This is a genomic window from Pseudoalteromonas haloplanktis ATCC 14393 (assembly GCF_000238355.1).
Lineage (GTDB): Bacteria > Pseudomonadota > Gammaproteobacteria > Enterobacterales > Alteromonadaceae > Pseudoalteromonas > Pseudoalteromonas haloplanktis.
Genome location: NZ_AHCA01000001.1, coordinates 692,056 through 807,398 on the forward strand (window position 1 = coordinate 692,056; position 115,343 = coordinate 807,398).

At 40.8% G+C, this 115,343-nt stretch carries 88 protein-coding genes and 3 pseudogenes (2 of these 91 only partly in view); 57 read left to right on the forward strand and 34 right to left on the reverse strand.

Translation table 11 applies throughout. The annotated features are described in order from the left end of the window. On the forward strand, positions 1 to 448 hold the end of the coding sequence (locus tag PHAL_RS0102820) for a hypothetical protein (RefSeq protein WP_016706896.1). 1,787 nt of this gene lie to the left of the window's left edge; 448 of the gene's 2,235 nt are visible here — the last part of the coding sequence; the start codon falls outside the window, past its left edge; it ends in the stop codon at positions 446 to 448. 101 nt (positions 449 to 549) lie between these two features. Here the strand turns inward: PHAL_RS0102820 and PHAL_RS0102825 are convergent, their stop codons facing one another. Next, entirely contained in the window at positions 550 to 1,092 is a 543-nt protein-coding gene (locus PHAL_RS0102825) for a YdeI/OmpD-associated family protein (protein WP_016706897.1), read from the reverse strand. 86 nt (positions 1,093 to 1,178) lie between these two features. Next, positions 1,179 to 2,804, reverse strand: coding sequence for a methyl-accepting chemotaxis protein (locus tag PHAL_RS0102830; protein WP_016706898.1), 1,626 nt, complete (start codon positions 2,802 to 2,804; stop codon positions 1,179 to 1,181). Between the two features lie 145 nt (positions 2,805 to 2,949). On the opposite strand from PHAL_RS0102830, the gene PHAL_RS0102835 reads away from it, so the two are divergent. Together PHAL_RS0102835 and PHAL_RS0102840 are read left to right on the forward strand one after the other, a co-directional pair. Next, a complete protein-coding gene (locus tag PHAL_RS0102835; RefSeq protein WP_016706899.1) occupies positions 2,950 to 3,756 on the forward strand; it encodes a transporter substrate-binding domain-containing protein in 807 nt (268 codons plus the stop codon). An 11-nt stretch (positions 3,757 to 3,767) separates the two neighbouring features. Then, positions 3,768 to 4,238: a DM13 domain-containing protein gene (locus PHAL_RS0102840; RefSeq protein ID WP_016706900.1), complete on the forward strand. Its 471-nt coding sequence runs from the start codon at positions 3,768 to 3,770 to the stop codon at positions 4,236 to 4,238. A 2-nt stretch (positions 4,239 to 4,240) separates the two neighbouring features. Here PHAL_RS0102840 and PHAL_RS0102845 read toward each other — a convergent pair whose 3' ends face one another. From PHAL_RS0102845 to ahpC, 3 genes are all read right to left on the reverse strand, one after another. Continuing rightward, a complete protein-coding gene (locus PHAL_RS0102845) occupies positions 4,241 to 4,645 on the reverse strand; it encodes a GFA family protein (RefSeq protein WP_029215991.1) in 405 nt (134 codons plus the stop codon). A gap of 418 nt (positions 4,646 to 5,063) precedes the next feature. Then, positions 5,064 to 6,638: an alkyl hydroperoxide reductase subunit F gene (gene ahpF, locus PHAL_RS0102850; RefSeq protein WP_029215992.1), complete on the reverse strand. Its 1,575-nt coding sequence runs from the start codon at positions 6,636 to 6,638 to the stop codon at positions 5,064 to 5,066. A gap of 133 nt (positions 6,639 to 6,771) precedes the next feature. Continuing rightward, positions 6,772 to 7,341, reverse strand: coding sequence for an alkyl hydroperoxide reductase subunit C (ahpC, locus tag PHAL_RS0102855; protein WP_016706903.1), 570 nt, complete (start codon positions 7,339 to 7,341; stop codon positions 6,772 to 6,774). 247 nt (positions 7,342 to 7,588) lie between these two features. Here ahpC and PHAL_RS0102860 point away from each other — a divergent pair, with 247 nt between their 5' ends. From PHAL_RS0102860 to PHAL_RS0102880, 5 genes are all read left to right on the forward strand, one after another. Beyond that, positions 7,589 to 8,008 carry a DUF3429 domain-containing protein gene (locus PHAL_RS0102860; protein ID WP_016706904.1) on the forward strand — a complete coding sequence of 140 codons (420 nt, stop codon included), beginning with the start codon at positions 7,589 to 7,591 and terminating at the stop codon, positions 8,006 to 8,008. A 66-nt stretch (positions 8,009 to 8,074) separates the two neighbouring features. Beyond that, a complete protein-coding gene (locus PHAL_RS0102865) occupies positions 8,075 to 8,437 on the forward strand; it encodes a hypothetical protein (protein WP_016706905.1) in 363 nt (120 codons plus the stop codon). Positions 8,438 to 8,501: 64 nt separating this feature from the next. Beyond that, positions 8,502 to 9,350 carry a GGDEF domain-containing protein gene (locus tag PHAL_RS0102870; RefSeq protein WP_016706906.1) on the forward strand — a complete coding sequence of 283 codons (849 nt, stop codon included), beginning with the start codon at positions 8,502 to 8,504 and terminating at the stop codon, positions 9,348 to 9,350. A 47-nt stretch (positions 9,351 to 9,397) separates the two neighbouring features. After that, a complete protein-coding gene (locus tag PHAL_RS0102875; RefSeq protein ID WP_016706907.1) occupies positions 9,398 to 10,201 on the forward strand; it encodes a class I SAM-dependent methyltransferase in 804 nt (267 codons plus the stop codon). Further along, positions 10,198 to 11,187, forward strand: coding sequence for a Gfo/Idh/MocA family protein (locus PHAL_RS0102880; RefSeq protein WP_016706908.1), 990 nt, complete (start codon positions 10,198 to 10,200; stop codon positions 11,185 to 11,187). The genes PHAL_RS0102875 and PHAL_RS0102880 overlap by 4 nt, the downstream gene beginning before the upstream one ends. Positions 11,188 to 11,285: 98 nt before the next feature. Here the strand turns inward: PHAL_RS0102880 and PHAL_RS0102885 are convergent, their stop codons facing one another. Beyond that, complete coding sequence (locus PHAL_RS0102885) at positions 11,286 to 13,337, reverse strand: TonB-dependent receptor (protein WP_016706909.1); 2,052 nt, start codon at positions 13,335 to 13,337, stop codon at positions 11,286 to 11,288. Between the two features lie 376 nt (positions 13,338 to 13,713). Between PHAL_RS0102885 and PHAL_RS0102900 the strand changes: the two genes are divergently transcribed. The 3 genes from PHAL_RS0102900 (at position 13,714) to PHAL_RS0102910 (ending at position 16,573) form a co-directional block, all read left to right on the forward strand. After that, complete coding sequence (locus PHAL_RS0102900; protein ID WP_016706912.1) at positions 13,714 to 14,010, forward strand: hypothetical protein; 297 nt, start codon at positions 13,714 to 13,716, stop codon at positions 14,008 to 14,010. Continuing rightward, the gene (locus PHAL_RS0102905) at positions 14,007 to 15,578 is read left to right on the forward strand and encodes a PepSY-associated TM helix domain-containing protein (protein WP_016706913.1); all 1,572 of its coding nucleotides are present in this window, start codon (positions 14,007 to 14,009) and stop codon (positions 15,576 to 15,578) included. The genes PHAL_RS0102900 and PHAL_RS0102905 overlap by 4 nt, the downstream gene beginning before the upstream one ends. A 131-nt stretch (positions 15,579 to 15,709) precedes the next feature. Next, a complete protein-coding gene (locus tag PHAL_RS0102910; RefSeq protein ID WP_016706914.1) occupies positions 15,710 to 16,573 on the forward strand; it encodes an EamA family transporter in 864 nt (287 codons plus the stop codon). Positions 16,574 to 16,609: 36 nt separating this feature from the next. Here PHAL_RS0102910 and PHAL_RS0102915 read toward each other — a convergent pair whose 3' ends face one another. Continuing rightward, positions 16,610 to 17,494 (reverse strand): diguanylate cyclase domain-containing protein, encoded by an 885-nt coding sequence (locus PHAL_RS0102915; RefSeq protein WP_016706915.1) that lies wholly within the window; start codon positions 17,492 to 17,494, stop codon positions 16,610 to 16,612. A 592-nt stretch (positions 17,495 to 18,086) separates the two neighbouring features. Here PHAL_RS0102915 and PHAL_RS0102920 point away from each other — a divergent pair. The 4 genes from PHAL_RS0102920 to PHAL_RS0102935 are packed head-to-tail and all read left to right on the forward strand — an operon-like array spanning position 18,087 to position 22,581. Next, a complete protein-coding gene (locus PHAL_RS0102920) occupies positions 18,087 to 20,402 on the forward strand; it encodes a TonB-dependent receptor (RefSeq protein WP_016706916.1) in 2,316 nt (771 codons plus the stop codon). A 57-nt stretch (positions 20,403 to 20,459) separates the two neighbouring features. After that, complete coding sequence (locus tag PHAL_RS0102925) at positions 20,460 to 20,747, forward strand: hypothetical protein (RefSeq protein WP_016706917.1); 288 nt, start codon at positions 20,460 to 20,462, stop codon at positions 20,745 to 20,747. Continuing rightward, positions 20,744 to 22,354 carry a PepSY-associated TM helix domain-containing protein gene (locus PHAL_RS22725; protein WP_016706918.1) on the forward strand — a complete coding sequence of 537 codons (1,611 nt, stop codon included), beginning with the start codon at positions 20,744 to 20,746 and terminating at the stop codon, positions 22,352 to 22,354. Before PHAL_RS0102925 ends, PHAL_RS22725 begins: the two co-directional genes overlap by 4 nt. Then, the gene (locus PHAL_RS0102935; RefSeq protein WP_016706919.1) at positions 22,351 to 22,581 is read left to right on the forward strand and encodes a hypothetical protein; all 231 of its coding nucleotides are present in this window, start codon (positions 22,351 to 22,353) and stop codon (positions 22,579 to 22,581) included. Before PHAL_RS22725 ends, PHAL_RS0102935 begins: the two co-directional genes overlap by 4 nt. A 96-nt stretch (positions 22,582 to 22,677) precedes the next feature. On the opposite strand, the gene PHAL_RS0102940 is transcribed toward PHAL_RS0102935, so the two are convergent. Beyond that, the gene (locus PHAL_RS0102940) at positions 22,678 to 23,391 is read right to left on the reverse strand and encodes a lipoate--protein ligase family protein (protein WP_016706920.1); all 714 of its coding nucleotides are present in this window, start codon (positions 23,389 to 23,391) and stop codon (positions 22,678 to 22,680) included. 391 nt (positions 23,392 to 23,782) lie between these two features. Between PHAL_RS0102940 and PHAL_RS0102945 the strand changes: the two genes are divergently transcribed. Continuing rightward, positions 23,783 to 24,472 carry a VC0807 family protein gene (locus tag PHAL_RS0102945; protein ID WP_036980373.1) on the forward strand — a complete coding sequence of 230 codons (690 nt, stop codon included), beginning with the start codon at positions 23,783 to 23,785 and terminating at the stop codon, positions 24,470 to 24,472. Positions 24,473 to 24,554: 82 nt separating this feature from the next. Here PHAL_RS0102945 and PHAL_RS0102950 read toward each other — a convergent pair whose 3' ends face one another. The 6 genes and pseudogenes from PHAL_RS0102950 to PHAL_RS0102975 all read right to left on the reverse strand — a co-directional run bounded on the left by PHAL_RS0102950 (position 24,555) and on the right by PHAL_RS0102975 (position 33,385). Beyond that, positions 24,555 to 26,372 carry an Lnb N-terminal periplasmic domain-containing protein gene (locus tag PHAL_RS0102950; RefSeq protein ID WP_016706922.1) on the reverse strand — a complete coding sequence of 606 codons (1,818 nt, stop codon included), beginning with the start codon at positions 26,370 to 26,372 and terminating at the stop codon, positions 24,555 to 24,557. A 60-nt stretch (positions 26,373 to 26,432) separates the two neighbouring features. After that, positions 26,433 to 26,915 (reverse strand): DUF3015 domain-containing protein, encoded by a 483-nt coding sequence (locus PHAL_RS0102955; protein ID WP_016706923.1) that lies wholly within the window; start codon positions 26,913 to 26,915, stop codon positions 26,433 to 26,435. Between the two features lie 215 nt (positions 26,916 to 27,130). Further along, positions 27,131 to 29,851 (reverse strand): choice-of-anchor I family protein, encoded by a 2,721-nt coding sequence (locus PHAL_RS23535; RefSeq protein ID WP_016706924.1) that lies wholly within the window; start codon positions 29,849 to 29,851, stop codon positions 27,131 to 27,133. A gap of 571 nt (positions 29,852 to 30,422) precedes the next feature. Beyond that, positions 30,423 to 30,629, reverse strand: a pseudogene (locus PHAL_RS0102965) (alpha/beta hydrolase family protein); the annotation flags it as partial. A gap of 67 nt (positions 30,630 to 30,696) precedes the next feature. Beyond that, a pseudogene (locus tag PHAL_RS0102970) lies at positions 30,697 to 30,888 on the reverse strand (alpha/beta hydrolase family protein); the annotation flags it as partial. A gap of 67 nt (positions 30,889 to 30,955) precedes the next feature. Further along, positions 30,956 to 33,385 (reverse strand): S9 family peptidase, encoded by a 2,430-nt coding sequence (locus PHAL_RS0102975; RefSeq protein WP_016706927.1) that lies wholly within the window; start codon positions 33,383 to 33,385, stop codon positions 30,956 to 30,958. Between the two features lie 167 nt (positions 33,386 to 33,552). Here PHAL_RS0102975 and PHAL_RS0102980 point away from each other — a divergent pair, with 167 nt between their 5' ends. The 5 genes from PHAL_RS0102980 to PHAL_RS22735 all read left to right on the forward strand — a co-directional run bounded on the left by PHAL_RS0102980 (position 33,553) and on the right by PHAL_RS22735 (position 41,901). Further along, entirely contained in the window at positions 33,553 to 34,560 is a 1,008-nt protein-coding gene (locus PHAL_RS0102980) for a LacI family DNA-binding transcriptional regulator (protein WP_016706928.1), read from the forward strand. After that, on the forward strand, positions 34,557 to 35,777 hold the full coding sequence (locus PHAL_RS0102985) for a glycosyltransferase (RefSeq protein ID WP_016706929.1): 1,221 nt from the start codon (positions 34,557 to 34,559) through the stop codon (positions 35,775 to 35,777). Before PHAL_RS0102980 ends, PHAL_RS0102985 begins: the two co-directional genes overlap by 4 nt. 127 nt (positions 35,778 to 35,904) lie before the next feature. After that, complete coding sequence (locus PHAL_RS0102990) at positions 35,905 to 37,131, forward strand: threonine/serine exporter family protein (RefSeq protein ID WP_029215994.1); 1,227 nt, start codon at positions 35,905 to 35,907, stop codon at positions 37,129 to 37,131. Between the two features lie 590 nt (positions 37,132 to 37,721). Then, positions 37,722 to 40,280, forward strand: a complete 2,559-nt coding sequence (locus PHAL_RS0102995) for a TonB-dependent receptor (protein ID WP_016706931.1) — start codon at positions 37,722 to 37,724, stop codon at positions 40,278 to 40,280. 211 nt (positions 40,281 to 40,491) lie between these two features. Further along, positions 40,492 to 41,901 (forward strand): TonB family protein, encoded by a 1,410-nt coding sequence (locus tag PHAL_RS22735; RefSeq protein WP_232321820.1) that lies wholly within the window; start codon positions 40,492 to 40,494, stop codon positions 41,899 to 41,901. On the opposite strand, the gene PHAL_RS0103005 is transcribed toward PHAL_RS22735, so the two are convergent. Beyond that, entirely contained in the window at positions 41,882 to 44,035 is a 2,154-nt protein-coding gene (locus tag PHAL_RS0103005; RefSeq protein ID WP_016706933.1) for a winged helix-turn-helix domain-containing protein, read from the reverse strand. The two genes, PHAL_RS22735 and PHAL_RS0103005, sit on opposite strands and share 20 nt — an antisense overlap. Before the next feature lie 156 nt (positions 44,036 to 44,191). On the opposite strand from PHAL_RS0103005, the gene PHAL_RS0103010 reads away from it, so the two are divergent. The 4 genes from PHAL_RS0103010 (at position 44,192) to PHAL_RS0103030 (ending at position 52,190) form a co-directional block, all read left to right on the forward strand. Then, positions 44,192 to 46,816, forward strand: coding sequence for a TonB-dependent receptor (locus tag PHAL_RS0103010; protein WP_016706934.1), 2,625 nt, complete (start codon positions 44,192 to 44,194; stop codon positions 46,814 to 46,816). A gap of 93 nt (positions 46,817 to 46,909) precedes the next feature. After that, the gene (locus PHAL_RS0103015) at positions 46,910 to 48,958 is read left to right on the forward strand and encodes a S9 family peptidase (RefSeq protein ID WP_016706935.1); all 2,049 of its coding nucleotides are present in this window, start codon (positions 46,910 to 46,912) and stop codon (positions 48,956 to 48,958) included. Between the two features lie 185 nt (positions 48,959 to 49,143). Further along, a complete protein-coding gene (locus PHAL_RS0103020) occupies positions 49,144 to 49,569 on the forward strand; it encodes a hemerythrin domain-containing protein (protein ID WP_016706936.1) in 426 nt (141 codons plus the stop codon). A gap of 296 nt (positions 49,570 to 49,865) precedes the next feature. Further along, positions 49,866 to 52,190: a TonB-dependent receptor domain-containing protein gene (locus tag PHAL_RS0103030; protein ID WP_016706938.1), complete on the forward strand. Its 2,325-nt coding sequence runs from the start codon at positions 49,866 to 49,868 to the stop codon at positions 52,188 to 52,190. A gap of 61 nt (positions 52,191 to 52,251) precedes the next feature. On the opposite strand, the gene PHAL_RS0103035 is transcribed toward PHAL_RS0103030, so the two are convergent. Continuing rightward, on the reverse strand, positions 52,252 to 52,668 hold the full coding sequence (locus PHAL_RS0103035) for a hypothetical protein (RefSeq protein ID WP_016706939.1): 417 nt from the start codon (positions 52,666 to 52,668) through the stop codon (positions 52,252 to 52,254). Positions 52,669 to 52,881: 213 nt separating this feature from the next. On the opposite strand from PHAL_RS0103035, the gene PHAL_RS0103040 reads away from it, so the two are divergent. The 11 genes from PHAL_RS0103040 (at position 52,882) to PHAL_RS0103095 (ending at position 67,204) form a co-directional block, all read left to right on the forward strand. Next, positions 52,882 to 55,242: a TonB-dependent receptor gene (locus tag PHAL_RS0103040; RefSeq protein ID WP_016706940.1), complete on the forward strand. Its 2,361-nt coding sequence runs from the start codon at positions 52,882 to 52,884 to the stop codon at positions 55,240 to 55,242. A gap of 11 nt (positions 55,243 to 55,253) precedes the next feature. Then, positions 55,254 to 57,407, forward strand: a complete 2,154-nt coding sequence (locus PHAL_RS0103045) for an FAD-dependent oxidoreductase (protein WP_016706941.1) — start codon at positions 55,254 to 55,256, stop codon at positions 57,405 to 57,407. Positions 57,408 to 57,411: 4 nt separating this feature from the next. Continuing rightward, positions 57,412 to 58,203 (forward strand): DUF547 domain-containing protein, encoded by a 792-nt coding sequence (locus tag PHAL_RS0103050; protein ID WP_016706942.1) that lies wholly within the window; start codon positions 57,412 to 57,414, stop codon positions 58,201 to 58,203. A 25-nt stretch (positions 58,204 to 58,228) separates the two neighbouring features. Continuing rightward, positions 58,229 to 59,434: an ABC transporter substrate-binding protein gene (locus PHAL_RS0103055; protein WP_374954828.1), complete on the forward strand. Its 1,206-nt coding sequence runs from the start codon at positions 58,229 to 58,231 to the stop codon at positions 59,432 to 59,434. Then, complete coding sequence (locus PHAL_RS22740; RefSeq protein WP_016706944.1) at positions 59,434 to 61,182, forward strand: ABC transporter permease; 1,749 nt, start codon at positions 59,434 to 59,436, stop codon at positions 61,180 to 61,182. Before PHAL_RS0103055 ends, PHAL_RS22740 begins: the two co-directional genes overlap by 1 nt. An 8-nt stretch (positions 61,183 to 61,190) precedes the next feature. Further along, positions 61,191 to 61,844: an ATP-binding cassette domain-containing protein gene (locus PHAL_RS0103065; protein WP_016706945.1), complete on the forward strand. Its 654-nt coding sequence runs from the start codon at positions 61,191 to 61,193 to the stop codon at positions 61,842 to 61,844. Further along, complete coding sequence (locus tag PHAL_RS0103070) at positions 61,838 to 62,464, forward strand: CDP-alcohol phosphatidyltransferase family protein (RefSeq protein ID WP_016706946.1); 627 nt, start codon at positions 61,838 to 61,840, stop codon at positions 62,462 to 62,464. Before PHAL_RS0103065 ends, PHAL_RS0103070 begins: the two co-directional genes overlap by 7 nt. Then, positions 62,454 to 63,242 carry a sterol desaturase family protein gene (locus PHAL_RS0103075; RefSeq protein WP_016706947.1) on the forward strand — a complete coding sequence of 263 codons (789 nt, stop codon included), beginning with the start codon at positions 62,454 to 62,456 and terminating at the stop codon, positions 63,240 to 63,242. The genes PHAL_RS0103070 and PHAL_RS0103075 overlap by 11 nt, the downstream gene beginning before the upstream one ends. Before the next feature lie 453 nt (positions 63,243 to 63,695). Further along, on the forward strand, positions 63,696 to 64,484 hold the full coding sequence (locus PHAL_RS0103085) for a hypothetical protein (protein WP_016706949.1): 789 nt from the start codon (positions 63,696 to 63,698) through the stop codon (positions 64,482 to 64,484). Positions 64,485 to 64,550: 66 nt separating this feature from the next. Then, positions 64,551 to 66,005 carry a hypothetical protein gene (locus tag PHAL_RS23540; protein ID WP_016706950.1) on the forward strand — a complete coding sequence of 485 codons (1,455 nt, stop codon included), beginning with the start codon at positions 64,551 to 64,553 and terminating at the stop codon, positions 66,003 to 66,005. A 14-nt stretch (positions 66,006 to 66,019) separates the two neighbouring features. Continuing rightward, the gene (locus PHAL_RS0103095; RefSeq protein ID WP_016706951.1) at positions 66,020 to 67,204 is read left to right on the forward strand and encodes a BamA/TamA family outer membrane protein; all 1,185 of its coding nucleotides are present in this window, start codon (positions 66,020 to 66,022) and stop codon (positions 67,202 to 67,204) included. A 73-nt stretch (positions 67,205 to 67,277) separates the two neighbouring features. Here the strand turns inward: PHAL_RS0103095 and PHAL_RS0103100 are convergent, their stop codons facing one another. Both PHAL_RS0103100 and PHAL_RS0103105 read right to left on the reverse strand, forming a co-directional pair. After that, complete coding sequence (locus PHAL_RS0103100) at positions 67,278 to 68,246, reverse strand: HAD family hydrolase (protein ID WP_016706952.1); 969 nt, start codon at positions 68,244 to 68,246, stop codon at positions 67,278 to 67,280. A gap of 79 nt (positions 68,247 to 68,325) precedes the next feature. Further along, entirely contained in the window at positions 68,326 to 69,846 is a 1,521-nt protein-coding gene (locus tag PHAL_RS0103105; RefSeq protein WP_080571509.1) for an arylsulfatase, read from the reverse strand. Between the two features lie 340 nt (positions 69,847 to 70,186). Here PHAL_RS0103105 and PHAL_RS0103110 point away from each other — a divergent pair, with 340 nt between their 5' ends. From PHAL_RS0103110 to PHAL_RS0103145, 8 genes are all read left to right on the forward strand, one after another. Beyond that, entirely contained in the window at positions 70,187 to 72,442 is a 2,256-nt protein-coding gene (locus tag PHAL_RS0103110; RefSeq protein ID WP_016706954.1) for a tetratricopeptide repeat protein, read from the forward strand. A 10-nt stretch (positions 72,443 to 72,452) separates the two neighbouring features. Beyond that, a complete protein-coding gene (locus PHAL_RS0103115; protein WP_016706955.1) occupies positions 72,453 to 73,445 on the forward strand; it encodes an AAA family ATPase in 993 nt (330 codons plus the stop codon). A gap of 10 nt (positions 73,446 to 73,455) precedes the next feature. Then, the gene (locus tag PHAL_RS0103120) at positions 73,456 to 74,391 is read left to right on the forward strand and encodes a DUF58 domain-containing protein (RefSeq protein ID WP_016706956.1); all 936 of its coding nucleotides are present in this window, start codon (positions 73,456 to 73,458) and stop codon (positions 74,389 to 74,391) included. 2 nt (positions 74,392 to 74,393) lie between these two features. Beyond that, positions 74,394 to 74,852 (forward strand): DUF4381 domain-containing protein, encoded by a 459-nt coding sequence (locus PHAL_RS23545; RefSeq protein WP_016706957.1) that lies wholly within the window; start codon positions 74,394 to 74,396, stop codon positions 74,850 to 74,852. After that, positions 74,849 to 75,856 carry a VWA domain-containing protein gene (locus tag PHAL_RS0103130; protein ID WP_016706958.1) on the forward strand — a complete coding sequence of 336 codons (1,008 nt, stop codon included), beginning with the start codon at positions 74,849 to 74,851 and terminating at the stop codon, positions 75,854 to 75,856. The genes PHAL_RS23545 and PHAL_RS0103130 overlap by 4 nt, the downstream gene beginning before the upstream one ends. Continuing rightward, complete coding sequence (locus tag PHAL_RS0103135; protein ID WP_016706959.1) at positions 75,849 to 77,462, forward strand: vWA domain-containing protein; 1,614 nt, start codon at positions 75,849 to 75,851, stop codon at positions 77,460 to 77,462. Before PHAL_RS0103130 ends, PHAL_RS0103135 begins: the two co-directional genes overlap by 8 nt. Continuing rightward, positions 77,462 to 78,655 carry a hypothetical protein gene (locus PHAL_RS0103140; protein ID WP_016706960.1) on the forward strand — a complete coding sequence of 398 codons (1,194 nt, stop codon included), beginning with the start codon at positions 77,462 to 77,464 and terminating at the stop codon, positions 78,653 to 78,655. The genes PHAL_RS0103135 and PHAL_RS0103140 overlap by 1 nt, the downstream gene beginning before the upstream one ends. A gap of 151 nt (positions 78,656 to 78,806) precedes the next feature. Beyond that, positions 78,807 to 79,964, forward strand: a complete 1,158-nt coding sequence (locus PHAL_RS0103145; protein WP_016706961.1) for a BamA/TamA family outer membrane protein — start codon at positions 78,807 to 78,809, stop codon at positions 79,962 to 79,964. Between the two features lie 31 nt (positions 79,965 to 79,995). On the opposite strand, the gene PHAL_RS0103150 is transcribed toward PHAL_RS0103145, so the two are convergent. Continuing rightward, a complete protein-coding gene (locus PHAL_RS0103150) occupies positions 79,996 to 80,754 on the reverse strand; it encodes an SDR family NAD(P)-dependent oxidoreductase (RefSeq protein ID WP_016706962.1) in 759 nt (252 codons plus the stop codon). Positions 80,755 to 80,885: 131 nt separating this feature from the next. Here PHAL_RS0103150 and PHAL_RS0103155 point away from each other — a divergent pair, with 131 nt between their 5' ends. The 3 genes from PHAL_RS0103155 to PHAL_RS0103165 all read left to right on the forward strand — a co-directional run bounded on the left by PHAL_RS0103155 (position 80,886) and on the right by PHAL_RS0103165 (position 83,815). Beyond that, positions 80,886 to 81,788 carry a LysR family transcriptional regulator gene (locus PHAL_RS0103155; RefSeq protein ID WP_016706963.1) on the forward strand — a complete coding sequence of 301 codons (903 nt, stop codon included), beginning with the start codon at positions 80,886 to 80,888 and terminating at the stop codon, positions 81,786 to 81,788. Between the two features lie 99 nt (positions 81,789 to 81,887). Then, a complete protein-coding gene (locus PHAL_RS0103160; protein ID WP_016706964.1) occupies positions 81,888 to 82,892 on the forward strand; it encodes an alpha/beta fold hydrolase in 1,005 nt (334 codons plus the stop codon). A gap of 5 nt (positions 82,893 to 82,897) precedes the next feature. After that, positions 82,898 to 83,815, forward strand: coding sequence for a LysR family transcriptional regulator (locus PHAL_RS0103165; protein ID WP_029215997.1), 918 nt, complete (start codon positions 82,898 to 82,900; stop codon positions 83,813 to 83,815). Between the two features lie 83 nt (positions 83,816 to 83,898). On the opposite strand, the gene PHAL_RS0103170 is transcribed toward PHAL_RS0103165, so the two are convergent. Then, on the reverse strand, positions 83,899 to 84,327 hold the full coding sequence (locus tag PHAL_RS0103170; RefSeq protein ID WP_016706966.1) for a PACE efflux transporter: 429 nt from the start codon (positions 84,325 to 84,327) through the stop codon (positions 83,899 to 83,901). Between the two features lie 90 nt (positions 84,328 to 84,417). Between PHAL_RS0103170 and PHAL_RS0103175 the strand changes: the two genes are divergently transcribed. Beyond that, entirely contained in the window at positions 84,418 to 85,299 is an 882-nt protein-coding gene (locus PHAL_RS0103175) for a LysR family transcriptional regulator (RefSeq protein ID WP_016706967.1), read from the forward strand. 59 nt (positions 85,300 to 85,358) lie between these two features. Here PHAL_RS0103175 and PHAL_RS0103180 read toward each other — a convergent pair whose 3' ends face one another. The 5 genes from PHAL_RS0103180 to exaC all read right to left on the reverse strand — a co-directional run bounded on the left by PHAL_RS0103180 (position 85,359) and on the right by exaC (position 90,010). Continuing rightward, complete coding sequence (locus PHAL_RS0103180; RefSeq protein ID WP_016706968.1) at positions 85,359 to 85,556, reverse strand: CPXCG motif-containing cysteine-rich protein; 198 nt, start codon at positions 85,554 to 85,556, stop codon at positions 85,359 to 85,361. A 45-nt stretch (positions 85,557 to 85,601) separates the two neighbouring features. Continuing rightward, positions 85,602 to 86,261: an NADPH-dependent FMN reductase gene (locus tag PHAL_RS0103185; protein ID WP_016706969.1), complete on the reverse strand. Its 660-nt coding sequence runs from the start codon at positions 86,259 to 86,261 to the stop codon at positions 85,602 to 85,604. A 100-nt stretch (positions 86,262 to 86,361) separates the two neighbouring features. After that, a complete protein-coding gene (locus tag PHAL_RS0103190; protein ID WP_016706970.1) occupies positions 86,362 to 87,858 on the reverse strand; it encodes a S41 family peptidase in 1,497 nt (498 codons plus the stop codon). Positions 87,859 to 87,918: 60 nt separating this feature from the next. Next, positions 87,919 to 88,239 carry a hypothetical protein gene (locus PHAL_RS0103195; protein ID WP_016706971.1) on the reverse strand — a complete coding sequence of 107 codons (321 nt, stop codon included), beginning with the start codon at positions 88,237 to 88,239 and terminating at the stop codon, positions 87,919 to 87,921. 250 nt (positions 88,240 to 88,489) lie between these two features. After that, a complete protein-coding gene (gene exaC / locus PHAL_RS0103200; RefSeq protein WP_016706972.1) occupies positions 88,490 to 90,010 on the reverse strand; it encodes an acetaldehyde dehydrogenase ExaC in 1,521 nt (506 codons plus the stop codon). A 164-nt stretch (positions 90,011 to 90,174) separates the two neighbouring features. On the opposite strand from exaC, the gene PHAL_RS0103205 reads away from it, so the two are divergent. The 3 genes from PHAL_RS0103205 to PHAL_RS0103215 all read left to right on the forward strand — a co-directional run bounded on the left by PHAL_RS0103205 (position 90,175) and on the right by PHAL_RS0103215 (position 95,320). Continuing rightward, positions 90,175 to 91,080: an AraC family transcriptional regulator gene (locus tag PHAL_RS0103205; protein WP_016706973.1), complete on the forward strand. Its 906-nt coding sequence runs from the start codon at positions 90,175 to 90,177 to the stop codon at positions 91,078 to 91,080. Between the two features lie 305 nt (positions 91,081 to 91,385). Beyond that, a complete protein-coding gene (locus PHAL_RS0103210; protein WP_016706974.1) occupies positions 91,386 to 92,768 on the forward strand; it encodes a Na+/H+ antiporter NhaC family protein in 1,383 nt (460 codons plus the stop codon). A 371-nt stretch (positions 92,769 to 93,139) separates the two neighbouring features. Then, on the forward strand, positions 93,140 to 95,320 hold the full coding sequence (locus PHAL_RS0103215) for an OsmC domain/YcaO domain-containing protein (protein ID WP_029215999.1): 2,181 nt from the start codon (positions 93,140 to 93,142) through the stop codon (positions 95,318 to 95,320). Positions 95,321 to 95,410: 90 nt separating this feature from the next. On the opposite strand, the gene PHAL_RS0103220 is transcribed toward PHAL_RS0103215, so the two are convergent. Continuing rightward, positions 95,411 to 95,815: a DUF1801 domain-containing protein gene (locus PHAL_RS0103220; protein ID WP_016706975.1), complete on the reverse strand. Its 405-nt coding sequence runs from the start codon at positions 95,813 to 95,815 to the stop codon at positions 95,411 to 95,413. Positions 95,816 to 96,019: 204 nt separating this feature from the next. Between PHAL_RS0103220 and PHAL_RS24690 the strand changes: the two genes are divergently transcribed. Next, on the forward strand, positions 96,020 to 101,356 hold the full coding sequence (locus tag PHAL_RS24690) for a S8 family serine peptidase (protein WP_016706978.1): 5,337 nt from the start codon (positions 96,020 to 96,022) through the stop codon (positions 101,354 to 101,356). Positions 101,357 to 101,500: 144 nt separating this feature from the next. Here the strand turns inward: PHAL_RS24690 and PHAL_RS22755 are convergent. From PHAL_RS22755 to PHAL_RS0103255, 5 genes and pseudogenes are all read right to left on the reverse strand, one after another. Further along, positions 101,501 to 101,746, reverse strand: a pseudogene (locus tag PHAL_RS22755) (DUF1287 domain-containing protein); the annotation flags it as partial. Positions 101,747 to 101,796: 50 nt separating this feature from the next. Further along, positions 101,797 to 102,639, reverse strand: a complete 843-nt coding sequence (locus tag PHAL_RS0103240; protein WP_016706980.1) for an alpha/beta fold hydrolase — start codon at positions 102,637 to 102,639, stop codon at positions 101,797 to 101,799. Positions 102,640 to 102,663: 24 nt separating this feature from the next. Next, positions 102,664 to 103,044: a DUF6768 family protein gene (locus PHAL_RS0103245; RefSeq protein ID WP_016706981.1), complete on the reverse strand. Its 381-nt coding sequence runs from the start codon at positions 103,042 to 103,044 to the stop codon at positions 102,664 to 102,666. Between the two features lie 12 nt (positions 103,045 to 103,056). After that, positions 103,057 to 103,575 carry an RNA polymerase sigma factor gene (locus PHAL_RS0103250; protein WP_016706982.1) on the reverse strand — a complete coding sequence of 173 codons (519 nt, stop codon included), beginning with the start codon at positions 103,573 to 103,575 and terminating at the stop codon, positions 103,057 to 103,059. A 124-nt stretch (positions 103,576 to 103,699) separates the two neighbouring features. Then, positions 103,700 to 106,579 (reverse strand): insulinase family protein, encoded by a 2,880-nt coding sequence (locus tag PHAL_RS0103255; RefSeq protein ID WP_029216001.1) that lies wholly within the window; start codon positions 106,577 to 106,579, stop codon positions 103,700 to 103,702. 152 nt (positions 106,580 to 106,731) lie between these two features. Between PHAL_RS0103255 and PHAL_RS0103260 the strand changes: the two genes are divergently transcribed. Continuing rightward, positions 106,732 to 107,151, forward strand: a complete 420-nt coding sequence (locus PHAL_RS0103260) for an MAPEG family protein (protein WP_016706984.1) — start codon at positions 106,732 to 106,734, stop codon at positions 107,149 to 107,151. A gap of 42 nt (positions 107,152 to 107,193) precedes the next feature. On the opposite strand, the gene PHAL_RS0103265 is transcribed toward PHAL_RS0103260, so the two are convergent. Continuing rightward, a complete protein-coding gene (locus PHAL_RS0103265) occupies positions 107,194 to 107,934 on the reverse strand; it encodes a peptidylprolyl isomerase (RefSeq protein WP_016706985.1) in 741 nt (246 codons plus the stop codon). Between the two features lie 261 nt (positions 107,935 to 108,195). Between PHAL_RS0103265 and PHAL_RS0103270 the strand changes: the two genes are divergently transcribed. Both PHAL_RS0103270 and ushA read left to right on the forward strand, forming a co-directional pair. Further along, on the forward strand, positions 108,196 to 108,393 hold the full coding sequence (locus PHAL_RS0103270) for a hypothetical protein (RefSeq protein WP_016706986.1): 198 nt from the start codon (positions 108,196 to 108,198) through the stop codon (positions 108,391 to 108,393). A 77-nt stretch (positions 108,394 to 108,470) separates the two neighbouring features. Further along, positions 108,471 to 110,108 (forward strand): bifunctional UDP-sugar hydrolase/5'-nucleotidase UshA, encoded by a 1,638-nt coding sequence (gene ushA / locus PHAL_RS0103275; RefSeq protein WP_016706987.1) that lies wholly within the window; start codon positions 108,471 to 108,473, stop codon positions 110,106 to 110,108. A gap of 41 nt (positions 110,109 to 110,149) precedes the next feature. Here ushA and PHAL_RS0103280 read toward each other — a convergent pair whose 3' ends face one another. Together PHAL_RS0103280 and PHAL_RS0103285 are read right to left on the reverse strand one after the other, a co-directional pair. After that, positions 110,150 to 111,088: a hypothetical protein gene (locus PHAL_RS0103280; protein ID WP_016706988.1), complete on the reverse strand. Its 939-nt coding sequence runs from the start codon at positions 111,086 to 111,088 to the stop codon at positions 110,150 to 110,152. Then, entirely contained in the window at positions 111,085 to 111,975 is an 891-nt protein-coding gene (locus tag PHAL_RS0103285; protein ID WP_016706989.1) for a hypothetical protein, read from the reverse strand. The genes PHAL_RS0103280 and PHAL_RS0103285 overlap by 4 nt, the downstream gene beginning before the upstream one ends. Before the next feature lie 219 nt (positions 111,976 to 112,194). On the opposite strand from PHAL_RS0103285, the gene PHAL_RS0103290 reads away from it, so the two are divergent. Together PHAL_RS0103290 and PHAL_RS0103295 are read left to right on the forward strand one after the other, a co-directional pair. Continuing rightward, the gene (locus PHAL_RS0103290) at positions 112,195 to 113,049 is read left to right on the forward strand and encodes a S1/P1 nuclease (protein ID WP_016706990.1); all 855 of its coding nucleotides are present in this window, start codon (positions 112,195 to 112,197) and stop codon (positions 113,047 to 113,049) included. Between the two features lie 43 nt (positions 113,050 to 113,092). Next, positions 113,093 to 115,343: the 5' portion of a TonB-dependent receptor gene (locus tag PHAL_RS0103295; RefSeq protein ID WP_016706991.1), read on the forward strand. 881 nt of this gene lie beyond the right edge of the window; the window shows 2,251 of its 3,132 coding nt (coding positions 1-2,251); it begins with the start codon at positions 113,093 to 113,095; its stop codon lies off the right edge, out of view.

A 115,343-nucleotide genomic window follows, 5' to 3' on the forward strand; every position in this document is an offset into this window, starting at 1 on the left:
TAATAACTTATATAAGCGTCCTGAAAATAAAGATCGAATGGCCTCTAAAGATCAAGTTAAACGAGACTTTAAAACAGCTCGTAGCAACCTTGATGCAAAAAACAATGTGTTTGCTGATAAGCAAGGCAATGTTTTGAAACACGATGGTGATAAATGGCAACAACGTAGTGAAAATAAATGGCAAGAACTTGATAGCGCGAAGCAACAGCAAATCAAAGATAAAGCCAGTAATATTGATCGTCAGCAACTACAAGATAGAGCCAGTAATATCGACCGCGATAAAGCGCGCTCAACATTACAAAACAGTCAGCTTCAGGATCGAGCTCGCTCACTGCAAAATCAACGTATGCAACAGCTTAATAACGCTAACCGTGCCCGTCAACAAGGTATGATGCGTCAACAGCAAATGCGCCAAATGCCTCGTCAATTACCCCTGCGCGGCCATTAAATAAAATAGAGCTCAAAAGAGCGGCAATAATAGCCGCTCTTTTTGTTTATAAATAAAACCCTGAGAAAATAGAGCACTGTTTAGCTCTATAACTCAACCTATTAATCCTCAGTTTGAGGTGCGCTAAAAGCTTTGCTATAAAAACCAGAAGAGTCAAAGCAACACACTCTTTTTTTGCCGGAAGCTAACATATTACACGCATCATCAATTCGTTTGTTCCTCGTTTTTTGCTGCTTTGCTGATGTCACCCAATGGATCCAATCTAAACGAGCAATCGTGGTTGTGGCCTGCCAAGTCGTATAGGCTTGAGCAGATGCCCGTAATGCATTGATAAAGTCATCGGGCACGCACGGTTCTGGTTCCTTAGCAACAACCTTAATCTCAAATAGGGCATCCATACCTATCACCGCACCGGATAACGCAAGTTGACTATTATCAATACGTAGCCAGTGACTTTTTTTACCGTCTGGCTCTAACAGGGCTTCAAACGCATAACCATTGATAGTAGCCAGCACGGTAATACGCCCACGCCTAGCCAATATAGCGCTTACCTCGTGAGGTAATACAACAAAGGCCCATGACTGGGCGTTATTTGGCCGCAATGGTTGAGCGGTAAATTGCGCGCTCGTGTGGTTCTTGGTCATCTATTTCATTCTTAAATGTTAGCTTTGGCTAAAACAGCCACCGCCGTACCGGTTAACTTTACAAGATCTATAAAAACATAAACCAGCTATACTTTAAACTCATTTACTTGCTGTTGCAGGGTTGCAGCAAGCATAGCCAACTCTTGTGATGCTTGTGCATTTTGCTGCGAGCTTTCACTGACAGAGGCAATACTGGCACTAAACTCATTAATATTACTGCTCAGTTCATTCGCAACCATTTTTTGCTGTTCCGTAGCAGTTGAAACCTGAGTGTTCATATCAGCTATTTCGGTTACTTCTTGGTTTATTTCAGTCAAAACTTGCGATGAATACTGCGCATGATCAACACTTTCTAGGGCACTACTTTCAGCACTCCCCATCGCGCTCACCGCCTGCTGAGCCATCTCTTGCAATTTGCCGATCATTTCATTTATGTTTGCGGTGGCTTTTTGCGTATTATGCGCAAGCTGTCTCACTTCATCGGCAACCACAGCAAAACCTCGACCTGAGTCCCCTGCTCTTGCCGCTTCTATCGCAGCATTAAGTGCCAGCAAGTTAGTTTGCTCAGCAACCCCCTGAATCATCATCACTACTTGATTTATCTCGTTAGTTTGCGTATTCAGATCGGTAATTAATTGCGTATTCGCATTCACCAATTTAGACAATGTTTGAATTGAATTTATATTATCAGCGACCGCTTGCTGTCCTTGCTGTGCTTTATGATCTGCATTAGTCGCTTTATCTGAGGTTGCCAACGCATTTTGCGCAACTTGTTCAATAGCGCTGCTCATTTGCGTAATGGCGGTAGCAATCATTGCTGATTGCTGCTCTTGCTCAGTAGCGGTTGTTGCAACTTGTTCACTGATTGAATTCATTTCTTCAGCAGCTGAAGAGAGCGTTAGTGTTGCTCCCGATACATCGGTTACTAACGTATGAATACGTGACAACATGTGATTAAAGTTACGTGCAGTGTCTGCAATTTCATCTTCCCCAAGTACATTTGCCCTGATGCGTAAGTCTGCGTTATTCGCTATTTGACTAATAGTATCGCGCAGTGCCATCAATGGGTTTTGAATCGAACGATAAATAAAGTAACCAATCACTAATAGTAAAATGATTAATATCGATACCAATAGTTTCATCACTAAACTGACTAACGCAAAGTTTTTATCTGCTTGCTCTTTGAAATTATTCGCTTCGTCTAATTGCAGCTCTATCAATGTTTGATAGCTTGCGCTTAGAGGATCAAATACATTATATAAATCAGCTACAAACTGCTCTTGAGAAAGTAAACTAAAATTCCCATTACGTATTTTAGTTAACAACACTTGCAGATGCTGTTGAACAGGAACCAATCTTTGCTCAACGACCGCTGTTAAATTTTTTTCTTGATCCGTTAAGTCGGTACTGAGATAACTACGCCACTCTTCATCCGCTGTATTTTTAGCTTCTTGCACAGCCGTAAGTAACGTTGTCTGACTAACCGTACCTGCTCTATACTTATGAAATAAATCAACAATATTTACAGCGTAGTTATCCGATACCGCTTTGATCTGCTTCAAGGGGACAATACGGTTATCATATAAATCATCAATTCCTTTAACTAACCCCCCCACCGTATTAATCAAATATATCGCAGTAACTGTAAAAATTATTACCGGGAAAAGTGCTAATACAATCAAACGAGTACGAACCAAATAATTATTTAACATAGTATGCCAATGACTACATAGATTGTAATTTAAGTATAATCACAAATTCGCAGGCTTCTCGTTATTTTGTAATCTTTTTTGCAATAATTAAAATATGAGAACTTTGCTATACTCATTGCATTAACGTTAAACACAACTATAAATTATGAAATTGTATGCTTCACACCTGTTTGTACTCTTCTTTTCTTTGCTGTTTGTAAACTTAGTGCATGCAAATGAGGCTGTGGTTAATCTTCATTTAGCGCGACCAAGTATCGGTGACACGCCTAATAATCGTTATATGCACGAGTTATTATCACTGGCTTTTGCACAGCAAAATAAAAAGGTTAACTTTTTATATACTGTTGAACCGATGAATAAAAAACGCATCGTGGAAGAGCTACAAAAACCGAACAGTATTAATTTAGCTTGGTTATCAATTCCACAAGGGAGCCAACCTACATTACGACACACATCATTGGCACTGTATCAAGGTTTACATGGTAAGAGGTTGCTCATTATTAACAAAAACCAACAATCACGCTTTGCTGAAATATCTACAGTGGAGCAACTAAAACCTTTAATCGCTTTACAAAAGCAGAGTTGGTCAGACTATGATGTATTAATACGTAACGGCTTTACTGTTAATGGAGAGCTAAGCTATGCAGGGATGACGAAAGCACTCGAAACTGGTTTAGCGGATCACTTTCCTCGCTCGGTGTCTGCAATAACAGCTGAAATGAGCAAACTTCAACATCAAAACTTGATGATTGAACCAAGCATTATGCTGCAGTACTCCAACCCTTACCATTTTTACACTCATAAACAAAACGATGAAATGTTAAAGCAATTAGAAGCTGGCTTATTAAAAATACAGCAAAATGGTCAATTTGAGTTACTGTATAACCGTTATTTTGCTGATAAAGAACGTCAGTTACAATTAGCAACGCGGAAAATATTTGTTTTACAATAAGGGCTTATATTATGCTTCAAACACTGATCAGAATATTTACCTATTTAATTGTTTTTGCTTTCGGTTTTGCAGCGGGTTTATACTCTCTTCCGATCCTCACCGCGCCTGTTGGCCCAAGTAAACTAGAGCTCGCCACCCATGCGCAACACGCATTATACCGTGGTGAGTTTAAAGATGATCTAGCCGGCTCTGATAGCTTCCATTATGGCAAGGGTGAAGTTAGATTAACGAATAGCACGATTTCTTTTGCTGGTACTTTAAGCCCAGGGCCTGATTATCAGCTCTATCTCGCTAACCGCTTTATTGATAACGAGAATGATTTTTTAGCTTACAAAGGCACCATGACACGGGTTGCTAGTATAAATACCTTTGATGGCTTTTTAGTTACAGTGCCGCAAGGTATAAATATTGCTGATTTTAATACCGTGATTATCTGGTGCGAAAGTTTTAATGAATTTATCAGCGCTGCCCAATATCAATAAAGTTATCGGTTTGGCTCAAACCCATCGTAATGCGGCAGGTCATCATTTAGTCGCTCCCAATTAGCCTTTGAACTGACAAAATTATGACTGATTGGACGCTCAACAATATCACTGTCGAGAATGCCTAGCCGTAATCTTAATCGGCTACTATCATCGCGGTTTTCGCTGAAAACGGGGCTACCGCAGGCGCTGCAAAAATAACGAATGCGGCCCGGTTTAAACTCAAAAGCCGTCAAATTATTTTGCCCTTGGGTAATGCTAAAATCAGCTCGATTAATAAATCCGTTAGTGGCAAATGCGGTACCGCTCGATTTACGGCATAACGAACAATGGCAGTGAATAATACTATCTATTGGACCATTGATTTGAACTGCCACTTTCTTACACAAACAACTTCCTTGGTACATAGCCTTGCTCCGATGTTTTTAAATATACCCTACTAAAAAGTATACCATCTTATAAACAAAAAAAGTCGCCTTTGGAGAGGGCGACTTTGGAGAATAACAGTCATGGGTGGAATACCCAAGTGACCTCAAGATAAGAGTTTCAGTTGGAATTAAAAGCGATTTAGACAAGGCATTGATTGCAAGTAATAGTGGTTCTATTATTCAAATCAATAACGCAGTATAAACCGCTTTTAAACCAACCCTTTGGGCGATTCACAGGAACTTACTCTCTGCGTTGTGACTCCTAAAAAGGGCTGACCATTCTTGCGAAGTAACGCCTTGATATTAAGCCCCTGTGAAACGCTGAATTCTATATATTGAGGCCACTTGGGTATCAACTGTTAAATCATAGACATATGACTGCTAAATCAAGAGTTTTTTATGCAGCTTCTGTGTTTTGCTCACTGTGGCGAATTAAGTAATCAAACGCCCCTAAGCTTGCTGTTGCGCCACTGCCCATCGCAATGATGATTTGCTTAAATGGGGTATTTGTCGCATCCCCCGCGCCATACACACCCGCCAGTGAGGTTGCCCCTTTGGCATCCACTAAAATTTCACCAAATTGACTAAGCTCAAGCGATGAGCCTTTCAGCCATTCGGTATTTGGTATTAAACCTATTTGTACAAAAATACCTGCGAGGGCAAGGCGCTTACTTTCACCTGAGACACGGTCGGTGTAGTTCAAACCAGTCACTTTTTTACCATCACCTAACACCTCTGTGGTTTGTGCGTTTTTAATAATGGTAATGTTGCTCAAGCTATTTGCTTTACGGATCAGTACTTCATCGGCGCGTAATGTATCTGCAAATTCAAGTACCGTCACATGCTCAACAATATTTGCTAAATCAATTGCAGCTTCTATTCCCGAGTTACCACCACCGATAACTGCCACAGGCTTGCCTTTGAATAAAGGACCATCACAGTGTGGGCAATACGCAACACCATGACCGCGGTACTCTTGCTCACCCGGTACATTCATTTCTCGCCAGCGGGCACCGGTTGCTAAAACTAACGACTTAGCTTTTAAAGTAGCGCCGTTTTCTAAAGTGATTTCATACTTATTATTAACACGCTCAAGTCCAGCAGCGCGTTGGTTATGCATTACATCAACGTCGTACTCTTTAACATGTTCTTCAAGCTGAGCAACCAATTTTGGCCCTTCAGTTGCTTTAATTGAAATAAAGTTTTCTATCGCGAGTGTATCTGCAACCTGACCACCAAATCTATCGGCAACGATACCGGTATTTAGCCCTTTGCGTGCAGAATAAATTGCAGCTGATGACCCTGCTGGCCCACCACCGATGACTAGAACGTCAAATTCATCTTTCTCACTCAAAGCAGCCGCTTGGCGAGCCGCCCCTTTTGAATCAACTTTATTTAAAATATCAGTTAAGCTAATTGCACCTTGGCTAAATGGCTCACCATTTAAATACACCGCCGGTACCGCTAAAATATTGCGCTGCTCAACTTCATCTTGAAATAAAGCCCCATCAATCATGGTGGCTTTTATCTTGCTGTTTGTGACTGCCATTGTATTGAGTGCCTGTACAACTTGCGGGCACGTTTGGCAGCTTAAGCTGATATAAATTTCAAAGTTTAATGGTTGTTCAAGTGATTGTATTTGTTCAATGTCTTCACTTTTAGCTTTAGTTGGGTGTCCGCCAGTATGTAAAAGTGCTAACACTAAACTTGTAAATTCATGCCCCATAGGTACACCTGCAAAAGTGATATGGGTATCGTTTATCGCTGAGTGCACAACCATAGATGGACGACGAGCGTCGCTGTCTGGGTTGTTTGAGACCGAGATTTTATCGCTTAACGTAGCGAGATCATTCGCTAAGCTTTCGATTTCTGTTGATTTTTTGCTGTCATCCAAGGCGATAAGCAGCTCAACAGGTTGAGTAAGCGATTCAAAATGGCTTTTTAATTGGTTTTTAATGTTGTTGTCTAACATGGCTCTGCCCTTGTTTTCAGCAAAAGGAAACCCATCACACATGCTAATGTGCTTAAAAACTAATGTGATGGGTTACGAGATATAAGCGCGACTTAATGCAGCGCTCAATGTAGCTTAAGCTACGTTTGGCAAATTAAATTTTGCCTACTAAATCAAGTGAAGGAGCCAATGTTTCTTCACCTGGCTGCCATGAAGCAGGACATACTTCACCGTCGTGAGTAGCAATGTACTGAGCGGCTTGAACTTTACGTACAAGTTCTTTTGCGCTACGGCCAATACCTAAGTCATGCGTTTCGATAACTTTGATTTCGCCTTCTGGATTCATTACAAATGTACCGCGAAGTGCTAAACCTTCTTCTTCAATCATCACACCAAAGCTGCGCGTAATACGGCCAGTTGGATCACCAATCATTGGGTAAGTAATTTTACCAATGGTGTCTGACGTATCGTGCCATGCTTTATGAGTAAAGTGCGTGTCAGTAGACACTGAGTATACTTCAACACCCATTTCTTGAAGTTGTGCATAGTGATCTGCAAGGTCACCTAATTCAGTAGGACATACAAATGTGAAATCTGCAGGGTAAAAGAAGAAGATTGACCACTTACCAAGTACATCTTTTTCAGATAGCTCTACAAAGTCACCATTGTGGTATGCAGTTGCGTTAAAAGGTTGGATTTTTGTGTTAATTAATGAAGTGCTCATAGTATTCCTCATTTATATATTTAAAAGTAAAAACAACACAGCTCACTGTGTTGGCTTGAGTAATACAATAAGGCGTTTTATTAATTTAATAAAATTGATTGTTTAGATTAATTCAATCGTTTTTTAAGATTGATAGTAAAACTACGTTGTTGTTTGAGTGATAGCGCTAAAGCTTTTTTGTGTCCAGTGCTACAATGTCCCAAAAAATATCGTTGATCTCTATCCTTTGTTAACTTTAAGGTAAGCCATGAATAAATTCAGCAATCATATCCAATTGGGCTACTTAGGTTTACTGCCTTTTTTAGCCTGTCTCGGTTGGCCATTATTAGTCGGTACTAATAATTTTAATATGCAATTTTTTACTTTTTATAGTATCGCTGTTTTAGCGTTTATGAGTGGTAACCTATGGCATGCAGGCCAACAAAGTCAGCGTGATGCAATTAAAGCAATCGTACCGATTTTACCATTGGGCTTTTTAGCCTTTGTCCCGCAAAGCATCACTTTAATTTGGTTAGCCATTAGTTTTTGGCTTGTCTTACTCTTTGAAAAAACCAGTCCGCAATGGCAAAACTATCATGCGGATTATCAAAAAATGCGTTTTGTATTAACCTCGGTCGTATTTGTCTGTCATGTATTAGTTATTGGACTGAGTTTATACCCGAAATAACGCGGCTCTATGGTGCTGATACGGCGTTTACTGTACCATCCGTGCACTGCTTTTTGAGGATAAATTATGATAGACCAATTACGCCAACAGCTTGATCAACTGGGTGAAAACTATGTGGAAAAAAACGCTCATTTCAAAATTAAAGTGATCCCGTTTTTTTGTGCTATACACATAAAAAAAGACCATAAAAGTGAAAACAGACTATCTTTTTATTCTAATCAGTGGCTTGAAATTGCACTTGTTATCATGTTTTTATTATTTGGGTTAATGATTTTTGATCCTGAGGCTGGTTTTACTAATGGGCCCATTCATATCGCATTCGCAGTATTAATCACATTTAACTTAATCATTAAGCAGATTGCTATAGAAGGCCTTAAAACACGGCTGGCTTTTTGTCGCCTTTTAGAGAAGTCAGCTAAAACCTCATAAAACAGCTAAGCATTAGCCTGATGTTCTGCTATATATTAAGTAAATTAATGTAACTTGGTATAGCATGAAACATCCATATTGGCTTGTTATCATATGGCTTATTGTACTTATATGTTCAATGTGGTTGCTCAATGTTGAGCAACCACAATTTGATACCATTGAAGAATTATTTTGGGCTGCGATCTCAGTTTCTCTAACTTTGCAAGTTTACTCATACCTCAGCAATAAATTACTCATTTATGCATGGGTATTATACTGCTCAGGCCTGCTTCTTGATTTACTTGACGATATTATAGATACGCAGTTATTCCCATTATTAATCTTTGACACAACTTTAAAAAACAGTGGCTTTCTACTTACATGTACCGCTTTATTATTACTTATAAAAGAAAAGCGTACAACGATATCTTCACTCAATGACGAAATTCAAACGCGACAAGCATTACAGGAACAACTAGAATACGATGCAAGCCACGATAAGCTCACTGGCTTAGGAAATCGTCGTGCTTGCTTTGCACGCTTTGAACAACTACAGCAACAATATCAGCGTATTTTTTACTTTGATTTAGATAACTTTAAATATGCTAACGACCACTATGGACACCGACAAGGTGATCTCATTTTATTGGACTTTGCCGTGCGATTAAGTGAACAATTCGATGCGCAAAATTGCTTTCGATTAGGTGGTGATGAATTCGTTGCTTTTTGCAATGAAGATACCCCAGACATTCAACATTTACGTCAACAATTAACATCAATGATAAAAACATATCAAGTTGGTGTCAGCATTGGGTTCGCTGATTTAAATAGTGATAGTCACCCTGATCAAATATTACATATGGCAGATCAAAAAATGTACCGCGATAAAAAGTGTAAATCAATGCGCAACACAAGTCGCACTCCTCCCCCATAATTTTGTTACACTAACAGAAATTATTAAGCCTTTCATATGGCATATTTATGTATTTAGATCCAAATTGGCGCATCCTCACAGTTGGTGATGGCGACTTATCGTTTTCTCATGCTTTACATACCGGTATTAAACCAAAAAAATTAGTCGCCTCAACCTATGATGATGCTATCACGCTTACTCAAAAATACGCTGATAACGCATTAGCTACGCTAGCTGCAAGTAATGTAACCGTGCTAAATGGTTTTGATGTAACAAACCCAAAAGCGTGGCAACGCCTAAACGGCGAGTTATTCGATGTGGTGATTTTTCAATTCCCGCTTGTTCCAGCATTTGTTGGGGAAACGGCTTTTCGTGAAAACACCACCAGTATAAATACACTTAATCGTGCGTTGTTACACCAATTTATCAAATACGCATCGAACTTCGCTCTCGATAATAATGGTCCTATGCTTTGTTACATCACCTCTAAAGATGTCAAGCCATATCGAGAATGGAATATTGAAGGCACTTTAAATCATGGTCTAGCCTCAGCTTATCTAGGGCAAATGCCATTTGATATCAGCTCATTTCCAGGCTACAAAATTCGTAACGTTGACCGAGATAAACATGTTAAAGACACCAGTGGGATCAGTTATGTTTTCAGTCCTAAAAAAGTACCTGAATTAAAGAGTAAGTTAACCATACCAACCTACTTAAACTCGGACAGTTGTGCACTTTGTCGAGTCGGCCCATTTCACTGCGAAGAAGATAAACAAAAACACTTATTAGCCAAAAAGCACCGACAAATGTTAGCCTTTGAGGCAGACTGGCAAGCTTGGCTTGCACAATTTAATCACCAGGAGCAGTCATGAATTTTGTAATCGTTGGCACCAATTTTATTAGTGATACACTACTTGAGGCTGCAAAAACCGTCAGCGAATTTACCCTTTATGGGGTGTGCTCGCGAGCCTACGCAAGTGGCGAGGATTTTTTAGCTAAACATGCAATCGCTCATGCGAAAGTCTTTACTAGTATTGACCAAGTGTGCAGCGATGAAAATGTGGATGCCGTATATATTGCTGCACCAAATAGCCTACATAAAAACTATGCAGTAGCGTGTTTAAATGCCGGTAAACACGTATTAGGTGAAAAGCCCGCTGCTGCTAATAGCCAAGAATTAGTCGCTATTTTAACTGCAGCAAAACACAATAATCGTCTCTATATGGAAGCGATGATGACTACCCACTTACCTAACTTTTCTGTGCTACGCCAAGCAATAGAGAAAATAGGCACACCTCGTAAGTACATTGGTCAATATAGTCAATACTCATCGCGTTATGACAAATTTAAAAATGGCGAGCGCCCTAATACGTTTTTACCTGAGTTTGCCAATGGCGCCCTCGTCGATTTAGGGGTTTATCCGTTGTATATTTTAATTGCACTATGGGGCGCACCAAACGCTGTTCAAGCCAGTGGCGTATTACTTGAAACTGGCGTTGATGGCGCCGGTGATGTATTACTAAATTACAACGATAAGCAAGCGGTGATCAGCTATTCCAAAATATCACAAGGTGATAACTTTACTGAGATCCAAGGTGAGAAAGGCCGTATTCGAATCGAGGCTGTATCACTGCTAAAACGAATACAGTTTATCGCAAACGATGGCACTGTTGAGGAATTATCACTACCATTCGAGAAGCATTTTATGCGTTATGAAGTTGCCCACTTTATTGAAACTACGAAAACGGAACAGTTAGAGTCAGCTGTTAATACACATCAGCTAAGTATTGATGTTATGCATGTTCTTGATAAAGCTAGAGCACAGCTTGGTGTCATTTACCCAACCGACTTACAGTAAATATCGTGCCGAGTAAGTCTTCAGTAATTTACATATATTTCGCTTTAGCTTGCAAAACAATTAAGGCTGTATAACAACAGCCTTAAACTTTCCGGTAATTAAAAACGATAAGTAACTGAAGCACCTAAAGTTTGTGGGTTTACAACAGAGACATAACCTGTCGGGTATCGGCCACTGACAGGCTCTACACTGGTATAACCTTCTTCATCAAAGGCATTATTGATATAAGCGCTAATTAACCAATCCTCGGTGTCATAGCTTATTGTAGCGCGAGTCATTGTGTAATCACCTGCAATACGCTCTTCGGTGTTAGTAAGATCACCGTAATATTCATCAACATAATTTGCACTGACATTAATTTTAAAGTTGTCAGTAAACCAATGAGACAGACCTAAACTGGCCGTAAATGAAGGGGCTGAATTAAGCTCGTTACCGACAGCTTCAGGGTAACTCTGCGATGCATCGATTTTAGTTTTTAAAAGGCCTAAACCACCATGCAATTGCCACGAGTCCGTTAACATACTATACGCTTCGACTTCGAGGCCATAACTATGGGCGTCATCAATATTTGTGATTTTACGTTCTGAACTTAATGCTTGATAGCCGTCAAAGTTATTGTAGAAAACATTCGCACTGATATTAATGTCTCCGTTTTCTAGAACACTTCTCGCTCCCACTTCATAAGTGTTTACCGTTTCTTCATCATAGTAATAATATTCTTCCGCGGTAAAATCGAGAGCGCCGCCGCCCGCATTGTATCCTCGTCGTACACTTGCTGATAATGTTGTTTGTTCGTTTACTCGGTATTGAAGTGCTAAAGTAGGTAACTTAATGGTATTTGCATTATCTAACTGCTCAACTAACGTATCTGCGCCATAAGCCATGTTAAAGTTACGCAGTTGCTCTTCTCGCTCAATACGTAACCCACCTGTTAAGGTAAATTTATTAGTCAAGTTAAAGCTGGCTTCAGAATAAACGGCCATTGAGTCACTGCTGTCATCACCAAAATAATCGGTTGCTCCAACACTGTCGAAATCCTGATCGCGATCGAAATAAGCTAAGCCAATAAAGCCTGAATAAAAGTCACTACTTAGGCCGAAGTTTAATTTACCATCAATAGTAATGTTTTTTTCATCCATAGTAACATCAGATTCTGCTGTTTCTAGTGGCTCATAAGCTTCAAAGGCCCAGTGGTAATCCATATACGCCACGAGCAGATCCACAGAGAAGTTATCATCAATCTTATATTCAAAATCAATTTGTGTTGTATCTGAGTCTGTATCCATAATACGTTGAAACAGTGGTATATAATCTGTTGGCTTGTCAGCTTCATAGTAGTGACGACCAGAATTGCCTTTTTCACTATAGTTTGAATAACTTAGTTGAATTGATAAATCATCAAATGGAGTATAAAGTAATTTTGCTCGGGTGCTTGAGGTGTTTAATTTATTGAGATCGTGATCAGTCGGGTTTGTTTCATAGACAGTTGGATTACTGTAAGTTTCACCATCAACATATTGAGTCGACAACCTAAAAGCAAGTACATCTTCCACTAATGCACCAGAGACAACAGCTGCGGTATCAAGGTAACTATCTTGGTTGCGGTACCCTACTCGTACTGCGCCTTCAAAGTCTTGGGTTGGTGCTTTGGTTGTCATATATACAGCACCAGCAATACTATTACGGCCATTACTCGTAGACTGCGGCCCACGATACACTGCTATTTGTTCCATATCCCATAAACCGGTATCACCGGTTAGATCAGCAACAAATGGCTGGCTTACACCATCAACTAACGTTGATACGCGCGCTTTTGAACCACCTGTAAACGAATTAAACCCAGTTGCACCACCATTACCCGACACACCACGCATATCAGGGACTGATCCTGTTAACACAACGACATTAGCCATTTCTGCAAGTGCTTCTGAAACAGATGCTAACTGACCATTATCTAATAATGAATTATCAACTACCGCAACTGAAGCGATTGTATCTTTTAGAGATTTTTCTATCTTCTCGCCGGTAACAACAATTGTGTCCATTGATTTGCGGATACTGTCATCATCTGCATATGCTTGAGTTTGCGTTAAAAGCAAAGAGCTTGTAATAATTAAAGAGAGTTTATTTAGTCTAATTGGGGCAGCCAATGTTATTTCCTTTAGTAAGCAGTGTTAAATTGCGCAAGGAAAATAGCACAGCAAAAACCCTATTGCAATTGAGTTTAATTATCATTTAGAATGGCATTAAAAATACACTATTAATCAATTATGCTTTTACTTACCGTCATTATTCTATTAATTGCAGCATCTATGCTTTATGGCTGTAATAAACACCAACGTTTATTTAAAAAACCACTTAAAAAGACATGTAAGCCAATAGCTTACCTTCTTATATTGGGTTCATTTGGAATTGCAATATTTACCCTGCAAAGTACTGCAGCCGTTTTCTTTTGTATTTTTATACTGATGTTAGCGCTGTTAAGTGTGCCTTTTATTTGTTTAATCAACGCGAAGGAAAGCAGCAATGACAGACGTTAAAAACTCAAGAAAAGAACCGACCTGGCTTGGCAAAAGCTTGGCTGGAGCGCTGCTGGGGCTATTGCTAGCTTTTATTCTAATGGCATTCTTTGCTTGGTATGGGCCCGGCGGAATAGATGCTAGAGACAAAGTGCAATTTAACATGTGGATGATCCCATTGCTCTGGTTGAGCATATTCAGTCTTACCTACCTCTTTAACTCCAGTAAACAAGCTTGGTTAATATTAGGTGGCTTAAATATGGTGTTATACAGTTTATTTTACATATTACGAGGCGGGCTATGAGAGTCAGACCAGATATTTTACGCACCTACCAAGGTGTGCACACATGGACAGGTATTATTGCCGGCTTAGTATTATTTATCGGCTTTTATGCCGGCAGTTTGACCATGTTCAAGTACGAAATTCAACAATGGGCTGAGCCTATTAGCGTACCAGTCACAGATCCTAAGTCTACCAACTACCAAGCACTTATAGATAAAGCCATCGAGCAATACCCAGCGCAAATGGCCGCAGGCTTTGAGCTTGACTTACTTACAAGTGATGCCCCCTTATCTTGGTACACGCAAGGTCAAGCAAGAGGGATGGAGCTCGATAACCAGCTTCAAACTGCTCACTTACATGAGCAACAACTTGTTTTAAATGAGCAAGCAGAACATAAACTTGCAGACTTAATTGATTACTTACATCGCACAGCAGGATTTATTGGTGAAATTGGCCATGATCAATCTGGCGTTTACATTCTTGGTATTGCTGCTGGACTGTATTTTCTAGCTTTGGTATCCGGTGTAATCATATTGCTACCAACCCTAGTGAAAACATTTTTTGCGCTGCGAAAAGAGAAAGGCCCAAGCCGCTTTTGGTTAGATAGCCACAATTTAGTCGGCATTGCGAGTTTGCCATTTCATTTAATAATTGCGTTTACTGTTGTTGTTTTTGCTTTTCATGACTTAATTTATGGCGGTTTAGCTCAGTTTTATGGTGACAAACCACTATTTGAGCGTACCCCACCCGCAGCACAGGCGTATAACATCAGCGAACTAACACCCATTGATACACAAATACTCGCGGCTAAACGCTATGCTCCAGGTTATGAACCCATACATGTTAGTTACAATGCTTTAAGTTCAACTTCTCCTTCAGCGCTATTTAAAATGAGTAATAAAAACGCTGTAAGCCGAGGACCAGACACCGATTATTTGGCCATTAATCCATATAGCTTAGAAGTACTGTATACAAGTTACCCGCAAGGAGAAGATAGTTTTTGGGGCAATTTTACTGCCAGTTTATTTTCTTTACACTTTGGCACTTATGGGGGTGACTGGGGGCGTTGGGCTTACTTTATAATGGGGTTGTTCGGCGCATTTCTTTTTTATTCAGGCAATTTACTTTGGCTAGATAAACGAATGAAAAAAGATGCGCATAAAACTAGCACACACGTCATGGCAAAATTAACGATTGGCGTATGTTTAGGATCCATACTCGCTGTTGTTGCAGTATTACTGTTAGCAAAATGGGCTAACTTACTGATAGGCAACATTAATCACCATTATATGCTGTGTTATTATCTTATATTCTTTATTTCCTTAGCCTACAGCTTTAAACAAGGAACAAACAAAGCAAGTTATAATGGCTTAATAACGTTATCTATTTTAACCGCTTGTTTACCCATCTCAAGTGCAATTCAAGGCTTGAGTGATTTGGCTCTTCTACCCTATTACAATGGCTATTCTGTTGATTTTATTGCCTTAATATTCTCAGCCGGGTTTTTCTTTATCGCTAAACGCTTAAAACAGAAATCCGTTAAAGATAAGATAATTTTAGACCACAAAACCATTGAGTTTGTAAGGTAAATGAAAACTCGCGTATTGTTGAATACGCGAGCCTTCGCCACTGAACGGCTGCGATTTATCGCAAATATATAAAATTTTTACATTAATCTGTACACTCTGCAGATAATTTCCTTTTTCATTTTTTATACGCTATGTCCCGAGTTATTCCTCCTTTTTTCATCGCTGTTATTTGCGTACTGTTAGCCATGGTTACAATCCAATCAGGGGCCTCTATTGCTAAACAGCTTTTTCCTTTAATTGGCCCTGAAGGTACAACCGCACTGAGACTTGGTTTTTCTGCTGCTATTCTGTGTCTTGTATTTCAGCCTTGGAAAGCATTTCCGCCTTTAGGTCAACGCATGCCTATTGTGATCTATGGTTTATGTTTAGGGGGTATGAACATATTGTTTTACTACGCCATTGCACGTATTCCTTTAGGTATTGGGGTGGCGCTTGAATTTACAGGTCCACTTGCTGTGGCGTTATTATCATCACGAAAAAAACGAGATCTATTTTGGGTTGCCTGTGCTATTGCCGGTATTGTTCTGCTACTACCTGATATGAGTGGTGAAGAAAGTTTAGATCCTGTGGGTGTAATTCTTGCGCTCGGTGCCGGTGCCTGCTGGGCAGGTTATATATTATTTGGCAAGAAAACCGGAAATCAAGGTTCTGGTGGCATGACTGTCGCGCTTGGCATGAGTGTCGCTGCAATTGTATTAGTGCCTTATGGCGCCATAAATCAAGGTATGGCGTTACTAAGTTGGGATGTATTGCCTTTAGGTATATTGGTCGCAGTGATGTCAAGTGCACTTCCTTACACACTGGAAATGGTGGCACTGCGTAATATGCCTGCGCAAGGTTTTAGTATTATGATGAGTTTAGAGCCTGCCATTGCAGCGATGGCTGGGTTTATAATTTTAGCTGAGCAGTTGAGTATTTGGCAGTGGCTAGCGATTTTATTAGTGATTATCGCCTCTGTTGGCAGTTCAATATCTTCCTCTAAAAAAGAAGCTTAGCGAACTGCCAATAGAGCGCATAAAAACTCTGACACTTTATTCAGGCGGTGGTAATTCAGACACAATTTGATTGCCACCAGCGGTTTTGGCTCTGTACATGGTTTGATCTGCAAATTGGATGAGTTGCATATCAGTACTGCCATTTTCAGGGTAACTCGCAACCCCAATACTACTTGAAAGCGTTAATTTTCTGCCATCAATAATAAACGGCGATGCACATTTAGAACGTACTTTTTCAGCTACATGTAAAACATCATCACGGTTAGTAATGTCATTTAATATCACCACAAATTCATCTCCGCCAAGACGACCAACAGTATCTGACGCACGCACACACTCAAGTAATCTTTCTGCTATTTTTTGTAATAACTTGTCCCCGACTAAATGCCCGTACGTGTCGTTCACTTCCTTAAACCCATCTATATCAATAAACAATAGCGATAGTTCTACTGGTCGACGGCTAGTGGTGGCTAAACTATTTTGAATACGATCGAGTAATAATGTACGATTTGCTAAGCCAGTGAGCTGATCGTGACCAACCAAATGTTGTAATTTTTTTTCGACTTCTTTGCGTTCAGTTATATCATGTGCAACAGCAATTCTCACTTGATGCGATGCTGACCATCTAACTGACCACAATATATACACTACTTGTCCATCTTTTCTTACCCAGCGATTTTCAAAGCGTGGCTTAGCGACACCTGACAATAAGGTTGCAACCGTTTCAAGGGTGATTTCACGGTCCTCTTTATAAACGAAATCGATCATTGGCTTACCAACAACTTCTTCAGGCTTATAACCAAAAATAGTCTCAAATGCGGCACTCACTGCAATAAAGCGCCCTTGCTTATCAACCACACAAACAGCATCAAGCATCAGCTCTAATACATCGGTTAGACAAACTAATTCATTGTTTTTCATTCATCCGCCTTTAACGGTAACATTGCAGATTTTATTTTATCTAAAATACACTTCATAATTATTGAAACACACAGAACAATCAAAAAATAGCTTATCGGTGGGGGTTAAATCTGATTAAGCCAATTAACACATCTGCCGCTTGCCAACTATGAGCTTTATATTAAATATATACAAATACTAGGCCAACATATTTTTTCATTGCTGTAGGTAAACGTACCGATAGTAATTGCAACGTTGCTATTGATTAGCAATAAATACAACTACACTATGACTATTTGTACAATTAATTATTGCGCTTGCATAACTTTGTCACTGCAAATATTTTCCGTGCGAAGAATTTTGTTGCTTCGAGGCCATCAAGTTGTGACATAACGCAATCCATAAAAATATCGCTTACTTTAATCTATAACGACTTAATACTCTACGATAAATTTGCGTACTGCATTGATTTTACATCACTCACACTTGTTAGCAGAGTCACATTTTATTTACGTATTTATTCTATTTATGATTGTTTACATTACATAAACGATCGTATAATAACAATCATTATCATTGCTCATATTAATAACAATTCGGAGTTACATCGTTCATGGTCATTCGTTCATCAAAGTTAGCATGTGCTGTAGCCTTTGCTATATCAGGCGTTACATTTAGCAATATCGTACACGCGGACGATATTTCAAAAATTGAAAAAATTATGGTGAAAGGTCAAAAAATAGACCGTACTTTACAAGACACCCCTGCTAGTGTGGCTGTAATAACGAGCCAAACCATTGAACGGGAAAATTTGAATGATTTTTATGACGTATTAGCCCGTACACCTAATGCATCAGGTACTGACGGCTCTGGTTTTAATATCCGTGGTATTGATGCTTTTGGCGTTACTGATGGTGGCTCTGGTGGACTTGCTAGTGTCTATATTGATGGTGCACCTGTGCCGTATCGAATCATGCAGCAAGGCGGATTTTCTACGTGGGATATAAGCCAAGTAGAAATACTTCGTGGTCCACAATCTACCCTACAAGGGCGTAACTCACTTGCCGGTGCAGTGGTCATGAAAACCCGTGATGCAGTGCAAGAGTATGATTTTAAAGGCCGCATTGGTATGGGCGAGTACGGCACAAAAGAAGCAGCGATGGCCTTTGGTGGTGGCTTAATTGAAGATGAACTGGCATTTAGAGTCAGTGCCGAAAAACGCGATTTTGATGGTTATAATACCAATGTTGCTACAGGCGACGAATCGGATTTTGACAACAATGAGTTTTACCGCGCCAAATTGCGTTATACCCCATCAGCTTTACCTGAGTTTGAAGCACAATTGAGCTTTATGCACAGTGAAAACGAAAAAGGCGTTGATTGGGTAATGGTTGAAAGTGGCCATGCAGACTACCCAATCAATAATATTTACGATGATCGATATGTCTATTTAGACTCGCCAACATTTGAATCCACAGACAGTGATCTCTATATCCTCAACCTTAATTATGATATTTCTGATGAGTGGTCTTTTGCATCAATTTCAACTTATTCTGACGCAGAGTACGGTTACGAGTGGGATGGTGATGCGAGCATGCAAGCACCACAATCTATTTTAACGGATACCCGCACTGACGAGACCACCACACAAGAGCTACGTTTTACCTATGAAGGTGAAAAATTATCTGGCTTAATTGGTTTTTATTATTCTGACTTAGATGTTTTTGATAGCAGTGGCGGTGAACGCGGTATTACATTTGCTCAACTAGGCGTACGTAGTCTATTAACTGCGCCGGCAGAATACGGTGGTTTGGGTTTACCGGGTACTTTAGCTGATCAAGTTTTGCAGTTCTATACCGGCGCTGATCCGGTTTTTATCGGTCAATCTTCAGATTTTACACAAAAAGTAAAAACCAAAGCGCTGTTCGCCGATTTTACTTATGAAGTAAACGAGTCGTGGGATATATTTGCAGGCCTGCGTTATGATAAAGAAGAGCAAGCTAACGGTACGAATGCCGATATCTATATTACTGAACAAACACAAAATGCACTGCCTCAACCTGAAAGCTTTGCGGCAGATCCTATGCTTGCTCAATTAATTGCCGGTATCAATCAGCAGTTATATGCGATGGCTGATGGCGCTTCAGGGGATGAGCCCGTAGAGGATGCCAGCTTTGATGCATGGTTACCTAAACTTGGCGCGACCTATCGCGTCAACCAAGATATTTCGACTAGTTTTACGGTTCAAAAAGGTTATCGTTCAGGCGGTGTTGGCACTAATATCGCACAAGCCACCCCTTTTACCTTTGAGCCTGAATACACTTGGAACTATGAGCTAGCGCTGCGCTCTGTATGGCTTGATGATAAGCTAGTTGTTAACGCCAATATGTTCTACCTTGATTGGACCGATCAGCAGGTATCAGTGTATTTATCGGGTAATCAATATGACCGCGAAACACGTAACGTAGGTAAATCTCATGTGCAAGGTTTTGAAACCGAAATCAGTTATGAGCTATCCCCTGCAATTAATTTATACGGCGGTATTGGTTATTCTAAAACCGAATTTGACCAATTCAGCGCGACTTTTAATGGTGAAGAACAAGACTACAGCGGTTACTCATTTGCAGGTGCGCCAGAGTGGACAGCACTACTTGGGCTAGACTATGCAAGTGAGGACGGCTTTGTGGCTAATCTTAATACCAGTTATACAGGCAGCTCACAACGCTTGGCAACAGCCCTTGAGCCTAGAAATGATGCATATTGGTTAGTTAACTCACGTATTGGCTATCAGTGGGAAAACTACGGTGTGTATGCCTTAGTAGAAAACCTGTTAGATGCAGAGTATATCGCACTTGCGCCGGCAGGATTTGATAATCAAACTTTAAGTTCACCACGTACTGCAAGTGTGCGCTTTGAAGTTAATTTCTAACTAAAACTGCTGTGTGGTAACTAATTATAGTTGCCACATTCTAGGGGCAAACTAAAAATGAACATGAAACGTACATTTTCTGCGACTAAACGACGCCACTTGATGGCCTGTCTACTGGCGTTAATTACTGCGGTTGTGATGATCCCAGGGATGACGACCTACTTACCATTTGCAATGGAAGAACAAATACTCATTCCAATTATGCTATTTCCCTTTATTTGGGCGGGATTATTTATTTACGCGTACATGGCTGAAAAAGCATGGCAGCCATTTGTGGTTATGCTATTAATCATCTTAAGTCATGCTGGCTTGAGCTTTATGGCTTTATCGGGGGCGCAGGGATGAAATCTATTTCGTTAAAAAAGTTATTTTTGCTGCATAGCTGGGTTGGCATTGTCACTGCTATTTTACTTTTCATTGTATGCTTTACTGGCGCTTTGGCCGTACTTAGCCGCCCTGAACTTAAAATTTGGGCCAACCCTGAGCTGCATCAGTTAAATTCAGTGCCAAGTGAAAAGGTAACCGAGTTAATCAATCATTACCACACATTAGTACCAAAAGAGTTTGGTGAAAACATTCATGTTTACTTACCAACAGGCCATAACACACACTTACTCACTATTTTATTCGAATCTCACGATGGCGATGAAAACTATGAGGAAGAAGCGGCGTATGCCTACCAGTTTGATCCTCGTAATTTTGAATTAGTAAACGAATATTATGGTGCAGCTGGTTATTTTTACGAACACCGGAAAACTGATGCGCCCTCTTTTATTGGTCATTTTCATGCAGACTTACATTTAGGCCGACCTATTGGCCTGATACTTACGGGGTTTTTAGGCTTAACTCTATTGGTTTCAACAATCACCGGGTTATTTATCCATCGCCAACTCATTAAAGAGCTATTTACTTTTCGGCGTAAGAAAGAGCTTGATGTCGTTGTTAATGATGCACATAAAATTATGGGGATTTGGGGCAGCCTATTTCATGGCGTTATCGGATTTACGGGGGCTTTTTTAGGTTTAGCGACAATAATATTACTGCCCGCTGCGGCATTTGTCAGTTTTGGTGGCGATCAAGATAAATTGGTCGCAAAATTCACGGCAATGCCTGAGCCTATTATTACTAATGACTATCAAGCAACTGATATCAATGCGATTTTAATTGATGCACAAGCGCGCTATCCAAAAGCTAAAGTTATAGATTTAACCATTATGGCGCATAATGATGCCAATGCTGAGGTCTATTTACGTTTGATTGGTGGTGATGCGGTTGCTTCACAATTGCTGCACTATCATGGTAACGGGGAATTTAGTAAATCAATGAGTAGCTTTGGTGATATTCCAGGCCCTGCTATTAAAGTATTAGAGCTCTTGTTTCCCTTGCACTTTGGTAACTTCGCAGGCATTTTTGTCAAACTGGTCTGGGCTTTGTTAGGCTTAAGCACCGCACTATTGCCGCTATCGGGCATGATGATGTGGTTGGCAAAGCGTAGCCGTGGCAGCAACCCGACCTTATCAGAACTCGCTTACCAACGCTGGAATCGGGCGATTATAGGTAGCTGTGGCGGTTTAGTACTCGCTACTGCTATTTTGTTTCCGGCGCAAGTGTTGTTAAACAACCTTGTACCAGTACACATGCATAACGCTTATTTTGGGCCGCTATTCTTTTATTCATGGCTGGCTTGGTGTTTATTGGCTGTGCTACCTATTAATTATCATCGCTATTTACAAGTAACGATGACCCTCACAGGACTTGCTTGTATGGCCGTGTTACCACTGAACTTAGCCCTTTCAGCAAGTCATGCATTCTCTGCCAATAACGTGCTCGTAACTGTTGTTGATATTAGTTTCTTGTTTATTGGCGGCTTATTTATTTATCTAAGCCAACGCTTAGTAACCAAGCAATTAAATGGGGTCACAGCTAAGGCCACTGACGAGGTAATTGTATGACATTCATCTACCTAACATTAGGGTGTTTATTATTAGTCGCAAGTAGCTTGCTGCTCAGACATGCCAGCAGCGCTAGTCGCAGGTTATCTCTGCTGGTTTTTTGTGTTGCCACAGCCTGTTTTATTGCTGTATACGGCAATATAGCCGGTGTGTTTATTGCCGTACCTACGGCACTGTTAATTGGCTTATTGACGGCATTTTTGCTCGGTAAAAAACCTCAAAATTAAATACTGATACGCCCTAAATATGATGTTTAGGGCGTAATTCCCTCCATACACCGTTGACATATTCTTTGCTGACAGCAAAGATATTAGGATTCCAAGTTAGCTGTACAATTTACTTTGTGTAAATGCCAAAACCAGCTGTTGATATAAACTCTCTACACTCGGTTTTTCGTTGATATGCGCTAGCAAGCTAGTATGAGCTGACGCTTGTACACGTTCTTGCTTATCGCACAATGCATAGCATAGATTTACCGGTTTAATGATTTCTTCAAGCAATACATCAATTAAAATGAACGCTTGTGCAAGCACAATCTTGCCGCCACCTTTTTTTAAGATCACTCTTTGTGCAGTACCGACAATTTTTTTGCCATTGATGTTTATATTATAATCACCATCACAATATGAAAATGGCGTTGCATGTGCTTGACTTAACAGTCCAAATTGCCTGAAGAAACCCTGTAAAACGGCACATAAATTTTCATAGGCTTGAGTAATCGAATAAGGTATCTGTGGTGACCAGGTATATAGATGAGAGAGGTTAATAATACCTTCACATTGCGGTACTGGTGCGCCCCCAGTTTTACGCGAGTGAAGCTGCCAACCATGCGCCATTAAGCTCTTTGTGAGCAGTGCTGTTTCAGGCCATTTTTTGCCTGCAGGTAATACTAAGGTAGGCGCTTTTGATTGCCATAACAACAAACACTGATCAAGCTCACCAGCTTGCATTTGCGTTATTAGCTGAGCTTCTTTTTCAAACACAGCCGCCACAGTGGTATTACTATAACGCAGCAGCTTATTACGGCTTTTACTCATCGATAATTACTCATATAGAGGAGGAAACTAATCTTAAATGGCTTTTCTCACATACTAGGCCACTTTATAGATCACGGTTGCAATGTGGACTCGTTAACATCGTAATAATGCACTAGAAAAGCCAATGCCCTTACACACTGCTATTATAGGCCCCTCATTTTCTTACATTCACTGAAAACAGGTCACTCTACGCTAAAGTGGGAGTAAGCATACATCTATGCAATATATAAAAAAAGCCGCTGATGTTGATGAGTTTAGGTTATTTTTAGAATCGAGCTGACTATATGGTTGGGTTCATATGTTAGCCAATCTAGATGAATACGCAAAGCCATATATCTTCGCCTGACTTGGGTATATACTTAGCTTCATGAGTACACGTAATGACAAACTAATGACAGCACCAAAAAAGAAAAGTAATTTTTTCAGTAACATCATTTTTAATATTATTTTACCCGCAGTGATCTTAAGCCGCTTTAGCACCCCCGATACATTAGGCCCCGTGTGGGCTGTAGTAGTAGCGCTTGCTTTTCCACTGTTATTTGGTTTATGGGAGCTTAAGCAATCAGGAAAAGTAAATTTCTTCTCAGTACTTGGCATTATTAGTGTACTGCTAACTGGTGGTATTAGTTTATTTGAATTAGATCCCGCTTATATAGCGATTAAAGAAGCGATGGTGCCTGCTATTATCGGGGTTATTGTGCTAGTGAGCCAATACACGCCGTACCCATTAATTCGCAAACTCCTCATTAACCCTGAACTATTAGATATTGAAAAACTCACTCAGTCACTTGAGCAACAAAACAACACCGCTGTGTTTGATGAGAAAATGCGATTAGCTGGTTTTATTGTAGCTAGTGCATTCTTTTTGTCTGCGACACTTAACTACTTTCTTGCTAAAAGCATTGTTGTCAGCATGCCGGGCACCACAGCCTATGCAGAAGAGTTAGGCCGCATGACATGGTTAAGTTACCCGGTGATTGTAGCTCCGACCATGATATTACTTGTCGGTGCTATTATTTTCACCTTCAAACAAATTGGAAAATTAACCAAACAACCAATTGATGAATTTATTTTACAGTAATTCGGCTATTAGCCTTTAGCTGTACATTTTAATAAATCGCATTACGCAATCAGCTGTTTTGCGATTTTTTTTAAAGGGCCGGTTAAAAATAATAGTAAAGCGCTAATTTAACGCCGTGATCGTCTTGTTGCCAACGACTATAATTAAACTCTGTGCGCAGCGCAAAATCTTTATCTAAGGCCCAATGCCAGTTCAGCTTTGCTTGGCTACGCTGAGCTTGCTGATTATTCGCCAACCATTGATATTGGCCACTGGCAGCAAACTTATGCGCAGGATTCAATTGCCAAATTATCCCCGCTTCAACCCCTACAGCAGGGGAAATACCGGCACTAAAATCACCGCCATTAAAGCCAACCGTGCCAAGTAAATAAGCATGCAAGGCGTTAGGATCACCAATTGATTTTCCATAACCACCTTCAACAAAGCTGCGCCCTATTCGCTTGGTGTTGCCAGCCGTTCGATCAAAACCCAGCCGTAAATTCCATGACCAAGTGTTAAACACTTGATTGTCAGGCGCTAATGACATTGCATCGATTAAATAAAGGTGCTCAAGCTGTAAATGCTCTCCTGTATAACTGGCATTGATATCAAAGAAGCTGATCTGTGCGCCAGGTATAAATCCAGCAGAGCTGTCGAGTAAGTCATGATAGGCTAATCGATATGCAAGCTCTGTGGTTTGCCCGTAGTTTTTAGAGTCAGAGCCTATTAAAGCAACGCGTGCAGAGCCATGTCCTTGCTCTGGTGACACTTCAGGTTTTGTCGGTTTAGTTAACGGCGATGCAATTTTATACTGGCTGCGCTTTCTCAGCAGTTTAGTTAAACGTGGCGCAATATCATCACGGTTTAAACCTTGATCATAAAAGTTAAAGTTAAGCCACTCATAAGCCACTTCATAAATTGCGACACTGCGCTGCGCTGAAAACTGGTTGCTATCCAGCTCTTCACCTGCCATTAGTTGCTTGGCTGCTGCAAGTTCTTGCAAAGAAAGCTGTTTTGCATAATGGTGCAATTTAGTACCAAATGCAGGGCGATAAGCTGGCGTTTGGAGTAACCCTTGCTCATTTAGTAATGCAACTGTATCTGAGGGAATTGCATGAAGGTTAAACGAACTGGTTAAATCAAGATCATCGCGAGCCAGCTGTAATAACGCCAGCAACTGGTAAGAGCAATTTTCGTCCGCAAAGTAATAATCAAACGTCGCCAACTGCATTTCCCATAAATGCAACAGAATTCGCTCAACCTCAGCTTCAGAGAAGCTCAACGGGTACTCCCAGATATCTCGCGACTCAATATCACTGTATTCGCGTACTTTGCGGTAATAAGGCATTAAACTAAAGTTGCCGGGATATTTACCAATCAATCCTTTTAATGCGTATAGGGCTGCATTGTCATTGGCATCTGGCTCAGCTGCAAAGTTTACTGCAAAAGCCACCAACTCTTTGTGACGTGTTTGATCTTTGGCATCTATGCGCAGTAAGGTGTGACCAAACATTGATGAAGGGCTATTCATATAAGCAGTTGGAAAAACCAACGTCATCGCCTTGGCATTGATAAGTTTACGCCACGTTTCAAGCTCTGAGCAATCAAGTGCTGCCCAGTCATTGGTAACCTGTGCTTTTAGCCATTGGTAGCGCGCTGGAAACTGGCAGATAGTCGTTTTATTTTGTTGTTTAAATGCCTCAAGGGTCGCTTTCAACTCAGCTGCGGGATCTGTTTTACCTAAAGGAGATATAAAAAATGCAGTATCGTCCACATCGCTTTCAAAACCACCGGTAAGCTGTGGACGATAATGACCCAGCTTTAACCAGTACGGTTGTGTCCAAAGAGGCTCAGCAGCAACAGGTTTAGCAAAAGTGGAAAAACAACAAAGTAATAATAAGAGCGCAAGTAAATTTTTCATCGTCACATACAACAAAAGCCCCTATTGGGGCTTTAAATAAATTTATATTCAGCTAACTAATTAAGATAGCGTGTATGCTGAAAGTGATGCGTCACTTGCTACAACTGAGTTTAGGTTTTCTAAAACAGTTTGTGAAGTCACATTTTCTGATGTGAAAACAGTAGCAAATTGGCTTTGAGCTAATGCATTAAACGCCGCTTTATCTTGCTCTTGAACACCCCAGATCTCAGCTAGCGTAGATAACGTTTCGCCTTCACCTTGTGACATATCGCGTGCTAATTGTTCCATATTACCATCGATAAATTGGGCGATTTTTGCTGATGAGGTAACAGTGCCTGTACCATCACAACCAAGCGTACCAAATGTAATACCAAATGTTTGGTTACCAGAAGTACCGTTAGTAGTGGCGCCCAGTATTTTTACCGCTTTACCGTCTTTACCCGCAAATAACATTGAACCCAAACCACAACCAATGTCTTGATCGGCCATTGCATTTGAGAAAGGAAGAAGTGAGATAGCTGCTACTGCGATTAGTTTTTTCATTTAATAAGTCCTTATATTTTATATAGCTATTGTTTGAGATAAACAAAAGCCGCACAAGGCTAGCACAATAAAAAATTAAATAAAGAACATTTTACCCTAAACGGCAACATAATATTATAAGGCTATGTCTAACAAATATGCTTTTTATAAACATTAAAGGCTTCGGTGGATTAACACGCGTGCTAATCCACCTTGAGCGATTAAGCAGTATCGAATTAATTTAATTCAATTATCGATACAGAGCCTAAAGGGTCAACCATGTAATCTTCGCTTGGTTCGCCCTCATCCGCCGTGATAATAAGCTTACCATCAGGGCTGAATGTCACCATATCTGGCAGTGAGCCAACAGATGAGATCATTTCAAGTTCATACGTTGTAGTATTAAACATCGCGACCACACCCGTGTCAGTTTTAACACCTGACTCGATTGCTGTTGCAAGTTTGCCATTGGCAACGGCCACAGAATTTACACCCGCGCCATAATAGCTGATATCAATAGTTGTCAATGCAGCAATAGCCGCAGGGTTTGCAAAGTCAACGACTTCGATACGCGGTGCACTGAGTAAACTGCCATTATTGACCACGAATAAGCGTTTTGTTTGCTCGTCATACGCGGTAATTTCTGCAGCACCTTCGCCACCTTCCAGTAATAAACGCGACGCAAAATCAAACTTACCTTCGCTGTTTTCACTGTAAACGGTAATATTACCACTGTCTTCATTGGATACTACAAGTTGAGCTTTACCATTTGGACTTTGCGCAGCAGCAATAAAGAGTACACCTTCTGGTGCATCATCATCTTGAGTTACTAGCATTTGTACAAATGAAACCGCGCTTACGTCTGTTACATCATAAACAGCCACTGCATCAGCACGCTCTAAAGCAATAAAGGCATAACGCTTATCGCCCACCATTCCTGTGGTGATACTTTCCGGCTCAGTGCCTTTTGCATCACTACGATCGTCTGGGTAAACACCGGCTTTTTGCGCTTCAATAGCAAGCGATGAACCACTATCAAAAACTTGCTCACCTGTATTGCCGTTGTAAATTGAGAACGAACGAGCGCCAAAACTATATAGTTTGTTATGGCTTGATGCTGGTGCATCAGAATCAACATATTGTGATACTAATAAACGACCAAGTTCATCATCAGTTTGCAGCATCGACGTATCCGTAAATACAGATTCATCAAGTACAACATCTGCAACTTTTTCGCCTTCTTCAAAATTAGTAAACCAATCTCGCACATCACCTTCATTCGCAGTTAACACATAGTGCGTGCCGTCTTGCTCAAACGTAGCAATACCATCTGGCTGATACATGCCAACTACATTTGCGCGAGTTTGTAGTTTAATGGTGTCGTCTTTATCGCTGGCATCTATTTCATTACCTTGTTGACCGTAATCTTTAAAACCCAACGGAAAAATATCAGTAATGGTTTTATTTACTAAATCAACTTTAGCTAAACCATTGTTCTCTTGCAGTGATACCCAAGCTGTTGATGAGTCAGCTGATACTGCCACATACTCAGGCTCAACATCCGTGGCTAGATCAGCGCCTTTACCAAATACGCGGAATCCTTTACTTTCAAGCTCTGCTTCTTGGTTATTAAATGCAGTAAAGTTAAGTGTTGTTGCAGTTGCGACTGTAGCTGGTGTGGCAAAGTTTTTTCGACCAGGGCTGGCGTATAGCTGCGGCGCATTGCCTTCATCCAAGTCAATAAACTCCATTCCATCAGGGAAGCGGCCATAACTGTTAACATGGAAATCGCCATAGCTAACCTCTTGATGTACTTGTCCTTGATATTTTAATTTTATGGTCTCGCCTTTACCTAGGCCAAAGTCTTCATTGTTATTGAGAATAGCTGTGACTGGTGCACCATTAGGTAACGCTGCCCCCTCAAGTAAATCAGGTAATAAGACTATAAAACCGTGGCCAGGGATTTCAGTACCAGCAGGAATCGTCATGCCCGCTTCATTATTGGCTTCTCGATCTAAATCGACTAACTCCCAATCACCTTCAGCAAATACAAAAGTTTCAGACGATTTATTATAAAGTTCAACATAATCAAAATCGGCATCATCACGACCTTTAGAGACAACTTCATTGATAACGATGTCAGCAGCGGTTGCGCCTACAATCGCATCGGGTAGTTTATTTGCTGTACCTGGCGTTGCTTCTAAGGGCTCTTCTTGGCTATGCCATTGGCCACCATCTGGTAAGCGACCCCACGTTGAAACGTGGCTGCCATCATTCCAGTGAGCACTGTCAACGATGTTATTATTATGAACGAGTAACGCTGTATCACCTTTGCCTAACCCAAAATCTGTATCACCCTCTTTCGCAACTAACGTAGTTGCTGGTGCATCAAATGGTACACTCGTTTGATCCGTTGCGATCAATAAAAAGCCACCAGCAGCAATGGTTGTACCTTGCGGTATTTTAATACCTGGCTCTAAATCAACTTCAAAACCTTTTAAATCATTCACAGCCCAGCTTGCATCTGCAAAGGTAAAGGCTTCATCTGAGTTATTATATAGTTCAATATAATCAAAACCACCGCCATCGGAGCGTACTTCATTAATAACAATTTGCCCGGCACTTGGTGGCTTAACAATAGGTGTAAATGTTGCTGTAATTGATTTGTGATTATCCATAGTAAGCGTTAATGTTGATGCGCTGTAGTCAGCAGCACCAATATCACCACTCCATGATACAAATTCGTATCCTTGAGCAGCTTGTGCGCTTAACATTACAATTGAATCTGGCTCATAGTCATTACGTTCGGGCGTAGTAACAACATTACCGGCACTTTTCGGGGTAATTTCTAGCATCAGCTGATAGCGTGTTGGCTCTAGATCATTATTATCTAATTCATCACAGCCGCTAAGTGCACTTAATATTAACAAACTGCCCACAATTGGTTTTAATTTCATGATTTTTCCTTGGTAATCATTATATTTTTAATTGTCGGCAATACCCTATAGCCTAATCTTGACAGTTAGATGTAAAATAAATGTCACCAACATGACACTTTTTGTTGAATTGCTTCACATGATGCAACTGAAGCAATTCAATTTCATTTAGCCGATAATAGCCCTTTGAACAGCCTATATATTGAACTCCTCATTGCTAATTGCTGCCGTGGTTTTATATAATACCAATCGTGTTAAGTTACTGACCATTTATAGCGACAGATAAATGGCGTGATAACAAGGCATAAATTTTGACATGTAGTTGTTCTACATGAAAAATTTATAACACAGTTAGCGCTTTATTTAGCCCGCTAGAATGGTTAAATATTTAAGTCGATTGGTATAAGTATGGTATAGATACTCGTGGACGTTGCTGAGAGGACATACAAGCTGAGTTTAGCTATTAATAAGTTACGTTCATTACACCTGTTTAGTAAAGAATGATACGTGAGCTTAAATGTGGATTCTCTTGACTTATTAAACATAAAAAACGCGGTAAAAACCGCGTTTTTTATTACTTTAACTACCTCAATCATTCGCCAGTGGCTGTGGGGTCAACTGTCGCTTCATCATTAAGGAGATACTTGTCCAGCCACTGCTCCTGCTCCCACAGTACATGCAATAAACTTTTACGGGCGCGGTAGCCATGTGCTTCGTACGGCAGCATTACTAAACGGGCTTCTTTACCAAGGCCTTTAAGTGCTGCGTACATACGCTCACTCTGCATTGGGAAGGTGCCGTGAGATTAAGAGTGGGTCTTCTTGCTCTCACGTGATTATCTTTAAGAACGCGATATAAAATCGCGACTACTCGCCTTCTGTTCGACTGTCACTTAATAAATACTTGTCCAGCCACTGCTCCTGCTCCCACAGTACATGCAATAAACTTTTACGGGCGCGGTAGCCATGTGCTTCGTACGGCAGCATTTCTAAACGGGCTTCTTTACCAAGGCCTTTAAGTGCTGCGTACATACGCTCACTCTGCATTGGGAATGTGCCGTGAGATTAAGAGTGGGTCTTCTTGCTCTCACGTGATTACCTTGAAGAACGCGATATAAAATCGCGACTACTCACCTTCTGTTTGACTGTCACTTAATAAATACTTGTCCAGCCACTGCTCCTGCTCCCACAGTACATGCAATAAACTTTTACGGGCGCGGTAGCCATGTGCTTCGTACGGCAGCATAACTAAACGGGCTTCTTTACCAAGGCCTTTAAGTGCTGCGTACATACGCTCACTCTGCATTGGGAAGGTGCCTGAATTAGGGTCTTCCTGGCCGTGGATCATCAGCATAGGTTCGTTAATTTTCTCAGCATGGAAAAACGGTGACATATTGGCGTATACATCTTGTGCTTGCCAAAAGTCACGTTCTTCGCCTTGAAAACCAAATGGTGTAAGTGTGCGGTTATACGCGCCGCTGCGAGCAATGCCGGTTTTAAATAAATCGCTGTGGGCTAATAAATTTGCCACCATAAACGCACCATATGAATGGCCAGCTATAGCAATCTTATCTTTGTCTGCTATCCCTTTTTCCACCAACACATCGACCGCAGCTTGCGCACTTGCTACTAACTGTTTTCTAAATAGGTCATTTGGCTCTTTGCCTTCTACACCCACAATCGGCATTTTTGGGTCGTCAAATACCGCAATCCCCTTGGCAAGGTATGGCATCGGTCCCCAATAGCCTACATAGGTAAACTCATAAGGTGATTCTCGCACTTGTGATGCAACTGCTTTATCTTTGTATTCAAGCGGGTATGCCCACATTAGCACAGGTAATGGGCCCTGGGTTTTATCGTAACCTGGCGGTAGATACAGTGTGCCAGAGAGCTCAACACCGTCATCGCGTTTATAACGTACGAACTCTTTTGTGACACCTTTAAATGCCGGATAAGGATGCTCAAACGTAGTGAGCTGCGTTAAAGTGTCGTCATCTAAATCACGAATGAAAAAATTCGGCTGCTCTGTTTTTGATTCACGAATAGTAATTAACCGCTCACCTTCATCATCAAGCATAGCGCGCACACGCTCATAATACGGGGCTTGAGATTGCCATAAACGTTTGCTGGTGTTGGTTTTAATATCATACTGATCTAAAAACGGCACATTGCCTTGCTCTGATGCACCATTACCACGTAAGAAAATATAACGTCCGCCCACAACTTTAATCACACTGGCACCAAGATCATTATGTTCATATATAACATCGCCAGGATCTTTATAAGCATCATTGTAACTGCGCTCAGAAAATAACACACGGTTGCGATCAGCATTACGCGGTTGAATAACATAAGTACGTAACTGACGGTCGCTAAAGCGCCACTCGGTTAATAAAGCAACGCTTTCATTTGCCCATTCAATGCCTGCAAAACGACGTTCAACTTTAGCAAATAGTTTAGGTTCACGCTTAAATGGCGAGCGTAAGCTATATAAATAGTCATGATGAGGTACATCGGTTTTCATATCGCCGCCATCTTGAGCTTGCGCCCAAATCACTTCAGCACCTTGATCGGCACGCCATTGAAAATCGCGGCGTCCCGTGCGCACACTGTCATACCCCTGTGGTATATTGTCGGCAAGCGGCTGTTTAGCAAGCTCTATCAACGCATAACCACGCATTCCCCACACCTGCCATGTGGTTGCAAAACGGCTGTAAGGCACTTGATAAGAAAAGGGTTCATCGATACTCGCCACTAAAATATTGGTCGAATCGGGTGAGATTGAAAATGATTTAAATAAAGCAGGCTGACCAATTGCAGATGCTACACCACTCATCGGGATATAGCTTAATTGCCCTTGACCATAAAACTTAAATTGTTGTTCATCAAACGGGTTACTTAATAAATTTTGATAAGTGCGTGCTGGGGCTTTTTGACCACTACTTTGTTGAATAACCGGCACTACGCTGTTGCTATCATTGGTCAATCTTGGCTTACCTAAGTTAACAGCTAGGTTAGCGACAATCGCTGTACTATCTGGCAACCACTGATAAGGAGTAGCAGTTAACACTGAATTAAGTGCCACATCGGATAGCTGACGTGCTTGTTTGGTTTGTGTATTATAAACCCATAAGTTTGCGTGTGTCGGCTGCTCAACAATAAACGCAAGGTATTCACTGTTACTTGACCATTTTGGCGAGCGGATCACCCCCTGTGGTAAATTATTAACTTCTACCACTGTGCCAGTTGCAATGTGCTTTAACTGCAAGCCACTAAATTTAGTACGAGGACGAGAGCGGGAAAAGTTAGCTGGATTTAACTTTATGCCAGCTAGTTTGAGTTCTTCTTTGGCTAAATCATCCAGTGTTTCTATTCGTTTACGATCAAATAGCGCCAACCATTGACCGTCGCCCGATAAATAGCTGCTAGGTGCGAGTTTAGCATCGACTAATGCCGCTAAGTCGCTAGAGGGGGTTTGATAGCCTTGTGCAGCAAGTGCCGAGCCTGTAACAGTAACACTCAACACGAAAGCCAATAAAAGCTTGATACCTTTCATGGTTTATCCTTCGGTTTTTATTATTAACAGCTGTATCTAAACATGTTTTGCTGCATTCATAAAGTTTTTGCGCCCGTTTAGTTAACACAGTCGATTAGGTGACTTATAAGCTCAAACTGCGTTAAACTGGCAACTTAGTACAAGCAATAGCTGACGCAAATATTAAAATGAAAACAAAAGCCGATAAAATTACTATTTTTGACGTTGCCAGAGAAGCGAAAGTGTCTAAATCCACGGTTTCCTTAGTGCTGACGCAAAGCGATAAAGTCAGTGATAAAAGCAAAGCAAAAGTCTTACAAGCAATTGAGACTTTAGGCTATGTTTATAACCGTGATGCGGCCGCGCTGCGCAGCCGTCGCTCTAACTTAGTTGCTTTAGTGATCAACGATTTAACCAACCCTTATTCGGCTGAACTTGCTGTTGGCTTAGAGAATCATATTCACGCATTAGGTATGTTACCTATGCTAGTTAATACGGCTGAAAATGTTGAGCGCCAAACCCAAGTTGTGAAAACACTGAAGGAATATAATGTCGCTGCATTTATTATGTGCCCGGCTCCTGGCACGACCCAACAATGGGTTGACGAACTTATTGAAAGTGGCTTTGCTGTTATCCATATAATGCGTGAGATACCGTTTTGCGGCGCGCCAACAATATTGCCTGATAATAAAAAAGGCACTCACTTAGCAACTTGTCATATTTTACAACAAGGCATTACAGACATTGCATTTGTGGGCGGGACTGATGATATTTCTGATCATCACGAACGATTAAGTGGTTTTCACAGTGCCCTACAACAATTTAGTTTGCCTCAAGATAAACCGGTTATCACTGCAGCGACTAATCGCCAAGGCGGGCGGGATGCGTTTAACGCTCTATACGCGCACCACCCTGACACGCAAGCCATTATATGTTTTAACGATGTCATCGCCTATGGTGTTATTGAGGCAATTCGTGAACAAGGCTTAACACCAGGTAAAGATATAAAAGTAGTTGGCTTTGATGACTTAGCCGACTCATGTTTAATGTCGCCATCACTGAGCAGTGTCACTATAAATGCAGATGATATTGGCAAGCGTACATGCCAAGTATTACAAGAGCTACTCAATAACAGTGTGCCTGCGGTACGTACTTTAGTAGATGTTAACTTACAAATAAGAGAGTCCAGTCAATGAAGAAAGTATTAGTAATTGGCTATGTGTGGCCTGAGCCAAATTCATCTGCTGCGGGCACACACATGATGTCGCTGTTAAACACATTTAGATCACAAGACTGGCAAGTAGAATTTGCCAGCCCAGCACAAAAAACAGAGCATATGGTGAACCTTGCTGACTATGGCATCAGTAGTGCAACAATCGCCCTTAATTGTTCAAGCTTTGATGAGTATATTACTAATTATGCACCTGACATTGTGATGTTTGATCGCTTTATGATGGAAGAGCAATTTGGTTGGCGAGTAGATAAGCACTGCCCCCACGCTTTAAAAATTCTCGATACTGAAGATTTACAGTGCCTGCGCAACGCTCGTCATGAAGCCCATAAAAGTAATCGTGAATTTAGCTACAGTGATTTACACTCGGATATCGCTAAACGTGAAATCGCCGCTATTTTACGTTGCGATTTAAGCTTAATTATTTCAAGTTTTGAAATGCAGCTACTTGCTGATGTCTTTCACGTTGATAGTCGGCTTTTACACCACTTACCCTTTATGGTCGACTTAGCCTCATTACCTAAACAAACAAAGTCGTATGATGATCGCCAGCACTTCATGACGATTGGCAATTTCCGCCATGCGCCTAATTGGGATGCCGTGCTGTACTTACAACAGATCTGGCCACTGATACGTAAACAACTACCACATGCTGAGCTACACATTTACGGCTCTTACCCGCCACCAAAAGCGACGGCACTAAATAATCCAAAAACAGGTTTTTTAATTAAAGGCTGGGCGGACGATGCCTATAAAGTGATGCAAGATGCTCGTGTTTGTTTATCGCCACTGCGTTTTGGCGCAGGCATTAAAGGAAAGTTACTAGAGGCGATGATCATGCAAACACCGAGTGTCACCACTGCAATTGGCAGTGAAGGTATGCACGGTGAATTACCTTGGCCAGGAGCGATTGAAAATGACCCACAACGCTTCGCGGACGCTGCTGTTGCACTTTATCAGGATCAACTGCAATTTTTAAATGCACAAAAAAATGCTCATGCGCTACTAAACGTACAGTATGATAAAACATGTTTAGCCACTCATTTTATCAATAAATTGGCAGCTATTGAATGTGCTTTAACACAACATCGTGAGGCTAATTTTACCGGTCAAATGCTTAAACATCACACTATGCGCAGCACCCAATATATGGCGCAATGGATTGAAGCAAAAAATAAGTAAACTAGGTTAAAAAAATACTAGACAGGCGGTGATTTGTGTTTACAATCGCCGCCACAAAGTTAGGCAAATTTAGATGTATTGTCTATATTTTTTAACTGAACAATTTAACCTCTGGTTCAATACCGATTTGAAAACCGCAACCTTTACAGAAAAACGCAAATTTATCGTTAAGCTTGGCAAAATGCTTCATAAGTATGGCACCCCAGCTTATCGACTTGAAGCCCACTTAATGGAAGTGGCGACGTACCTTGATCTTAAATCATCGTTTGTCATGTCACCTACTTCAGTCACTTTTGTGATCTGGACTGACGGCCACGAAGATGAATACACCCATGTGGCACGGGTAGATCCAGGCGATCACGATTTAGGTTCATTGGCTGATACTGATGATCTCGTCAATAAAATGCTCAATGGCGAACTCACTCTGCAAGAAGTTGATGTGCAACTAGATGCCATTTATGCGATGCCAAACCCTTATAATCGCCTTGTAACGGGTATTGCATTTGCCACATCAGGCGGTGCATTTGCGATGCTAATGGGTACGAGTTGGAATGACGTATTTTGGTCCGCGTTACTCACTCTGGTGGTGTATTTATTTGTACTGTGGTCAAGCCGCTCTAAGCGAGTTGCCCATATGCTTGAACCTTTAGTTGCCATAATTTCAGCAATTTTAGCCTGTGCTATAAGCGTACATTTAGATGTCGGGATCAATATTCGCTTAGTGGTGCTTTCTGCCATCATTGTCTTTATACCTGGGCTTGCCTTAGCGCTGGGGCTTGCTGAACTTGCAGCACGGCATTTAGTATCTGGCACCGCCAGGGTAATGGATGCCTTCATGTTGCTGTTTAAGCTTTATTTTGGGGCTTTTATTGGTATTGCTATTGGTTTTGCTTTATTTGGTCAAGTTGACTTTGTGCAACCCGAACCATTACCAAAGTGGACTGCATGGCTGGCAATATTTTTACTTTGTAGCAGCTTAATTGTTATTTTTAGAACCAAACTAAAGCATGCAACTTGGTCAATTGCCTCAGGCTTTATTGCTTATGGTACCAGTATTGGCTCTGCAATGTATTTAGATTACACCTTAGGGACATTTGTTGGCGCATTTGCTGTAGGGGTTTTTAGTAATTTATTTAACCGTATTGCAAATGCCCCCGCATCCATTGTGGCCATGCAAGGTCTGATTGTGCTGGTCCCAGGGAGCAAAACCTATATAGGCTTAAACTCATTAATTGAAGGGCAAGATTTTGTCTACGCCGAGCATATCGGCCAACAAACGTTTTTAATATTTATGTCATTAGTTGCAGGGTTGATCTTTGCCAACGTCGCACTCCCACCGAAAAAGAGTTTATAAACCCATTAAGAGCCTAATTCACTAGGCTCTTAATCTAAAATTAAATATTAACCCGCCGCACTTCTTTACTGTATCAATTGCTATGCTTTACCTCATTGACTGCTTATTACAAAACACCTACTTGTAGAAAGACACACCTTGGTATAGCGCGTTAATATCGACAACAACTCCAATTACCTTTCAATTTTTAATCAAATAGTTGTGAATTACAAAAATCTAAAATACAAAATTGATTAAATAAACTTAACTTATTAAATAAAAAACAAGAAAAGATAAAACAAAAACCATTGATATTGAACAACTTTAAATAACAAAGCAATCATTCCTCTTTAAAATTCATTACTTTCACAACTATTCACTCCGATTCAAGACTCTATTTTTTAAAAGGCGTTTAATAGAGTCACAAACAAAACAGCTGCACTTATTTTTGCATGCGAAGCGGCCGTCATAAGCTAATTACTTAGTCGCCTATGTTTGTTTTTAAACAAGGGTCTTACCAAATTCGACAATTAAAAATGACTACATACGTACGAATGGTGAGCCCTCATTTGACACAACAAAATGAAGTTTTGATTCAAGGGGAATCGAGGATGTTAAAAGTAAAAATAAATAAACTGTATTTAGCAGTGACTGCATCACTAGTTACATCGGCATTGAGTTTACCTATGGTAGCGCACAGCGCTGAAGCTAAAAGCACTGACGAAGTGGAAGTGATCCAAGTTCGCGGTATTCGCGGTAGTGTTGTTAAATCACTCAATACTAAACGTTACTCAAATGCAATCGTAGATGCAGTTACCGCAGAGGACATCGGTAAATTCCCCGATCAAAATGTCGCAGAATCATTACAGCGAATAACCGGTGTTTCAATTAGCCGTAACTTTGGTGAAGGTGAGCGTGTGAGTATTCGTGGTACCAGTGAGAGCCAAAACCGTACCTTATTAAATGGCCAAGCCGTTGGCTCTGCCGATTGGTGGACAAACTCTGCCGCCAGTCGTGGTTTTAACTATACGATGTTACCGTCTGAAATAGTCTCTGGGTTAGAGGTATACAAGTCGCCCGAAGCCGATATTGATGAAGGTTCAATTGGTGGTACTGTTATTGTACGTACTCGTAAACCACTTGATTTAGAAGCCAATAAATTTGCCGGTTCGGTACTTGCCCAGCACAGTGAAATTTCAGGCGAAACCGACCCACAACTTTCCGCTATGTATAACTTTAAAACGGACGATGAAACTTTCGGTGCGCTTATTTCATTAGTACGGCAACAGCGTAACTTACGCCGTGATGGAATTGAATCATGGAGCTGGGCAAAACGTGACATCACTTTAGCAGATGGTACTGAGTATAAAGGCGTGTACAGCCCTGGTGGCGGTGGTTCTGCAATGTTTTTACAAGAACGTGTACGTACCGGCATTAATTTAGCAATGCAGTACCGCCCTACCGAGCAACTTGATTTAACTTTTAATGCCCTTGATTCAACCCTTGAAGCAAACAATGAAAATCAAAACTTTCTTTGGTTACCGGGTTATGGTGGTTCGCAATACACTGACGTCACGCTAATCGAAAATGAGCAGGTTGGTACTATGCTTGTTGGCGGAACTTTAGGGTTATCACCCACTGCAAATAACATCTTAGACGAAACCAAAGTACGTAACTCTGAAATCAAAACTAAATCTTATGATTTAAAAGCCGATTATCAAGGTGAATTGTGGCTAACCAGCGTCCATGTTGGTTACACCGAAGGGAGCGGCGGCTCTCAAGCTGACCGCAGCGTAGGCTGGGAGGGGAACTATGTACATAGCTTTGATACTTCCGCGGTTGAAGATGTACGTACTACTTATGGCGCAGATCCAGCTGACGGTAAAAACTGGGATTTAGGGTTCTTACGTTACGACAGTAATGACGCTAAAGACGATGAAACTTACCTGCAAGTCGATTTTACGCGCCCTGTTGACATCGCTGTCTTTAGTAAAGTGAAATTTGGATTAAAATATCGTGATCATTCACGTTTTAATACTAAACACACCACTGATAACCGTACTGATCTAGGCTGGAACCTTGCTGATTACTCATTATCAATTCCGTCTGATTATTTATCAGGCCTTGGCTCTGACGGTACTTTACGTAATTATGCTATAACCGACTCTGATAAAGTTCGCCGCGAAGGTGATGCGCTGGATTGGAACTACCGAGTGCTCAAAGCCAGTACTTTTGAAGTTGAAGAAAAAATTACCGCAGGTTACGTAAAAGCAGATATCGATGTTGAAGGTATGCGCGGTAACTTAGGTGTACGTTTGGTACAAACACAACAATCGACTGCAGCTTATGTAGGTGAGAGTGGTTCTGAAGTATGGACTAATGATGACCGCGACTATTTTGATATTTTACCAAGTATCAATCTAGCGATCGATCTAGATGACGATGTGCTACTGCGCTTTAGTGCTGCACGTGTGATGTCTCGTCCTGATTATGCAGCAATGACGCCATCAACGTCGTATAACCTTGAAACTCAAACAGGCAGTGGCGGTAACCCAGATATCGATCCATATCGCGCAACGCAGTTTGATACTGGTGTTGAATGGTATTTTAGTGACGCAGGTTTATTCTCAGCGGTGGTATTTTATAAAGATATTCAATCATTTTTAGATGTTACACCTAACCTTGAAATACATGAGGGCGTTGAAATTTTAGTAAACCGCCCTACAAATGGTCGCTCAGGTCGTATCCAAGGCCTTGAGCTTGGTTATCAGCAAGAAATTTTTGATGGTTTTGGCCTAAATGCTAACTATACCTTTGTTGATGGTGAAGCTAAAGATGCCGATGGTAATGATACAATCATTCCTGGTAACTCTGAACATACTGTCAATTTAAGTACTTACTATGAAACAGAAACCTTTAGTACACGTATTTCATATAACTTCCGTACTGGCTACAACTCAGGCCAAGGTCATGGCTATGTTGATGATTATGGTCAGGTGGATGCAAACTTTACCTACAACGTAAATGATAACTTAGCCCTGGTATTAGAGGCAATTAACCTTACTGATGAACATACATTCAGTTACCAAGAAGAAGGTGTTCAACAAGCGTTAACAGGTGTGTACGCAGATGGCCGCCGTTTTGTAGCCGGAGTGCGTTTTAACTTTTAATTACCCAGTTGTCGAACTCCAAGCTAACACAGGTATTCGACTCTCGCCAAGGATGGCAGGCCCCTATGCCCAGGGGTTTAAAGCAGGTAACCTTTTGGTTCCCTGCTTTTTTTATTAAATACTTGATAAGTTCGCGCTAGTAATAATAAACAAAACAAGTACAATCAATAGGTAAAAACGTTACACGAACAACATTGGCGAAGCATACTAGGTGTCAGCACACACAGTTATTAAACACACTCAACACACAGCAGGACTTTGTCGCTACAAATTCTTATTTGGATTGCTGTGTCTGCTGTTTATGTCCGATATTCGTGCTGACTTACTGAGTGCGACCCTTGACTACCATCAAGGAAACTTCAAAGAAGCACAACACGAATTTCAAAAGTTAGCGTATTTAGGTAATGCCGACGCAATTTATAATATCGCTGTAATGAATTTGCACGGCCAAGGTGTTGAAAAAAACAAAGCGCAAGCTTATGCCTGGTTTAGCTTAGCAGCAGATTTTGGGCTACTCGATGCACGCGATACAGCGATGCTTATTGCAAGACAAAGTAATAATAAACAACCCCTTGACGACGCATATAATGCCTTATTAAAGCAACTTAGCTTTCAATGGTACGATCAACAATTACGGCCTGAGTTAAACGCCAGCCCCGCCCCACATGCAAGCCCACAGCGTAGCTACACTGTAGAACCCAAATACCCAGAGCACGCGTATCAAAATGGTATCGAAGGCTGGGTATGGCTTGAGTTTGATATAGATAAAAGTGGTGCTGTAACCGATATCTCCTTAATTGACTCCTACCCAAAAAAAACCTTTGATCAGGCCATTATTAATGCAGTAAAACGATGGCAATATCAAGGCGATAGCAAAACCTTGCCCTACTATAATCGTTCTTTGTTGTATCACTTCACCACGTTTAAGGGGAAACAATATGAACAAAGCTTTAAAAGCCAACAGCGTGAGTATAATGAGAAAATTTCTGATTTAATTGATGCCGCAGAGCAAGGAAATGCCTTAGTACAGTATTACATTGCTAATTGGTTAAGTTCAGAGGAATACAACGCCAGTCGATTATTAAAATACCACTGGCAACAAGCCAACGCCAATAGTGAATTATTACTGCGCTCGGCTGTTAACGGCTATGCCAATTCGCAATACCGCATTGGTGCGAATATGTTACGTGGTGAATATGGTAAAGTAGATCGCGAAAAAGGTTTAAATTGGATTTTACTTGCCGCTCAAAGTGGTTTTGCTAATGCACAGTATCGATTGGGGCAAGAACTGTTAAACAGTCAATATGTTGATTATGCACCTAATAAAGCCTTAACCTGGCTAAAAGCTGCAGCGGCGCAAGGATTATTCAGTGCTAAACGTGAACTTGCTTTATTACTCTTTGAATTAAAAAAGCCACCGCAACAAATCAACGAGGCCTTAAACGCAGCACTAGCTGTTGATAGTGAACACCCACAATTGTTATTACTTAAAGCGAAAATTCAAGCCGTCAGTAATAAACCACTGGCAGCTCAAAAGCTAGCTGCTAGTGCCCTTGAAGAAGCTCGAAATCGTAATTGGGATCAAAGCAATATAGAGCAGTTTATCGCGACACTGCCTTAATAGCTTTATGCAATAGAATATCTGTTTCAATACCATCCACTTGACTAAACACCACTTGGCGCCCATCCACCGAGCTACTAATATTTAGGTTAATATCGATATCAAAACCATACACCCCCAATTCTTTTATAAACACATTACGTTTTTGCTCAGTTAAATAACAGTACAGTGATAACTGGTGCCCTTGGCGTAATACATAGTAAATGCCGTGTTTAAATACCGCAGGTTTGAACAACTCAAGAGAGGGTAACAGCTGTGCTAGCGGAAGTTGCTGCTCCAACGCCGCGGATAAATAGTTACGCACCTGCATTTCATGCTCTAAATACGAGTTATTAAGCTGCCAAAGTGGGTGCTCATCATCAAGGCTTTCAAACGCGACGTTATCCTTTACTAAGGTGTTGCTTGTCAGTTGAATATCATAACGCCAGTCCTGCCATTGCAACTGCTCATTTGCACTTTGCTCATTTCTAACTTGGTAGTAAATACTGTGGCTATCTGCTGACCAATGCACACCATTTAATTGCTCAAAACCAGAAATAATAGGAACTAATCGCCGTGAAAAAGTATTGATCAAATAGATATTTTGTTGTTCATCCGCCAATAACACATTATCGCCATTCGGTGAGAAAAGCAGGTATTTAGGGATAATATCACTGGGTAAGGTAGCTATTAGGTTTGCGGTTTTGCGTTGTTTATGTTTTAACCACACCTCAATATGGGTAAAGCCTGTGATCCCTCTGCGCTGCAAAGAAATAAATGCCGTTTGTTGTCCGTCAGCAGATACAGCGGGCAAAATGTCCATGCGCGCAGACGACGATAATTGCATAGTATTTTGAATACTCGGAGCATCTTTACTTAAATCGAGTTCTATTTGATACAAATTAACTCGTGCTTGTCCTTGGGCATGCGCAATATCGCCGGTTCGCAAATTCACAGCTAAGTCTGCGACAAACCCCAAAGGTTGGTGAACTAACTGTTCATTACCTTGATAATCATAACGGCGTAATGCATCATCACCGAGCCAATAATAGCCCTGCTCACTGTCAAATAATAATGGCGCATGGCTGTGCCGACTGCGCTTTATTTCAGTGCGCTTCAGTGATTGTGTTAAATCCACTTCACTGACACTAAACCAGCCTTGATCTTTTTCGAGGATCAGCATTTTTTGCTGTTCATTGATATCAAACGTCAGTGGCTTAAAATCTCCTACAATCTGCTGCTCTAATAAGGTAGGCGCAGGTGAAAATGCCAAGGTATATTTGACTAATCGAGGCTGCTCATCTTGCCAATGTGTCGTGTAAATAGTGTTGTCGTCGACCCAATGTAATTTAGTCGGCCCATGGCGCTGCTGGCAACGAGTGAGTTTAAACTCAGGGCTTAAACGCCATGTTTCAATAGCATTAGAGACAGGAATAACTCGAATGTCGCAACTTAATGGGTCATACCTAAAATAAGCCAGCCACTTTCCATCTGGCGACCACACCGGAGCCTCTTCTGAATAACCTGAGTTTTTAATACTGTGGACAGTCTTACTTTGTTGATCATAAACAGCTAAATCAAATTGGCTTTGTTGATCATTAGATTGGCTAAACGCTAAATAACGGCCATTAGGGGAATAACGTAAAAAGACTTCAGCACCAGGTGCTGACGTGATCCGTGATTGATACTCATAATTCAAACTGGGTGCTTTTGGAGCAAGTAAGAACTGACTAGCAAGTGTAACAATAGCTCCTAGCACTAACCCCAGCGTAAGAAATAAAGCCGAAGTACGCGGGGTGACTGGAGTCACTTTATCTAATAAAGTCGGTGCATCACTAACGTTGGCAATAAGCTGATAACCGACACGCGGAACTGTGCGAATAAACGTTGCAGTATTTTTATCATCCTGCAGACTTTTTCTAAGTTGAGTTACCAGCTGACTCACTGAGTTATCGCTCACTACAACATTAGGCCAAAGCGTGTCCATAATTATATCGCGCGAAACTGCGCTGCCTTGGTGCTCTAGTAACAACTTTAATAACACTAACTGCTTTGCTTCGATTGCACGCCAACGCCCTGCTACCTTTACTTTTAGGGCAACAAAATCAACGAGTACATCGTTGAGGAGTAACTGTTTTAGTTCGGTTGTTGGCATCGGTTAATTTTACACACGTTAATCTATGGTTAAATCAGTCAAGAAAGCGTACTATATACAAATACGGTACATAGTAGCATAGTCCCTTGGTGTATTCTTATTTTATAGGTAGTTATCACTGCTAGTTTTTCTCATGTTGTTCAAGTTGGGTTTAGTATGACAATAAAAATAAAAAAACTTGTTAACATAGCGCTCATTGTCAGCGCATTCAACACACTTAACGTACGTGCTAATCAACCCCTTAATGCAGAGCAAGATCAGTTAGAAACAATTCAAATTCGCGGCTTTCATGACAGCGCTATCAAATCACTACGAGATAAGCGTGATAGTCAGTCAATCATAGAGGCAATCACCGCACAAGATATCGGTAAATTCCCTGATAAGAATGTCGCGGAAGCCTTGCAACGTATCACTGGTATTTCACTCTCGCGTGTTCAAGGTGAAGGTGAACGAGTGGGAGTTCGCGGCACAACACCCGAACAAAATCGCACTTTTTTAAATGGTCAAGCAATTGCCTCTGCGGATTGGTGGATCTCAACCCAGCCTAATCGTGGCTTTAATTACACACTATTACCCGCTGATCTCGTATCCTCTTTGGAAGTCTATAAAACCCCGCAAGCAGATCATAATGAAGGCTCTTTAGGCGGCTCTGTTAATATTAAAACGCAACGACCTTTGCATACGCAAAGTAATCAGTTTGTTACCAATGCACAAGTGCAATACAATGATTTATCAGGTGAATTTGATCCGCAGCTCGCTCTGTTTTATAACTGGACTAACCCCAGTAAAGATTTCGGTACCTTGATAACCTTTACTCGCAACCAACGCTCTTTACGTCGTGATGGACTTGAGTCGTGGGGCTGGCATGAACAAAGCTTTCAACAACATAGCGATGGCACTTTATCTGCAAGCGACGCTGGCACGGCTGATATTAAAAACATTTGGACACCCGGTGGTGGTGGCTCAGCAATATTTCAGCAACAGCGCATATTGACCAGTGCCACCGCCAACTTTGAGTACCAGCCTAGTTTAGATTGGAATATCCAACTTAACACGCTGTATTCTGTTTTGAACGCCGATAACAATAACCAAAACTTTTTATGGCAGCCTAGTAGTGTATTTGCCCGAGGCGGTCGTATCAGCGATGCAAGGATCATTGATAATACGCTTGCTTTTGCGCGCTATTCAACAGTCCCCGAGCAAAACGAGCAGAATTTACCCTTTAGTACCGCCATGGAAGCAATTTGGCGAGAGTCCGAAATAAGCACCAGTAGTGTGCATTTAATTGTCAGTCAGCAAACACATCTTTGGCAAAACCAATACCAAATCGGTTTTACTAAAGGCGGTGGCGGTTCAAAACAAGATCACACCTCACAATTTTCAGCCAATACAGCTTATACCGTTGATACCACTGAACGTAAAAATATAATCGCAAACTATGATGTGTCGCCTCTTGATGCCCAAGCTTGGCAATTAACGCAAGCGCGTAACGACAGCCAAGATTCAAACGACCAAGAATTATATATACAAGGTGACTTTGAACGCGCAATTGATCACTCAATCATCAGTGCTATAAAAATAGGTAGCAAGTACCGCGATCATCAACGCGATTTTATTCGTTTACGCTCACTCAATGGCGATTATGACGGTATTGCTCAACAATTCGGTTGGACACTTGCTGATTATCCCGCAACTTTTCCAGCTGGTTTTTTATCCAATATAGGCAATCAACAAACTCTCAAACAATACAGTTATGCCGATATCAACGCACTCTCAGATGACTTTAAAACTATCGATTTTGTACAACAAGAAGAAAAAGCCAGCCGCTTTGATATTCAAGAGCGTACTATCGCAGGTTATGTTAAATTAATGCTCGATGGTAATGACTATCGTGCTAACTTAGGGGTACGCGTTGTTAATACCAATCAAGATGCTGGTGCTTATAAACGTATTGGCTCACCAATTGAGCAGCAAGAAAACTTTGTGTGGCAGCAACACAGTAAAAACTATATAGATATCTTACCCAGTGCCAATATCAGTTTTGATTTAAGTGAGGACTTAATTGCCCGAGTGAGCGCCGCGCGAGTGATGTCACGTCCTCAGTATAACCATTTAATGCCGTCAACTAATTACAATGTCACCCAAGCGCAAGGTCAAGGCGGCAACCCTGACTTAGATCCTTACCGTGCCAATCAGTTTGATTTAAGTGTTGAATGGTACTTTGACGATGCCGCGTTGCTTTCGGTTGCATTGTTTAACAAAGATGTTGAATCCTTTGTCGAATTTAAACGCACCATTGAACAACATGAAGGTATTGATATGACCATAGACAGGCCAATCAATGGCAGTGGCGGCACAATTCGCGGCGTAGAAATTGGCTACCAACAAGAACTTATTTATGGTTTTGGTTTGATCACTAACTATACCTTTGTCGATGGCGACCGCACAGACAGTATCTCAGGGCGAGAAGATTATGTGCCAGGCACTTCAAAGCATACAATAAATTTAGCCAGTTACTACGAAAATGACTGGTTAAGTTCGCGTTTGGCGTATAACTACCGTACTCATTTTGCCACAGGCGTTGGTGAAACCATGATGGATGACTTTGGCCAACTTGACGGCAGTATTACTTTCAAGCTCTCTGGCAAGCTTGATTTTGTAGTCGAAGCAATTAATCTCACCAATGAAATCACCTACCTGTATGAGCGTAACGAATACGCACCAACAGGTATTTATCAAAATGGTCGTCGTTTCTATTTTGGTGTTCGTTACAGCCATTAATCGATAGTCTTTGGTGGTTAATCGCATATTTTCGTCATTGACGAGCCATTGATATATTCTGTCCTGATAATTAAAACAAGCGAAGGAAAAACCATGCTAAAAACTAGCTTAGCGCTAGCCATTGGACTTTCAAGTTCATTGGCAGTTGCTGCCACATCGTTAACTGTTGAAGATATTCCGAAAATTCAATCTGTGCTGCAAACCAGTATTAGTCCTGATGGTGATTCAGTGGCATTTACCCGCTCTGTCCCCCGTGAATTATACGTCGATGAAAATGGCACTAATTATAGCGAACTCTATGTTGTTGATGACGAAGGTGTTGAGCGCCCTTTCATTACAGGCTCTGTAAGTATCAAAAGTATTCAATGGTCAAACGACAGCAAAAACATTTACTTTTTAGCTAAGCTAAAAGACGACAAATTCACCGCTTTATACCAAATTCCGGTCGATGGTGGTCAAGCGCAAAAAGTGCTATCACTAAAAGACACATCCATTTCAAGCTATCAGTTAAGCCCTAACAATAAACAACTGGCTATTTTAGCTATGCCAGCAGCTGATAAGTCAGAGAAAGAGCTAAAAAAACTCGGCTTTATGGCTGAAGTCTATGAGCTTGGCTTAAAGGATAAACAACTGTTTATTGTTGATTTAGCCAAAGCCGACAAGCCATTAACCCCAACACCGCTAAACGTTGCTAATTATGTCAGCGATGTAAACTGGGCTGCAAATGGCGAAAAGTTGCTAGTTAAAACCCAGCCTACAGCGCTGATAGACGATAAATACACTAAATCACAATGGCATTTATTCGATATTGCTAGCAACCAAGTAACCATGTCATTTGCCACTGAAGGTAAACTTGATGGTGCTGAGCTTTCTCATGATGGCCGTTATATCGCAATCTTAGGTGCTGAAGATAAACACGATCCGGCTACTGGTCGCTTATTTTTAGCCGATACTAAAACCGGTGAAGTAACCGACTGGTTACCCAATTTTATGGGTCATGTCGTTGATTTTGAATGGTCTAATAAACGTAATACGTTAAACTTTATTGCAAATGTAGGCACACACAGCTTTGTAGCCAGCATTAAAACTGGTTCAAACAAGTACAAAAAGATTATCAAAGAAGGTGAATTCATTGCCTCAAATCTGAGCATTTCAGATTCCGATAAAACCTTAGCACTGCGCGGCAACACTGCTGTGCACCCAAATGAAGTGTTCATTATCCGTGGCACTAAAGCTCAGCGTTTAACCGATTCAAACACATGGTTGGGTGACAAACGTTTTGCAAAGCAAGAAACTATCTCACTTAAAGCCCGTGATGGTGTGGAAATTGATGGTGTGCTTGTCTACCCGCTTGATTACAAAAAAGGCACACGTTACCCATTGATCATGTCTGTACACGGTGGTCCTGAAAGCCATGATAAAGATGGTTGGGTAACTAACTATTCTCGCCCTGGTCAAATGGGGGCTGCACGAGGTTATGCTGTGTTTTACCCTAACTACCGCGGCTCTACCGGTAAAGGGGTAGATTATTCTAAACTAGGCCAAAACGATTATGCTGGTAAAGAGTTTGACGACTTAGTTGATTTTAAAGATCACCTTGTTGAAATGGGCTTAGTGGATGCAAAACGTGTTGGTATTACCGGTGGTTCATACGGTGGTTATGCATCGGCGTGGGGCGCGACTAAGCTGACAGAACACTTTGCAGCGAGTGTGATGTTTGTGGGCGTGACCAATCAACTTTCTAAGTTTGGTACGACTGATATTTCCAATGAAATGAACCTTGTTCACGCTCGTTCATACCCGTGGGATAAATGGCAGTGGTATTTAGAGCGCAGCCCTATTTACTGGGCTGGTCAATCGAAAACACCGCTACTGATCATGCACGGTAAAGACGACCCACGCGTACACCCAGCGCAATCAATGGAGCTTTACCGTTATATGAAAGTGCAAGGTAAAGACGTGCGCCTTGTTTACTACCCAGGTGAAGGACATGGTAACCGTAAAGTTGCTGCACAATACGATTACAGCTTACGCTTAATGCGTTGGATGGATAATTACTTAATTGATGGCAACAAAGATATGCCAGCGTTTGAAATTGACCATGCAGCCAAACTAAAAGCGGTAAAAGACGCAAACAAGTAATACTTAATCTTATTTATTGACAGGCCAACCACAGTGTTGGCCTTTTTCATTTTAACCTGTAATTTTTACATTACACGACTAATAACTCGGAATGAAAAAATAAAATAACCTGATAAAACAGAGCTTTAAATTGTGGCTTATCACTTGCTTCTATTAATTGTACATAAGTTATAAAAGGGCAAATTATGAATATTTTTGAAGCACTGCGGAACGATCATGATAAACAACGTTCGCTTGTTGATGCGCTTATTGAAACGCATGGAGATTCCCCCAATCGCCAATCGCTGATGGATAACTTAAAACTTGAACTAGAAGAGCATGCCAAGTTTGAAGAACGTTATTTTTATACTCCTTTAATGTTTGATGACTTAACCCATGAAAAAGCCCGCCATGGTATCGCCGAACATCATGAACTTGACGAGTTAATTGAACAACTTGAAGAAACCGATATGAGTTCATCGGCATGGCTGGTAACGGCAAAAAAGCTTCATCATCTTGTTCATCACCATCTAGCTGAAGAAGAGCATGAAATCTTTCAACTCGCAGGCAAAGCACTAAGCGAAGAACAAAAGCAGAGTTTAGCAGTAAAATATAACAATGCGATGAATTAAATTGTCCAAGGGGGGATGCGTCCCCTCGCTATAACACATTCGTGTCTACGGTGTTTTGCTCATTAAACATTTTCATGACTAAGTAAAAAGCCAATATCCTCATCACCAGATTTTTGCCTATATCACCAACCGCCATTTTAGCAAGCAACTCCCCTACCTGACTTTAAAGTGAATATTATTCACTAAATGTAAATATTTTACTCACACAATTGAACATGCAACTGATAATTGTTATCATGCCGAACATGGTTACTAATTAGATTTATAATCTTTATTCTTTTCATGAAGGAAGTACAATGAAATCCCGCCCGCTTTATTTGGCCTCACTGATCAGCACATTATTAACCTCTACAGCCCTTATTGCTGATGATGATACTGCTGAAAATATGGAAGTTATGGTTGTGACCGCATCAGGTTACGAGCAAAAATTAATTGATGCACCTGCAAGTGTCTCGGTTGTATCTCGCGAAGATCTCCAAAATAAGCCATTCACCAGCCTTGCTGATGCACTTAGAGATATCGAAGGTATTGATGTCGGTGCGGGACAAGATAAAAACGGTAACATCAGTATTACTATGCGTGGTTTACCAGCTAACTATACTTTGGTACTTATTGATGGTCGACGTCAAAGTGATGTAGGTAATATTGGTCCAAACAACTTTGGTAATAGCCAATTTATGTACATGCCACCACTTGAAGCCATTGAGCGAATTGAAGTGGTACGTGGACCAATGTCAACGTTATACGGTGCTGATGCCATCGGTGGTGTTATCAATATTATTACCCGTAAAAACCTTGATACTACTCATGGTAGCGTTACTGTAAGCAGTAATATTCAAACCGACGATCAATACGGTAATGATAACAAAGTTGATATGTACTTAACTGGCCCAACTGGTGTTCAAGGCTTAACCTACGGTATTCGTGGAAGTTTTTACGACCGTCAAGAAAGTGAACCAACATACAGTGAAAGTTTACCATTACCAGATGGCAGCATGTGGGTCGATGACGGTAGCTTTGGTGATAAAAAAATTGTCGCGGCACGTAACTGGAATGCCGGTGCAACAGTAAACTACCTGATCAATAATCAAAACGAAATTACGTTTGAATACGATATAGCTAAACAACGCTATGATAACACCGAAGGTCAAACTGGTACGTTAGATAGTCCTGTGAGTTTATGGCGTATTAGTGGTGGAGTTGTGCAACCACGAGTTGGCTATACTCCTTATCAACGTGTAGAACGTGAACAATTTGTATTGGCGCATGTTGGTCGCTACGATGCGGGTACACTCACCAGCAGCATCACTCAAAGCAGCAGCGAAAACTTTGGTCGCTCATTACCACTGACAGTACAAGAGCGCTTAGGTGTTCAAGCTATTTGGGATCAGGCTGTACAAGATCAAGGTACCGACAAGCCTGATTTAACGGATGAAATATACGCCCAGTTAGATGAAACTTTTTTACCTCGTCCACTGCGTACTTTAAAACTTGATAATTTAATTATTGATACCAAGTTTGAATCAAGCATAGATAACCACTATTTTGTAATTGGCGCGCAGTATTTTGATGCCGAAATGGAAGATGGGGTTTTTGGTATGTACGGTGATGGCTTCCGTGAAGGGACGACTCAAGATCACCGTCAAACAGCTGTATTTGCTGAAGATAACTGGGAAATCACATCGGATCTAACGGCTACTTTTGGCGCACGATATGATCATCATAATATTTTTGGCTCACAAGTCAGTCCGCGTGCTTACTTAGCTTACTCACCTGCTGATGAGTGGACGTTTAAGGGCGGTATCAGCACAGGTTATAAAACACCTGAGCCAAACCAATTATTCTCAGGGATCACTGGCTTTGGTGGTCAAGGCACAAAACCATTTGTTGGCACACCCGACTTACAACCTGAGACCAGCGTAAACTACGAAATGGCCGCTTACTTTAATGGTAATGATAACTTTAGCGGTAATATCACTATGTTTTACAATGATTTTAAAGACAAAATCATTAACCAAGACAACTTACCTAACTGTGAAATAGCCATCGGTGATGAGCCATGTGTTGAAATTGGTGCAGGTTGGGCTGATATTGGTAGCACGACATTTACTCAAGCAGCTAATGTTGATAAATCAGTCACTCGCGGTGTTGAAGTTGCTGCTAATTGGCAAATTATTGATACCCTAGCACTACGCGGTAATTTTACTTACACCGACAGCGAAGTAAAAAGTGGTCGTGATGAAGGGCTACCGTTAGTTAATACACCTAAAAATATGTATAACTTAACCCTTGCATGGAAACCATTAGATGATTTGAGTATTTCACTTATTTCTGAAATTCGCAGTGATCGTTACCGTGGTACAGCCAATGTGTCTGGTCCACAAGGCCCTGAAACTCAAAAACTGTATTACAAAGCTTATGACTTATACCATTTAGCTGCGAGCTATAAAATTAATGAAAGCTTAGCATTAAATGCACGTATCAATAATCTGCTAGATGATGATCTATCAAGTCGCACTTGCTTACTTGCAGCATCTGAAGAAGAGTACGAATGTACCTCAGATTATAATACCACCCAAAAAGCACGTAGCTTCTGGGTATCTATGAGCTATAGTTTTTAATTCATAGTTGTTATAAACACAAAAGCCCAGCATCGCTGGGCTTTTTGTTTTTTTAGTTAAATTATGATTTTACGGTAAACTTTGTATCTTCATCACGTAGCATATATAACGCAAAACAAGCTGCCCACATTGGCCATGCGGCGAAGAATAATAAGTTATTAAAGCCATCCAGATACTGCGCGTATGATGACAGTGTCGACGCGCCATGCATCAAAAATATTAGTCCATAAGTAATACGCTTTTTAATACCAGCCATAAAACCGAGTACTAAAATCAATTGCAATGCACCTAGAATATAGGCAACTATGTCAGTAGAGCCACTGATCCCATAGAAGTGCTCAAAAATTCGCGCGCTGTGCCCTGGGTTTACAAACTTATCTAAAGTCCACATCAGCATTACTACAAATACGCCTAAGCGTAATGAAAAAAGTGACCACTGCAGACGATTTTTTAGATCCGATGAGAAAGATTGAGACATTAAATTTCCTTAAACAAGTATTGTCATTTCAATTAGTGAGTTTAACAAGACCGTGTAAGCCACATTTTATTACACATAAACTTATTTATTTTCAGCATTCGGCTATGCTAATTAAGTGATTAATATTTAAAAAAGTAATAAAAACACTGAAATATATTTCTAAAAGCCAAGGTCTTTATTCCCGTAACTGATATTTAACAGCGGTAAATACATTTGAAATACACCTATTTAGCTTTATCCATCGCCATAACTTTGCAACTGCCAAGTGCCTTTGCGGCGCAAGAAAGTTCTCAATCAACGACCAGCTCAATTATCGAAGTGATTGAAGTCTCTAGTCAGGTCATAAATGAGCAAGGCTTTTCGCCAAAGAATACATCTGTTGATGGCCCGTTTGGTGATAATTTAGCACTGGCTGATATTGCCCGTGCAGTCACCCCAATCACCAGCGATATGATTGAACAGCTTAATATCACCACTTTACAAGATGTATTAGCGGTCAGCCCAAATAGCTATTCAGCCAGTGGTTTTGGTGCACCAAGCTTGCCTACTCTGCGCGGTCAATTAGGTGAGCTGTATCAAGACGGAACTCGTCGTCAAGCAGGTAATAATGGCTTTGGTGTGCCGCTGTCGTTTAATGCAATAGAGCAAATAGATGTAGTAAAAGGTGCACCGCCGGTATTATTTGGTAGCAGCCAGCGTAATGGCGGTTTTGTTAACTTGCACTCTAAAGCAGCCAATACACAAACGGCACAAGGCAAAGTATTACTTTCTGCCGGACGCTGGGATCAATACCGTGCCCAAGTTGATTACAGCGCCCCCATTGTTGAAGGAAAAAGCGGTTTTAGAGTCAGTGCAGAGCACGTTGATAACGGCAGTTTTTATGATTATGCCGGCCTTAAAAGTGACAGCCTGTTTGCTGCGCTGCGCTTTTTACCCGACGATAAAAGCAGCTGGGATATCAACTTTGAACTATACCAAGTCGAATTTACCGACAACGCCGGTATTAACCGCCCTACCCAAGCCCTGATCGATGACGGACTTTATATAACTGGCCAAGGTGTGCAAGCTAACGGCAGCACCATTGCGGGTGCTGGTGCGATTGTCTCACCCACAGGGCAGGTTGTGATCCCACGTAGTACCGTACTCACGGATCCTGAAAATCAAAATGAAGCCACCACGTATTTGCTACACAGCATCTACAAGCGTGAGTTATCATCACAAACCACACTTAAAAACATTAGTTATTTTCAGCACTTACAACGTGATGAAATCGCGCAAAACAGTTTTGTGGAAATTATAGATGGCGCAGATACGGCGCAAAACCGCACAGAGGTAAGCCATCAATGGAATAGCCAGCAAAGTAGTATTTTTGCCTTTGATGTGCGCTTTAATAAAGTAAAAGGCTACAGCCAATTTACCACCGAAGCCGACTTACCGATTGATTTAACAGGCCCACTTGAAAACCGTCGCATCCCTTTAACCGCTGAGCAGCAAGCACGACTCGTTGAGCTGCGCCCTGGCGTTTATGTATCCCCTGGTGGTCAATACGATATAAATAATGATGGCATTGGAGACTTCTCTCTTTCAGACACTACCGACTCCACCAGCTGGCAAACCGGCATTGCAATACAACACGACAGCCAATGGAGCAACAGTTTACGCACTAGCATTGGGTACCGCCTTGATTATTATGATGTAACCGCGGGCGATCCGATTGCACCACAAGGACAAATTGCAGCCAGTGATAGTATTTACGAAACATTGCATTCAGGCCAAGCAAGTATCAACTATAAACTCACTGATGAACTGACCAGTTACTTAGCGGCTAGTTATAATCAAGCTACTTCAAACAGCATGGCAGGCGGCACTACGCTTGGCAGTGATAATAAAATCAGTGCACAAAATTTTGCCACCGATAATACCCTTGCTGAAATCGGTTTAAAGTACAGCCCAAATGACAACCCATGGTATATAGATGGCGCATTATTTAACCAGCGTCGGAGCTTACGAAACCGTGATGGCAGTAATACCGGTATCCGCACTCAAGGTTTTGAGACTCAAGCTTTTTATGATGCACAACCATTTTGGTTAAGTGCCGGTTACAGCTATATTGATGCCCGTTACGATAACTCTGCTAGCAGCCAAGATTCTAGCCAAGTGGCTGATGCCTTTGACGATTCACGCCCAGATATCATTAATGGTACAGGTGTTGGCGCACCTAACTTTGCCTCCTTTGCACCGTCAACTCGTCGTGTGCAAGGCATACCTGAGCAATCGCTTAGCCTCAACGGTGGCTGGTTTATCTCTGAACAATGGCAAGTTGGGTTTGGTGGTATTTATACGAAAAGCTACCCGCTTGATTACTTGGCCACCGTGAATATTCGCGATCAATATACGATTAACCTCAATACTAGCTATGAAATAAGCCCGCAGACAAAACTACGTTTAGATGTTAATAATGTCACTAACCAAGATAACTGGCGCCCTGTATTTGAAGGCGGCTACTTTGGCTCTACCTTAGTATTTCCTGAGTTACCGATTAATGCCAAGCTGACTTTTCAGCACAGCTTTTAAGAGCGAAAATTATGTTTAAAAAAATTCTAATATTAGTTACTGCACTGCTCGCTATTGGGCTGTTTTTTCATTTTGATTTACATCAGCTATTAACCCTTGATGGTTTAAAAGGCTCAATGGATCAATTCAACCAATACAAAGCGCAATCACCTTTACTCGTTATTGGCGGGTTCTTTTTACTTTATGTGGTGGTAACAGCCCTTTCATTACCCGGTGCCGCTATTTTAACCTTGGCAGCGGGTGCCTTATTTGGCTTAATTGAAGGCTTACTAGTTGCCTCATTCGCGTCAACCATTGGCGCCACCTTAGCCTTTTTAGTGTCGCGTTATTTATTACGTGATGCGATTAAAAAGCGCTTTCCTGAGCGTTTAGCGGCAATTGATGCAGGCGTTGAAAAAGAAGGTGGTTTTTATCTCTTCACACTTCGTTTAGTGCCGGTATTTCCGTTCTTTTTGATCAATTTATTAATGGGTGCCACCGCAATTAAGTCATGGACTTTTTATTGGGTAAGTCAAATTGGTATGTTGGCTGGTACTTTTGTATTTGTAAATGCAGGGACTCAATTAGCACAAATAGATAGCTTATCGGGCATTTTATCATTTGATTTGATTTTATCATTTGTATTACTTGGCGTATTCCCACTTATTGCTAAAGCTATCCTTAATACCATTAAAAAACGTCGTGTTTATAAAAACTATACAAAACCAAAACAATTTGACCGTAACATGATCGTCATCGGTGGGGGTGCTGGCGGCCTAGTAACCAGTTATATTGCCGCAGCAGTAAAAGCCAAGGTTACCTTAATTGAAGCTGGAGAAATGGGCGGTGATTGCCTAAACTACGGCTGTGTACCCAGTAAAGCAATTATTAAAAGTGCCAAAATAGCCGAGCAGATCAAACACGCCGACAAATATGGCTTAGAAAACAGCGCGCCGCAGTTTTCGTTTAAAAAAGTAATGGCCCGTGTACATCAAGTGATTGCTGATATCGCCCCACACGACAGTGTTGAACGTTACACTAATTTAGGCGTAGAAGTACTCAAAGGCTATGCAAAAATTACCGATCCTTGGACGGTGGAAATTAAACTCAACGATGGCGGCACACAAACCTTGACCGCCCGTACCATTGTAATTGCCACCGGCGCACGCCCGTTTGTACCACCACTGCCAGGTATTGAAGAAGCTGGGTATGTAACAAGTGATACCTTATGGAGCAAATTTGCCGAGCTTGATGAAGCGCCTAAAAAGCTGGTGGTGCTTGGCGGTGGGCCAATTGGCTCTGAGCTTGCGCAAAGTTTTGCACGACTCGGTTCATCAGTTACACAAATCGAAATGGCCGAACGGGTGATGATCAAAGAAGATAGCGAAGTCTCTGAGTTTGCAACTCACGCCCTTAAAGCCAGTGGTGTTAATGTATTAACCAATCATCAAGCATTACGCTGTGAAAAACGCGGCGAGCAAAAATTCATTATAGTTAAGCATGCAGAGCAAGAGCTTGAAATTGAATACGACGAGCTACTGTGTGCAGTTGGCCGCAGCGCCCGTTTGAGCGGTTATGGTCTTGAAGAGTTAGGTATCGAAACCAATCGTACGATTGTTACCAATGAATACCTAGAAACCCTCTACCCGAATATTTTTGCCGCCGGTGACATTGTCGGCCCATATCAATTTACGCATGTTGCCGCCCATCAAGGGTGGTACGCCGCCGTAAATGGCTTATTTGGTAATTTGAAGAAGTTTAAAGTGGATTATCGGGTGATCCCGTGGACCACCTTTATTGATCCTGAAGTCGCTCGCGTAGGTATAAACGAGCAAGAGGCAATTGAGCAAGGGATTGATTATGAAATTACTCGCTTTGAATTTAAAGAGCTTGATCGCGCCATTACCGACAGCGCTACCCAAGGCTTTATTAAAGTGATTACGCCAAAAGGCAAAGACAAAATACTCGGTGTTACTGTGGTTTCTGAGCACGCGGGAGATTTAATTGCTGAGTTTGTTCTGGCGATGAAACATGGTTTAGGACTGAATAAAATTTTAGGCACTATTCACAGTTACCCAACGTGGGCTGAAGGTAATAAATACGCCGCAGGAGAGTGGAAGCGTGCCCACGCACCGCAAACAGTACTCAATTGGCTAGAGAAATACCATACTTGGCGCCGAGGATAATTAAATGAAGTATTTAATGATGTTACTGCTATTTTGTTTAGCGTTTAGTACACAAGCGAATGATGAGTTACATCAACCTTGGCAACAGTTATTAAATGAGCATGTTAAACCAATCAACCACGGTGCGAGCACCGTGGTTGATTATGCCGCTATTAAGCAGCAACACAGCGAATTAAAAAGCTACCTAGCGTCACTCAGTGCCATTACTGCAACCCAGTTTGCAAGCTGGGACAATCCTAAGCAACTGGCTTTTTTGATCAATGCATACAACGCATGGACGGTCGAACTAATTTTAACTGAATACCCACAGGTTAGATCAATCAAAGACTTAGGGAGTTTTTTTAGCTCCCCTTGGAGCAAAGAGTTTGTATCATTATTAGGCGAAAGTCGCAGCTTAGATAATATTGAACACACGCTTATTCGTGGTAATAATAAATACCGTGAACCGCGTATTCATTTTGCAGTTAATTGCGCCAGTATAGGCTGCCCAGCCCTACGCGAGGAAGCCTATACAGGAGCTAAACTTGACGCTCAACTTGAACAACAAACCACGCGTTTTTTAGCTGATACAACTCGCAATTACGCAAAAGATAATACCCTCTACCTATCATCGATTTTTAAATGGTATCAAGCAGACTTTGCAACAGACTTTCGTGGCGCACAATCGTTATCAGCATTTACCTTATTATACTCAGATGCGCTAAACTTAACGCCAAGCCAACATGCTAAACTTGAAAGTAACACCATGAAAATTAAGTTTTTAGATTACAACTGGGCATTGAATGACAAGCAGTAATTACCTGTTATTACAAGCAAGGCGTATGCAATTTTATGCCTTGCTATTTAGTGTGATGCTTAGCCTTGTATTTTCATCAAACAGCACTGCAAAGCAGTGGCAGAGCGTGCTCGATAACGGCCAAAACCACAACGTCTATTTTCATGCTTGGGGGGGCGATCCGCAAATAAATTCTTATATTCAATGGCTTGCGCAACAAGTTAAACGGCAATACAATATTGATTTACACCATATAAAACTCACCGATACCAGTGAAGCTGTGAGCCGTGTTTTAGCCGAGAGATCAGCAGGCAACCACAGTGATGGTAAAATCGATCTGATATGGATCAACGGTGCAAACTTTGCGGCAATGGCAAAACATGGCCTACTCACTCCTGATTGGGCAAATCAACTGCCTAACTTTGCCCTCACCAACCCCTCTCATAATCCAGCGGTGAGTTTAGATTTTGGGGTACCCACACAAGGTATGGAGTCACCTTGGGGGCAAGCGGCACTTACTTTTTATTACGACAGTGCAGCAATGACCGCTCCACCTAAAACCATTAACCAATTACTCAGTTGGAGCGCCCAACATCAAGGCCGATTTACTTACCCAAGACCGCCTGACTTTATTGGTGTGAGTTTTCTAAAGTATGCGTTAATTAGCCTCACGCCCAAGGCACAACAGTCTTTACTTTATCAACCCGTCAGTAAACAAAGTGCCGCTTTATTATTGCCTAATTTATGGCAGTTTTTAGATGCACTGCATCCTAATTTGTGGCGTTCGGGCCAATATTTTGTCTCTAGCAGTACCGCTCTTCGGCGTTTAGTCGGTGATACTGAACTGAGCTTAGCACTGACGTTTTCAGCGTCTGAAGTACCCGCTGCGGTAGCGCGTTTTGATTTACCTACCAGTATTCGCAGCTATGCCATGAGTGATGGCAGCCTAAGTAATATTCACTTTGTTGCTATTCCCTACAATGCCGCTAATGCAGACAGTGCTAAGTTAGTTGCGAATTTTATGCTTAGTGTGAACGCTCAAGCTAAAAAACAACACCCTGAAATATGGGGTGATAATACCGTACTTGATCTAGCCACTTTGCATCCTGAGCAAGCTGCACAATTTCAATTATCAAATCCGCACCCGAGCAGTTTAGCGCCAAATCATCATAGCCCAGCCCTTGCAGAGCCTCACCCAAGTTGGGTAAAAGTCATTGAACAGCAATGGTTAACCCGATATGGAGCGCAGTAATGATACAGCCGCGTGATTTATTTACTCAAAGCATACAATTAAGTCCTGCGCTATTAATGGCGCTTTTGGTGATCCCCGTTGTTGGTGGGTTAATTGGTGTGTTATTACCCGCGTTTGGCTATATCCCTGCACTGGATAAAACCACCTTCACCCTGAGTGGTTTTTATTCGTTATTTAACACAGCAGGATTTGGCACTATGCTGCTGTTAAGCGCCGTTAGCAGTTTGGTAAGTACATTACTGGCTTTTACGATCACCGTGTTGATTTTAGCCTGTTACTTCAATAGCCCTTGGCTATACCGGATCCAGCGTTTGTTGGGGCCTATTTTAGTGATACCCCATGCGGCTGCCGCCATTGCGATAAGCTTTTTGATCACCCCATCGGGGATGATGTCACGATTGTTCTCCCCTTGGCTTACTCAGTGGCAAAGCCCAGCTGATTGGTTATTGCCACACGACCCATGGGCAATAAGCATGATTTTAGGGTTAACCTTAAAAGAGCTGCCTTTTTTGTTACTGATGGCACTAGGAGCCCTCGCTCAAGCTGATTTGGGCGAAAAATTACGCGCACAGCATAAAGTGGCCATGAGTTTAGGCTATTGCCCTATGACCGCATTTTTTAAAGTTGTGCTACCCAACCTATACCCATTTTTGCGTTTGCCTATTTTAGCTGTGCTTGCCTATGCCAGTGCCAGTGTTGAAATACCACTTATTCTTGGCCCTAATGCTCCTCCTACTCTCGCAGTCGCTATTATGCAATGGTTTAACGATGTTGATTTAACTTTGCGTATTCAAGCCTCTGCGGGGGCAATCATGCAATTACTGTTGACCATGACCTTGCTGCTTAGTTGGTGGCTACTGGAAAAGCTTATAAAAAGGTTTAGCTATAACAGCTTAATCAATGGCAGGCGCGAATATGCCGGGCAGCTTATTATGCGGTTTACTCAGCTATTAACAGTTATTTTGCTCACTGTGATTATGCTTTCATTAATAGGGCTTATTTTATGGTCATTTGCGGGTTATTGGCGTTTTCCTGATGCGTTGCCATCACAATTTGTGTTACTGCATTGGCAGCATGCTTTACAACACATGCAAACACCGTTACTCAACACGATTACAATCGGGTTTATTGCTACTTTTGTGGCTGTTATTCTGACCTTATCTACCTTAGAAGCAGAGCAATTACGCGCGCGTAATTTATCAAACTTTGCCAGTTTACTGATTTATTTACCTATGCTTATCCCAAGTATTGCGTTTTTATTCGGCTTAGTTTGGCTGCAAGAGCAAGTTGGTAGCCATCATGCCTACTTTAACGTTATTTTTGGTCACTTATTATTTGTACTGCCCTATGTGTTTTTATCATTAGCAAGTAGTTACCGGCGTTTAGACCCTCGTTTTTCATATCTTGCAGCAAGCTTAGGTGTCACGCCTAGCAAGGTATTTCTGCGGGTAAAATTACCGCAGTTATTAGCGCCTATTCTGATTGCCTTCGCACTTGGCTTAGCGGTGAGCTTTAGTCAATATTTACCCACCCTGCTCAGTGGCGGCGGGCGTATTAACACCATTACCACAGAAGCTGTCGCCCTTGCCGGTGGAGCAAGTAGACGCGTCAGCGCCGTTTATGCATTAATGCAAATGCTATTACCGGCTATGGCATTTTTACTTGCTTGGTTTATTCCTAAACTTGTTTTTACAAAACAAAATGCAGCGCACTATGTATCAACATCCAGCACTAAAACAACACCCTAAGGCCTAATATGCAGTCGTCACTGAATATAAAACAACTTACTATTTGCCGAGAGAGTACACCGCTACTGTCTATCAATGAATGTATAACAGGCGGTGAAGTGCTCAGTATTATGGGCCCTTCTGGCAGTGGTAAATCCACTCTACTAAATTGGCTTACGGGTATGTTGCCACATGGCTTTAGCGCAAAGGGGAGCTTATTTTTAAATGAGCAAAACATTACGCAGTTGGCCAGCCATCAACGCCATGTAGGCTTGCTGTATCAAGACCCTTTGTTATTTCCGCACTTAAATGTGGCCGATAACATTGCCTTTGCGATGCCTAAAGGCAATAAAAAACAGCGCATAGAAAAAATTAACGATTCACTTAAACAGCTAGGATTAGAGGGCATGGCAGCGCGCCACCCACAGAGTTTATCCGGCGGGCAACAAGCAAGGGTTGCACTTTTACGTGTATTACTGAGCGAGCCTAAAGCCATTTTACTTGATGAACCGTTTAGTAAGCTTGATGCAACACTACGAGAGGATACCCGCGAGCTGGTATTTGCACAAATTCGCCAACATCAACTACCGGCATTAATGGTCACTCATGATATAAGTGATGCACACGCTGCCGCTGGCAAAATTATTACCCTAAGCGCTGATGAGCAGGAAACACGATGCTAGATAAATTTATAACCCCTGTTATTAAACCACTATTAAAACCGGTCGTGATAATACTGGATAAATGCGGCTTAAATGCCGATAAACTTACTGTTATTGGCTTTCTGATTGGTCTACTCGCGCTGCCACTCTTAGCCTTTGAATTATACTATGGTGCTTTACTGGCAATCATTTTTAATCGAATATTTGATGGCCTAGATGGCGCGTTAGCTCGCCATCAGCAACAAAGTTCATCTGCCGGTGGTTTTTTAGATATTTGCCTCGACTTTTTATTCTACGGCGCCATTGTGCTGGGTTTTGCTTTAGCCGATCCGGTGCAAAATGCCCTTGCCGCGGCAATATTATTGCTGGTATTTATTGGTACCGGTTCAAGCTTTTTAGCCTTTGCCATTGCCGCTGAAAAATTTAACTTAGCGAAACCCCAGTTTAAGTATAAAAGTTTTTATTATTTAAATGGTTTAACTGAAGGCACTGAAACCATCGCTTTTTTTGTGGCATTTTGTATTTGGCCGCAGCACTTCACTTTACTTGCTTATAGTTTTGCTGTGCTTGGCGGTATTACTATTTTTACGCGCATTCACGGCGGCTATCATACCTTAAAGCAGGTAAATAATGACGAATGAAACCTTATGGCGATTGGGCGCGTTTCTTACTATTTTAGCGGTTATGATGATAGTAGAAGCAATGCGCCCTGCTCGTACATCACCGGTGGCAGCAGGTAAACGTTGGTTTGCAAACTTTTCCTTAGTCGTACTGGCTTCAGTACTGGCTCGACTAACCATCCCCATAGGGTTAACCAGTGTTGCCCTTTACTGCCAACAACACTCAATTGGTCTGTTTAATCAATTAGACTTACCTTTTGAGCTGGTGATCGTAATCAGTTTACTGTTACTTGATGTGGTTATTTATTGGCAACATCGGTTATTTCATAAAGTGCCGCTGCTATGGCGTTTACATCGGGTACATCATGCAGACCCCCATGTAGATACCAGTACTGGGCTGCGCTTTCATCCTATTGAAATTGTCCTCAGTATTGTTATCAAACTGGTTATTGTCGCCGTGTTTGGCGTACCAGCAATTGCCGTATTAATATTTGAAATTGCCCTCAACGGCTTTGCCTTGTTTAATCACGCCAATATTAGCCTGCCGACTAAACTTGAACGTGCATTGCGTTATGTGCTTATTACCCAACAATTACATCGCATTCATCACAGCCAAATTCCGGCTGAAACTAACAGTAACTTTGGGTTTAGTGTCACTTGGTGGGATCGCCTCTTCGGCAGTTATAAAACCACAGCGCAGCAACCAGACTCGCAACTAACGATTGGTTTAAAGCAATACCCGACAGAAAAACACCATACATCTTTAATTGCATTATTTTTAATGCCATTTAAAAATTAAGCAAAGATAGGCACCCCATATTGATATCCAGCAATTTGCTGGTATTATAAACAATTATGTAAATAATTTATTTGCCAACAAACGCTTAGTGTTTACAGTTATAGACAATACCAAGGTAGGTACGAAACACCAACGCCCTTGGTAATAAACAAAGCTCTTCGTTAGCTTATCATTGATGTATTCACTGTTAGTAAGGAACTAAAATGGCGAGTATTAGTGATCCTAAAACAATTATTTTAACAAGCTTAAATAGCCCGTTCGTTGCTCGTCGGCTAACAACATCTAACACTCATAGACCTATTCTTGTTGACCGTTTATTTTTTACTTACTTCCCTATAAATTTAAAGTTCCTATATATTTTAGTGGCAACAAATACGGATAAAATTTACTACAGTTACCAGAGGGTAAGTCATTACCTGAATACTTCATTTAACAAACATGAAAGGATTAGTCATGAAATATCAAATGATTAGCATTTTATCACTGCTACCTTTAGCGAGTGTGATAGCTGCTGAAGAAAAAGCAGTACAGGATATGTCAGATCCACTGGCAATTTACACTCAAGTGGGGGCGGGAGTAACAGATAAGGGAATTAATCTCAAAGTAGGACAAGCCTATGATACCGGAGATAGCACGACGGCGGCAATGAACATTATTGAAGTGAAAGGAATTTTAGGCGATACCTTAGGTTGGCAGAGTGACAACCTGACAACCAATTCAATCGACTCATTTCGATTTCGTAACTTCACCACTACACTTACTAATGGTACTGCGACACAAATTGATGCAAACTATAATTTACGAGGTAACCTCACTGCGGAGGAAACCATGGATGTATCATATAGTTTTATTAAAGCTCTTCCTCCTAAAGGCAAATTTACCTTTTACCCTCTTGCGGGTGTAGGTGTTTCAGTTGGTGAAAATGCCTTAGAAGATGATGGCTCTATTGACAGTGGTTATTCAACTATGGGAGTCTACGGCCTTATTGGTATGTACTCGAAACTAGCAATAACTGATAAAATCTGGATCAACTACAACCCATTTTGGTTATCAACAATTGCAGGCTCTGATAACTATAAAGATAATTACTATGGAGTAGATCAAAGCCATATTTTGACCCATGAATTTGCACTTAGTTATCAAATAAACCCGCGAATGAATTTACGTTATTTTGCAAACTGGAATGAAAACGTCGATTTTTTTGATGGCGACCAACGTATTGAGTTCAATTATCAACTTTAATACCCTCATTACTCCAACCAATTCATCGCCTAGTCACTGCGCTAGGCGTAAACTTATAGAGTAAACATGCTATCTACTTTTGCTTTTATCCGCTCAATTAGTCTTTGTCTACTAATTTTAGCATTCACTTTCGCAAGTGGTTGTACAAGCCTTACAGAACAGCAACGGCTGGATACTCAGCAAAAAATAATCGATAAAAATCAGCAGCTTTTAGCAATATTCACTAAAAAGCAACCAAGTATAAGCAATGACTTACACAATGCTGTGGGTTATATGGTCTGTGAAACAAACCGCATGATGTTAATCGCCCTTGGTGGTCAAAGCGGTTTATGCTTATTAACAGATAACAGTAAAGGCAAACAGACAGTTCTCGATTTAAACAGCGTTAACTTAGGTGTCGGCTTAGGGGCAAGTCATAACCAATATCTAATTACCTTTCAAGATCCCGATGTCATGTATAAGGTTAAGGATGGTCATTTCAGCATCAAATTAAATAACGTTACCAAAAGTGTACAAACAAGCCCAACGACAGCCATAAATTACGAAAGCAAAATAAACCTATACTCTCTCAATCAAGAAGGTTCGATCGCTTCTTTAGCTGTTGGTGCTTTAGCTATTACCCCCAATAAGTCACTCAACGATCCCGAATTTGCACTAAGCAATATACCCACAAAAACAACGCAATCTCAAACCACACAGTGGCCCTACGCATTGCCTTTTCTAGCAGATCAGGTTATTGCTAAAGGCTACCAGTTACCTAAACCTTACGGCATGGGTTTTACTTATGTGAGTGTTGAACAACAGATGTCATTAACCCAGTTGCAAGTTGGCTTTAATGGCAATGGTACGCAACCATTTGATTTTGTAAGCTTTGACACACCGATCACCTCACTCACTACGTTACAATTAAAAGCGGATATGTGGGTACTACCATTTATGAATGTATTCGCCACAATAGGAAAAGTTGAAGGTGATTTACATGCCAATGTACTCATTGATGGCGACACTATGCTCGCCCAGCTAGGAGAAGATTGTCAGGGTTTTATCAAACCTCTGAGCTGTCGTTTACTCGAAAATAAACTCTTTACCTTACCTATTCGCGCTAATGTTAATCCTACTACTTACGGTATCGGAACAATTATCGCAGGCGCGTGGCAAGATTGGTTTGTTACATTGCCAGTAAATATAACATGGAGTCAATCCAGTCGTAACGTATTAGATGGTCGCTCAATTACTATAACCCCCAGGGGGGGACGTATTCTTCATTTACCTCGTCTTGGTCGTTTATCACTATTCTTGGGTGGCAATTATTTAGACAGCCACAATACAGTTACAGGCAGCTTAACAAGCGAAGCTGGCTTCAGCCTAGATTATCAAGTAAGCCAAGCCAATGTTGAACGTTGGAATCTAGTAACAGGTTTTAATTGGGATATCAGCAGCAGCTTATCACTGAATGTAGAATATAATGGGTTTATTGGCGATCGCGATGCGATCATTGCAGGACTAACTATTCGTTATTAATCAAGGAAAGTGTAATGCGTAAATATTCAATATCATTATCCAGCGTTTTTGCGTGCTTATTGATAAGCCCAGCCGCGAATGCTGATTTTCTTAATGAGTATGTGATTGACCCTGAAGATGGTCAACTCGATGCCAGTCGTTACATTTCACAAACACCATTGGGCTTTTTACCCGTTCCGTCTATTATCACTGAGCCAGCTGTAGGGACTGGTTTAGCATTGATGGGATTATTTTTCCATGATACAGATAAAAACAAACATACTGAACACACAGAAAAGCCTTTGCTACCAAAAAGTATCAGCATTGTTGGAGCGATGAAAACAGAAAACGGTACTTGGGGCGCAGGCGTTGGTCATATTGCCTTTTGGCAAGAAGATACCCTCAGATACCGAGGCTTTGCAGGTTACGCTGATATTAATTTAGACTTTTACTCATTAGCGGGTCGCGAACTAAATAAACCAATTGCACTGAACTTACATGGCCCAGGTGTGCTACAACAACTCACCAAACGCATTCCAGACAGTAATTTTTTTGCTGGCGTTAAACAGTTTTACCGTGGTGTTGATATCGCCCTTGCCGAACCTTTATTAACTGGTAATAATATTATAGATGAGCAGTTAGCAGCGCTTGATAATCAACTCAGTAAAAAAATCACTACCTCTGGGCTTGGTGGTGTATTAGAATTTGATAATCGAAACAACCCCTTAAACCCAGAAAAGGGCTTTAATTATCGAGCTGAATACATGCTGTTTAACGATGCTATTGGCAGTGATGTGGATTATCAGTCAACGCAAATTAAAGGCCTAAACTATTGGCAACTAAGTCCAAAAACTAATTTTGCCTTTCGTTATCAATACGATGGTGTGTTTGCCGATGACGATACCAAATTGCCCGTTTATGTGCTGCCTTTTATAGACTTACGCGGGATTGCGAAATCTCGTTATCAAGGCACTGATGTGCTAGTCACCGAAGTTGAATTAACCTATAAAATAAATCAACGATGGCGAGTTAACGGGTTTACAGGCCTTGGAAAAGCAAGTTACAGTTTTTCAGATATTGGCAGTGCTGACTCACAAACCACCCTTGGTGCAGGTTTTCGCTATTTAATTGCAAAACGCTACGGCTTTACAATGGGCCTTGATATAGCCAAAGGCCCCGAAGAAAGCACCATTTATATTCAAGCTGGTAGTTCATGGTAAAACTGCACACACACAGTGGAGGAAGCAACGCTTCCCTCACTGACTACAATTTGTCCTAAACTAAGTAATCACGCTATTTTTTATAGATAACTGACCAATCATTTTTCATATCAACAACGACCCAGTTGTCTTTTTTCGCTTGTACTAATGCTTTATCTAAACCACCAATTTTTGAGCCTTTATCATATGCCCATTCACGCTTTTCGTCGGTATGATGAATCAGCATAGAGAAACGTTCGCCAGAACCGGCCTTAGTCCACTCAAGCATTTCTCTGTCGCCGTCAGAATTGCCAACAGCAATAACAGGGCGCTTCCCTATTGCTTGATAAATACCGATAGGCTTACCTGCTTTATCATCATTAAAATCTAATTTTGGCAATCTTACAATTTGTGGAACACCATCAATCACTTTATATTCTGAGGCGACACGGCTACCAATAATTTGCTCGCTTGGAATACCATATACAGCGGGAGCCCAAGCACGCATAAACTCAACTCCGCCACCAGAGACTATAAAGGTTTTAAAGTCATGATCACGTAAATAGCTTAATAGTTCGAGCATAGGTTGATAAACCATATCCGTAAAAGGCTTGTTCGTGACTGGGTGTTTTGCTGAGCTCATCCAGGTTGAAACTTGTTGCGTAAATTCATCGCTGGTGATGCCTGTATGAGTATTCATCACTAATTCAACTAAGTCTTTTTCAGTCATGTGAGCAGGCATTTTGCCTTTTAGAATATCAGCATATGGCTGTGTGGTTTTCCACTGTGGATGCGCTGGTGCCAGCTTTTTAACTTGCGCTAAGGCAAAAAACAGTTGGAAATAAGCGGGTTGCTCTGCCCACAGCGTACCGTCATTATCAAATACCGCAATCCTATCAGCAACAGCAACAAAGTCTTCAGAACCTTCCGTCGTGGTTTTTTTCACAAACTCCATGATTGCACTTTTGCTTGCCCCTTCCTGCCATGACGCTAAAGGCTCGGCTGTCACATAGGCAGTAAAAACAAAACTGGCTATCAACAGTAAGGATTTAAATAATTTCATACAAACTCCTTTTTAAAGGTAAAAAGCCAATTTCAAATGAAATTGGCTTTAAATTTTATTATCTAACTAGCAATAACGTTTAGTTGCGCGGAACTAACGCATCTAGTTCAGCCAGTTTTTTCAGCGCATCTTGCTGTCTAAATGTGTCATAGCTAATGTTGCTTGAACTTAAGCTAGAACCCATTTGGAAAGGATAATCAGGAATAGTCTTTAAGAATTCCATAACCTTCTGCTGTACTGGTACAAATAACCACATAGTGTTTTCTGCATACCATTTTAAGTACATTCCAGACTCAAGCGCACCTTTTTGATATGGGTCTTGACGAAGGTTGATGATTAACGGCCATGCAGGAGTTTCACGAGTTGCCGTATTAATACCACCAGAAAGTGTTGCGAAGTGAATTTTCCAATCATTCCAACGTACCGCATTTAGCTCGCCCGTTGCACCAAAGTAGAAGATGCTATCACGTGGTGATTTATCTACTTTACCTTCAAAAAACGGCTTCATGTTGTAACCATCTAGGTGAACACGCCATTTTTTACCATTTGCACGGTAACCCTTTTTCAGTTTTTCAACTACATTAGGCTCACCTGCCGCTGCTAAGAAAGTAGGCATCCAGTCTTCTTGCGAAATGATATCGTTGATAATTGTACCTGGCTTAACAGTACCAGGCCAACGAACCATCATAGGAACACGGAAACCACCTTCCCATGTGGTGCCTTTCTCACCGTGGAACGGTGTTGTACCACCATCAGGCCAGCTAATAGTTTCTGCGCCGTTATCGGTTGAATATACAACAATCGTGTTATCTGCAATTTTAAGCTCATCAAGCTTATCAAGTAGCACACCTACGGCTTTATCATGCTCAGCCATACCATCTGGGTATAAACCTTTACCCGTTACGCCAACCGACTCTTCTTTTAAGTGAGTCCAAACGTGCATACGTGTTGCATTCATCCACATGAAGAATGGTTTTTTCTGTTTAACAGCGCGTTCCATAAAATCTAAACCAGCAGCCATAAACTCGTCATCCGCATGTTCCATGCGTTTTTTAGTTAATGGACCAGTATCTTCAATTTTACCGTCAGCAGTTGCTTTAAGCACGCCACGAGGACCATATTTTTTACGGAACTCAGGGTCTTTAGGGTAAAAGTAACCTTCTGGCTCTTCTTCAGCGTTTAAGTGGTACAGATTACCAAAAAACTCATCAAAACCGTGGTTAGTAGGTAAGTGTTTATCTTGATCGCCTAAGTGGTTTTTACCAAATTGGCCTGTCATATAACCTTGTTCTTTTAATAAATCACCAATAGTTGGTGACCAATCAGGAATACCATGGTCAGAGCCCGGCATACCAATTGTTAACAAACCAGTTCTAAACGGGTGTTGTCCTAAAATAAACGATGCGCGGCCTGCGGTACATGATTGCTGCGCGTATGAATCGGTAAACATTGCACCATCTTTAGCAATGCTATCAATATTCGGCGTTTTATAACCCATAATACCGTGATTGTAAGCACTGACATTATGTACACCAATATCATCCCCCCAAATAACCAATATATTTGGTTTGTCTGCAGCGTGCGCTGAACCAACTCCCATCGCAAGTGCTGCAACTGCAACTAATTGCTTAATGTTCGATTTTATAGAAATCACCTGTATACTCCTTGTTATAAACAAACGTAATTACATGTCTAATTTTATAGACTAGTTTAAAGCTATACTATTTCAACTATATTGCAACGAAAAATTATCATCTGTTATGTTTCATATTTAATACACTCTGTAATTATATATGTATAAAAGGTACACGGGTAATTATTCTTGTAAAATAAACACTTCTTGCAACTGAGCCCCTCAGTAAGCTTTACTATGCTACTCCTGTACTGGTATAAATAAATAGAGAAACCAAACGATGCTGTTCGCACAAGGATAATTATAAATGCGATTTCTATTTTTAATCATATGGCTATATGCTCTCTTAGTCCCCGATACTGTTAATGCTAACGAACAAACATGTATTTCATGTCATAAAGAGCAGGTGGAAGATTGGCAACGTTCAGATCATTTCCATGCAATGGAAACCGCAACGTTGCAAAATGTGTTAGGCAACTTTAATAACCAAACTCTAGATTACCAAGGCCAACAGGCTCGCTTTTACACCGACAATGAAAAGTTAATAATCACTATGCCCGATCTAGACGGTAAATTAACAAATTACCCTGTGTTGTATACTTTTGGCTATCAACCTCTACAGCAATATATGTTCGACATGGGCAAAGGCAGAATTCAATTATTTCCATTTGCTTGGGACTCTCGTTCAAAGGACGAAGGCGGTCAACGTTGGTTTGTACTTCACCCTGAACAAAAAGAGCATGATTTATTCCATTGGTCACAAATGGGGCAAAACTGGAACCATATGTGTGCAGATTGCCACTCCACTGACTTTAAAAAACAATTTGACTTAAAAACTAACGAGTTTAATTCAACATTTAGTGCCATGAATGTGAGTTGTAACGCATGCCATGGCGATTCAAAGCAACATATAAACTGGGCAAATGGCGATACAAAGGTTAAGAATAAAGGCTTTGCGATTGATATCAGTAAGAAGACGCCACTTTTTATTCGTCAACCAGATGGAAGCATGAAAAGTGCGCAGCCACTTAAAGATTCACAACAGATTCAAGTATGCGCTACATGCCATGCAAGACGCAGTCAATTAAATGATCGAACAGAACCACATAATTTTTTAAAAGAATTCCAGCCATCGCTGATCACACCCGAGCTCTACCATGTTGACGGCCAAGTGTGGGATGAGGACTATGTGTGGGGTTCTTTTGAACAAAGTAAAATGTTTGCAGCAGGTGTCACTTGTAGTAACTGCCATAATCCACATTCAGGAAAGTTAAAGCTACCCGCTAATCAAACATGTACTCAATGCCATACTAGCGAAGTATTTGACACTCCTGATCACCACGGCCACAAAGTTGATACCACCGGGAGCCAGTGTGTTGACTGTCATATGCCGGCGACAACTTATATGCAAGTTGATGCCCGACGGGATCATAGTTTTAGAGTCCCTCGTCCTGATTTAACGTTGAAAACTCAAGCTCCCAATGCATGTAATAGTTGCCATCAAGATAAAACCCCACAATGGGCGGTTAAAAATATCAAAACATGGCATCCAGATTCAAAGCATATGGGTAGCGATCATTTTTCATTAGCATTTCATGCCGCAGATAACCGCTTACCCAATAGCTCAGCAATGCTGACTAAAATTGCGCAAAATAAAGAGTTTCCGAATATCATTCGCGCATCAGCCTTAAGCCGCTTGGCCAACACAGCAGACAATAATGCTGTTGTCGCTATCGTCAGAGCAGTAAAAGAAAATGAAATTTTAAAGCGCCAAGCTGCTATTACAGCGGCTATGCCCTATGAGATCTCGCAGCGCTGGCGAATGATTAATAGCTTACTTGATGATGAACATTTAGCTATTCGTAGTGAAGCCGCAAGAGCATTAGCAGCCATGCTCGTTGAGCCATTTCCTGGTGGGTTAAATGAAACAGATACACAGCGCTTAAATAATGGCTTAAATGAATATAAGCAAACCCAAACTTACCAAGCTGAACGTGGCTTTTCGCACACTAATTTAGGTAACTTAGCGCTCGAACTAAACAAACCTGAACAGGCAAAAGAACATTATTTAACCGCAATACAAGTTGAAAATATCTTTATTCCGAGCTATGTTAATCTAGCTGACTTATATCGTACTCAAGGTGATGAAAAGGCGGCAAAAAGTATTTTACTACAAGGACTAGAAATAAACCCTGAAGCTGCTGATTTACATTATTCACTAGCAATGAGTTATATCAGGACTAAAGATAAAAAAACGGCATTGCCGCATTTAGCAAAGGCAGCCAGTTTCGCTGAAAATAATGCGAATTACAGCTACACTTATGCTTTACTATTGCAGGATATGGGTCAAATGGAACACGCCTTAATCGCTTTACGAAAGGCATTTCAAATTACCCCTAACAACCCCGATATTAGCTACAGTTTAGCGCAAGCCTACTTAGCTAAAAAGCAATACGAAGAAGCATTAAGATATGCTAGAAACTTAGCACAATTAGTTCCTGGCAACCAACAAATACAAGAGTTTATACAACAAATACAAATGATGCAGAGCCTAAATCATTAAGGAAAAGAGCATGGAGACACTCGCACAAATAAAGCAATTACAAACACAAATGGCTAGCAGTATTATAGGTCAGCAAGATGTAATTGAACGTTTATTAATTGGTTTACTTGCCAATGGTAACTTATTGATTGAAGGCCTGCCGGGTCTTGCAAAAACCCGTGCAATAAAAGCCTTAGCTAAAAACATCGACAGTCAATTTAGTCGAGTGCAGTTTACTCCTGACTTATTACCATCAGATATCACTGGGTCTGAAGTCTATTTCCAAACGCAAGATGGTGGCGAATTTAAATTCGACCCAGGCCCATTATTTGCCAATATCGTCCTCGCTGATGAAATTAACCGTGCGCCAGCAAAAGTCCAATCTGCACTGCTTGAAGCAATGGAAGAAAGACAAATAACGGTTGCGGGTAAAACCCATAAAATGGACCCCCTGTTTATGGTATTAGCCACACAAAATCCTGTTGAACAAGAAGGTACCTACCCGTTACCAGAAGCTCAGATGGACCGTTTTTTAATGCAAGTCAACATCGTATATCCTAGTGTAGATGACGAAGTTGACGTTATTGGGTTAGTTCGTCAAGAAGAACAAAGTCTTTATAATACCGCCGCTGAAGAACAAACTGACAGCATCGAAAAACAGCTATTACCGCAACAAGTCATTTTTGATGCCCGCAAAGAAATTGCCAATATTGCAGTAAGCCCCGAAATGGCACGCTATATTGCCGATATAGTATACGCTACTCGTACGCCTGAAAAATATGACGAAGAACTTGCCAGTTGGATCGATTTGGGTGCTTCACCTCGAGCTTCAATCAGCTTAGATAAATGCGCTCGTACCCATGCATGGCTTGCAGGTCGTAATGAAGTGCTGCCTGATGACATTCGTAGTATTGCTGTAGATGTATTACGTCATAGATTAAGTTTAAGTTATCAAGCACAAGGTGCGGGTATACAAAGCCACGATGTAATCGCCAAAATAATTGAGTTAGTTGCCCTGCCATAAGGAGCATGACATGGCTGTTTCACAATCGCACTTAGACCAGCGCATATATAGTGATTTTAAACAATTAAAAAGTCTGCAAAGTCGCGCTCGAAAGCTTAGTTTTTTACCTAAACAGCGCAGTAATAGTGTGTTGGCAGGTAGACATAGCTCTCGTGTTCGTGGCCGTGGTTTAAGTTTTGAAGAACTGAGAGATTACCGTGTGGGCGATGATATTCGCAGCATAGATTGGCGGGTTACTGCGCGCACTGGAAAACCGCATGTACGTGTTTATGCTGAAGAAAAAGATCGCAGTGCTTTGATCCTGATTGACCAACGCGTCAATATGTTTTTTGGTTCAAAACTAAATATGAAATCAGTCACCGCCAGTGAAGCAGCAGCGATCTGCGCTTATAGAATTTTTGAACAAGGCGATCGGGTCGGTGGGGTCATTTTCAACGACACTGAGATAAAAGCTTTTAAGCCCAGTAAAAAGCCGCAAGCACTTGAGCAGTTTATGCACAGTGTCAGTGATTTTAATTTAGCCCTTGATTGCAATCTCCCCAACCCCACTCCCGCCATGACTTTAAACGAACCTCTCGCAGCGGCAACGAAACTGGTTAGTCACGATCAGATGATTATCATTATCAGTGATTTTGATCATGTTGATTTAGCAACCGAGCAATACCTTGCGCAAATGGCAGCACATAATGACGTAATTTTATGTTTAGTAAGTGACGATATTAATCACCAACTTCCTAACGATTTAACACTAAGCGTTAGTGATGGCGAACAGCAAATGATACTTGATACGAGCCATAGAGATGTGCATCAACGGATGCAAGAGACATTCACAAAACGTACTAATAAAATCAAAAATTGGCAACTTTCTATCGGCGTTACTGTTATTGAGCTAAGCGCTTGTGAAGATACGTTAAGTCAATTTTCAAGTGCATTTGCAGTAGGTTAGAGATGGATAATCAAGATTTAGATAACCTCGAGCTCTACCAATTAATGGCGGAAATCAAACCCGTTACCGAACCTGCAGCAATTTCTATGTGGCCTGAAGGTCCTGGGTGGACTGTACTTCTTGGTACAGTTATATTAATTGCTATTACTCTTCTTGCACTGCAGCGCTTTAAACGCTACAAGCAGCGCCATCGTTTTTATGCAATTGATGCAATAAACAACTTAGCCGATGATAGTAGTGCCTTAGCTATCAGCAGTATTTTGAAGCGCTGTGCTTTAAATGACTTTGAACGTTGCGAAATAGCCGCACTAACCGGACCACAGTGGAGTGAGTTTTTAAATACACATTGTGATAAACATACGCATTTTACTGACTTTTATACACTAACAGCAGATCATGATCGCGCAAAACTCAAACAACAAGCCATTACTTGGCTCACTTACTACAAGGTGACGCCATGATCATTTTTAAACACCTATGGATGTTTAGCCTCTTAATCGTGCCCATATTATTAGTATGGTTATTGCCTGCATTTAAACAAAAAACCTTGGCAATTAGGATCCCATTTTTTTCCTTAGCGCATCAAGCCAGTGGCGCAAAAACCACACAAGGCGAACACAGTAATAAAAAATATTTATTTATTTGGTTAAGTGCCGCTTTAATTTGGTTGTCACTTGTTGTTGCACTTGCAAATCCCACGCAACTTGGAGCGCCGGTTAAAAACGAAACAACCAGTCGAGATATTATGTTAGCCATTGACTTATCTGGCTCGATGGATGAACAAGACTTTCCTAGTAACAATGGCGAGCGAATTCAACGCTTACAAGCTGTAAAAAATGTAGTAAGTCAGTATATCAAAGATCGTAAGCACGATCGTATCGGGCTTATTGTGTTTGGCACACAAGCTTATTTACAAGTGCCCTTTACTCAAGATTTACAAAGTGCAGAGCAATTACTTGATAATACCCAAGTGGCTATGGCAGGCCCACATACTGCGATCGGTGATGCAATCGGGCTTGCATTAAAAACCTTTGAATCATCTAAAGTAGAAAACAAAGTACTGATCTTATTAACCGATGGTGCTGATACTGGTTCACGAATGTCCCCTTTAAACGCGGCACAAATTGCAAAACAATCGCAATTGAAAATTTTTACTATTGGGATTGGTGATGAACATGCCGAAGGCCAATATCGCGTTGATTTTGCTACTTTAAAGAAAATTGCCAGTACCGCCGACGGGCAATTTTATAGTGCACAAGACAGTGAATCATTAGAAAAAATTTACCAACAAATCGATCAAATAGCGGCTGTAGTAACTCCGGTAATTACAACACGCAAAGAAACCAGCTTACTACATATACCGTTGTATTTTGCTTTATTGGTTTTTGTATTAGCGCTACTCGCTCAAGTAATTATTGAGCTTTCCAAGCAAAGGCGACAAACAAAGGATGTTGAACATGTTTGAGTTTCACTTTTTGCGGCCATGGACCTTACTGCTGTTACCCGTTGTTATTTTACTTTGCTACATCATCCGTAAAAACCAGCAAAGCAGTAAACACCATACCCATGCTATAGCCACGCATTTAGCATTAGCATTGACACCAAAACAGCGTTTATTTGATAAATTAAAACCTATCGACTTTACCTTAGCCTGTGCAGTGCTATTAATAATCGCTTGCGCAGGCCCTGCTTGGTTTAAACAAACAGATGACAATAGCGATAAAGCGCCGCTCATTGTTTTATTAAAAGTAACTGAAGCCATGCAAGTAAACGATGTATCGCCGACTCGCTTAACCCGCGCTAAGCAAAAAGTTGCTGATTTACTTAGTTATCGCAGTGGTGCTAAAACCGCACTGTTCGCTTATGCCAGCTCCAGTCATAATGTACTGCCTTTTACTGAGGATAGTAGTGTTTTTCAACCATTTTTAGTTGCCTTAGCACCAGATGTAATGCCAGGAAATCATAGTGTAAACGCCGACAATGCAGCTACTGCAATGCAACAAGCAATCACGCTGTTAGAAAAACAACCTTATGCCAGCATTGTGTTAATAGCCGATGATATTAGTCAAGCGCAAGTTGCAGCCTTAAATAAGTTACAACAACCATTTATTTGGTGGCAAATAGCTACAGATAACGGCGGGGTTATAAATTCAACTGATGGTCAACTTCGCTCTGATGAACAAGGCCAAGCGTTGATCATTAAACCTAACTCGAATACTCAGTCATCTTTACAAACGGTAACACACCAAGCACTTACACTTGATATGCAAGATGTTATAGCAATTGATAACTTTGTAGAACAAAATTATCAGCGTCAGCGTGATAACAACAACACCAGCCCTTATCAGGATATGGCATGGTATTTCACATGGCCCGTGCTGTTACTTAGTGCTTTATGGTTTCGAAAAGGCTGGACTTCAATAAATATAGAAAAAAAGCCGCACCAAACCATCCAAACGATTAATCATATTGCGGTATTATTTTTAGCTGGTAGTTTATTAGGTTTTCCAAAAACGAGTTATGCCAGCACTGCCGACTGGTTTTTTACTCGTGATCAACAAGCAATGATGGCTTACAACAACCTTGATTTTGCTCGCGCTGCGACGCTATTTTCTGATCCACAATGGCAAGCAAAAGCATTATTTGAACAGGGTAAATATACCCAGGCTGCTGAAGTTTATGGTTCTTTAGGGACTATAGATGGATTTTACAACCGTGCGACAGCCCTCTTAAAAATACAAGAATTTGAAGCCGCAATAGCAGGCTTTAAGCAAGTGTTAAAACAACAACCCGAACACCTAAATGCACAACGAAATCTAGCGATTGCAGAGCATGCATATGCTGCTGTGATTGCACAAGCTGGCGGTGTGGATGCAGAGCAAAGTATCACCACTGAGGTCGATGGGAATGAAGTAAGTGAGAAGCAAGATGGCAATTCCCAAGATTACCAAGTAACAGACTCTCTTTCTCCTGATGCAAAAGAGCAATGGATGCGCAGTGTTGACTCAGAAATGGGGGACTTTTTAAAAAATAAGTTTGCCACAGAAGCTAACGCTCAAAGGGGGCAATAATGCGATTACTGTTAATTTGTTTACTGGCTTTTTCTGTATTGCCAAGTTTAGCTGCTGAACCAAAAGTAACTGTCAGCATTAGCAATGAAAACCCACTGGTTGGCCAAGTAACGACCGTCAAAGTAAAAGTTTTAGTGCCAACTTGGTTTGCAAAGCCGTTGTATTTTGATGAAGTCGACACGCTGAATGTAATTAGTGTAAAAGGCAATAAAAGTACCTATCCAACTTCTGAGCGTATTGGTAGCGCAACGTGGACAGGTGTTATTAAAGAGTACCCCGTGATTGCAATGACCCATGGCCGTTTTGAATTAACACTACCAACATTAAAAATCCACTTCGTGGATGAAAATAGCCAAACAATCAACCGCGAAATAACTCCCCCACCCGTCTCCTTTAACGCCACGCTACCGGAACTTGCTAAAACTCTGAACCCCATCATTATAGCTGAAAATATTACGCTAGAAGAAGATGTTAATATACCTGACCAATTGATTGCAGGGCAAAGCATACAACGAAAAGTGAGCGCAACAATTACCGAAAGCTCGGCGTTATTTATTCCGCAGCTAATGAATAGTACTAATACAGAACAACAGCAAAGCTACCCTATCACGGCCAGTGTTAGTGACACCCTCAATGACAGAACGGCTGCATTTACAGGTGTACGTACCGAACAGCAAGATATTGTCGTGAAACAAGCAGGTAATCTCACTTTACCTAGTATTACTATAAGCTATTACCAGCCTAGCACTGACAGCGTGCAAACCGCTGAAATTAAAGGCAGCGAAGTGAGTGTAGCCAGTGCACCCGCAAGTTTAACAACATGGTTATGGTGGCTTGTATTAGCCCTAATTGGCTTAGTTATTGTGTGGGTGATCTATCGTATCGCTCAATTTTACTGGCTGCGCTACCAACAAAGTGAACTTGCTCATTTCAGACAAGTAATTCAGCACACTGGTGTGAATAAAGCACACTATAGTGCCTTTATTACTTGGCGAAACAGCTGGCAAAAGGTAATAGATAAAAATAGAGCTTTACAACAACAAAACCAATCGATAACTCTTGATTTTGAACAAGCACTGTATAGCAATAAAGCATTACCCCATGATTTTACCGTACAGTTAAAACAGTTCAGAGTGGCGCTAAAAAATGAAAATAAGCAACAAAAAGATGTATTAAGCCCACTCAACCCTTAGATTAAGAACTGAGTTTTGTAATGCCTGCAACTGAAGCGCTTTACTAATTATTGCTAGATTACTGAAAGTCTATCATTTAAATTAACAACTAAAGCGCTTACACTAAGCCTATGAAACGACTATTCAATTAGGAACTATTACATTGATCAAAATGTTTACACTTTGTTGTATCAGCTTTATGTGTATTTCTTTTTACAGTTATGCCAACAATGCTTATGAAGATCATGTGATAGCCCCCACACAAAAACAATTGGATAATCAAACATCCAAGGCTGATAAGCCTATTTCTTTTTTACCAATTCCGACATTTATAACCGAGCCTGCTGTTGGCCCGGGGCTGGGCATTGTCGGGCTTTTTTTTCATGATAATAAAAATAAAAAGCCAAAAAAAGAAGGCACAACGCTCCCGCAAAGTATCAGTATTGTTGGCGCATTGGCCACTAAAAATGGTACCAAAGGCGGCGCGCTAGGTCATGTAACATTTTGGGATGAAGACCGCATTCGCTATCAAGGCATTATTGGCTATGCCAGTATTAATCTTGATTTTTACACTTTCTCCGATATTGACTTATTCACTCCACTATCACTCAATATTAAGGGGCCCGCGGTACTACAAAACGTAAAAGTGCGTTATCAAGACAGTAACTTCTTTTTTGGCGCTAAACAGTTATATCGTCATGTAGATCTAAGTTTAGCTGACCCTATTTTTCAAGATATCAATATTCCTGACGAGTTGTTAAATCTGCAACTAATACCTGAGATTAACACTTCAGGCTTAGGCGCACTGATGGAGTATGACAGCCGCGATAACCCCCTTAACCCTGAGCAAGGTTTAAACTATAAAGCCGAGTACATGGTATTTAACCAAGCAATTGGTAGTGATATAGATTACACCAGCTTTAAGTTTTCTGCCTTAAACTACTGGGCATTAAACGAAAAAGCCAACTTAGGCCTGCGTGTAGAATTTGATACCGTAAATAATAAAGATGATAGGCAACTGCCAGTCTATATTCCTCCTAGTATCAGCTTACGAGGAGTATCAGCTTCTCGTTATCAAGGGCTCAATGTCTTGGTTACTGAATTTGAAGGCAGTTATAAAATCACCGATAAAATTAAACTCAGTGCATTTACAGGCATGGGTTGGGCAGCAGAGCATTTTTCAACCCTGACTGACGCAAATACAATAAACACTGTTGGCATGGGCTTTAGATACTTAATAGATGAACATTATGGGATCAACATTGGTTTAGATGTCGCTCACGGCCCTGAGCAAGATGTTGTGTATATTCAAGCAGGATCTACGTGGTAAAGTAAACAGGCATAAAATATGCCTATTTAAGTTACAGTAACATTCCGCCAGATACTTCTAAACGCTGCCCAGTCATCCACCGGTTTTCATCACCAAGTAATTGTGCAATCATCGCTCCAATATCAGCAGGTTCACCGACTCGCCCCATCGCAGTTATTGAGCTTATCCTATTATTTATTGCATGATTATCGCGAACGCTACCACCACCGAAGTCAGTGGCAATTGCTCCAGGGGCAACCACATTTACGGCAATATTACGATGCGCAAGCTCTTTAGCTAAATACTTGGTCATCACTTCTACTGCACCTTTCATAGTCGCGTAAGCGGCTTTACCGGGCAACGTAAAACGTGTCAGCCCTGAAGATACATTAACAATGCGACCACCGTCAGCTATATGTGGTGCAAGTGTTTGGGTTAAGAAAAACGGCCCTTTGACATGTACGGTCATTAAACTGTCAAACTGTGATTCAGTAGTATCCATAAATGAATTATCTAAACCAAAGCCAGCATTATTAATTAAGTAATTAAACTGCGGTTGTTGCCAATGGCTGTGTAACACGTGTTGTAATTGAGTACTGAACTCAGTAAAACCAAGTATGTCACTCAAATCTAACTGAATAGCCACAGCTTTAGCCCCTAATTTAGCAGCGTGTTTGACCACCTCATCAGCTTCTTGTTTATGGCTGCGATAGGTAAACACGCTATCGATTTGCTTTTTAGCTAAGCTAAGCACAGTATCTTTCCCCAAGCCCCTGTTTCCGCCAGTGATCACCGCAACTTTATTGTTCATAATTACCTCCTGCTCTAATGTAAAAACCAAGGTGTTACCTAGTCCATAGAAATAAGTATATTTAGTCGACTAAACAAGATAAACACAGTATATTTGATTGCACTGTTCAAAAAATACTAACAATAGTTTACATGAACGAACTCAACGCAATGCGTATTTATATCCGAGTGACTGAACTGAAAAGCTTTTCAGGTGCAGCCACTAGCCTTGGCTTACCTAAATCATCAGTTTCATTAGCAGTACAACAACTTGAAGATATGCTATGTACACGGCTGCTAAATAGAACGACTCGACGAGTAACCACAACCAATGACGGCGAAACATTTTATCATCGTTGTAAAGATATACTGGCTGATATGGAAGAGCTTAAAACTTCTTTTCAGCACTCAGCACACCCTCTCTCAGGACGATTACGTGTTGATATGCCTCAAGCGCTTTGCCGTAATTTAATACTTCCGAAACTACCTGCTTTTCTAAAAATGCATCCCGCCCTTGAAATAGAATTAAGTAGTACCGACCGCAAAGTTGATCTCATTGAAGAAGGTTTTGATTGTGTTTTACGGGTCGGCGAATTAACAGATTCATCGCTAATTGCAAAAAAATTAGGGGAATATAAAATGATCAATTGCGTTAGTTCTGCCTATATTACTGAACATGGTGAAATCACTGAGCTGGCAGATCTACATACCCACTTTATAATTCGTTATAGCCAAAAATTAGGGCAATTTGATCCGGGATTTGAGTATGTTGATAAACATGGTAAAGCACACTTAATCGCAATGTCATCACAATTAACCGTTAATAATACTGATGCCTATAAAGCAGCATGTATTGCTGGTTTAGGACTAATACAAACACCTAAACTTGGCGTGATAAACGAGCTTAATAGTGGTTTGCTACACGAAGTATTACCGCAATATCGTTTGCCAAGTATGCCAATTAATCTACTTTATGCTAATCGCCGCCATGTGCCAAAACGTACACAAATATTTATGGACTGGCTAACAAATCAATTACAGTCCATAACGCACTAACAAAACTTTAACTTAACTGCACAAATAAGTTTTAGAGTATTGTCCTTAACTATGTAAAGATGTGTATTGATCTGTTTAATAAAATCGATGAGGGATTCTATGTACAAAATATGGTTATTAAGTTTATGCTTGATATTCTCAGCTGTAAATTCACACGCTCAGCAAGCCACTGAGCAACTAAGTTATGACGCACAATTAACAGATTATAATTACGATTTCGACATAAGTTATTTTGATGTTGCCTCGCAAGGGTTGGCATTAAAAATGGCGTATATTTACCTACCCGCCAAAGGCGATAAACCCATTGTTACTTTAATGCATGGTAAAAACTTCAACGCCCATTACTGGACAACAACTGCAAACCACCTGCAAAAACTGGGTTACGGAGTGCTTATTCCAGATCAAATTGGTTTTGGCAAATCATCTAAACCTACAAATTATCAATATTCTTTTGCAGCTTTAGCTCATCACACCCACGCCTTAATGGCTTCTTTAAAGATTGAAAAATCAATTGTATTAGGCCATTCAATGGGCGGTATGCTGGCGAGTCGCTTTGCATTAATGTACCCAAGTGTCACGACAAAATTGATTCTGCTTAACCCCATCGGGCTTGAAAACTACCTTGATTATGTGGATTACAAAGACACTGACTTTTTCTATAAAAGTGAGCTTGCAAAAACACCCGCAGGAGTGAAAAAGTATCAGCAAAAAAATTACTATGACGGTAACTGGAATAGCCAATTTGAAGCACTGACACACTTTATAACAGGGCAAATTCAAGGCCCAGATAAAGAACAAGTTGCATGGGTAAACGCTAAAACCTATGACATGATTTTTACCCAGCCAGTTATCACCGAGTTTAGCAACTTCACTATGCCTGTGAAGCTTATAATTGGTACGCGCGACAGAACAGGCCCTGGCCGTAACTGGAAAAAGCAAGGTGTTGATTATGAACTTGGCCGTTACGATAAACTCGGTAAATCAGCGGCAGCATTGATACCCAACGCACAATTATTTGAGCTAGAAAACTTAGGTCATTTACCGCATATAGAAGACTTTGAACGCTTTAAAGCCGTATTTTCAAAAGCGTTAGAAACTAAATAGTGCCTGTGGATATAAAAAGGCTAAAAAGCTTTGTTAGTGTCGCTAAGCATAAAAGCTTTTCACAAGCGGCAAACGAACTACATACTGTACAGCCTGCTATTAGTCGCCATATATCAGCATTAGAGGCTGAGCTTGGCGTTAGTTTGTTTAATCGCAACTCTCGTGATGTGGCAATAACACAAGCAGGTGAACAGCTTTTAAAAGATGCGAGCGCAATTTTGGCACTTGCTGAGCAAGCTAAAACACACGCACAACTGGCACACAACGGGCAAATAGGCACGCTTAATATCGGCTATTTAGGGCCTGCCTGTTTATCGTTTATGGCCAGTTTGGTCAGACGCTATAAATTACAGTTTCCAAAAGTACATGTCACATTATTTGAAATGACAGCAACCGAACAGATTGACGCACTGAATAATGAACGAATAGATGTTGCATTCTCGCGAGAGCTACCGACCTCGATTAATACTCAATATTCCAGTCATAATATCTATATTGATAAGCTCGTTGCTATTGTTAATCAAAGTCACAAATTTGCAGGTAAAAAAGCAATCAATTTAGCGCAGCTGAAAACTGAGCAATTTATTATTTTTAACCGTGATGAAGCATTGGGCTTATTTGACGAAACAATTACGCTGTGTAAGCAAGCGGGGTTTTCTCCCAACCTTGTCAGCCGCCCGCGACACATGCAAACACTCTTAACTGAGGTAGCCGCAGGATTAGGCGTCGCTATTGCCCCTTACTGTGTGAGCAAACTATACAATGCAGGCTGTCATTTTCTTGCCTTAAACAATGTAACCACGCAGATACCGTTACAAATCCAATATAAGCATAATCACCCCAGTGCAACAGTAAATGCGTTTGTCGAAATTGCCTTGAATGCACAAAGTGACATACAACAAAGTATGACTAAACACCTCTAAACAGATCAAAGCAATATCGAAATACAGCGATGCGTTTACATAGAAACACTCATTAATTGCCTAACGAGTGCCAAAGCAGTTAACTACACAAGTTCATGCTTACAAAAGCATTTTTGGTAAGGTTGATAGCGGTCATATAGCCAATTAAATATCAATGTATACACCAGAATAAACACTAAAAAGCCTGCTTCTAAGATTGTCGCGGCTAACCAAGTTATATCTAAATACCACGCCAATGCAGGCAATGTAATTATTACCATTCCCAGTTCAAAACCTATTGCATGAGCAATACGTGTCGCTAACCCTCTTTCTATGCGATTAAAGCCCGCTAACTTGTCGAATATAATGTTGTAAATGTAATTCCACAGCATCGCAAATAACGATAAGCCAATGCCAACAATTGTCATTTTTCCCGCATCAAAGTCGCCAACCATAACCGACGTGGGTATAACAATTGAAAGTGCGATTACCTCAAAAAGCAGCGCCTGAAAAATCCGTTCAATAGTACTCATTATTAAAAAATGCCTGTATATAGTGACTTGGCCGCTATTTTCATCCATTATTTAGATATTAAGTAGTTACATAGCATCTATAAAAACGATATGTTTAGCATCGAACAACTTCACGCATTTGTCACCACCGTCGAAACCGGATCGTTTTCGGCAGCCGCTCGTCGTTTAAATAAAGCCCAGTCAGTCGTGAGCCAACATATCATTAACTTAGAAATAGACTGTAACGCCACTTTATTTGAACGCGCTGGGCGTTACCCACAACTCACCGAGGCAGGTAAAAAACTACTACCGCAGGCAATGGCACTGATCAATCAACATCAACGGTTAGTAAACTCAGCCTTAGCATTAAATGACCAAACACCACGTGAAATCACCATTGCGCTTGACGAAGGGATCCCATTTAAAATCATCGCCAATACCATTACAGAGTTACGAGAGAAATACCCTAATGTATCGCTTGAATTTTTAAATGCATCCAGTCTCGACATCATCGATATGCTAAAAAGCGAAAAGCCATTAACAGGTATTATTTTTAGTGAATTGAACATTCCTAGTTATTTAGATTACGAATGTTTGGGTGCTGTAAAGTTTGATTTATATGTTGCCAAATCTCACCCTCTCGCAGGGCAGATTTGTAAAAATATGGATGGCTTGCGTTTACACCGGCAACTCCTGATCCGCTCTCGTAATACGCAAACCAGTAGCTTTCAACTAAAAATAAGCCCCGACATTTGGTATGCCGACAATTACTTTGTATTACTTGAACTGGCAATCCAGGGGCATGGTTGGTGTTTATTGCCACACCATGTAGCCGAAAATGCAATACACAGTGGCGAGTTGGTTAAACTACCTCTGGAATTTGAAGAAATGGGCTGGACGGCCAATGTTGATATGTTGCAACATCAACGCCACAGCGGCCAAGAAGTCTTTAAAGTACTCAGGAATTTATTGCGTAGCTTATTATCAATTTAATTGATACTAAGCTACCTAGAGCAAAAACTTACCAGGTTTCGTAAATAGATCGTATTTATTCAAAATCCCTCTTCATCGCTGGTAACAGTAACCGTTAATTCTTCATCCATATTTTCAAAAACCAAAAAGTTAATCGGCTTACAACACACTTGGCAGTCTTCAATGTACTGTTGATCGACATCAGATGGATCAAGCAACACGTCTATACTTTCACCACAATACGGGCATGCTATCGTTGCTTCAGTTAGTTGATTCATTGCTTATACCTCGCGTATTGAGTCACTATGTCCATTACAGCAACATCAAGGTGCATTTCTTTGTGATGGATCTTTATTGAAGCTTTTAACTAACTCATTGGGATCAACTTGCGTTTTATACTCGCGGGTTGCTTGAGCCCACCAAACCATCTGACTAAACGTACGGCCAAAATAATTAAACCACGATGCCTGCTCTGCCTCTTGTAGCAGCGTCCCATCGGCTGCAAAAACGTCTTGCGCTTTTGGTACATGGATCATTGCCGATACAGGTAAACAACCCAGTTCCGATAAATAAGTTCGCATACCAACCGCCGCACGCATGCCTCCCCACTGCCCTGCCGAATAAGTCACAATGGCGCTTGGTTTATACGAAAACAAAGAACTACCAAAGTGATTTAACAAGTTAGCTAATGCGGGACTCATTGAATGATTATATTCAGGGCTGATCATAATGTAGCCATCTGCTGCGGCAATTTTCTCTGCCAGCTCATTTAGCTTTGTTGGTGCTTTACCCTGCGGATAAGAGAAGTGTGGCTTAAATACAGTATCAAGTGGGTATTCCAGCGCATCTATCAGTTCTATTTGATGATCTGGATATTGGCTGTTAAGACATGCTAAACACGCTAGTGCAACACGCTCACCTAAGCGAGCAGGTCTCGGTGGTGTGCTGTCACGTACAGTGCCTAAAAAAACTAAAAATTTCATAACTTACAACTCCATCTGTTGTTTGGGTATCGCACAAAAAATGCCCGTGTTTTTCACTCACTTAAAGTAACATCCACACTCTTTAATATAAAAACATTTATTACAAGATGTTTATTATTTGCTCAAGTAAAGCGTCGGTTGTCCACTCAAGTCCGTAATATGGAATATCGGGCTGGTAAAAATAGCCTTCTCCTCGAGGCCTATCTACGTACACTTTATTAGGAATAATCACTTTACTCAACCCTGATGGGGTATCAACAAGCCTGACGTCCATATACATTGAGTCTGCACTACTTGGCGCACCAAATAACACAGTATTCGAAAAAAGCTTAAAGGTATCAATAGCATCAAGACAAGCGCTGGCACACTGCCCAGGTACTATCACCATAGCTTTGTTTTTAAAATCACTGTCTGTAACCTCTCCTGCACTTTGCTCAGCAGGCAGGTTTTGCTCTACATAAAAAGGCATGCCTTTATCTAACGATACTTGCATACCTGCTGAGACTTCTTTAACCATTTCATACATTTCAGGCTGATCTTTTAGTACTACCTTCAACACCTCAACGTGCTGAGTATTATCTTTTGAGGCTCGCCACCACACTTGGGTTTTTGCGCTTGCTTGTTCTTTTCGATAACTCACAATTTGTTGCCCCCATAACTGCTCTGCGACTTTTACATTCCAATAAGATGAACCACCTTGGTTATGGCGCAAATCAAGTATCACGGCTTTAGCAGTCAATAACTGCGCACGTTGTGTAGCTAAATCAGCAAACAGTTGTTTATAGTCAGCCTTTTGTTGCTCATTAGGCGCAAATGTGGGCATGGCTACCCAAGCAATATCTTTAGTTGGCCAATGTAGACCGACGGCGAGTTCATCCCCATTATACGCGTTCATTAAATGTTGACGGACGCTTTTAGGGCGTTCAACCCACTGTAATTTAACGCTATAAGTGCTGCCATTGGCTTTTGCAAAGTCACAGCTTTTAAGTTGGGGTAAAAATGGATTGCCGTCATCAATAAGTAACCGCCGGCCTTGATTCCACCAATGACCGGGTTGCTCAACCTGACCATGAAAAGTAAAAAGGGTTTGCCGCATTAATGGCTCAATTGGCGTATTATTACAGCGTATTACTTTATCGCCTTTAGTAATTTGACTATGCTCGCTGTAATACACTTTTAAGCCATCACCTCGCCAAACAGCCGCAAACCCGGGCCAGCGCCTTGGTTGTTTTAGTTGTTCTGGTAAAATAGCTACGGCTCCGGCATGACCATCTTGTAAGACAGTACTAAAACGCGCAATTGCTGCAGCATACCCTTGAGCATTCGTAACCTGCTTTGCAAGCGCAAGACCTTGGCGCTTTGCGCTCTCAAGTAGCTTAGGAAAATCAGGGTTCTGACTATCAAACATACCGGGGTGGTTTTCAACTGATTGTTGATAAGCCGCTTCAACATCACGCTCAGCTGTTACTTGCCATTGCGCTGCTGTAGTGGGTAGGTTCTCTAAAGAGCTTACATTATCTTGTGCGTAAACATTTGCTGTCAAAAGAGGTGTACCAATAACGAACACCTTTGCATACGACTTAATTATATGTCTCATATAAATCCTTTTTTATTATACTCTAACTCACTGATACCAAAGTAAAAGGAAATACAGTTATTAATTACTAACCTTACTTTTATACCCAGCTTTAAAGTTACTTATTTCTTTCTCACAGTATTGAGCCGCAATTTTATATAATTCTCTAAACTCTTTTTGTTCATTTTTATTAGTACCTAATTCAACAGTTAGGTTCTCGATTACACTCGTGAGCAAAGTCAATTCATCGTATTCTGAATCATTAATGTTATTACTGGGAATACTCCTTAAACACTCCGAAACTTCCAGAAATAAATTAACTTCATTTTTCACTGCAATATCGTTATTAGATTGTGCAGAAAAACAAATGAGCAAAATAAAGAATAATATGCCTACTTTCATGTGAATTCCCTACACTGCATACCAGTATGCAGTGTCTTCGGTTTAATTTATTTTTATTAATCAGCAAACCATAACTGAGTTGCTGTTTGGATTCAATCAGTTACTTCGAGTTCAGGTCAGTAACGTATGCTAAAAGTATTTCTACGTTATCCCTCTAGGCGAGTATTCCCTGCCTTTTGAAAAGCAAAAGCGTAGCCAGTGGCCACGCTTTGCATTACTCAATTAAATTACAGCTTCGCTTAAATCTTGTTTAAAAAAAGCCGAGTGGATCTTCGCTATAGCTAACCAGCAGGTTTTTAGTTTGCTGATAGTGATCAAGAGCGAGTTTGTGAGTTTCACGGCCGATACCTGACTTTTTATAGCCGCCAAATGCAGCATGGGCTGGGTACATATGATAACAGTTAGTCCACACTCGGCCCGCTTCTATCTTACGGCCAAAGTGATACGCGCGGTTCATATTGCGGCTCCACACGCCAGCCCCTAAACCAAACTCAGAGCTGTTTGCAAGTTCAAGAGCTTCTGCTTCGTCTTTAAAAGTCGACATGGAAATAACCGGACCAAAAATCTCTTCTTGGAACACCCGCATATCGTTAGTGCCTTTTAACAGTGTTGGTTGAATATAGTAACCACCATTTAACTCATCACTTAACTGCTCAACATTGCCACCGGTGAGCACTTGTGCTCCTTCTTTTTTACCAATTTCAATGTAACTAAGAATTTTATCAAATTGCGCTTGTGATGCCTGTGCGCCCACCATAGTTTCACTATCAAGCGGATTACCGCGTTTAATTTGTAAAGTACGCGCTAATATCCGCTCAATAAACTGCTCATAAATGTCTTCTTGAATAAATAAGCGCGACGGGCAAGTACAAACTTCGCCTTGGTTAAAATAGGCAAGCACCGCACCTTCAATGGCTTTACTTAAAAATGAATCATCTTTGTCCATAACATCGTTAAAGAATATATTAGGAGATTTCCCGCCAAGCTCAACAGTAGAAGGAATAATATTATCAGCCGCACATTTTAAAATATGCGAGCCAACGGGTGTTGAGCCAGTAAAGGCAATTTTTGCAATACGAGTACTGGTTGCCAGTGCTTCACCAGCTTCTTTACCAAAGCCATTCACAACATTTAAAACCCCTGCAGGAAGCAAATCGCCGATGATTTCCATTAACACTAAAATAGAGGCCGGTGTTTGCTCTGCTGGTTTTAGAACTACACAATTCCCAGCGGCAAGGGCGGGCGCGAGTTTCCAAGCGGCCATTAGAATAGGAAAATTCCACGGGATAATTTGCCCAACAACACCTAAAGGCTCATGAAAATGATAGGCAACAGTGGTCTCATCTATCTCACCTATTGTCCCTTCTTGGGCGCGAACACAGCCAGCAAAATAACGAAAGTGATCTGCTGCTAATGGAATATCCGCCGCTAAAGTTTCGCGAATGGCTTTACCGTTATCCCAAGTTTCAGCCACAGCGAGTAACTCAAGGTTTTGCTCAATGCGATCCGCAATTTTTAATAAAATATTGCTGCGCTCAGTGACTGAAGTTGTGCCCCATGCTGTTTTTGCTGCGTGTGCTTTATCAAGCGCAAGTTCAATATCTGCTTTGTCTGAGCGTGGTATTTTACAAAATACTTTACCGTTAACTGGGCTTATATTATCAAAGTATTGCCCGTTTACAGGCTCAAGCCATTGCCCACCAATATAATTACCATACTGAGATTTAAAATTTATAAGCGCGCCATCGCTGCCTGGGTTTGCATAAATCATTGTGTGTGTCCTATGTTCAAGTTGTTGTTAAGTTTGTTAAGTTCAAGCGGAACTTATTGGTTATTTATCCGCCATTAATTGACATTAGCGCATAACAGGCATACAAACATGCTTAGCGGTCCAAAAAACGTGTCTATGTGTCCAGACCTAAAAAAGGAAATACTATGGCAGCCTATCTAGCAACAAAAAACCTCAAAAAGCAGCGCCAAGCGGTTGATGTACTTATTGAAAATAAAGTGACTTTTGCTGCAGAAAATGCCGAACTCAGTATTTACGACACCTATCAGGATGCACAAAAAGTAGCACTTCACTCCAGCGAGCTCTTGTTTTGCGGCATGATCAGCGGTAAAAAAATCATGCACGTAGGCGACTGTGACTATCACAAAGAGTTTTTGCCGCAACAATCGTTTGTCTTAGCGCCAGAGCAAAGTGTGTTGATTGACTTTCCAGAGGCGTCAATTAAGCAACCAACCACCTGTTTAGCGATTGAAATTAGCCGCGATAAAATTAGCCAAGTGGCTGATGCACTTAATTTACAACAGCACATAAGTAGTGATGATTTTTTTCACTATATTCCTAAACTTGTGCATGGTGTGCATAATCAACAAACCCAGCAACTACTGGAGCGTATGGTGGGTTTATTTAGTGAAAACGAGCAAGATCGTCCGTATTTAATTGAGCTATCAATTAATGAGTTAATTACTCGCCTTTTGCAGCAGCAAAGCCGCGATTTAATGCTCGCAAATTGCCAAAACCCCGTTATTAACTCTGCTCTTAACTATGTAGTTAATCACATAGCAGAAAACCTCAATCAACCTCTTGATATTGACATATTATGCAAAATAGCCTGCATGAGCCGCAGTAAGTTTTATCAACAATTTAAGCTCGCATTTGGATTAAGCCCCGCGGCATATCAACAACAACTGCGACTGAAAAAAGCACGCAAATTGCTACAATCGGGCCTGCAAGTGAGTCAAATTTGTTATCAGCTAGGCTTTAGCAACCCCAGTCACTTTAGCCGCTTGTTTAAACAAATGTTTGGTGCTCCTCCCAAGCACTACAAGCATTAATATTCAGATAATAAGAATTTTTAGCTAATTTAAAAATTTTTATTGACTCAAACGCAATTGCAGATTATTTTCCCGTCGATGTTTTTATCGGCATAACAATAGCGGCATGCATCCCCTGCACCGTCTGGCGCCAAGCCAACGCACTTCACTGTGTCGCATTGTGCTAAACCCACCGCGAAACCCAACAGTGACGTCTGCGTGCAAAAGCAGTGACTTGGAATATCAGCCCTTGGGCTAACATTCTTTGTTTTTGTTAAGTAGCTTGAGCCAATCACTCAAGTACTTTTTATTTTGTGAATACTTAAATGCTTGAACCTTCTGCGTTAAGTCTTGTGCCGCCGATTGTAGTGGTGGTATTGGCGATCGTACTACGTCGCCCAATTTTATCTTTGCTGATCGGTGCCTTAGTGGGCCTGGCTATGCTTAACCCTGTTGAAATGCTAAGCAATTTTGCCGCGGCTTCACTAAAAGTGATGGTCGATGAAACAATTGGCTGGTTAATACTTGTGTGTGGTGGTTTTGGTGCGCTAATAGCATTATTAGTGCGCACTGGCGGCGCCTCTGCATTTGGTAGTTTTGCACTGCGCTTTTGTAAAGGGCCTCGTTCGTCATTACTCATGACCTACGTACTGGGTATCGTTATATTTATCGACGATTACCTCAATGCGCTCACCGTAGGTGAAACCATGAAGCGCATTACCGATAAATTTAAAATCAGCCGTGAAATGCTTGCTTACGTGGTCGACTCGACCGCTGCACCAATTTGTGTATTAGTCCCCCTATCAACTTGGGCAGTATTTTTTGGCGGTTTATTGGTTGATAACAATATCGCAGGTGAAGGACAAGGTATTGCAGTTTATATGCAAGCCATTCCTTACATGTTATACGCTTGGTTTGCAGTACTGATTGTGCCATTAGTGGTGTTTGGGGTGATCCCATTATTTGGGCCAATGAAAAAAGCCCAACTACTTGCAATTAAAGAGCAGCCGCAAGTCGACCCAGCGCAATACGAAGACGTACAAACAGCTGATGAATATGCAGTAAAAGCGGTAGAAGAAAGCTTTGAAAGTGCAGATAGCCACGGCAAATTGTACAATTTTTTGCTACCGATTTTTTTACTCGTTGCGTTTACGGTGTATTTTGAAATCGACGTATACAAAGGGTTACTAGCCACATTTGCTGTGACAATCCCTTTTTATATGCTGCAAAAGCTCATGCCCTTTGCTGAAATGATCGAAAAAATGTTAGATGGCTTTAAGAGTATGTTACCCGCCATTGGCACAGTGATCGCCGCATTTATTTTTAAAGATGTCTGCGATCAATTATTGCTACCGCAGTTTGTGATTGAGTCACTTAGCCCATTTATGACCGCAGGCTATTTACCTGCAGTGGTATTTTTGGCAATGGCTATTTTAGCGTTTGCAACGGGTTCAAGCTGGGGAATTTTTGCGGTAACTATTCCTATTGTAATGCCACTTGCCATCGCGGTTGATGCCAATATACCGCTGGTGATTGGCGCACTGTTATCGGCTTCATCATTTGGTAGCCAAGCATGCTTTTACTCAGACTCAACGGTCCTTGCAGCCCAAGGCTCAGGCTGTAATTTAATGAGCCACGCAATTACTCAATTGCCGTATACACTCATCGCAGCAGCCTGCGCATTTGTCGGATTTTTAGTGATAGCTTAGGCCGATAGATTTAAGAGGAAAGTTGGCAAGGTTAAAAATAAATCTAGCCTTTTCTAGCGCGGGAAATAAATACCCGCGCTATTTTTTATGAAGGAAACAATCGAATTCTAATAGCGAGGCTAAAAATTTAGTGATAGCTTCAATCTGGTTAAAAGCTTACGAGTAAAACTCAAAACACTAACAACTTAATCCTTTCACCTTGCCTACTTTCTCATCGCAAGCTTTGCTGTTTTAAAAATTAACCCGACTATTACTTGTATGTACTCCCCTAAAAAGCGGATAATTGCAGCTAAATGAAAATACACTGACTAAGTCTAGCGCAAACACCTGCAAGCCTAGCTTATTAGTGCGCACTAAGGTGGACCAACTCAATGGAAATTAAAGTTAATTTTCTCGATAATCTTAGGTTAGAAGCTAAGTTTGACGATTTCTCAGTCATTGCGGATCAACCAATCCGTTATAAAGGCGATGGCTCTGCGCCGAGTCCTTTTGACTATTTTTTAGCATCGTCGGCTTTATGTGCTGCGTACTTTATAAAAGTGTATTGTAATGCCCGTGATATCTCGACCGATGGCATTCGTGTTGCGCAAAACAACATTGTTGATCCGGAAGATCGTTACAACCAAATTTTCCAAATTCAAGTTGAACTGCCTGAAAGCATTTCTGAAAAAGACCGTACCGGTATCTTGCGCTCGGTTGACCGCTGTACCGTTAAGCGTGTTATTCAAACTGTGCCTGAGTTTAAAATTGATGCAGTAGAAAGCCTCGATAACGATGCACAAGCCATGCTGATGGCAAAACCAGAAGGTAGCGAAAGCACCTTTATCCTAGGTAAAGATTTACCCCTTGAGCAAACTATTGCTGATATGACCGCGATTTTGGCCGACTTAGGCATGAAAATTGAAATTTCATCGTGGCGTAATATCGTACCAAATGTATGGTCTCTGCATATTCGTGATGCGGCCTCACCAATGTGTTTTACCAATGGTAAGGGTGCCACTAAAGAAAGCGCATTATGCTCTGCCCTTGGCGAATTTATCGAGCGTTTAAACTGTAACTTTTTCTACAATGATCAATTCCTTGGTGAAGAAATTGCCAACAGTGAGTTTGTCCATTACCCAAATGAAAAGTGGTTTAAGCTCACCGATGACGATTCACTGCCTGAAGGCATTTTAGACGACTACACGCTAAGCATTTATAACCCTGAAGATGAGCTGTGTGGCTCACACCTTATCGACACTAACTCAGGCAATGTTGAGCGCGGTATTTGCTCTATCCCGTATGTGCGTCACTCTGACGGCGAAACCGTGTATTTTCCGTCAAACTTGATTGAAAACTTATTTTTAAGTAACGGCATGAGCGCAGGTAATAACTTTGCTGAAGCAAAAGTACAATGTTTATCTGAAATTTTTGAGCGTGCCGTTAAGCGCCAAATTATCGAGCAAGAAATTGTCTTACCCGATGTGCCTGACTCGGTACTTGCTAAATACCCTGGCATTGTTGCCGGTATTAAAGGGCTAGAAGAGCAAGGCTTTCCAGTTGTAGTAAAAGATGCCTCACTGGGTGGTCAATTTCCTGTGATGTGCGTTACCTTAATGAACCCAAAAACCGGTGGTGTGTTTGCTTCATTTGGTGCGCACCCAAGCTTTGAAGTAGCCCTTGAGCGCAGCTTAACTGAGCTATTACAAGGTCGCAGCTTTGAAGGGTTAAATGACGTACCAAAACCAACCTTTAACAGTATGGCAGTATCTGAGCCTGAAAACTTTGTTGAACACTTTATTGATTCAACAGGTAAAATTTCATGGCGTTTCTTTAGTGCTAAACACGATTATGACTTTGTAGAGTGGGATTTTTCAGGCACTAATGAAGAAGAAACCGCAAGCCTATTTGGCATTTTAAAAGATTTAGGAAAAGAAGCCTACATTGCTGAATTTTCAGATATTGGCACCGCTTGTCGTATTTTAGTACCTGACTATTCAGAAGTGTATCCTGTCGAAGATTTAATTTGGGATAACACCAACAAAGCCCTAAAATACCGTGCAGACATTTTAAATCTGCACAGCTTAGATGAAGACCAACTAGCCGATTTAGTTGAACGACTTGAAGAAAGTCAATTGGATAACTACATCGATATCATCACCTTAATTGGTGTTGAGTTTGACGAAAATACAGTTTGGGGCCAGCTAACGATTCTTGAGCTTAAATTGCTTATCTATTTAGCACTGGGTGATTTAGAAGCCACAATGGAACTGGTTGAAACCTTTTTACAGTTTAACGACAACACCGTTGAACGCGGGTTATTTTATCAAGCCATGCACGCCACACTCGAAGTGGCACTGAGCGAAGACTTAGAAATTGAAGACTATATTCATAGCTTCACTCGCATGTTTGGTCAAGAAGTCATGGATGCTGTGGTAGGTTCAATCAATGGCGATGTATTGTTCTACGGTTTAACACCGACCAATATGCAACTTGAAGGGTTAGAGCGTCATCAGCGCTTAATTGATAGCTACAAAAAACTACACGCCGCACGCGCAGCAAGCGCTAAATAACAGTGTGAGCGCGAGGTAAACTCGCGCCTACGTTAAGTGCTTACCCCATACCTGACGTAGGCTCGGCTTTATGCCGCGCTAATCACTTATTTAAGCACCGAGCATTGGCAGGTGCTTTATTTTTTTATAACGCAAAGCCTGCGATAAACAATGCGCAAGCGCTGTTATCGGTAATGCGTGCTGTAACTCAAACACCAAAGCACGATTACCTTGATAGACAAAGGTGTCACCGTACAATTCCTTAAATGTCTCCACCAGCGTAGTGTTACAGTTAAAGTAAATACAAAATTGCTGCGGTGCTTTGTCTTTATAGTCAAACCTGATTGTGGAACCAGTTTTTGAAATATAACTCGGCTCACCCCATTTCAGTGTTTCTTCAAGTTCAGTAATACCCTGCTCTTTCGCGACCTGAAAAATCAACGTTCTTACTTCATCCAATATCACAGCAACCGCTGCTGGGTAAGTGGTGAATTTTTGTTTTACCCGTTTATCCATTAATAAGTATCCTTCGTAGCCAGAGCAAACACCAATCGAAACAAATGTATCATTGTGTATCATTTGTTATCACACTGATGCCAGATTGAAAACTTTTAGTGATAATAACGTCGCTGGAATATTCATCAAATACATAACCACGCTTCATCAACAGATTATTTTTTGAATTATTTCATAGCATCCTTTTATCATTTTGGAGTTTCTATGTTTAACAAAACTAAAATTGCCGTAGTCGTTACGAGCGCACTTTATGCTGCCTCAGCTGCAACTGCGAGTGATGTTAATAACAATAATGAGCAGTGGGCAGCCCCTACAAGTCAAACTGAAATTAAAGCGCAACCTGAATTAAACTGGCCAAATAAACTCAATCAACAAGTAAAAAAACAAAACACGATTTTTAAAGCCGAAAAAGATATCACAGGAACACATACCTATATAGTACAATTGGAAGACGCCCCTATCACCTCTTATGACGGTGGTATAGCAGGTCATACAGCGACTAAAAGCCTTGTACAAGCAGCCCGCTCTTCAAATCGCCCACTGGACTTAAATCAAACAGCGCTGGCTCAATACCAAACCTATTTACAACAGCAACAAACAACTGTGCTTAATAACGCGCAAAAGCTACAAGGTTTAAGTGTTCAATCTGAGCGCTCTTTTACCGTGGCACTCAATGGTTTTACAACTCGAATGACCCAAGAGCAAGCACAGCAGCTTGCTAAAGTTCCTGGCGTAAAACATATTAAGCGCTCAGAACTAAAACAGTTACAAACGTTTAATACGATTGAAGAAACAGGTGCACATGACGTATGGGCTATGCCAGCATCTGGCACAGGTAAAAACTTAGGTGAAGGAATAGTTGTAGGTATCATTGACACAGGTATTAACACCGATCACCCTTCATTTGCTGCCGTTGGAGGTGACGGTTATCAGCACATCAATCCGCTCGGTGCTGACAATTATTTAGGGGACTGCCAAGCTAACGCTTCGTTATGTAATAGCAAGCTCATTGGCGTATACTCTTACCCTGAAATCACCTCAACTTACTCAGATCCAGTTTATGAAGAGTCTCGTCCAGAAAATGGGGAGGATTACCATAGTCATGGTTCACACGTTGCAGGTACTTCAGCAGGTAATATTCTATATAACCAAAAATACTTGCTCACGGAAGCTGTAACACAAAGTAATGGTATTCCAACTAATTTAGAATTTGAGCAAGTGTCTGGAATGGCTCCACACGCTAACCTAATTTCCTACCAAGCATGTTTTGCTGGTAGTGCGGGTGATCCATACTCTGGTTGTCCTGAAACTGCAATCATATCTGCCATTGAGCAAGCAGCAATAGATAATGTAGATGTGATCAACTTTTCAATTGGTGGTCTAGAGCAAGACCCGTGGACAGATCCAATCGAGCAAGCTTTTTTTAACGCTGCAAAGAGCGGGATATTCATTGCAGCAGCAGCTGGTAACAACGGCCCTGAAATAATGAGTGCTGATCACTCTTCTCCTTGGTTAACGACTGTAGCAGCAAGTACACCTAGTAGCCGTATAGCTTATGCTGATAAATCTTTAACCAACATGACAGGTGGAGATACGGCTGCTCCATCTGATATTAGCGGACGTTCAATCACCTTTGATGAGTTAACAGGATTAGTCGTTAATGCTGCTGACTTTGACAATCCAAATGAAACAATTAAGCCTTGGGTCGCTAACTGTGATAAAGAATACCCAGAAGGTACATTTGATTTTCCTGATGATCCAGCCACTCCAGAGATTGACGAGTCTGAGCAAGCTGTAATTGTAGTCTGTAAACGTAGCTCTAATCCATTGTATTACAAAGGTGTTAACGTTGCTAAAGGGGGAGCTGAAGGATTAATAATCTATAATCAATCAAGTTTTTATGACTCCGCAGCTTTACCAGATGTCCCGCACCCAATCCCGGCGATACACATCAAAAACACAGACGCCCAAGACATACTTACTTGGCTCTCAACAGGTGATAGTCATATTGCCACTATCACACCAACGGCTGCAGAAATCGAAGACGTTGATGGCCATAACCTTGCTTATTTTTCAAGCCAAGGGCCTTCATACTTTGGCCTAAACACCTTATTTGTCGACATTGCCGCACCAGGAGTCGATATCTACGCGCCTGGTTCAACCGATCAACCCTTCACTGCGAACCCTGGGACTGCCGAATGGATGATGATGTCAGGTACTTCAATGGCAAGCCCGCATGTTGCAGGTGCCGCAGCGCTATTAAAGCAGTCTCACCCAGATTGGTCACCACTTGAAATCCAATCAGCATTATTAATGACTGCCAGCAATGATCTGTATTCGTCTAAATTCTTAGCTAGTTTTGAGTCGAGTGGCTATAACTCATCAATGGGTGAATCTGGTGCAGGTAGAATGCATGTTGATCTTGCTGATAAAGTGGGCCTTGTGCTTGATGAAAGCATGGAAAACATGAAAGAAGCTAATCCAAATCTAGGCGGCTTTGTTGAAAACTTAAATACGGCTTATATGGTTAACACTGACTGTGTTGATGAATGTAAGTGGATACGTACTTTTAAAGCTACTGAAGATGGTAGCTGGGCAGTAACAACTGACGCCTTTACTGATGGATTTGAAATAGAGGTTACGCCAAGCGAATTTACCGTTAAAAAGGGAGAAACCGTTTCTCTAATAGTAACGGCAAAAACTATTCGCGCACCAGGTATCACAGGCCAAGTTGATTATATCGGTAATCAAGGGCAGCTTGTACTTACGCCAGAAAAGGCTGAATCACCAAAACTTGAATTACCTGTTTGGACTTACAATGGCGATACGGGTCTTCCTGACTTTGTCACGATTGAAGCACATCGTACATCAGGTGTAGAAACAATTGGCCCTATGATAACAGGTGATATAACTGATTTTGCAAGCAAGAGTTATGGTTTTCAAAAAGCTGATATCGCTACAAAAGTTTTACAAAAAGATTCAACTGAAAATGATCCGTTTGATAATCTAGATGAAGTATTAGTTACATTCAGTACAGTACCAGAGAATACGCCGCTTATCATTTCCCAAATAATTGGTGATGATACTCAACGTAAACTTATTTTTATGGGACAAGACAGTAATGGTGATGGCATTCCTTCATGGGATGAAATACTTTGTATGTCCACAGCTTACACTGTAACAAACACCTGTGCGATCCACGATCCAGAGGAAGGTCAATATTGGACATTAGTCTCGAATGTGTATAATTCTGATCCTCGTGAAGTGAGCGTTGCTAGTGCCGTTTTAAGCACTGATGCAGGTAACATCACAGTAAGTGCGCCAGAGAAAGTATCAGGTTATCAAGATTACACCATAGACGTTGGTTACAGCATTCCAGAGATGGAAATAGGCGAAATCTACTTTGGCGGCATAGATATTGGCTCAAACCCTAGTGACATAGGAAATGTTGGCTTTATCCCATTAATCTTGTCGCAAATTGACGAAGATGTCAGCTTCACAGCCAGTAAAAATAAAGCAAAAGTGGGTGATATCGTTGATTTCAATGTTAAAGTGATTGCCAATAATACTGAACATGCTCGAAACTTTGCACTTGATCTAGCGCTACCACAAGGTATTGAGTTAATAGCAGAATCAGTAATTGCATCACATTCAACACCAGGTGAAGTGCTAGTAAATGATCAAACATGGCATGTAGAAGGAACGCAAGAATCAACCAAAGATGTTGACCGTAACTATAAAATTACCACCAATATCACAGATGAAATGTGTTCTTTACGTGTGGCAGGGTCACCGACTCCAGGCTATCTAGATCTACGTCAATATGGCTGGCGTACACTTGTAGAAGTTGAAGGTACGTACTCAAACAGCTTTGAATTTTCATTACAGGAACTAATGAATACAGAGCAAGATGTCAGCTTCCCGTTCTTTAACCTTGAGAACTATACATCATTAAAAATAAGCCCTGCAGGCGCTATCTATTGGAGCTCTCGTCGTCTGCCATCAGCGCATACACCGTTTCCTACAGGCTCAAGTATTCCTACACCGGAACACATGATTGCACCATACTGGGTTGGCGATAACACATTAACTCGTTTTGATGCTCTATCAGGCCAATATGACCTCAATGCAGGTGTTACACCTAGTTATACCAGTGATCGTGAGTGGCTAGTACTTGAATGGGATAATGTAGAGCGCCGTAATACTGATGGCCAATCTGTCGACTTTGAAGTGTTCTTACGTACCAACATCAATTATGAGCCTGGCGAATACGAAATGATGTTTGCCTACGACAACCTTAGCATGGCAGATGAAAAAGGCAGTATCGGCTTTAAGTCATACGCAGGGCGCACTGTCATTAACGGTTCACCTGTTGAGCATTACTACGGTGACGGTATTGCATTTAATGATTTAACAGACGTATTAAATGACGAACTCGTAGTATGTATGGATTATACAGGTCCTGAAGAGTCACAATTCAATGTAGCATTCCAAGGATATGTCACTCAAGCTGCTGCAGGTCAAACAACCACTATAGAACTCAAAAATGGTCTAGAGGGTGCTGAACAAGAAACCTTAACAGTGGAACTAGAAGTAGCTGGTAATATTGAACTGCTACCAGTTGCCGATATGGAAACTGATGCAGGCCAACCAGTCAGCTTTACTGTAAATTACACAGACAAAAATAAAGTAAGCAACCTAATAGAGATTGAAGGTGATCACATTACTTATGAGGTCTCTGGTAATGAAACTGGCAGTACAGTGACTATCACTCCAGATATTGGGGCGGTAGGCGAACTTGATCTTATTCTGCATGTACGTGATAGCGTTTCTACAGGCGATGTAGCAAGCCAGCCATTCGTACTTTCAGTGAATAAGGTAAACACAGCTCCTACCGTAATAGTTCAAGCTGAAAACTCGTTCTTAGGTGAAGTTGTAATCCTTGATGCAAGCAAATCAACCGATACCCATGATGAATTAAGCTTCAGCTGGACACAGGTTTCTGGTCCGAGTGTAACCTTAAGTAATTCTGATCAAGCAATAGCAAATTTCAGTGCAACGGAACTAGGTGAATATGTATTCAATGTAACCGTAACTGATGGCACCTTTACCGTTGCCAAAGAGCTAAAACTCACCGTTGTTGAAAAAGAGCAGCCACCGGTTGAGATCGAAAATACAGCACCTGTGATCATCGCTAAAGGAACCAACACCACTGTTGGTAACTTTGTGACGCTCGATGCAAGTCAATCAAAAGATGCTGAATCTGATGAACTAACTTACAACTGGGAACAAACAACAGGCAATACTGTAACGCTTGCGAATAGCAATACAGCAATCGCCACATTTAATGCGACACAAGCTGGTGAGTATCAATTTATCGTCACTGTCAGTGATGGTGAGTTACAAAGCCAACAAAGTGTCACTGTAATGGTGGATGAAGCCGTTGAACCTGAAGAAGACAAAGATTCAGGCTCAAGCTCTGGTTTGCTACTTATGTTACTGGCCATTCCAGCCGTACTACGTCGTAAATTTAACAAGTAAGCTTATCAACTGCGCTGTGATTGTAGCAGCGCAGTCAATTAAGTATTTAATAATTTAGTTGTCACCAATGCCAGTGCGTTATGTCGCTGGCATTTTTATTTGTACACTATTCTAAAGACCCTACTGCATACAGAAAATGATCCGTTCCTCTTGTACTAACTGTTGTAAATCAATGCCAAGTGCTCGGTAACTTCGAATAATGACATCGGTGCAAACGCCAATATTCGCAGGTACGTCACCGTTTGGATAAGCAATGCGATGATAACTTCCATCGTAACGTACGTTTTGAGTTGTTCTATCATTTGCCGCATTTACCAATCCAAAAGTAAATGCATTGCTATAACTAAAAGCAGAAAACAATAACAGCAAAAACCAAAGTACATAAGTCATAGTCATTCCTTGTAAATTCTAACGTTCTTTAAACTTCAATAGCTATACAGTCATGACTGCTTATTCTCATCCAATATATTCATTAGTCGCTTTAACTCTCGAAGCACCAGCATAGGTTCATCATTTTGAATGTAATGACCGCTTTTTTCTGTTAATACACTGCGCCCTTGGGGGAACTCAGCTGCCCAACTCTGCCACATCTCCCCCCACATCAATCGGCCCTTGTCTGTAAAAAACAAATTACTCGGTTCAGCCACTTTGCGTACTGACGCAATAACGGTGACAGGTATATCTTTAATCTGCGGATAATCTGGTAATGGCCGTTTACTCCAAAAATCTAAATATTGATTCGACATTCCATTAGCCATATCACTTAGTTTTATTTGCGCGATTTCTTTATTTCCCTGTTCTAAGTTTATAGCACGTAATATGTCTACATCATGCTCTGAAGACGGATCGAGCATAAGTAAAGCATTTAGTTGCTGCGGGTATTTGGCGGCAAAATCTCGCGCGACACTCCCCCCATAAGAATGCGCAACAAGTATTACTGGTTTTGAAATGTCCAACGCCAACAAAAACTCACTAAGATGATCAGCATAATCCATTGACGTAAAATGGCGTTTAATTGCGGTTGAGTTACCATTACCAACACGCGAGTAGCGAATCACTTTCGTATGCTTCGCTATGCTGTTAAAAACTGGATCCCAGTCACCTAAACCTGCACTCCCTCCAGCCTCAAGCAATACAACTTGATTGCCAGCTCCAGCAACTTCATATTCCAAGTCAAAGCCATCTACCTTCACAAATGCGGCTTTAGCATTTGCAGCAAACAATAAAAATAGAGTGAGTAGCAAAAAGCTATTAGTATTAACACTTAAAGATCTTAACTGCATTGTATTTTCCTTTTACATTTCAATTTAGGTTTGGCTATTTGAAGCAAAATGCTCACTGAGCATCTCCTTTATTTCAAGTTCACTTCGCTTAATCTCTTTTATAATTGATTGTCGATTCATTTCCATAAACAGCCAAAGTTTAACTGCAATTTGCATCATTAAACTACTCACAAAACACACAGCCCAAAGTAATTGCTGATCGGAATTAAAAAATTGATACGCTGATATTATAAAGGCAGCTGTGAGTATAAAAGCTAGCATCGTACCTAAAATAGTCCAGCGGCGCATGCTTCCCTGATATATGCCACTAAGTTGCTTAAATAAGCCAGAATCAGACTCTAGCACTGACTCTAAATTGTGTTGCTCCGCCTGTAAACTTTGTTTAATTTTCTCATCTAAATTCATTATTCTCTCCAATTATTCATTTAAGCCTATTGCCAATTGTGCTCTTGCTCTATGTAAGCGTGATTTCACTGTACCAACCGCTACATCCGTTATTAAAGCAATGTCACTAATTGACATTTGCTCAAGATAAAACAAATAAACACTGTGCCGCTCAGTATCCGGCAGGCTATTTATTAACTTTACTAAATCTATAGATTGCTCATTACTGCTCGTCATATCTCTTGCTTGTTCGTGTTTGTCAGGCTGAAAACGCTCCAAATGCCTATTTTTACGGGTTGTATCTATAAACTTGTGATACACCACCCTAAATAACCATGCTTTAAATACACTTGGTTCTTTTAGTTTACGAATATCTTTTGCCACCACAGACCACGCTTCTTGCGTAATATCTTTGGCTAAATCCGTCTGCTTACATAACTTCATCGCAAAGAGAAAGCTGGGTTGATATAAATGCCTGCATAGCAAATTAAATGCAGACTTATCTCCTTGCTGTGCACTAATTACAGTTAATGTTATTTGCGTCGAATTCATGTATTTCCCTAAGTTCTTTTCTACAAGACGGTTTAGCTGAGCAAAAGGTTCGCAATTATTTTTTTCATAAAAAAGCCCAAGCAATTGCTTGGGCTCATTATAAATTTACGCTTAAAGCACTTCGTTACTTTTGCAATTTAATACTATCAAAGTGCATTTGTAAGTCTGTGACTTTTGTTTGCTTTGGTAAATCTGCAAATGGTTTATCTGCAAATTTACTACCACGTAATTGCACATTTAAACGTGCCGCTTGTGGATTAAGCATGGTTTGTTTGTAGTAATCTTTGATATCTGCAAGGGTTACTTTTTCAACTTCTGCGATTAACTTTTCTTTTGAATCAAAATCAAAGTTTTCACGATACCAATCACCAATTAGCGGGCCCATCTCATCACTTAAGTTTTTAGGTTGCTCTTTCAGTGATACAAGCGTGGCATTTTTAAGCTGAGCAAATGTTTCTTCACTCATATTATCAAGCTCCACAGCGTATTGTTTTTTAAACGTCTCGAAACGAGCCTGCATCTCTTTAGCACCTTTCACTGGCGTTTGAATAAACAAACCAATTGCAGAGTAATCTTCAATAGGACGAGCAAGAGCTCCAACGGCATAAGCTAGCTGTTCTTCAGTACGCATTTTGTCAAACGCGATGGTTCTAAAGTGATCTTGCAGTACTTGCGCTTGCGCTTTTTGTTTATAGCCTGGTACTGGATGCACTGTCATATCAATAATCGCAACATCTGCTACATCAATATCTTTTTGCAATACAATGGTTTCACCAGGCTGAGGCAACCATGCTTTACTACGCGCAAATGCTGTTGTTTTATGCTCTTTAGGTAACACTGCGCTCAGCTCTGCCGCAATCGCCTCAACATCTTGCTGATTGTAATTACCGAAGGTAAACACACGTAGCTCGTTATTGTTGAAGGTATGCTGCTTAAGTTGCTCAAAATCAGCAAGGGTAATTGATTGGGCGGTTTTAATTAATTCGTCCGTATCAAAGCTGCCGGTTCTGATCAGCTTTGAATACTCATCAAACGCTTGATAAAACGGGAATTGCTTTTGGGCATTTAGTAAGCCACGCTGGTAACGATCAAGTGCTTGCGCAAAGCCTTGCTCTGTGACGGGTACATTAATATTCTCCAACGCTTGCGCAAGCAATACATCTTGCTTATCAGTAAAACCGCTTAAAGATAAAATTAAGCCATTACTTGCTTCTATGCCAACACTCATACCCGCTACAGCCGCTTCTGTGCTCAATTTACTTTGCTGTAAGTTGTATAAATCAGCCCATACAGAGTACAGCACTTTTGCTTTGATATCTGTCAGTGCATCAGGTGTATTAACATACACTTCAACTAACCCTTTTGGTTGCTCGGCAAAGCTTTGGCTCGCTTGGCGCCATACCTTAACTCCATTTTTATCGTATACGAGCTGCGGATGTTTTTGTTGTTCAAAATCAGCTGTTTTAATAGCAAAACTTTCAGGGAGTAGGCGGTTTACTGTAGGCAGTGCTAGGTCAAACTCACTTGGCTTACTCCAGCTTGCAATTTCTGCTGCGCTAATATCTTCAATACGGTATTTACCATCGTAAAAATGCAGCTGTGAATCTGTTTCTTCTTGTTTAGATGTATACCAAATACGTAATGTATCGGCATTTAACTGCGCTAGTACGCGGTTGATTGCATCGGCATCGAATTTTGCATAATGATACGGCGCATTGATAGCATGATTGATTGGGTACTCTTGCATACTACCTGCAAGGTTGCTTACATAACCAAACTCATCACCTTTTTCTAAGAATTGAAATTCGTTATTAAGTGACGTACGAATTTCATTAAAGTATTTACTATCAACCCCTTCTTTTTTGATCAGGTCAATATATTGCATGATAGTCGCAACGATTAATTCGCGGTTTTGCATACCTTCGTCTGTTAATTGCACATCAACTGTCAGCGCACCATAGTTACCGTAATGAGTCGGTGTTGCACTTGCAGAAAGTTGCGACACCCAGCCTTTATCACGCAGGATTTGTGCTGGGCTACCCTGCATTTCATTACTTAGTAAGTAGGCTACAAAGCGATTAGGTTTAACGGCAAATTCATCACTGTTATCAGTGATAGTAAAATCAAGTTGTAACTGTTTTACATCTTCATTTGGCGCATAATGGACACGCTTGCCGCCGACATTTTCAAAGTCTAACTTTTTAGTAACCGTAGGTTTTTCAATTTTTTTATCTTCTATATCAGCAAAATATTGCTGCGCTTTTGCTTCCATTTCACTTAATGGCAAGTTTGAAATCATTGCTAATTTCATGATATTAGAAGAATAATATTTATTATAAAAATCAACAGTTTCTTTATGTAATGAACTGCCCTCTTTATCACCAAGCGTTTCAAGGTTACCAATCAAAAAGCGATTAGCAGGGTGATCGCCCATCATTTTACGGGCCAATTTAAACTGGCCAAAAAAGTCCATTTCACGGCGCATAGACCACTCAGCATTGACCGCGTTTTTTTCTTTATCTGTGTATTCCGGGTAAAGCTTAGGTGATTTGAAAAAGTCAGCAAAGCGATCAAGCGCTTCATCATAGGCGTCATTATTTACTTTAAACATGTAATTAGTGATATCTAACCATGTGTAAGCGTTGTGTGCACCGCCATTTTTGGTCATAAAATCAGAGTAGCCTTTGGTATCAGGATAGCGCTCCGTACCTAGAAACAACATGTGTTCTAAATAATGCGCCATACCTTGTTGGCTCATTGGGTCGTGTAATAAGCCTACACCTACACTCAACGCTGCCGCAGATTTTTCGGCGCTGGGATCTGAGACTAAAATAACTTCAATTTCATTTGCCAATTTAAGGGTTTTATATTGACGAGTATCATTTGGACTAACTATTAACGTATCTGACAATAGTGCGGTTTGGTGCGAAACTGACGTAGTTGTAGTGCCACAGCCAGTTAGTACTGCTAGGGCAATTGCGCTTAGCGTTATTATTTTTTTCATAATGAGAAGTATATCCATACTTAGTGTGTTGTTTGAATGTTCGGTAAAATTGATACCACTTGCAATCATTTTTCTAAATATTTTGTAACACATTGTGAATTATAAAGACATACTGCTAGTCTTAACCCTCTGTAATGAAAAAGGTCATAATAATGGAAAAATATGTTTTGCTCGCCATGTTTACTCAAGTACTGCTCACTTTTACAGTGATGATAGTGATGGGCCGCCGGCGTTTTGCTGCCGCAAGGAATAAAACAATCTCAATGCAAGATTTTGCGACTATGCAATTAGATAAAGCTGGCGATGAGGTCCATATTGCGGGTCGCAACTTTATTAACCAATTCGAGATACCGGTGCTGTTTTTTGTTGCCTGTGTGACAGGCTTGCAACTCAATGCCGCGGGTTACGTGTTTGTCGCTTTAGCGTGGGGGTTTGTGATTTCGCGGATCATTCACAGTATTATTCATTTAAGTAGCAATAGTGTAAAACCGCGTTATTATAGCTTTTTGCTTGGCTGTATATTGGTTTTAACTATGTGGGTATTATTAATAATGCGAGTATTTGCGCTTTAGCTGCCAACTGCTATCGGGCCGCTAACCCGATAGCACATACTTTTAAGCTACACGTCGACGTTTAAAGCCCAATAGCATTAATGGCAGAAATAACCATCCCATACTACCGCTTGAACTATCACTTGGTTGAGTTGGCTCAACAGTATCTACCAGAGTATTTTCTTTTGGTGATAGATTTACTGATGAATTAGGGTCATCGTCCAATACAACCACACTGTTAATCGCCACTAGGTTAGTAATTGCAATACTCGTATCTGCATTTGCACACTGTTCTTCAGTGATATCAACTACAGGAATTTCACCGCAATGCACTAGCGCTTCTATAGTATCCAATACAGCGTAACTGTCAGCCGTAATTTGACCAAAAACAGTAAAACCACCATTTTGCACATCTAAATTAGCGCTATTATCTTTTAAGTTAAAAAACCATTGGCTAGTAGCGCTATTTTCATTACTGCCTAGTTTAGCCATCGCAATAGTACCCTTTACATTCGATAACACGGGCTCATTCGACACTGCGGGAGATGTTTCAATCGCTTCAAAATCATCTGTAAACGCAAACCCGCCCCCTTGAATGATGAAGTTCTCTATTGAACGATGGATCACTGTTTGATTGTACGCTTCACTCTCAACATAGCTTAGAAAGTTCGCCACCGTCTTTGGAGTATGTTGATCAAATAAATCTATTTTAATAGTCCCTTGTGATGTTTGCATTTCAACCACAGTCGCGTTACTTGCGAACGCAGCAGTAGCTAGCAAAGTGCACAGTAATTGTTTTTTCATTATTTCAAGTCCTGAAGAATGTTGTGTTTATGTAAAATTAATGAAAATACTAAAGAATTAATGCACTCAACGCGATAGCAAAACGTACCTTTAAACAAATCAGACCAAATTGATTACACTTAAATTACATATGGTTACATTTAGTTATTATTCACCTACGTTATAAATAAATTTTATTTAAAACGAAATCGTCTCAACAGGCTGCTTTATTTTGTTAGTATTATTTTTAACACTAAAACACACACAACAGGATTTACCACCATGTCACATAATGAACAACAGATATGCGATTTCGGCTTACATCAAGGTCAGGCATACACTAAGTTACCTGCAAGTTTTTTGAACTGGATGGTGGGCAGTAATCATGAAAAATCAGCACTAGCAGAGCAGGAATTACATCGACGCCAATTAGCCGCAACCGGAAAATTAAATTACCAAGACGATACGAAAATAGAATAATTACGTTATTTTGCAATAAAACTAGTTTAAACTATGCGCTTAATGAACAGCGGAACACTGACAACACGGGTCACATTATGCGCATATTAATCTCACTCTTTCTATTGCTAAGCATCAGTGCATGCAGTAACAACCAATCAGCTCCTGACACACTCTCAAAAACCAATAATATTCACTATCTCACCGTTTTACATACCAATGATAACCATGGCCGCTTTTGGCATAATGAAAAAGGTGAATATGGGATGGCCGCACGTAAGACCTTAATTGATCAGTTACGCAATAATGCTATACAGCAGGGCCACGCAGTATTATTACTTTCTGGGGGTGATATCAACACCGGGATCCCTGAGTCTGACCTGCAATATGCAGAGCCTGACTTTAAAGGTATGTCGTTAATTGGTTACGATGCCATGGCAATTGGTAATCATGAATTTGACAACCCATTAAGTGTTTTAAAGCAGCAACAGCAATGGGCTAACTTTCCGCTGTTATCCGCTAATATCTTTGATAAAGAAACGGGTAAAAATGCATTTCAGGCCTATAAGATTTTTAATAAGCAAGGCCTAAAAATAGCCGTTATTGGCTTAACAACAACTGACACAGCTAAAATTGGTAACCCCCAATACATAGGTGGTCTCGAATTTAAAGAGCCAATTGCAGTAACTCAAGCATTAGCTGATAAAATTAAAACACAGTATCAACCTGATGTTACTATTGCAGTAACCCATATGGGCCATTATGTTGACGCAAACTATGGTATTAACGCCCCTGGTGATGTAACTCTTGCTCGCTCTCTTTCAAAAAATACCCTTGATATGATTATTGGCGGCCATTCTCAAGAACCTATTTGTATGGCGAGTGAAAATATTAACGATGACAACTTCAAGCCCGGTAATGCATGTAAGCCTGATCAACAAAATGGCACCTGGATCATGCAAGCCCATGAATGGGGAAAATACGTTGGTAAAGCTGAGTTTAAACTGGAAAATGGCCAATTAACGTTACTTGATTATAAATTACTCCCCGTAAATTTATATATTCATGAAGAACAAGCCGACGGCACAACACAACCTGTGCTAGCAAACGAATATATAACTCCTAATCCTGAACTAAAAGCATTTTTGGCTGAATATCAAGCAAAAGGGGCAAAGCAAATTGAAGGGAAAATAGGTTATGTTGATGCCAAACTTGAGGGTGACCGCAATAAAGTACGCTATCAACAAACCAACTTAGCTCGTGTTATTATTCAGGCGCAAATGAATGTGGTTGGTGCAGATTTTGGGATCATAAGCGGTGGAGGAGTACGCGACAGTATTGCTGCGGGCGACGTTAGCTATAAAGATATTTTAAAAGTTCACCCTTTCAAAAATCGTATTGCGTATATAGATTGGCAAGGCCAAGAGTTATGGGAATACCTAGAAGTTGTTACCCGCTTTCCACCTGATTCAGGGGCTTACTTGCAGTACCATAAATTAAGTTTTGAACGCAGCGATAACGCACTCACCAAAGTGATGATTAATGGTCAAGCACTCGATAAAACTAAAACCTATCGTATGAGCATTAATAGCTATAATGCATCTGGTGGTGATGGCTATCCTGTATTAATGAAGCATAAAAGTTACGTCAGTACAGATGAAACTGACGCGCAAGCGCTGAAGCGTTTCTTTATTGAAAATAGCCCAGTCAATGCGAGCAAATTTTCTGCACAATAATATTCCGGCTGATCTCATTATGACTTGAGATCAGCCCTTCTCTACTTACCAATCACTTCAATATCGACACTTTTAATATTTGATAGTCCATAGCTATGCAACCGCGAACGCGAACCTTCACCATGTGCTTTAGGCGGGTAATAAATATCTTTTAACTCTGGGTTTTCGATGAGTAGCTCATCCAGTGCAGCTCTGATCTCACTTAACGTTTTTTCCAAGCTATTAGAAAAGTTAGGCCGTTTGCGTATCGTATGCCCAAGTTGGGTTAATCGGTAAAAGTACTTATTCGCCAATTCAATTAACTCATCTGGCAAATCTTTATTTTGATTAAGTGTTACATTTGGATGCGCAACACAAAACTCGATCAAAGCTAAATAAAAACACAGCGGCTTATTCGCCAGAGCAACTGCCAATTCGTTGTTAGTATTCAACCCTAAGGTTTTATTATTTAAATCAATTCTAATAACTGAAACGACCTGTTCAGCTTGCTCCGAATTATTTTGACTAACGACTGCTGACAATTTATTCATTTTTATATCACGTATTCTAACTAACGCAACAATCGATACTGATGCCAAAGCAGCGAACAATAACACCACAATAAAAAAAGCAGCGCTATATTGATGTGCAGGCGAAAAAACCACAGCTATATTTCGACTTGGAGCAACAAGCTCAATGGTCGTCATCCCTTCATCGATAGCTTTATTAGCAATACCATCTATGGCAATCACTTCAACTAGGTTTATAACCGCTAGTTGCTGATTAAGTTGTACTATATATTGCTTAATATCATCTTCATTACCTGAGTGACTCAAAAACGCATTCGCCAAATTGATATGCGGTAAATCTAATGCGATTCGATTTAAAATCTGTAGCTGAGCTATTCTTTCTTGTTGTTGCGTTTGTAATGTATTTGCAGTAAAAAATACAGCTAGCAACATACTGAGTACACTGCAAAATATACTGATATATTTTTTCATTTTTGCTGACCAACAAAATGCGCTGATTGGCCGTCACATTGCCAATAGGATTCAACATGATTGAAATATTGCGAGTTTTGTTCTTTTAATAATGATATTAATCGCTCTTGTACAGCGCACAAAAGATCGGTATTTTCCGATTGCATCTTTAAGTACCAACGGCTGCCACTAATATTATCGCTAATAGGTGTAATGTAATTTCTTGAAAACAATGTTTGATCGCTGTCTTGCCAGTAAGATGAGATTAAATCTACACTCCCAGTTGCTAACAACTCCCTTAATTCTTGATGAGAGCTTGCATAAACTATCGTTAAGTTATCCATATTAATGTCTAATTGCTTAAACATTTGTTTGGGTAATATATGCCCAGAGCGGCTCGTGGGATAATCTAACAAACCGATCCGCTTATCTAAAAAGTACTGTTTTTCTATTTTTGGCTTTTCTTTGCTGGAAATAATAAATGCCGTATAACTAGGAAACCCAACTACTGCTTTATAGTTGTAAGTGGTTTGCGCCATAAATGCATCCATTAGGTTTTCTTTCGCAAGGATCAGATCAGCTATTCCTTTACCTAAAAAATCGATAGTATCTGATGATTTATTTCCCCAATAAGTTGTTACTTCGCCATATTGTTTTGCCACTACAGCATCATCACACAAAACATTTGTGACATCATTCGCCATTGCTTTAATTGGTACATAAACAATGAGTACATTTTTATTAGCCGAAGAGGTTGTTTGACAACGTACTGATGTGTCTATAAAAGTTGTGATCTTCGTATTACCACTAGGCGCACTAATATTTCCTGCCCACCAAAAAAAACCTACAAACAGAAACAAAACTGTAACAATCAGTGTTTTTAAAGAAATTAATCGTACTCGATTCAAAGTTTACTACCAGTGTTAATTATTCCCTCTCTATTTGACCAATTTAAATTACTTATTACAACAAGTAATTTTACTTAACAAACTTAAAGCATTGTTTTTTATTAAATTGAAATAAGAAATTATGAATTTTATTGAGTCCTTTCTATCTTGCTAGAAAATCAGGACAATTGATTTTAGAAATATTGACTCAGTTATAAACTACAGTTTGGAAAATGACAGATGTTACAAAGAATAGGTAACTTATTGATCAGTGCGAGTAGCTTGATTTTGTTATTCACCAGTAATAGTGTTTTGGCGTGGGGACAAAATGGACACAGAATTGTTGCGCAAGTAGCCAATTACCATTTAACACCTGCCACAGTTAAAGCATTAGAGCCTTTACTTGAAGGCGAAAGTTTACCACAAATTGCCACTTGGGCTGATGAAATGCGTTCCGCGCCTGGCGAATTTTGGCAAAAAAAATCATCGCGCTGGCATTATATCAATGCTGATGCTGCAACGTTAAAGAATCCACCTCTCCCTCACTCTTCAAAAGAATCAGTCTCTAATATTCTTGATGCCCTACTTTTTAATATTGCCGTATTAAAAGATACCAATAGTTCAATTGACGCGAAAAAATTCAGTTTACGCTTTATTGTTCATTTAGTTGGGGACAGCCATCAACCATTTCACGCAGGTAGAAAAGATGATCGTGGTGGCAATAATATTTCTGTCACATTCTTCGGGCAGGATACCAATTTACATAGTTTGTGGGATTCTAAACTTATCGAAAATGAAAATTTATCCTACACTGAATTTGCAGACTTTATAAATACAAATAATAAACAACTAATTGCTGAGTACTTACAAAGTACGCCAGTTCAATGGTTACAAGAATCACATAACATAGCTAATTCTATTTATAATCAGCATGAAACAAAGATCAGTTACCAATACATCTATAAAAATATGCCAATTATAAAAACCCGCTTACAACAAAGCGGAGTAAGACTTGCCGGATTGTTAAACTTAATTTTTGACAATTCTGCACAACCATTAGTGAAGGCACTGAAGATGCCAGCTAATATTAATTAAAATCATTAGATTAAACACAACCTTAACACGGGAAAACAACATAATGAAAATTCAACTACGCAAAACAGCACTTTCACTCGCTATCGCAGCTTGTGTTGGCGTAAGTGGTGCAGCGTTTGCAAATGAGACGACCTCTGCAATTAAAGGTCAAATCAAGGGGCCTAACGGTAATCCTGCTGCAGGTACTAAAATTACTATCGTGCACGTTCCATCAGGTTCAACCAAAGAAACTGAAACCAACGATGCGGGTTACTTCACTGCAAAAGGCCTACGTGTTGGCGGACCTTATAGTGTTGTAGTTGACTCAGATGTATTCGCTGACCAGTCATTTAATAACATCAACCTACAAGTAGGTGCTGACTACCCAGTAAATGTAACTTTAGAGCCACAGTCTAGTATTGAACAAATCGTGGTAACTGGTCGCGCTATTAGCACAATGTCAGGTGGTACAGGCCCAGCATCAACGTTTACTTTAACAGATCTTGAAAATACGCCAGCTATTAACCGCGATATTAAAGATATCATCCGAATCGATCCTCGAGTAACAATTGATGATAGCCGCGGTTCTATTAACTGCGGTGGCGGTAACTCTCGTTTTAATAGCTTAACTTTAGACGGCGTTCGTATGAACGATAACTTTGGCCTAAATGCTAGTGGCTACCCTACAATTAACGCACCTTTCTCTTTTGATTCAATCGAGCAAGTTGCGGTAGAACTAGCCCCATTTGATGTGCAATACGGTGGTTTCACTTCATGTAACATCAATGCGGTAACTAAGTCTGGTGGCAATGAAATCCACGGTGGCGTATTCTTCGACTATACGAATGACTCAATGAAAGGTGATTCAATCGAAGGGGAAAAAATTGATAACGGTAACTATAACGATAAACGTTATGGTTTCAACGTAGGCCTCCCGTTAATTAAAGACACGCTTTTCTTGTTCACTTCATATGAAAAAAATGAAAGCATCACTGAGTTTAACTACGGTGCTTTAAATTCAGGTGCAGTAACCAGCAGTGATATTACTGATGTTCAACGTATTGCTCAAGAAGTGTATGGTTATGACGCAGGTGGCATGCCATCGAGTGCACCTGTAGAAGATGAAAAAATCTTTGTTAAACTTGATTGGAATATAAACGATAATCACCGTGCTAACTTAATCTATAATTACAACGACGCATTTACATTTAGTCAATCAGATACAGGCAACAGCAAACTAAGTCTTAGCAATCACTTTTTTGAAGAAGGTGCTGAATTTACCTCAATCATCGCATCTGTATACTCTGACTGGAGCGATAATTTCTCAACTGAAATTCGTTTTGGTAAATCAGAATTAGACAAGCGCACTGAATCTATTGATGCTGCTAGTAGTTTCGGTGAAATGCAAATTAAAACCGCAAATAACGGCACAATTTATATCGGTCCAGATGACTCTCGTCATTCAAATGATTTAAACTATGATACCACCACCGCAAAATTAGCCGGTACTTACTACCTTGACCAACATACAATTACAGCGGGTTATGAATTTGAAGAGCTAGAAATATTTAACTTATTTGCTCAACAAACACAAGGTGAATGGCGCTTCGACAGTGTTGAGGACTTTGAAGGCGGTCAAGCATCTTATATTGAATATACTAATGCAGCAGGTACGAATAACCCTAATGATCTTGCAGCAAGTTTCTCATACGCGCAAAATACTTTTTATATTCAAGATGAATATAGCTTTTCTGATATAGATGCATCATTAACCATTGGTCTTCGTTATGACAAATACACAAGTGATGATGCACCTAACTATAACTCTAATTTTGATGCTCGATATGGCTTTAGCAATCAATCAACGCTTGATGGTGTTGACTTAATTCAACCGCGAGTAGGCTTCGAATGGTATGCCACTGATGCACTAGAAGTACGTGCTGGTTTAGGTTTATATTCAGGCGGTAACCCAAATGTTTGGTTATCTAACTCTTATTCTAATGATGGTATTACAAATATATATGTTAGACGTCCTGATGGCGCTGATTTAACAACAACACCTAATGTAAATGGCGGCGCACCTGGCTATGAAGTTCCGCAAGACATGTATGATGAAGTGGCTAACAGTACTGGAGACGGTCCTGTAAACTCAGTTGATCCGGATTTTGAAATGCCTTCAGAGTGGAAATACTCTGTTGGTGCAACATATACAACTGAAAATGATTATGTAATTGCACTTGATTACCTTTATACAAACCGTAAAAACTCAGCTACTTTAATTGATTTAGCGCTTGAAGATTCAGGTAAGACTACTT

Coding starts and splice junctions, on each gene's coding strand:
- PHAL_RS23540 (WP_016706950.1), top strand. CDS start 64,551: ATGCTATCTACTTTTGCTTTTATCCGCTCAATTAGTCTTTGTCTACTA.
- PHAL_RS0102945 (WP_036980373.1), top strand. CDS start 23,783: ATGACAGCACCAAAAAAGAAAAGTAATTTTTTCAGTAACATCATTTTT.
- PHAL_RS0103215 (WP_029215999.1), top strand. CDS start 93,140: ATGGAAATTAAAGTTAATTTTCTCGATAATCTTAGGTTAGAAGCTAAG.
- PHAL_RS0102875 (WP_016706907.1), top strand. CDS start 9,398: ATGTATTTAGATCCAAATTGGCGCATCCTCACAGTTGGTGATGGCGAC.
- PHAL_RS0102920 (WP_016706916.1), top strand. CDS start 18,087: ATGGTCATTCGTTCATCAAAGTTAGCATGTGCTGTAGCCTTTGCTATA.
- PHAL_RS0103205 (WP_016706973.1), top strand. CDS start 90,175: ATGGCAGCCTATCTAGCAACAAAAAACCTCAAAAAGCAGCGCCAAGCG.
- PHAL_RS0103175 (WP_016706967.1), top strand. CDS start 84,418: ATGTTTAGCATCGAACAACTTCACGCATTTGTCACCACCGTCGAAACC.
- PHAL_RS0102955 (WP_016706923.1), bottom strand. CDS start 26,915: ATGAAAAAACTAATCGCAGTAGCAGCTATCTCACTTCTTCCTTTCTCA.
- PHAL_RS0103185 (WP_016706969.1), bottom strand. CDS start 86,261: ATGAAATTTTTAGTTTTTTTAGGCACTGTACGTGACAGCACACCACCG.
- PHAL_RS0103130 (WP_016706958.1), top strand. CDS start 74,849: ATGATCATTTTTAAACACCTATGGATGTTTAGCCTCTTAATCGTGCCC.
- ahpF (WP_029215992.1), bottom strand. CDS start 6,638: ATGTTAGACAACAACATTAAAAACCAATTAAAAAGCCATTTTGAATCG.
- PHAL_RS22725 (WP_016706918.1), top strand. CDS start 20,744: ATGAAATCTATTTCGTTAAAAAAGTTATTTTTGCTGCATAGCTGGGTT.
- PHAL_RS0103135 (WP_016706959.1), top strand. CDS start 75,849: ATGTTTGAGTTTCACTTTTTGCGGCCATGGACCTTACTGCTGTTACCC.
- PHAL_RS0103055 (WP_374954828.1), top strand. CDS start 58,229: ATGCAATTTTATGCCTTGCTATTTAGTGTGATGCTTAGCCTTGTATTT.
- PHAL_RS0103265 (WP_016706985.1), bottom strand. CDS start 107,934: ATGAAAAAACAATTACTGTGCACTTTGCTAGCTACTGCTGCGTTCGCA.
- PHAL_RS0103045 (WP_016706941.1), top strand. CDS start 55,254: ATGTTTAAAAAAATTCTAATATTAGTTACTGCACTGCTCGCTATTGGG.
- PHAL_RS0102980 (WP_016706928.1), top strand. CDS start 33,553: ATGAAAACAAAAGCCGATAAAATTACTATTTTTGACGTTGCCAGAGAA.
- PHAL_RS0103105 (WP_080571509.1), bottom strand. CDS start 69,846: ATGGGAGTTGGTTCAGCGCACGCTGCAGACAAACCAAATATATTGGTT.
- PHAL_RS0103195 (WP_016706971.1), bottom strand. CDS start 88,239: ATGAAAGTAGGCATATTATTCTTTATTTTGCTCATTTGTTTTTCTGCA.
- PHAL_RS0103190 (WP_016706970.1), bottom strand. CDS start 87,858: ATGAGACATATAATTAAGTCGTATGCAAAGGTGTTCGTTATTGGTACA.
- PHAL_RS0103180 (WP_016706968.1), bottom strand. CDS start 85,556: ATGAATCAACTAACTGAAGCAACGATAGCATGCCCGTATTGTGGTGAA.
- ahpC (WP_016706903.1), bottom strand. CDS start 7,341: ATGAGCACTTCATTAATTAACACAAAAATCCAACCTTTTAACGCAACT.
- PHAL_RS0102975 (WP_016706927.1), bottom strand. CDS start 33,385: ATGAAAGGTATCAAGCTTTTATTGGCTTTCGTGTTGAGTGTTACTGTT.
- PHAL_RS0103210 (WP_016706974.1), top strand. CDS start 91,386: ATGCTTGAACCTTCTGCGTTAAGTCTTGTGCCGCCGATTGTAGTGGTG.
- PHAL_RS0102860 (WP_016706904.1), top strand. CDS start 7,589: ATGAATAAATTCAGCAATCATATCCAATTGGGCTACTTAGGTTTACTG.
- PHAL_RS22740 (WP_016706944.1), top strand. CDS start 59,434: ATGATACAGCCGCGTGATTTATTTACTCAAAGCATACAATTAAGTCCT.
- PHAL_RS0103075 (WP_016706947.1), top strand. CDS start 62,454: ATGACGAATGAAACCTTATGGCGATTGGGCGCGTTTCTTACTATTTTA.
- PHAL_RS23535 (WP_016706924.1), bottom strand. CDS start 29,851: ATGAAATTAAAACCAATTGTGGGCAGTTTGTTAATATTAAGTGCACTT.
- PHAL_RS0103050 (WP_016706942.1), top strand. CDS start 57,412: ATGAAGTATTTAATGATGTTACTGCTATTTTGTTTAGCGTTTAGTACA.
- PHAL_RS0103145 (WP_016706961.1), top strand. CDS start 78,807: ATGTTTACACTTTGTTGTATCAGCTTTATGTGTATTTCTTTTTACAGT.
- PHAL_RS0103120 (WP_016706956.1), top strand. CDS start 73,456: ATGGCTGTTTCACAATCGCACTTAGACCAGCGCATATATAGTGATTTT.
- PHAL_RS0103115 (WP_016706955.1), top strand. CDS start 72,453: ATGGAGACACTCGCACAAATAAAGCAATTACAAACACAAATGGCTAGC.
- PHAL_RS0103280 (WP_016706988.1), bottom strand. CDS start 111,088: ATGAAAAAATATATCAGTATATTTTGCAGTGTACTCAGTATGTTGCTA.
- PHAL_RS0102905 (WP_016706913.1), top strand. CDS start 14,007: ATGAGAGTCAGACCAGATATTTTACGCACCTACCAAGGTGTGCACACA.
- PHAL_RS0102880 (WP_016706908.1), top strand. CDS start 10,198: ATGAATTTTGTAATCGTTGGCACCAATTTTATTAGTGATACACTACTT.
- PHAL_RS0103140 (WP_016706960.1), top strand. CDS start 77,462: ATGCGATTACTGTTAATTTGTTTACTGGCTTTTTCTGTATTGCCAAGT.
- PHAL_RS0103270 (WP_016706986.1), top strand. CDS start 108,196: ATGTCACATAATGAACAACAGATATGCGATTTCGGCTTACATCAAGGT.
- PHAL_RS0102915 (WP_016706915.1), bottom strand. CDS start 17,494: ATGAAAAACAATGAATTAGTTTGTCTAACCGATGTATTAGAGCTGATG.
- PHAL_RS0103010 (WP_016706934.1), top strand. CDS start 44,192: ATGACAATAAAAATAAAAAAACTTGTTAACATAGCGCTCATTGTCAGC.
- PHAL_RS0102935 (WP_016706919.1), top strand. CDS start 22,351: ATGACATTCATCTACCTAACATTAGGGTGTTTATTATTAGTCGCAAGT.
- PHAL_RS0103100 (WP_016706952.1), bottom strand. CDS start 68,246: ATGAAATTATTTAAATCCTTACTGTTGATAGCCAGTTTTGTTTTTACT.
- PHAL_RS0102925 (WP_016706917.1), top strand. CDS start 20,460: ATGAACATGAAACGTACATTTTCTGCGACTAAACGACGCCACTTGATG.
- ushA (WP_016706987.1), top strand. CDS start 108,471: ATGCGCATATTAATCTCACTCTTTCTATTGCTAAGCATCAGTGCATGC.
- PHAL_RS0103240 (WP_016706980.1), bottom strand. CDS start 102,639: ATGCAGTTAAGATCTTTAAGTGTTAATACTAATAGCTTTTTGCTACTC.
- PHAL_RS0103065 (WP_016706945.1), top strand. CDS start 61,191: ATGCAGTCGTCACTGAATATAAAACAACTTACTATTTGCCGAGAGAGT.
- PHAL_RS0103030 (WP_016706938.1), top strand. CDS start 49,866: ATGAAATCCCGCCCGCTTTATTTGGCCTCACTGATCAGCACATTATTA.
- PHAL_RS0102835 (WP_016706899.1), top strand. CDS start 2,950: ATGAAATTGTATGCTTCACACCTGTTTGTACTCTTCTTTTCTTTGCTG.
- PHAL_RS0103260 (WP_016706984.1), top strand. CDS start 106,732: ATGGAAAAATATGTTTTGCTCGCCATGTTTACTCAAGTACTGCTCACT.
- PHAL_RS0103255 (WP_029216001.1), bottom strand. CDS start 106,579: ATGAAAAAAATAATAACGCTAAGCGCAATTGCCCTAGCAGTACTAACT.
- PHAL_RS0102995 (WP_016706931.1), top strand. CDS start 37,722: ATGTTAAAAGTAAAAATAAATAAACTGTATTTAGCAGTGACTGCATCA.
- PHAL_RS0103005 (WP_016706933.1), bottom strand. CDS start 44,035: ATGCCAACAACCGAACTAAAACAGTTACTCCTCAACGATGTACTCGTT.
- PHAL_RS0103085 (WP_016706949.1), top strand. CDS start 63,696: ATGAAATATCAAATGATTAGCATTTTATCACTGCTACCTTTAGCGAGT.
- PHAL_RS0103160 (WP_016706964.1), top strand. CDS start 81,888: ATGTACAAAATATGGTTATTAAGTTTATGCTTGATATTCTCAGCTGTA.
- exaC (WP_016706972.1), bottom strand. CDS start 90,010: ATGATTTATGCAAACCCAGGCAGCGATGGCGCGCTTATAAATTTTAAA.
- PHAL_RS0102900 (WP_016706912.1), top strand. CDS start 13,714: ATGACAGACGTTAAAAACTCAAGAAAAGAACCGACCTGGCTTGGCAAA.
- PHAL_RS0102845 (WP_029215991.1), bottom strand. CDS start 4,645: ATGTACCAAGGAAGTTGTTTGTGTAAGAAAGTGGCAGTTCAAATCAAT.
- PHAL_RS0103150 (WP_016706962.1), bottom strand. CDS start 80,754: ATGAACAATAAAGTTGCGGTGATCACTGGCGGAAACAGGGGCTTGGGG.
- PHAL_RS0103015 (WP_016706935.1), top strand. CDS start 46,910: ATGCTAAAAACTAGCTTAGCGCTAGCCATTGGACTTTCAAGTTCATTG.
- PHAL_RS24690 (WP_016706978.1), top strand. CDS start 96,020: ATGTTTAACAAAACTAAAATTGCCGTAGTCGTTACGAGCGCACTTTAT.
- PHAL_RS0103245 (WP_016706981.1), bottom strand. CDS start 103,044: ATGAATTTAGATGAGAAAATTAAACAAAGTTTACAGGCGGAGCAACAC.
- PHAL_RS0103020 (WP_016706936.1), top strand. CDS start 49,144: ATGAATATTTTTGAAGCACTGCGGAACGATCATGATAAACAACGTTCG.
- PHAL_RS0102940 (WP_016706920.1), bottom strand. CDS start 23,391: ATGAGTAAAAGCCGTAATAAGCTGCTGCGTTATAGTAATACCACTGTG.
- PHAL_RS0103070 (WP_016706946.1), top strand. CDS start 61,838: ATGCTAGATAAATTTATAACCCCTGTTATTAAACCACTATTAAAACCG.
- PHAL_RS0103250 (WP_016706982.1), bottom strand. CDS start 103,575: ATGAATTCGACGCAAATAACATTAACTGTAATTAGTGCACAGCAAGGA.
- PHAL_RS0102870 (WP_016706906.1), top strand. CDS start 8,502: ATGAAACATCCATATTGGCTTGTTATCATATGGCTTATTGTACTTATA.
- PHAL_RS0102865 (WP_016706905.1), top strand. CDS start 8,075: ATGATAGACCAATTACGCCAACAGCTTGATCAACTGGGTGAAAACTAT.
- PHAL_RS0102910 (WP_016706914.1), top strand. CDS start 15,710: ATGTCCCGAGTTATTCCTCCTTTTTTCATCGCTGTTATTTGCGTACTG.
- PHAL_RS0102840 (WP_016706900.1), top strand. CDS start 3,768: ATGCTTCAAACACTGATCAGAATATTTACCTATTTAATTGTTTTTGCT.
- PHAL_RS0103110 (WP_016706954.1), top strand. CDS start 70,187: ATGCGATTTCTATTTTTAATCATATGGCTATATGCTCTCTTAGTCCCC.
- PHAL_RS0102830 (WP_016706898.1), bottom strand. CDS start 2,804: ATGTTAAATAATTATTTGGTTCGTACTCGTTTGATTGTATTAGCACTT.
- PHAL_RS0102825 (WP_016706897.1), bottom strand. CDS start 1,092: ATGACCAAGAACCACACGAGCGCGCAATTTACCGCTCAACCATTGCGG.
- PHAL_RS0102950 (WP_016706922.1), bottom strand. CDS start 26,372: ATGAAAAATTTACTTGCGCTCTTATTATTACTTTGTTGTTTTTCCACT.
- PHAL_RS0103155 (WP_016706963.1), top strand. CDS start 80,886: ATGAACGAACTCAACGCAATGCGTATTTATATCCGAGTGACTGAACTG.
- PHAL_RS0103170 (WP_016706966.1), bottom strand. CDS start 84,327: ATGAGTACTATTGAACGGATTTTTCAGGCGCTGCTTTTTGAGGTAATC.
- PHAL_RS0103035 (WP_016706939.1), bottom strand. CDS start 52,668: ATGTCTCAATCTTTCTCATCGGATCTAAAAAATCGTCTGCAGTGGTCA.
- PHAL_RS0103095 (WP_016706951.1), top strand. CDS start 66,020: ATGCGTAAATATTCAATATCATTATCCAGCGTTTTTGCGTGCTTATTG.
- PHAL_RS0103290 (WP_016706990.1), top strand. CDS start 112,195: ATGTTACAAAGAATAGGTAACTTATTGATCAGTGCGAGTAGCTTGATT.
- PHAL_RS0103220 (WP_016706975.1), bottom strand. CDS start 95,815: ATGGATAAACGGGTAAAACAAAAATTCACCACTTACCCAGCAGCGGTT.
- PHAL_RS0102985 (WP_016706929.1), top strand. CDS start 34,557: ATGAAGAAAGTATTAGTAATTGGCTATGTGTGGCCTGAGCCAAATTCA.
- PHAL_RS23545 (WP_016706957.1), top strand. CDS start 74,394: ATGGATAATCAAGATTTAGATAACCTCGAGCTCTACCAATTAATGGCG.